Source organism: Lacticaseibacillus salsurivasis, from assembly GCF_036246225.1.
GTDB lineage: Bacteria > Bacillota > Bacilli > Lactobacillales > Lactobacillaceae > Lacticaseibacillus > Lacticaseibacillus salsurivasis.
In genome coordinates, this window is record NZ_BTTP01000007.1 from 1 (window position 1) to 105,640 (window position 105,640).

Below are 105,640 nucleotides of genomic sequence, written 5' to 3' on the forward strand. Positions count from 1 at the left end.
CGATACCATCACGTTCATAGCGTGCAAGCCATGAAGTGAACGGGGTTTTGCCAATTCGATGTTGTCGTGCAAAGGTGGCTCTGGCCAGATTGGACCGCCAGAATTCTTCTAACAACGCAAGTTTCTCCGTTGCCGAGTACTTGGCTCTAGGCATACAAAAATCCCTCCATGATTATCAGATGAATTATGATATTTCATCTGACAACCACAAAGGGATTATCGCAGCTTGCTGCCTCGTTTTTGCGTGAGGAGAAATGATGGCAAATTTGATTCAAATCGGGCATGTGATTGCCCGCATCAGTCGCTTCACCGTGACGGTGCAACTGGGCCAGCAAGTGGTGAACGCCCATCTCAGCAATACTGGGCGCAATAAGGAGCTGCTGCGAGTCGGGACGCCAATCAGCATTCGCCGCGCTGCCAACTCAGAACGGAAAACCCCTTATGATATCTTGGCGGTGCGCCGCGACGGCCGCTGGATCAATATTGATAGCTTGGCGCCTAACCGGGTGGTGCGGCGGGCCTTAATGGCCGGTCAGTTAAAGTTGCCTGGGTGTCCGCTACCTTACGCCGTGCATCCTGAAACCAAATACCGCGATTCCCGCTTGGATTTTGCCGGCCAGGCCCAAAATGGCCAACCTTGGTTTGTCGAAGTCAAAGGGGTCACTTTGGCCAATGGCACCCTGGCCGCTTTTCCTGATGCGCCGACTGCCCGCGGCTTGAAACATGTTCATACGCTGACCCACGCGGCCCAAGCCGGTTACCGTGCGTACTTGGTGTTCGTCGTGCAAATGCCCGAAATTAACCGCATGACGATTTATCAGGAGCGGTTTCCAGAGCTAGCCCCTGCCGTCACCGCAGCCAAAGCGGCCGGGGTCAAAGTGCTAGCTTATCGCTGTGTCACTGGGCCTGGTCAAATCAAACTCGGGGCGCGGATTCATTTTGATGAAAACCTGCCGTTTCACGAAGTGCTCAGCTGATGCCAAGCAAAAGGCCCGCAATGTGCGGGCCTTTCGCTTAGCGATGATCAGGCAGGGTCAGCCCGAGCAGCAGGCCAACTACGCCCACGCCGGCAAAGGTGAGGAAAGTGGTGGTAAACGCCGTGAGCACGCTCCCGGTCGCCAGCTGAACCTGGGTAAGAATTAAGGTCGCAATCGCCACGCCGCTGGAGCCGAGCAACTGGCGCACAGTCGTGACCGCAGCAGTGCCGTCCGAAATCAAAGCATTTGGCAAAGCGTTCGCCCCGGCCGTGGTGGCTGGCATCATGACGAAGGCGTTGCCCGCTTCGGTTAACATCGCTCCGAAGATTGCGACAGGCAGTGGCATATGCCCCACGAGTAGACCCAGTAGCAAAAAGCCAACGATAATGAGACTCATGCCGATCACAATCGTCCGCCGCGGGCCAATTTGATCCAGTAACTGTCCCGCCCGTGGATTAAGCACGCTGAGGAGTAGCGCCGCCGGCACCAAGGCGAGGCCAGAGATCAAAGGCGACACTTTCAGCACTTGTTGGAAGTAAAGGGGCATCACAATGGTCGTGACAATCAAGGCAATGTAAGAAATGCCGGTCATTAACACGGCTTTCGTGAACAACGGCGTGGCAAACACGCGCAGCTGCAATAGCGGCTTGGCGGCGTGCAGCTGCCGATGAATGAACCAAACCGCCGCGGCCACTGCTAGTACCAAAATCACCCAAAGTAGCGCGCTCATGCCGCTGTGCGTTGCCTCGGTAAGGACATAGAGCAAAGCCGGGAAACTAGCGGCTAGGCCGACTGAAAGCCAGTCCAGTGGCGTTAACCGTTGCGGCATGACATCATGAACGGTGAAACTGGCGGCGGCTAGTACCAACAGTGAGACAATCAAAAATAAGGTAAAGAGCGCCCGCCACGGAAACCAGGTCAACAGCACGCCGGAAATGATGGGTCCAACTGCCAGCGCCGAGCCCATCACCAGGCCGGCAATCCCCATTGTACGCCCGCGACTGGCGCGCGGCGTAATCGTCAGGAGGACGGTTTGATAACTGGGAAAAATGATGCCAACGGCGATGGCCTCCAAGAGCCGGCCCACCATGAGCAGGGTAAAACTAGGCGCCCAAATACACAACGCCGTACCCAGTGCGAAGATGACAATGACCGCCTGAAAGAGCCGTTTAAACGGCACATTGTTCAAGAGCCAAGGCGAAACGGGAATCATCAAGCTCATCATCAGCATGAACCCGGTCGTGAGCCAAGCCACGGTGCTAGCGCCTAAGTTAAAGCTGCGCATAAACGCTGGATAAGCGGTACTTAACGAAGATTGGGAAATCGACATGGCAAAAGTGCCTGTGAGTAAGGTCGCAATAAAGGTTGCTTGCGAATGTTGTGTAACAGATTGAACCGATTTAGCCATGAGTGACTTCCTTTCAGTCAGGGAGTTAGGTTCCCCTAACAACGGTTCAATTATAATCATACTAAACTGAGATGCAAGGGCACGAGGAGCGATGGTCGGCGGATTGGTTGGTCAATCTTTGCCATTCAGAATTAATCTCAAAAGGTTACCTGAAGCTAGAATTGAACGGAATGGAACAGGGAGGGCCTTGTTACTTCAGTGACCAAATACTGTAGGGCAGACCAACCGGAGCAGAAATGGGCTCAAGGTGTTATTGTTCTTAGCCAGCGGTCTTGGCTGGCTTAGAACAAGCCGCGACTTCAAGACTCGCGCAGCGAGGCTCGAAGCGCTGGCCACCACGTTCCAGCCCATTTCTGCGGAGGCTGGTCTACCCGGAAGTCACCGTAGCACACCGGTTGCGAGGCCGGTTTCGCAGCCTGGGCCATTCGGTTGTACTCAATTCATTGGCACGGTATAATTGAACTAACGAGTAGGTACGGAAAGGGTGTTGGATTTGGCAAAAAAACAACCATCACGCGCAAAGAAATGGGCTTGGCGAGTGCTCCTCACGCTAGGGCTTCTTTTGGGGTTGGCGATGGTCTTCAATGAACAAATCAAGTTGTTCATTGTCGATTACATGAGCCGCTCCACGCTCAACGGTGTCAACAAAAAGTCAGTGGCCAAAAACAACAATAAGAAGGCCAACTACGATTTTGGCGCCGTGAATGACCTTGATCTAGGTGCCGTGGGCAATGCCGCGATGAACACCAAAGATGCCATTGGGATGATTGCGATTCCCAAGGTGTCACTGTATTTGCCCATTATGAAGGGCCTCTCCAACAATAACTTGTCGGTGGGTGCAGCGACCATGACGGCAGATCAGAAAATGGGCGAAGGCAATTACGCCTTGGCTGGGCATGATACCTCGAGTAAAGGGGTGCTCTTTTCCCCACTGGGTTACGTCAAAAAAGGTGACAGTGTCTATCTGACCGATATGACAAAGGTTTATCGTTATAAGGTGACGGATAAACGCAACATTGACCAGTATGAGGTGCAGTGGGTCGATCCGGTCAAAGGCCAAAAGCTCATTACCCTGATCACCTGTGAAGTGATGACCAAAACCCGGGCAGACCGGATTATGGTGCGCGGCGAACTGGTCAGCGTGCACAAGGCCACCAAGGCCAAGCTTAAAGTGTTTAAAGCAAATTGAGTATTCAGCCGGCGGCGTCCGGCTTTTTTCTTTGGCCAAGGCTTGCGGTATAATAAGCGCGCACCGAGGAGGAGAACATGACTCGATATCAACAATTCTTAGCGAATGAAAAAGTGCGCCGTGGCACGGTGCTGCTGAGCCTGGTGCTGATTTTATGGCTTGCCCGTAGTGTGATGAGCACCGTACTTTTGACTTTCATCTTTGCCTTTCTGGTCACGCGGTTGATCAAGGCGTTACGCAAACATATTCACGTACCAGCAGTCTTGGTCGTCGCGCCGCTTTACATTCTCATTCTCGCGGCGATGGGTTATGCGGTGATCCACTATGTACCGGCCGTGGTGGAGCAAACCGTGACCTTGGTCAATTCGGTGACGGGTTTTTACAACAGTAAGGCCTTCGCTGATAACCAAGCCATGCAATGGTTGCTGAACGCGCTCAATCAGATGAACTTGAATGAACAACTCAAAAACTGGCTCGCTACGCTGTTAGCCTACGCTGGCAGCATCGGCGCGATGGGCGTCACCTTGGTGTTATCACTCATTTTGAGTTTCTTTTTCTCCATGGAAATCGATGAATTGCAGCGGTTTGGCACCAAATTCACCCACTCGACCTTTGGCTGGTATTTCAGTGATGTGATGTATTTTGCTGATAAGTTCATCAATTCCTTCGGGGTGGTGATCGAAGCCCAGTTGTTCATCGCTTTGGTCAACACACTGATCACGACAGTCACGCTGATTTTCTTGAAAATGCCGAATATTCCTAGTTTGGCCATTATGGTGTTCTTGCTGTCGCTGGTGCCCGTCGCCGGGGCGATGATTTCGGTGGTGCCGCTGTCGATCATTGCCTACACCGTCAACGGCCTGCAAGGCGTCTTATCCATTGTCGTGATGATTGTGGTGATTCACCTGCTGGAAACCTATGTGCTTAATCCTAAGTTTATGAGTAGCCGCACCAAACTGCCTGTGTTTTTCACCTTCGTGGTGCTGATGGTGGGTGATCGCTTATTTGGCACGTGGGGGCTGATTGTCGGCATTCCTATTTTCACCTTTATCTTGGACATTCTCGGGGTTAAGAAACTGCCGCAGGAAAAATTGCCACTGCCAAAACGGACACAATCCAAGCCTAAAGCCTAAAGCCTAGAGGCAAATCAGAACAAAAAAATGGACGTTTCTGCTTTAGGCAGAGCGTCCATTTTTACTGACGATGAAAAATTTTATGCAGCAACCCCGCAATCAAGGCAAAACCGCCGCCAATGAGCAGAATATCCATGACGCCATGAATAATCGAAAGCGCGCTGCTTTGATCGACGGCCAATCTCAGGGCCGGGTCGTTGACGTACACGATAAAATACACGATGCTAAGGAGCCAAAAGACGACTACTGCGAGCCAAAATTTACGCATGAGCATTCCTCCTGCTCAAACTATACCAGAAGTCAACGGCTGACGGCGAAGAAAAGCAAACTTGGCCGTTGCTGAGTGAGCCATGCACCGTAGCGTGTTTTTGCGCGAAAGTTTCTGAAAACTATGCTATAATTTACCGTTGTAAAGTCAGCTTGCTGGCAAAAATAAAAAGCGAGGTAATCTCTAGATGGCAAAATTAGTGCTTATCCGTCACGGTCAAAGTGAATGGAACCTGTCTAACCAGTTCACCGGGTGGGTCGATGTTGACCTTTCCGAAAAGGGGACTGAAGAAGCGAAGGAAGCGGGCCGCCGCATCAAGGCTGCTGGGCTTGAATTCGACCAGGCTTACACCTCTGTTTTGACCCGTGCGATCAAGACTTTGCACTACGCATTGGAAGAATCCGACCAACTCTGGATTCCAGAAACCAAGACTTGGCGCCTGAACGAACGTCACTATGGCGCTTTGCAGGGCCAAAACAAGGCTGAAGCAGCCAAAAAGTGGGGCGACGAACAGGTTCACATTTGGCGTCGTTCCTACGACGTGTTGCCACCACTGTTGAGTGCTGACGACGAAGGCTCAGCTGCTCAGGATCGTCGTTACGCTAACCTCGACCCTCGCATTGTTCCTGGTGGTGAAAACTTGAAGGTCACCTTGGAACGGGTTATTCCTTTCTGGGAAGATCACATTGCGCCAGATCTGTTGGCTGGCAAGAACGTTATCGTGGCTGCCCATGGTAACTCCTTGCGCGCTTTGACCAAGTACATCGAAAACATTTCTGATGAAGACATCATCAACTTGGAAATGGCTACTGGCGAACCAGTGGTTTACACCTTCAACGACAAGTTGGAAGTGCAAGACAAGACCAAGCTGAGCAAGTAAGCTCAGGCCCAACTGCGAAGGCAGTTGGGTTTTTGATTCTGCGTAGCCGAATGGCATGAAGCCTCAATTGAGCGACAAAGCAAAGAGGGTCCTCGCATTTGCGAGGACCCTCTTTCTAATCACTAGCCTTCTGTATAAGGCTTATCGTTATCGTCATGTTTGGATTCGAACATCGCATCAGGTTGAATGCGGTCGTCTAAACCATTGTCCGAATTATGGGGCAGTGGTTTGGAAGGTAGCAGGCATAGCAGCATCACCGAAATGTTGAAGCCCCATTCGATGTACCCACCGATTTTTGTTTGCGCTGGGTAAATGATCAGCAGCACCCAGAACACCAGCACCTGAATGAGGTACACCCACCAAGGCAAGCCGGCGTCTCGATAGCGGCGAATGACCAGCGCCAAGGCCGGCAACACTAGGATGAGTAAAATCACGATTAGCAGGAGCCCGCCAAGGATAAAGGCGGGACCGGCGTGACCGAGGGCGGCCAGCATGTCTTTTTGCGTGTAAGAGGCCGCTGTGGCCATCGTCCCAAGCAAGGCCGCGAAGATTGCGAAAAACGCAATGACCCCGGCTAGCACCCCGAATAGTTGAATCCACCAATACTCACTGCGCGATGAGCGCCCACGAAAATGTGCAAAATTGCCGAAAAACGCCTTGAGTGCGGTGAAGCCGGTGGCCCGGTAATAGCGGTTGTCGGCTGCTTCTTGTTCATCTGCCTGTGATTTTAATGCCATGTTGCCCAACTCCTTGCCCTATTATTGCCTTTATTAAACCATATCAGCTAAATAAATGCGAAAAACATTCCTGATTTTCGCAGGGAAAACCTATGCTATACTAGGAAGCGAGACGATCAATTCATCTGATCGATAAGGAGTTTCTATGATTAATTTATTTTTAGTGCGGCGGGCATTACCGCCCCCGTGGCAGCGCATTTGATGGCGTCGCATTCGCAAATAAAGGAGATTAATTCATGGTACAAGCAGTTGATTTACGTGCAGGGATGACTTTTGTTAAGGACGGCAAGCTGATCAAAGTGATCGAAAGCAATCACCATAAGCCAGGCAAGGGCAACACCTTGATGCAACTGAAGCTTTACGATATTCGCAGCGGGTCCACGGTTCAAACGACCTACCGGCCAAGTGAAAAAATTGAGCTGGCGGTGATGGAAGATAAGCCAGCCCAATACCTCTACACCCAAGATGACATGGCTTACTTCATGGACATGGCCACTTATGAGCAATATGAATTACCAGTAGCTAGCATCGAAAGCGAAATGAAATATTTGCTGGAGAACATGGAAGTCAGCATCGAATTTTACGGCAGTGAAGTGATTGGTGTGACCCTGCCGACCACGGTTGAGCTGACCGTGACTGAAACCCAGCCTTCAATCAAAGGCGGCTCGGTGACTAATGGCGGCAAGCCAGCCACCATGGAAACTGGCGTCGTCGTCAACGTGCCTGACTTCATTCAGGCCGGCGAAAAATTGGTGATCAACACCCAAATGGGCACTTACGTCAAGCGGGCGTAATACACGGACGTCAGGCGAGTCATCGCTTGGCGTTTTTTATTTCCACCAAGCACAGAAAAAGTGGGTTTGCTGGTTTATGAGATTTTTTCAAAAAATTCTAATAGAACTATTATGACCTAGCCGTGAAGACCCCGTATACTAAAGGCAGAATGCGAAAGTGAGGAGTTCGGGGATGAGACAGCAACGTTATCAGCATCGGCAGGCGCGAGGATGGCTCTGGGGCGCTTTGCTGGCCCTGCTGGTCATCGCCGCCATTATTGGCTGGCGGTATCACACCAAAGAAGCGCCGGTCAAGCAGGCACAGGCAGAAACTAAGGCACACCTCACGCAGGTGCTGGCCCATGCCCATGGCACCCAAACCAAGGAGAAAATTGCCGGCGGCCAGGCCATTTTTGTGTTGCCTAAAGGCCATCAGGTGCCAGCATCACTGCGCGCAACCGTCAAAAGCAAGCTGGAAGCGATGCCGAAGCACGCCAGCGATAAGGCAGTGGTGGCGACGGTGGCGTTGACCGCCGCGCCTTTAGGCCTCACCACGATGGACACTAGCCTGGAACAGTTGTACACCCAAGGCACCAAAATGCACCGCAAGGTCACTCAAGAGGCACCGCACACCCTCGATGCTGCCGGCAAGCGGGCAACAGTGGCGGCTTTGGTGACCACAGATGAAGCACGCCGGGCCATCAACTACGCCGCCAAGCAGGCTTTGGTCAGCGGCAAGAAGCTGTCAGCGCCGGCACTAGCCGCTGTGTTGAGCCGGCCGCTGTTAAGCAAGCTGACCGCCACGAATTTCGTGATCAGTGATCATGATCTGACAATTCAAGATGCCGCTGGCAAGACCGAAGTGACCTTACCGTTGGCCGCAGTCAAGCCATATCTCAAAGACAGTCAGAACCAGCCTGCCACTGGCAAGGTGATTGCGTTGACCTTTGATGATGGGCCAGATCCGCGCACCACGCCGCAAGTCTTGCAGATTTTGCGCCAGCACCAAGCGAAAGCGACCTTTTTCATGGTTGGCACTGGCATCGCCCATGATCCGCAGCTGGCCCGGCAAGTCGCTGACGAGGGCAACGAGGTCGGCACCCATACTTATAACCATCCTTATTTGCCAGGACTGTCGCCGGCAGCAGCGCTGGATGAAACTTATGGCAAAAACATTGCGACCTACTATGCCGCCTTTGACCGCCTGCCGCCGTTTTTGCGGCCGCCATACGGGGCAATTTCCAAGGCCAATGCGGCGCAAATCGAGCTGCCAGCCATTCAGTGGAACATTGACTCGCAAGACTGGAAGTCGCGCAATCGGGAGATGATTATTGCCCGCATCAAAGCGGCGGCCCGCTCTGGTAGCATCATTTTGATGCATGACATTCAGCCGGCCACGGTGGCGGCGTTGCCAACGGTGATTAGCGACCTGAAGCAGCAAGGTTATCAGTTCAAAACGGTCAGCGAGCTGCTTGGACAGCAGCTTTTGCCGAGCCATCAGTATTTCAGTTTAGGCGATCAACGCCTAATCTGAGCGTAGCAAAATGCGGCCTGTCGGAGGTTTCCGGCAGGCCGCGTTTGTGTCTTGATTCAGTTTAGAAGTAATCCCAGAGCATGGGCACTAAGTCGGGTTGGACGAGCTGGTTGAGTGCGGCAGCTTGTTCGGTGTTTAAGTTCAGTTGCATCAAGTCTTCTGCTCGCCGGTAACCCAGTAAGATCTGCGTCAACTCACGGATATCGATGGTGAGTTCTGCAGCGTCATCAGTGGGCTGGCAGGCGATAGTGCCATTTTGCCAAGTGAGTTGCCAGGTGTGGTTATTAACCGGCAGGAAGTCATCCGTGACCGTCAAAGTTAGCTTGAAGTCCCAATCGGCTGGTACATGGTAGTACTTGAAGAACATTGGCAAATCGACAATGCGCGCCATCATGTAAGCTTCGTTGGTGGCCGTCATGGACTTCTTCACATGCGGATCCGAGAAGGCATCAATGCGCGGCCGTGGGTCACCAGAGATGTAATCGAAAGCAGCATAGGTTCCTTTATGGCGCGCGATGAAATTAAGCAACTGCCAGTACGCGGTTTTGCTGGTCCAGAAGAATTCTTGGATGCTGAGTTGCTGGTTGCCATCGCGACTGTAGATGACATAGCCCTCCAGCTGGCCTGACACCAGACAGGTCGCCACTTCCCAAGTGGCGTGTTTCAAGGTCAGATAGTCTTGCCACCAGGCGCTGCGAATTGTGCCGCCGCCTTGGTTAAAGGGATGGGCCTCGTGGAATGCGGCGATGCTAGGGCCAGCCTGGGCAAAAGATTCTCGTTTGATGCTGACGTCGGGGGTTTTAGCGAAAGCAGGGATGGGCAGCTTGCCCACATCACGAGTTTGAACGTGGTAGTGGACGCGGTCAAAAACCTGCTCGAATCCAAACCGGCGATAAAAAGGAAAGGAGAACGGGGCGAGGTAAGCCAGCGGGACCTGATCAGTTTGACAATCTTCGAAGAACCGGTGCATCAGTTTCGTGATATTACCATGACCTGAATCTTCAGGATAACTGGAAACATAACTGATGCCGCGCATCGGGATACGGTCTTGATGGAATTGGGTCTCAAAGGGAATGGCGAGAAAACCTGAACTCAATTCGCCATCCTCAATGGCCCCGTAAGCGAGGCTGTGACGGTAAAGCTGGCCGAAAAAGGCCTGCCGCTGCGGTGTATCTTGGCGGTTAAACGCATATAGCGTCAGATGGTAAAAACGAGCTTCGTCTTTGATCGGGTCCAGTTTAACGTCAACACCCAAAAAATCAGGTCCTTTCTATTTGCCGGCTACGCTTCAGTGTCAGCCTTGGCTTCAATGGTGAGTTGTTCGCGTTCGAAAATCTTGAAGAATGGATAGTAAATCGCGATGGCAATCAAGATGTTGACCACGTTCAAGATGGTGGCCTCGAGCCGCAAAGTCCACCGCAAGTGTAGCAGTTTTTCTGACAGCTTCAAGGCCCGGAGTTTTTGGTGACCATCAGGTTTTCACCTCTAGTGAGTGATTAGCGGGAGACCAAAGTTTCTGCTTGCAAACGGTTGCGAAACAAAAGTGACGGATGTATCATAACATTATGATGTTTAACGCCGGCGTTGAACATTGATCCCGAGGAAAAAAGGGGGGATTAGTTGCCTCGCAGTTATCAGCAGTGGTGAGTGAACTGAGCCACCAGGCAGACTGTGCGTGAGGTATTCAAACGAGATACCAATTATGCTAAATTAAGTATCGAAATCTTTATGTAGGAGGGTACGTATGCGAAGCGGCATTTTATATCAGGATGTGGCAGCTGCCATGAAAAAGGATATCCTTTCTGATCGCTATCCGGTTGGCTCACTCGTGCCCACTGAGAATGAACTCGTTGAACAATATCAGGTGAGTAAAATAACCGTGCGCAAGGCTGAAGAACTACTCGTTGAAGAGGGGTACTTGGAAAAGCGTAGCGGGATTGGGACTCGCGTTATTAGCAATAATTTATTTAACAAGTTGTCCAAAGCGGATTCTTTCACCTCGATTTTAGGTAAAGAGGGAAAGGACGTCACCAAGCGGATTATCGATATCACCACTATGGATGCGACGGATTTGCCATTTGAACATGAGGAGATTCGCCACCGGGTGACTCGCGTTCGGCGGGTGTATTCGTTAGATGGACAGCCTTATATCTTATTTACACATTATCTTTTGTTTACTGATCAGGCTGAGGCCTTCAAGGCCCTAGACACCAAGTCCCTTTATCGGTTGCTTCGCGACTTGGGGGCTGAGGTGGATACGTTTAAAGATTCTTTTGAGGCAGTGGCGTTAACGCCGCTGCAGCAGTCGTTGCTTGACAGTGACCAGCAACTAGCGATTCAGCGCGTCAGAAAGTCGTTTGACCGTCAGAATCATTTGGTTGAATACTCTAAGGCGGTATACCTCACCGCCCTTGAACCGTATCAAATTAATTTTGAGGTTTAATTTTATTTCATCAGAAAGATTATAACGTTATGCTTAAGGAGAGATTGAGATGGACAGTTTTGTAAATATGCTTAATGCAAAAGTGCTGCCCTTTGCGAACAAAATTGGCTCTCAGCGTCATATGACAGCCATTCGTAAAGGGATTATCGCGACCTTGCCCCTAACCATTGTGGGCTCTTTCTTCACGATTTTGGAAAACATGCCAATCCCGGTGATTGCTAATTTTCTTGCACCGTACCAGTCAATTTTAGATATTCCATTCCGGTTTACGGTCGGAATTTTGTCACTGTATGCAACGTTTGGGATTGCGTCCGCGCTGGCGTCAAGCTACAAGCTCGATGCTTTGACGAACGGGATTTTAGCCACGATGGCTTTCCTGGTGGCAACCGTACAACCGGTCCGGGTGCTTGAACCGGTCAAAGGCGTGATTGATGCCGGCAGGTACATGAGTATTGCCAGCCTGAGTGCGTCCTCCCTGTTTGCTTCCATCGTCACAGCACTATTGAGTGTTGAAATTTTCCGCTTTTTAAAAAATCGGAACATCACGATCAAAATGCCTGAAGGGGTGCCACCGGAAGTTTCCAATTCCTTCATTGGGTTGATTCCTGCCGCTGTGATTCTGATTCTTTTCTGGGTGCTGCGTCACGTGATTGGGTTTAACATCGCAACCTTCCTGAGCACAATTCTGATGCCACTTAAAGGCGTTCTCGCCGGAAATTCTCTACTTGGTGGGCTTTTGACCATTTTCCTCATTACCGGTTTCTGGACCATGGGGATTCACGGGGCTGCCATCATGGACCCAGTCATTCGTCCTTTCTGGGAAATGTCTATTGCCCAGAACATGACAGAATTCCAGGCTGGCGCCAATGTACACCACCTCTCAACAATTTTCACTGAACAGTTCCTGCAGTGGTTTGTTTGGATTGGCGGTGCTGGTGGCACTTTGGCTCTGGTTTGCTTGTTCATGTTCTCCAAGTCGAAGTATCTCAAGGAACTTGGACGACTAGCCTTCCTACCTGGGTTGTTCAACATTAACGAACCAATTGTTTTCGGGGCACCAATCGTCATGAACCCATTGCTAGGGATTCCATTCATCGTTGCCCCACTGGTGACAGGGACGCTCTCATATTTTGCCACGATTAGTGGTATCGTACCGATGATGATGGCCCGACTACCGTTTACTATCCCTGGACCAATTGCGGCACTGATGAGTACCAACTGGGCATGGACAGCGGCAGTGCTCTCGATTCTTAACTTTATTATCGATTTACTGATCTACTATCCATTCTTCAAGGTTTTCGAAAAACAGCAACTTCAAAAGGAAGCTGATGACTTGGCAGCCCAACAGACGGTTTCTGAACCCGAAAAGGCATAGCGTCAAGCAATCAACTAACCGGGCTTTTCCCACGAGGAGGCAAATGATGTATAGCTATATGATTTTTCTCGGCGGATTCTTCATTTTGTGCCAGATTTTAGTTGCAAAAAAGAAGTATCCAGCTTGGCTACAAGAAGGGCGGGCAACGCGGACAACGCTTGCTGGAATCGCCGCGATTCTCCTAAGCATTGTGGTAGGGGTTTTAATCCACATGCCAATGATTCTGCCGGCATTGACCTCCATGTACATGGGGTCAATCATTGCGGATAAGTACCGCGAGATTTTCGACAGAATGGAACGGGGGCAACGCGTATGATGCCACGGCGATTAGGACTTTCAGTTTACCCCGATCACAGTCAGGCAGAGCAAGATGAAAAATATTTGCGTCGGGCCGCCAAACTGGGCTTTTCTCGGTTATTCGTTAGTATGTTGGAAATCAAACAGGATAAGGACAAGGTGGTTGCTCGCTATCGGTCAACCATCCAGCTCGCAAAGGAGCTAGGGTATGAAGTCATTTTGGATGTGGCGCCGAATATTTTTTCTGCGTTAAACGTGTCCTATGATGACCTGTCCTTCTTTGCCGATCTGGGTGCTGATGGCTTGCGTCTCGATCAGGGCTTCGATGGTCAAAAAGAAGCCTTGATGACCTATAACCCCCAGCATCTGATCATTGAGCTCAACATGAGCAATGACGTCGCCTACCTAGACAATATCTTGAGTTACCAGGCGAATAAGCCTTTCCTGTATGGCTGCCACAACTTTTACCCGCAAGAAGGTACCGGCTTGCCGGAGGATTTCTTCATGGCCTGCACCAACCGGTTTAAGCGCAACAATCTGCGCACCGCCGCCTTTATCAGCTCGCAAGTGGCCACCATTGGACCATGGTCAGTGAACGACGGCCTGCCGACCTTGGAGGCCCATCGCCATCTGCCGATTACGGTGCAGGCGAAGCACCTGTTTGCCACCGGGGTGATTGATGATGTGATTATCGGCAACGCTTATGCCAGCGATGAAGAACTCGCGGCATTAGGCGCGTTGGATCGCTACCAGCTCACCTTTAACCTGGAACTGCTGCCAACGAGCAATCCCGTTGAACGCACAATTGCTTTTGATTGTCAGCACGTTCGCCGGGGTGATATTACTGAGAGGGTGGTGCGCTCGACCGAAGTGCGCAAGCAGTTTGCCGCTGAGGCCAATGACCCGCATGACAATACGCAGCGGTTTGAGCGTGGTGATGTGGTGGTTGGTAACGATGATTTTGGTAAATATAAAAATGAATTACAAGTGGTGCTTGAACCACACACGGATTCCCGCAAAAATCTGATTGGCCATATCAGTCAAGCTGAGCTGCCTTTGTTAGATTTCGTGGGGCCGTGGACAAAATTCAAGTTTGAGGAGCGTAAGTAGCATGACAGACATCTACATCAAAAATGGTCGCACTGCGGCTGGGGAACCCATCGAAGTCGGGATTACCGCAGGGAAGATTTCCGCGGTTGGCCCGCAGTTAAACCTAGAGGCCGCTAAGACGATTGACTTGCATGGCGAGAGCTATGTATCAGCGGGCTGGATCGATGATCACACCCACTGCTATCAGAAGTTGACGCTGTATTATGATGATCCCGATTTGGATGGCGTGCCGACTGGGGTGACGACCGTGATCGACGCGGGTTCAACTGGCGCCGACAACATTGGCGACTTTTATGACATCACCCGCAACAAGAAAACCAACGTCTACGCGATGATCAACGTGTCCAAAACAGGGATCTTGGCTCAGGATGAACTGGGCGATATGAGCCGCATTCAAGACGACTTGGTGCTGGAGGCTTTGAAGAAGTACCCAGACTTCATCGTCGGGCTGAAGGTCCGGGAAAGCCACTCGGTGGTCATTGATAATGATGTTAAACCATTGATTGCTGGCAAACGCATTCAGCACGAAATGGGCGACATGCCGCTGATGGTGCATGTGGGCGCCAATCCGCCTGAACTCAAAGATGTGCTGGCCTTGCTGCAAAAAGGCGATATTTTGACCCATGCCTACAACGGCAAACCCAACGGCATCATCGACCAAGATGGCAAGATTGAAGACTTCGTGTGGGATGCCTACCACCGCGGCGTGATTTTTGATGTGGGTCATGGGACGGATAGTTTTAACTTCCACACCATGGAACTGGCGCATGCGGCGGGGCTGGATCCGTATTCCCTGAGCAGTGATATTTACCACACCAACCGCGAAAATGGTCCCGTCATTGATTTAGCCACCTGCATCGAGAAAATGCTGCTGCTTGGCTATGATCTGCCGAGCCTGATTGACATGGTGACCAAAGCGCCGGCTAAGAACTTCCACCTGGAACAAAAAGGTGCATTAGCGGTGGGTAAAGATGCCGACGTCACCATTTTCCAAGTCCGCAAAGGGCACAAGACTTTGACGGATTCGAATCACAACACCCGCGACACGGATACGTTGGTGGTACCAACCACCACGATTGTCGCCGGCCAGGTTTACGAATTGGAGGACTAATCATGAGTGAAGATGTTTATGCCCAATATGGGCTGAAACAAGTGATCAACGCCAGTGGGAAAATGACCATCCTTGGCGTCTCGAAAGTGTCTCAGCAGGTGCTGGATGCCCAGCAATTCGGCGGCACGCACTTCTTTGAAATGAAGGACCTCACTGAGAAAACTGGCGCTCACATTGCGAAGCTGCTGGGCGCAGAAGGGGCGATTATCGTTAATTCCGCCTCGGCGGGGTTAGCCTTGGCCGTGGCTGCTTTGATTGGTCGCGGCAGTCAGTATCACGCTTATCATTACAACGACCCACGCTTTACCAAGCGGGAAGTGATCATGCCTAAGGGCCACAATGTCGACTATGGTGCCCCAGAAGAAGTCATGATCGGCCTTGGCGGCGGACAATTAGTCGAAGCCGGCTATGCCAACATGTGCACGCCGGAACACATTGAAATGATGATCACTGACCAAACCGTGGCGGTGCTGTATGTGAAGTCCCATCACACCGTGCAAAAGAGCATGCTGACCGTGGAAGAAGCCCTTAAGGTGGCCCATGCCCACAATTTGCCCCTGATTTTAGATGCGGCGGCGGAAGAAGACTTGATCAAATACGTCAAAATGGGCGTTGATTTGGTGGTCTTCAGTGGCGCCAAGGCGCTGGAAGGCCCAGCTTCTGGCCTGGTCTTTGGTAAGAAGCAATACATCGACTGGATCGAGCTGCAAAGTAGCGGTATCGGCCGGGCAATGAAGATCGGCAAGGACAACATTTTAGGGTTAACCGCCGCCATCGAACAGTATCTGACGAATGGCCCCGAAGCCGGCGCTCACATGAAAGCGCGGCTGGCGCCATTTTTGACGGCGTTGAATGAAGTGCCAGGGCTGGCGGCGAAACAGCAACAAGACGGGGCCGGCCGCGAAATCTACCGCGCCAGCGTCACCGTCAAGCCTGACGCCCCACTGACCGCCAAGCAGGTCACAGCAGCGCTGAAGGCCGGCAATCCGGCGATTTACACCCGGGAATATCGGGCCAATGAAGGCATCATCGAATTCGATATTCGCGCAGTTGATTACGATGAAATGGACCAAATTGTGGCCCGGTTGAAGACCATCATGGAGGCAAAATAATGACTGACTTGAAACCTAACTACTACCAGGGCCGCGTAGCGTTAAACGTCCTGGCTAACTCGGTTGACAATGCCAAAGCGTGCTATGACGCCGCTGAAGGGCATGTAGTGCTGGGAGTACTGACAAAGAACTACCCGACGGATGAAGCCGCCATTGCCGACATGAAGTTGTATCAAGCGGCGATTAACAATGCCGTTTCGGTCGGGCTTGGCGCCGGCGATCCCAATCAAAGTCAAATGGTGAGCCGTGTTAGTGCCGCGATTGCGCCGCAGCATGTCAACCAAGTTTTCACTGGGGTAGGGACGAGCCGCGCCTTGTTGGGCCAGCACGACACCGTCATCAATGGCTTGGTTTCACCGACTGGCCATGTCGGCACGGTGAACATCGCCACTGGGCCGTTAAGCAGTCAGGCGCCAGCGGCAGAAGTGCCGATTGAAACCGCCATTGCCTTGCTGAAAGACATGGGCGGCACTTCAATCAAGTACTTCCCAATGAAGGGCTTGGCCCACGAAGCGGAATTTCGCGCCGTGGCGAAAGCTTGCGCCGAGCACGACTTCGACTTGGAGCCAACCGGCGGCATCGACTTGGCCAACTTTGAGGAGATTCTGCAGATTGCTTTGGATGCCGGCGTGAAACGCGTGATTCCGCATGTTTACTCCTCGATCATCGACAAGGCCACCGGCGACACCAAGCCGGAAGACGTGGCGGCGCTGTTGGCCATTGTCAAGCGGCTCGTCGACTAGGAGGCCTGATCATGACCATCGCAGCGTTTGGTGAAGTGATGCTGCGGCTGACGGTGCCTGACCACTTGCTTTTGGAACAAACCGATCAGCTGCAAATGAGTTTTACCGGCACCGGCGTCAATATTCTCGCCAGTTTGGCGCATTTTGGGCAGGACACGCGACTGATTTCGGCAGTGCCAGCGAACCGGTTAGGCGACACCGCGCAAGGCGCGCTGCGCCGCATCGGGGTGGGTGACCGCTTCGTCCAGCAGCGTGGCGATCATCTCGGCAGTTTCTTTGTTGAGCTCGGCTATGGTAACCGGCCGGAAAGCGTCACTTATCAAAACCGGTTGGCGAGTGCATTTGGCACCAGCACCGTGGCGGATTATCCTGTGACGGCGGCGCTGAAGGACGTGGATGTGCTGCATATTTGCGGCATCTCCTTGAGCCTGACGGAAGGCACTCGTGAAGCGGCGTTTGCTTTTGCTGAAGCTGCGGCCAAGCAAAAGACGACCGTATGCTTTGACTTCAATTACCGGGTGGCGCTGAACCAGCACAATACGCACGAACAAATGCGCCAGTATTATCAGCGGATGCTGAAGTCCAGCCAGGTGGTGTTTGGCAGTCGGCGCGATTTAACCGACCTCATGGGCTATCCGCGGGATACGACGGATGAGCCGTTATTCAAGCAGTTCTTGGCTGACTATGATTTGCGCATGTTCGCAGGCACCAAGCGGCTGCAAAAAGACGGCCGCGACTTCATCCAAGGCTTTGTCTGCGATGAAGCGGGTTTGCACTGGTCCGAGCCGCAGGAGCTGATGATTCTGGATCGTATCGGCGGCGGGGATGCTTATGCCGCCGGGATTATCTATGGCATGACACAGCAGTGGTCGGTGGATCGCAGTTTGACCTTTGCCGTGGCTAACACCGCCTTGGCGCATGCTCAAATTGGCGACAGTCCTTTAGCCACCTTGACGCAAGTGAATGCCTTTATTGCCAGCGGCGGCGTCACTGGGGGCTTGATTCGATAGCAGCTTTGTTCAAAGGCGATCACGTCAAGTGGCGTGATCGCCTTTTTTGCGTGTCATGCGCCGCAGTAGGTTTGGTATAATCGTCACGGAGGCAAGACAATGACTGAATTTTATCTGGTGCGGCACGGCGAAACTGAAATCAACCAGCGTGGCGAAATTAACGGCGGGCTAGTGGATTCACCGCTGACCGCGAAAGGCCGTGCTGGGGCGGAAAGGGTCGGACAGGCGCTCGCTCAGCATCGTTTTGTCCAAGTGTTAAGCTCGCCACTACCGCGGGCGCTGACCACGGCGCAAATGATCGTGGCAGCTAATGCTGACCCGCATACGCCGCTACAGGCGGCAAATGGCTTGTGGGAAATGCGCCTCGGGGCCTGGGATGGTAAACGCCCAGACCAAATTGAGGATGGTTTAGGCCGGGAGATCTACTTTCATCGCCCGCTGGAGTTTGACGCCGATTATGCCTCAGTGATTGGCGCCGAGCGCTATGCCGAAGTGGAACGGCGGGTCGTGCCCGTCATCACCACAGCGGCGGCCGCGCACCCCAGCGGCAAAATTCTGGTGGTGGCACATGGCCTGGTCTTTCAGGTGCTGGTCAATGCGCTGCTGGGCCGCCCGCTGGCTTTGCTGCGGTCGTTACCGATTTTACAAAACACGACAGTGACCAAGCTCAACACTAGCGACGGCAAGCATTTTGAGCTGATTTATCGCGACCGCGCACCGCAGGCAGAAAAATAATTTTACGATAAGCCTTGACACCATTTTCTAATTATCGTAAGGTCTACACATGCCAGTTGAACTGGCGCGAAGGAGTGTTGATCATGACAGAACTTAATCCAACACAACTTAATCGCTCGTATTATTACGGCTATTACGGATAGCGGCTTGCGCTTCTAGGGTGCAAACCGCGCAGCAGGTTTGCATCCATGATAGGCGTCGTATTTTGATGACATTAACCGCCACATGGATGAGAAGACTCTTCCATGTGGCTTTTTCTTTCCGGAAAGAAGATGGCCGGCCGTGTGGGAGATTCCTCGCGGCCGGCTGTTTTTGCCTTCGTCACACAAACAATTTCTGGGAGGAAATCAAAATGAAAATCAAGCATATGTTAATGGGTGTTGCCGCATTGAGTCTGACGTTGAGTTTAGCCGCTTGTGGCAGTAAAAGTAGTGACAAGCAAACCGTCAAGGTCGGGATCTTGCAACTGATCGACCAAAGCGCCTTGAATGCCGCCAACAAAGGCTTCAAGGAAGAACTGGCCAAAGAAGGCTACAAAGGCGCTAAGATCAAATTTGACAGTTTGAATGCCCAAGGCGATCAAGGCAATCTGAGCTCCATGTCGGCGCGGCTGAAAAGCGATAAAAACGACCTGAACCTGGCCATTGCGACGCCAGCCGCTCAGGCCTTGGCCAAAGCGGATAACCAGACGCCAATGGTGTTCACCGCCATCACCGATCCAAAATCTGCCGGCTTGACTTCCTCAACCAAGGCGCCTGATAAGAACGCCACCGGGGTCACCGACATGGTGGATGTCAAAGGCCAAATCGACTTTGCGCACCAACTCTTCCCGAAGGCGAAAACGATTGGCCTGTTGTACAACGCTGCGGAAGAAAATTCGGTGGTCCAGATCAAAATCGCCAAGCAAGAAATCGCGAAATTGGGGCTGAAAGCCGTGGTTAAAACCGCTGCTACCACCAACGATGTCCAACAAGCCGCCGAAACCTTGGCCAGCCAGGCGGATGTGATTTACATTCCAACCGACAACACCGCCGCGGCGGCGATGCCAACCATCGGCAAGGTCTCTGAAGCCAAAAAGGTGCCGGTGATCACCGCCGACGCCACGATGGTGAAACCCGCAGCTGTCGCCACCGTTGGCATCAACTACGAAGATCTGGGCAAGCAAACGGCCAAACTGGCGGTGAAGATTTTGAAAGGCAAAAAAGTGTCTGATTTGGCGATTGAAGCGCCAGCCAAGTCCACTTTGGTCACCGATGCCAAGCGCATGAAGCTGTTCGGCCTGACCCAAGCGCAAGTCGAAAAGGCGGCCAAGGCCGTCGAATAAGGCTTGGCACCAGGTTTTCCCGCCGGTGATCAGTGAAATAAGCGAATTGTCCTTGACGCCTAGTTGAATGAGCGGTATTCTCATCTACATACCAAAGGTTAATCTTTGGGGTAAAGGACGTGTTGAACATGAACCAAGTAATGACAACACAGCTTAATCACACATTTTTCGCCGGCTTTTTCGGATAGCGGTTTGCATCATGGATGCAAACCGCAGGGTTTGTATCCATGATGGCCGGCACATCTTAACGTGCAATTAACCGCCACATGGATCGTAGCAATCATCCATGTGGCTTTTTCTTTTTCCCGGGAAAAAAGGGCCAGTCACTTGGATGATTTCAAATGGCTGGCCCTTTTCTATTCTGGGCTGGCCGCGGTCCCAGCCGAAGGTCGACGTCCAGGGGGAAAACAACATGAAAATGAAACACACATTGATCGGCCTTGCCGCCGCTCTCGCACTGACCTTAGCAGGATGCTCCAGCAAAACCAATGCGCAGGCGACCAAAACCGTCAAGGTCGGAATCTTGCAATTGATCAACCAAACCGCGCTGGATGATGCGCGCAAAGGCTTCGAACAAGAACTCGCTAAAGAAGGCTATACCGGCGATAAAATCAAAATCGATTACGTCAATGCCCAAGGCGACCAATCCAATTTGCAAAGCATGAGCCAGCGCCTAAAGCAGGACAAAAACGATGTCAATTTGGCCATCGCTACGCCCGCCGCACAGGCCTTGGCTAAGGCTGATAAGGACACGCCGATGGTCTTCACCGCCGTCACTGATCCCAAAGCGGCAGGCCTGGTCACCAACGCCAGTCAGCCGGACCAAAATGCCACCGGCGTCACCGATATGGTGGACATCAAGGCGCAAATGAAATACTTACTCAAGCTCTTCCCTAAGACCAAAACCGTGGGTCTGCTCTATAACGCCGCCGAACAAAATTCGGTGGTGCAAATCAAGTCCGCCACCAAGGTTGCCAAGCAATTGGGCCTGAAAGTGGCTACCACCACCGTCGCCTCGACGAATGATGTGCAGGCTGCCACCGAAACGCTAGCCGGCAAGTGCGATGCGATGTACTTGGTCACGGATAACACGGTGGCCGCGGCGATGCCAACGGTCGCCAAGGTCTCGCTGAAGAAGCATGTCCCAGCCGTTTGTGCCGCTTCGACGATGGTGCAAGACGGTGGAGTCGCTACCCGCGGGATTAGCTACAAAGAATTAGGCCGCCAAACGGCCAAACTCGCCATCAAGATTTTGAAAGGCAAAAAAGTCAAAAATCTGCCAGTTGAAGCACCAGCCAAGACCATGGTCATCAAGAACGAAAAAATGATGAAGGCCTTCAACCTGACCGACGCAGACGTGAAATAGTTCTCATTCTTAGCACTTAGTTAATGGAGGTTAATATGGACATCCTGGTATCGAATATCTCAGTCGGCTTTTTATGGGCCATCATGGCAATCGGGGTTTATCTGACGTTCCGGATTCTCGACATCGCTGATATGACCGCTGAAGGCAGCTTTCCCTTAGGGGCTGCCATCACCGCACATCAGCTCGTCTCGGGCACCGGCCCGATTTTAGCCACCCTGCTCGGGTTTTGCGGCGGCGCGGCGGCTGGCTTTGTCTCCGGCGTGCTGCACACCAAGCTGAAAATTCCGGATCTTTTAACCGGGATTTTGACCATGACCGGCTTGTACTCGGTGAACTTGTTTATCATGAAAGCCGCGAATGTGTCACTGCTTTCCGATATCAAAACGGTGTTCACGATGGCCACCATCGGCGATAGCACCATCACCACGATTGTCATCGGGGTGGTGATTTTAGCCATTGTCATCGGCCTGCTGGTGTTCTTTTTCAACACGGAAATGGGCTTGGCGGCTCGCGCCGTGGGGGACAACCAAGCGATGGCCGCCGCCAACGGGGTCAACAATGACAACATGAAAATCATCGTTTACATGCTGTCCAACGGCTTGATTGCTTTGTCTGGGAGTTTGATGGCTCAAACCAACGGCTTCGCGGATGTCTCAATGGGGATTGGCACCTTGGTCATTGCCTTATCAGCGATTATCATTGCCGAAATCCTGATTCGCAATGTCAGCTTCGGCAAGCGCCTAGTGATGATCATTGTCGGCGCCATTATTTACCGCCTGATTATCGCCGGCGTCTTGCAGCTCGGCGTGGATCCGAATTACCTGCGCCTCTTCTACGCGCTGATGCTGGTGGTCTTCTTGGCCTTACCGCTGGCGCAAAAGGAAATCAAACAAAGCCGCGCGCGGCGCGCCAATAAACGGGAGATGAATAACTGATGACAGAGCCAGCTTTAGAAATCCATCGTTTGAATCAGTATTTTGAACAAGGCACGCCCAACGAGAATCACGCCTTGAAGAACATCGAGTTGACCTTGCAACCCGGCGAATTCGTCACCATTATTGGCGGCAACGGGGCCGGCAAGTCGACCTTGCTCAACAGCGTGGCTGGGTCGCTGCCGATCAGCCAGGGCCAAGTGAAAATTGCCGGCCAAGACGTCACGTATCAAAGCGTGGCTAAACGTGCCCAGCTGATTTCACGCGTGTTTCAGGACCCGCGCTCCGGCACGGCACCGCTGCTCACGGTGAAGGAAAACATGGCGCTGGCGCTCAAGCGCGGCACCTGGCGCAACTTCTGGCGGCGCGGCGTGAAGCACGACGATTTGGCCTTGATGAAGGAAAAACTGGCCAGCCTGAACTTAGGGCTGGAGGACCGCCTCGATGCCGAAATCGGCTTGCTCTCAGGCGGGCAGCGCCAAGCCATTACTTTGCTGATGGCGACGCTGAACCTGCCAGAGCTGCTGCTGCTCGATGAACACACAGCGGCGCTGGACCCGCAGACGTCGGCGACAGTCATGGCCCTGACGCAGCAAATCGTTTCCGCTCAGCACATCACCACCTTGATGATTACGCACAACATGCAGGATGCTTTGAAGTACGGCACCCGCCTGATCATGCTCGACCATGGCCGCATCGTCGTCGATTTGCCGGCTGAAAAGAAGCACGGTCTGACCATTCCCGACCTGCTTGACCTGTTCAAGGCTCAAAGCGGCAACGAACTCAGCGATGACGCCGTTCTGCTTGGCTAGTGCTACTTATCCCTACTCAATTGAGTGGGGATTTTTTTGTTGGCGGCCTCTGGTGCCGGTGGCGGTGGGCTCCGCCTGGGGCGCGCGGCTTGCTGTGCGGCCGGTCCGAGCCGAAAACCGGTCTCGGACCTAGTTTTGAAGCCGCAGTCGCTGACGCTCCAGTGCGTCTTCAAAACTGCCGCGATAACGACTGGTCAACCTGCAAAACCCGCAGTTTGACTAGTCGTTATCGTTTCACGGCTAGCCACGCGCCCCAAGCTCCGCCCACCGCCACCTGCACCCGCTAGATAACAGTAGGTCACGCCGAGTCAGCCCGTTGAAGTTTTATCCGACGTGAAAGGCAATTTGATAAAACCTTTTGATAGACTAGGATTTCTTCAAGATGATACGGTGATAGTGGTCATGGCGCTTCTTGATTGCGTTGACTGTTATCGAGCGGGTTTGGTGAGGGTGCGCGGAGCTTGGTGGGGGCTGGCAGTGAATCGATTAGCGACAGGAAGACCGGCGCGGGTTTGGCGCTGGGCTTCCCAGAGCTAATCGCGGCAAAGTTGAAGACACCAATGAGCCCAGCGAAGGTGGCTTCTACTTTAGGTTCGAGACCGGTTTGTGGCTCGGACCGGCCGCACAGCCAGCCACCGCCAAGCGGAGCCCACCATCGCCAAACCCACGGCCGGGAACCTTGAAAAAGAAATCAAGAATTTTAGCACTCTTCTTGCACGAGTGCTAAAACGGTGGTATTATATATTATGTAAACAAGAGCCGGACGAACGGTGCGGTCGAATAGAGAAGCAAACACCGCCGCATTGGCGGTGTTTTTGCGCCTTGTTTACTGAGATGAAGTAACGTGTCCGCATGGCTCAGGCGATGCGTCAGAGAGGAAGGATAATAATGGCTAATTTTTCAGATTCGTTTTTTGATCATGATATGGATGACTTTTTCAACCAAGTCATGCGCCAGATGGGCGATGGGCGGGCACGCTATGTCGTTAATGGCCATGAATTGACGCCGGAAGAAGTCGCACAGTATCAAGCGCAAGCAGGGCAGGGGCAAGATATTCCGGTCACTCAGCAAGCACAAAAACCACAAAAGCAAGATATTTTAGGCAAATTGGGCCGTGACTTAACGGCGGAAGCTAAGGCTGGCACCTTGGATCCAGTGATTGGTCGCGACAAAGAAATTCAGGAAACTGCTGAAATTCTGAGTCGGCGGACCAAGAATAACCCGATTTTGGTCGGGGATGCCGGTGTTGGTAAAACGGCTGTCGTTGAAGGCTTGGCGCAGGCCATTGTGAAAGGCAACGTGCCTGAAGCCATTCGTGACAAGCGGATTGTTTCTATCGACTTGTCGAGCCTGGAAGCTGGGACCCAGTATCGCGGTTCTTTCGAACAGAACATTCAGGATTTGATCAAGGCCGTCAAGAAGCAGGGCAATGTTATCTTGTTCTTTGACGAAATTCATCAGATTCTCGGTGCCGGCACTACTGGCGGCGAAGATGGCAGCAAGGGCTTGGCGGATATCATCAAGCCGGCGCTTTCCCGCGGTGAAATTACCGTGATCGGGGCCACCACGCAAGATGAATATCGTAATACCATCATGAAGGATGCGGCGTTGGCGCGCCGGTTCAATGATGTTACCATCAATGAACCGAGCCCGGAAACCACGCTCCAGATTTTGCAAGGCGTCAAGGGCCTGTACGAAAAGCACCACAATGTTGAACTGCCAGATAATGTGCTGAAGGCGGCGGTGGACTATTCCATGCAGTATATTCCGCAGCGGTCGTTGCCAGATAAGGCCATTGACCTGATTGATATGACCGCGGCACATCTGGCCGCCAAGCATCCAGTGGTGGATAAAGTCACTTTGGAGAAGCAGCTCAAGGACTTGAATGCCCAGAAAGACGCGGCGGCTAAGGCCGAGGACTTCGAACAAGCCGCTAAGTTGAAGCAGCAAATTGCTGATTTGGAAACCAAGAAGAATGACACCAGCGAAGAGAAGCCCGTCGTCGCTACGCCAGATGATGTGGCGCAGGCAGTCGAACGCTTGACCGGGATTCCTGTGGCGCAAATGGGCGCCAGCGACATTGAACGCTTGAAGAACATTGGCAAGCGCCTGAAGGGGAAAGTCATTGGCCAAGATGAAGCCGTGGATATGGTGGCCCGGGCCATTCGTCGCAACCGCGCTGGCTTTGACGAAGGCAACCGGCCAATTGGCAGCTTCCTGTTTGTCGGCCCGACCGGGGTCGGCAAGACGGAGCTGGCCAAGCAGTTGGCGCTGGATCTGTTTGGCAGCAAAGAGGCGATTATTCGCCTTGATATGTCCGAATATAGCGACCGGACGGCGGTCTCCAAGCTGATTGGGACTTCTGCCGGCTATGTTGGCTATGAAGATAACGGTAATACCTTGACCGAGCAAGTGCGGCGCAACCCTTATGCGATTGTGTTGCTGGATGAAATCGAAAAGGCGGATCCGCAAGTGCTGACCCTGCTGCTGCAGGTGATGGATGACGGCCGTCTGACCGATGGCCAAGGCAACGTGGTCGATTTCAAGAATACCGTGATTATCGCGACCTCGAACGCTGGTTTTGGCAATGAAGCTTTGACTGGCCAAAAGGATGCGGATCAGGATTTGATGAAGCGGCTGGCACCTTACTTCCGGCCAGAATTTCTCAACCGGTTCAACGGCATTGTCGAGTTCAGCCACCTGTCCAAGGATGACTTGGGTAAAATCGTGGATTTGATGCTCAGCGATGTTGACACCACGCTAGCGAAGAAAGGGCTCACTTTGACTGTGACCCCCGAAGCCAAGGACTGGTTGATTAACCAGGGTTATGATGAAGCGATGGGCGCGCGGCCATTGCGGCGGGTGATTGAACAAAATATCCGCGATCAGGTTACCGACCATTACCTGGATCATCCAGATGACAAGGCCCTCAAGGCCACGCTGGTCGACGACAAGATTGTCATTCAAGCAGCGTAAGGCAAAGCGGCACCCCTCAAAAAAGTTGAGGAGTGCCGCTTTTGTTATGGCCAAAGAAAGTGATTTGTCGCGCCTGCGACTTCCAGGTTATATCGTAGCAGGCTATGTTGGGCTTGGGGACCATAGATCGGCAACGTGCGATAGGTGCGTAAGCGCCGGCCGAGTAAGTACTTCAGCGAACGGGAGGAGACATTGAGCACTTTGCCATCCCAGTAGGTGCCGTCGCCGATGTTGCCGTAGATGTTCAGCACATCGACTTGGTTGACTGGAAAATGCCGCCGCATTCGTAAGGCCCGGCGAAAATCCGGAGCAAACCACGGCGGCCGACCGTCAGGGCCAAGGTGATGTTGCCGGCGTAAGTGGTGCACCCCTGGCACGCCATTGAAGTTAGCAGCGATGGCCACATAGCGCTGCAGCTTCGGTAGCCCAGGTACGTCACCATACCGAAGCTCATAAAACAGGACGGCGGCGTTGCCCAAGCTGTGAGCCACGATATTAAACTTGGTGATTTGGTAACGGCTTTGCAGCTTTTCAATCACGTTGCGGAGCCAGTCGGCAATGCGATGGTAATTCAACGTACGATTATTTTTGAAGACGATTTTGATCAGCGGCCGATGGGTGGCGACTGGCCAGTCGCCTTCGAGATGGACGTGGCCATCACCGTCAACCGTCGCGGTCACGACCGCGGTGGCATGATCCGTGCGCTGGGCGGCGGTCATCAGCGGCACCATTGAATTGGGGCCACCATGATGCCCATGCAAATACAGCGTCGGCACCTGCCGCTGAACGCTGGCGTGCACAGTTTGCGGCGCCAGCCCGAAGCTGATGAGCGCGAGTAAAATGACCCACCATCCTTTTGTCATTGACCTGCGCCTCTTTTCTGAAATTACTTCCAGTCTAGTGGAAGAATTAGGCAGCGGCAAATAACAATGTTGTAAGGCAGGCTGCGATTCAGGCTGCGGAGCGAGGCCGGTCTTAGCCGGATGGGTAGCCTAGCCTGAAGCCTTGCCGCCGCTTTTGGGCGGTGAGGCTCCAGGCGTAGCTGCTGCCGCATGTCAGTCTGTACGCGCTTTGCGCTACAGACTGATCAATCCACTCCGGCGTTGGCCTCGCGCAGCGCGACTATCCTGGCCATCTGGCTAACCCTGCCTTTGCTTGCAGCCTCAATAGTTGCGCTCGCCAAGGCACCGCCCGAGCATCCAGCTACGCCCAAGGCCTCGACGCCAAAAACAGGCGGCAAGGCCTTGAGCTAGGCTGGCTGTCGGGCTAAGCCCGCCTTTGTTCGCAGCCTAGATTCAAAAAACGCCGTCTGGCACTTGGCCAGGCGGCGCGAATTCTGCTTCGGCAAAAGTAGAAGGTAACTGTGATAAGGAATGCGACTAGAGGGTGACCTGCGCTTCATCGAGAAAGTGCTGCAGCGGTTTGAGTTCCTCACCGTCGTAGTAATCGAACAGGCCTTGGAGGTCATCGACATGGTGCTCAACGTCATTGGCGTTGAACGCCGGATCGACGGTTTCGACCACGCGGCCATCTTTGATTGCAACTTTCAGCGCTTCAACTGGGAATCCACGCTTCAAGGTGATTTTGGCATTGATGACAAAAGGCCGGCCGGCGGCGAGCACGGCCGCTGCTTGATCAAAAGCGGCCTTTAAATCGTCGCTCTTAGTCACAGTGACGCCTTCGACGCCCATGCCCTCCGCGATTTTGACAAAGTCTTGGTCTTCCAGGTCAATGCCGCTGTAATCATGCATGCCCGGAATATCAGCTTGCTCGTCGCGGATAAAGCCTAAGGTGGTGTTGGAAGTAACGATGTTCAAAATTGGCAGGTGGTATTTCTTTTCGGTGATCAGATCTTGCATGACCATGGAGAACGCCCCGTCCCCAGAAATGGACACCACTTGCCGGTCAGGGAAACTCAGCGCCCCGGCAATGGCGCCAGGGATGCCGGCGCCCATCGAGGCGAACAAGGCAGAAACAACCCACTTGTTGGTTGGCTTCACGTTCATGTATCGCAGCAAGTTGATGGTGTTGTCACCGACGTCCAAGGACACCACGGTGCGGTCGTTGGCGATGCGATTGAGTTCGTTGTAGACGGGTTCGAATTCAAGCGGATCGGTGTCGCGCGTGGCGAGCTTCTTGAGGTAAGCCTGCCAGTTCTTTTGGTCCGCCACAGCGGCTTGGAAAAAGGCGGAAGCTGGCTCTGGCTGGCTGCGCTCAAGCATCTTGTTCACAAACTGAGTAGCATTGGCCCAGACGCCAAGGTCGAGGTAGTGGTGGCGGCCAAATTGCGCTTCGTCATGATCGACCTGAATGAACTTGAAGTCATGGCGGGTATAGACATTATTGGCAAATGGGAAGTCCGTGCCCAAGGCGATTACTAAGTCGGCAATGTCCATGATTTCGTTAGCAGCTTTGGAGCCAGCGCGGTTAACCGGGCCGAGGTTGCCTTCGTAATCTTCGGACAGCAGGCCTTTGGTCAAACCGGTCATAATCAGCGGAATTTGCAGCTTCTTAGATAGTTCAATCAGCTGATCGCCGCCGTTTTTAATGCCACGGCCGACGTGAATAACCGGCCGCTTGGCAGTTTTGAGCATGGCCAGCACCTGATCGACTTCTTCATCGGTGGCTGCTGGTTCCGGCTGCGGCTTGTTATCCGTCGGTGAGGTGCTCTTGTAGGGCACATCAGGGATTTGCACGTAGCCGAAGTCGTTAGGGATGATGACGACCGCCACGCCGCGGTGTTTGTAGGCTTCACGAATGGCTTTGTCCACGACATAAGGCAGGCTTTCTGGCGTCATGACAGTGCGGCAGTAGCAGGAGACATCGGCAAAAATCGGGTTTTCGTCGAATTCCTGGAAGAAGTTGTAGTTCATTTTGTCATGTGGCACCTGGCCAATCAGCGCCAGCACCGGCGCGTGGTCTTCGCGGGCGTCGTACAGCCCAGTGAGCAGATTGGTGGCACCAGGGCCGGCGGAGCCGAAGGTGACCGCAATTTTGCCGGTCAGCTTGGCGTCAGCCGCGGCGGCTAACGCGCCCACTTGTTCATGGCGGACCTGGATGTATTGAAGGCGTTCTTTTTCCTGTTCCAACGCAGACATCGTGGAATTAAAAGAACCGCCGGGGTAACCGAAAATATGTTTAACGCCCCAAGCTTCAATCACTTTAAGCATGGCGACGCTGGCTGGCGTGGTGTTTGTCATGATGAGCACTTCCTTGTATGTGGTGTTATTTAGTTGTCTACAACTATCACGCTCACAATGTATCACGAATTGAAACCGATTACAACAGATAATTCAAAAAAGTAATACAACGATTAAGAAGTCTTCAAGCCGAATGACAACGTTTTAATTACGGCTGGTTCTGTGCTACAGTCAAACGCATAGTCGAAATGACAGAGGAGGCAGAGCATGAGCCAGGATCCCACGGCGCCGTTTCAGACGGTGCCAGCTATCACCACCGAGTTGATCAACTTAAGTGCTATTTTGAATTTGCCGAAGCCCACCGAAGCGTTCATGAGTGACATTCACGGGGAGTACGATGCGTTTTCCCATGTCTTGCGCAATGGCAGCGGCAATGTCAAAACGAAAATCAGTGAATGTTTTGGCGGCCAAATGACCGAGCAAACCCGCCAGCAGTTTGCCTTTTTGGTCTATTATCCCAGCGAAATGGTGGCGCGCGCCCAGGCTGCGCTGGCGCCAGCCGAGCTGGAACAATGGTACCGCGACCAGGCGCTGCGGCTGGCGCAACTGTTGGCGTACACTGCGACGAAGTACACCCGCTCGAAGGTGCGCAAAGCCTTGGCGCCAGAGTTCGTGTATATTACCGAAGAGCTTTTGTTCAACGACCCGCAAGCGGCAGATAAGCGGGCCTATTACTGGGCCATCATTCAAAATCTGATTGGCCTGGGGCAGGTGACGGCCTGGATTGAGGCCACTGCGCACACCATCCAGCAACTAACGGTGGATCAAATTCACATTATCGGTGATATTTACGATCGGGGGCCGGCGCCGCACCGGGTGGTTGAGGCGTTGATGCGCCGCGGGCATGTCGATTTCCAGTGGGGTAATCATGATATTTTATGGCTTGGTGGGGCCGCTGGTTCGGCGCTGAATATCGCGAACTTGGTGCGAATCTGCGCCCGCTATGCGAACTTGGATATTTTGGAAGACACTTATGGCATCAACCTGCGCCACCTCGCCCAGCTGGGGGAGCGCTATGATGGGGACAATCCTGCGTTTCAACCGAAAGTCCCCGCTGGCACCACGCTCAGCGAGGGCGAGCGGCGTGCCATTACCCAGATTCACCAGGCCATTTTGATCATTCAACTGAAACTGGAAGGCCCAGTGATCAAGCGGCGCCCAGAATTTGGCATGGCGGACCGTTTGCTCCTGGACAAGCTTAGCTCGGACCGCCAGAGCATCACGATTGACGGCCAGACCTATGCACTCACGAATGGCTGCTTTGACCTGGTCGACCCGGCGGATCCATACCGGCTGACCGCAATGGAACAGTCGGTGATTGATCAACTAGTACAGGCATTCATTCATTCGGAAAAGTTGCATCGCCACATGGACTTCTTGGTCGAAAATGGCAGCATGTACCGCAAAACTAATGGTAACCTGTTGATTCACGGCTGTGTGCCAGTCGATGAGGCCGGTGAGTTTGTCGGGTTAACCCTGGCCGGCAAGACCTATCGGGGGGCGGCGTTGTTTGATCTGCTCGGCACTAATCTGGTTAAAGCCTACCAAAATCCGGAGCCTGGTAGTTTAGCCAACGATTTGCTGTGGTATTTATGGACTGGCCCGTACTCACCGCTGTTTGGTAAACAGAAAATGACCACCTTTGAACGCTATTTCATCGACGATAAAGCGGCGCATAATGAACATCCCAATCCTTACTATCGATTGCGTCATGAGCAGGCATTTGTCCAAAAATTGCTAAGGACGTTTGGGCTGGACGGTGAGCGCGGGCATGTCATTAACGGCCACACCCCAGTGAAAAAAGGCAATTCGCCCATCATGGCCAATCGCCAGATGCTCGTGATCGATGGGGGCTTCTCAAGGCCCTACCAGAAAACCACTGGCATTGGCGGCTACACCTTGCTGGACAATTCCTATGGAATGCAACTGGTGGCGCATCAACCGTTTGTTTCGCGCCAAGATGCGATTGCGCATCTGACCGACATTGTGTCGACCAGGCGGGTGGTGGAAACCGAAGCGCGGCGGCGAACCGTGGCGGAAACGGATATTGGCCATCAGCTGCAAGTCCAAATCTGCTTGCTCAAAGCGCGCCTGCAACGGCTAACTAGCGGACAATGATAATCTTTGGTAGAGTAGTTATATAAGCTAACAGTTAACGACCTGACCAAAGGAGGAACGCCATGCCCAAACTTAAACCCACCCTTAAGCGCGGCCTGATCATGCTGGTGGCCCTGGAACTGATCGCCATCAGTATCAATTTGTTCTACGCCCCGCATGGCGTGGCGGCTGGGGGCGCGACTGGTCTGGCCATCATTGTGCAAGAGCTGGTGGGCATTCCTTTAAGCGCCACGACTTTGGCAGTGAATGCCGTAATGCTGGCGCTGGCCTGGTGGCTACTGGGCCGCGGGACGTTTCGCCGCATTCTGGCCGGCAGTATCTTGCTACCGGTGCTCTTGGCCCTGACGCCGCAGCGCATGATTGTTGAAGATCGGCTGCTCGCGGTGATGGTCGGGAGTGTGATTTTTGCCGTCGGGGTGGCGCTGAATTACCGCATCGACGCTTCCAGCGGCGGGACCACGGTGCCGCCACTGATTTTCAAAAAATATTTCAACGTCAAACCGGCAGTCGGGTTGTTCGCCATTGATTTTGTGATCTGCTTGCTCAACATTCCAGTGGCCGGGCTGGAAGCCTTTATCTTGGCCGTGTTCGCCGTGGGCCTGAGCAGTCTGGTGATGAATTACGTTGAAACCGGGCTGGACCGTAAAAAAGCCGTGTATGTCATGAGCAGTCAGCTACCCGCCCTGAAGCAGGCGCTGACCGCGACGGGCGATTATGGCCTGACCATTCATCAAGTGCTAGGCGGTTTTTCCGGTCAGCCGCAGGAAATGCTGATGGTGGTGGTGGAGCAAACCAACTTCCGCGCGTTGATCGACCAGATTCACCAACTCGATGCCGCAGCGTTTATCTTGGCAGTGGAAGCCACCGAGGTGCATGGTGGCTCGCTCAATTAAACCAGTTGCAGTCGTCCAATTTTGGGACGGCTTTTTTGTTGTGCGCCAAGGCTTATTGATAGGTTTTTACCTTATTCCGTGCTACGCTCTCCGTGAGAAAACGGGGTGGTGGCTTGACAAAGAAAATTGAGAACGCTTTATTGACGGGCAAGTTAGGAGGGAGCCGCTACTGCGGCCGAGGAGGAGCAAAATGAGCACGGAAATGTTGGGGATGATACTTGCCGGGGGGCAGGGAACGCGCTTAGGCAAGCTAACCAAAACGACAGCCAAGCCCTCGGTACCTTTCGGTGGGCGTTATCGCATTATTGATTTTACGTTGAGCAACTTGAGCAATTCCGGCATTAATACCGTGGGGGTCATCACCCAGTACGAGCCGCTGGAACTCAATCGCCACATTCAAAATGGCGGCGCCTGGGGTTTGAACGAAACCGGCGCCGGTGTCACCATTTTGCAGCCCTACGCTTCCAGCGAAGGGGCGAAGTTTTTTGAAGGGACCGCCCATGCGATATACCAAAACATTGCTTACATCGATGCTTATGATCCGCAGTACCTATTAGTGTTGTCTGGTGATCATATCTACAAAATGGATTACGCCAAAATGCTGCGCGCCCACAAGGCTAAACATGCCGCCTTGACCGTGGCGGTGATGCCAGTGCCCATGGCCGAGGCACCGCGGTTTGGCATCATGAACACCGACGACACTGACCGCATCATCGCCTTTGAGGAAAAACCCGAGGCGCCCAAGTCGAATCTGGCCTCGATGGGCATTTACATTTTTGATTGGCCCACCTTGCGTCGGTACCTATCGGAAAGCTACGCCACTGATGGCACCTTGGAAGACTTTGGCCATGATGTAATTCCGGCTTACCTGGCACATAACGAACCGACATACGCCTATGCCTTCCAAGGCTATTGGAAAGACGTCGGGACGATTGCGTCGCTGTGGCAAGCCAACATGGAATTTCTGTCGCCGAATAACAGCCTGCACATTGCCGACCGCAATTGGCGGATCTTCTCTCAGGCTGAGGCGCTGCCGCCGATGTTTTTGACCAAGGCGGCGCATGTCACGCAGTCGATGGTGACAGATGGCTCGTACATCGCCGGCACCGTGACCCACAGCGTGTTGAGCCAAAATGTCAAAGTCGGTGAAGGCGCTCAAATCGTGGACTCGATGATTATGCCGAATGCTGTCATTGGCAAAAATGTGCACATCGACCATGCCATCATCGGCGAAAATGCCGTGGTGGGCGATAACGGTGATGTGCTTGGTGACGCTGAAAACATTGCCGTAGTTGGCTACGGCGAAGTCGTCGGCAGAAAGGAGAAAGCATGACTCAAGGAGAAATGGCAGCCATCATCGACTTGAACGAGGAGGATGATGCCTTGCGCCCACTGACTGCTTACCGGCCAGTCGGCACCTTACCGTTTGCTGGGCGTTACCGGTTGTTGGATTTTCCGCTGAGTGCGGTGGCACATGCCGGGGTGCACAGTGTGGCGTTGTTTATGCCGCGTTCTGCTCGCTCGGTACAAGATCATGTCCGGGACGGTTCATCCTGGAATTTGGACCTGATTCAAGGCGGCGTGTTCATGTTTCCGTACATGGCCACGCGGGATTATTCCGACTCGCAGCTGCGGCATCGCTATTTTGACGACTACACGACCTTCTTGCGGCGCAGTGGGGCGCCTTACACCGTGATCATTGGCAGTCGCAATGTGGCGTCGGTCGATTTGGCCGCGGTGCTGGCTTATCACCAAGCCGGTGATGCCCCGGTGACCGTCGTGTATAAGAAGCTGGCCGAAGCGGAAATGGCGCCGAGCGATTGGACGCTGACTTTATCGGAGCAAGGCACGGCCAGCGCGGTGGTGCCGACTGAGGCCCGGCGCGAACCAGCTGACGCCGATGGCAAGGTGCCGAGTTTTATGGATACCTATTTGCTGGCGACGCCGGATTTGATTGATATTTTGGATGCCGCAGCTGAGAACGATACCTTCCGGCCGCTGCCGGCGTTGCTGCGAGATTACGTGGTCGCCAACAACGCCAATGCCTTTGAGTACACCGGCTATTTGGCCCGCATTACCTCGCTACAGCGGTATTTCGACTATTCACTGGGGATGCTGGATGAGGCGAATTACCAGGCGTTGTTGTTCTCGGCGGTGCCAGTGCTGACCAAGAGCAAAAACGAGGTGCCAACCTTCTTCGCGCGCACCGCCAAAGTCGAAAACAGTTTGCTCGGTACGGGGTCGTACATCGAAGGCCAGATCAACCACAGCGTCATTTTCCGCAGTGTGGTGGTGCACCAAGGCGCTGCCGTGGACAACAGTGTGATCATGCAAGGCGGCAAAATCGCTAATGGTTCCAAGTTGAGCAACGTGATTTTGGACAAAGGCGTCGTCATCGGACCGAACCTAACCCTAGCCGGCACGCCTGACCAGCCGCTGGTCATCGGCAAGAACCAAACCATCCTCTCTACCGCTGACATTCCGCAAACCGCGGCGACCCAAGCCTAATCGGATTAAAAATGCCTCGGCTCATAATGAACCGAGGCATTTTTGATACGGGCCGCGGGGTGCGGCGGCGGTGGGCTCCGCTTGAGGCGCGAGGCTTGCGGTGCGGCCGGTTGGAGCCAAAGAGCGGTCTCCAACCTAGTTTTGAAGCCGCAGTCGCTGGCGCTCCTGTGCGTCTTCAAAACTGCCGCGATAACGACTGGTCAACCTGCAAAAACCGCAGTTTGACTAGTCGTCATCGTTTCACTGCTGGCCTCACGCCCCAAGCTCCGTCCACCACCGCACCCCGCTAGATAGCGGGTGACTGGGGAGAATCGCGCCGAATAGCTCTGCCCTTGCGTTGAATGCTCGTCTGCATACGGATAGTAAAAGAGATAAGGCGGTGGGATGCCATCTTATCTCTATATAGTTCTATAGCTAAATTGTCCTAGTGATTTGTCATGATAATTGTTGCCCAGTTAGCGAATGGTGTATCTAATCAGTCGTACTATCGACTAAAACAGCGATGAGCTGTGCACCTGTGGAAGGCGTTTCGATGGTGGTGGGCGGAGCTTGGCGGCGGACTGGCGGTGAATCGATTAGCGACAGGAAGACCGGCGCGTTTTTGGCACCGGGCTTCCCAGAGCTAATCGCGGCAAAGTTGGAGACAGCATCGAGCAAAGCGAGGCTGGCTTCAACTTTAGGTTCGAGACCGGTCTTTGGCTCGGACCGGCCGCACAGCCAGCGCCCCCGCCAAGCGGAGCTCACCGCCGGCGAAACGCCTGGCCGTTACACCATTAGCCTTGGTTCAGGGGGTCGATTTCGACATCGGCGATGACGCTACTGGTTGCGTACGGGAAGTGGCTTTCGGAGTATTCGAACGGCTCGCCTTCGTCGGTGTAGCTCGTTTGCTTGATGACCAGCACCGGGTCGTTTAGCTTGGCGCCAAGGGCTTCAACGTCATCGGCGGTTGCTTTAATCGCGTAGACCCGGCGGTGAGAGCCGGCGACGCGGATGCCGGCTTCGTGGAGCTGGCGGTAAATCGAGCCTTCCAGCATCGCTTCCGTCAGCACGATGACTTTGGTGGGCATGATGGTGTGCTCATAGGAAAAAATCTTGCCATCGACATAGCGCACGCGCCGAATAACATAAACCGGGTCGCTGGCGCCAATGAGCAGGGCTTCTTGTTCATCCGGAGCTGGCATGCGGGCGGCAAATTCCAGCACCTTGCTTGTGACCTGGTGTCCGCGCTGCGTAGCGGTGGTACCGAGTGGATCATCAATGGTGGTGCGAGCCGCGCCGTCATCAGGCTTGAAGTCTTTCCGCAAAAAAGTGCCTGAGCCGCGCTTGGAATAAACGACGCCTTCCACAATCAGCAGCTGCAAGGCTTTGCGAATGGTGATGCGCGTGGTGTTATACGTTTTGGCCAGCGCCTCTTGGTCGGGGAGCATCGCACCCGGCGCATAAGCCCCGGTGGTGAAGGCCTGGCGCAGTTGATTAGCAATTTGTTGATATTTGTACATCGGAACCCCTCCTTGGGCCTGAGCCGACTTGTCGTTTCTATTGTACCGTACTTAACCGGCAAAACAATCCACGAGAAAAATATGTATATACTTTTTAAAAGAAAAGGCTTTTATTTTCCGGGAAGACATGGCACAATGGTAGCGAATACAAGATAGGAGGATGTAGCTCATGAGTCAAGCATTGCCAAAAGGATTTTTGTGGGGGAATTCGACCTCCAGTATGCAAACCGAAGGCGCCTGGGATGAAGGCGGCAAAGGCAAATCAGTATATGACGTACGGCCAGCCACTAAGGACGCTTCCGACTGGCACGTCGCCGTTGATGACTACCACCGCTATGACGAAGATATTGCGCTGATGGCCAATCAAGGCATGAACTGCTATCGGTTCCAAATTTCCTGGAGTCGCGTGTGCCCAACTGGGGATGGCGACTTCAACGAAGAAGGTATCAAGTTCTATTCCGACTTGATCGACAAGTTGATTAAGGCCGGCATCACCCCAATGATTTGTCTGTATCACTTCGATATGCCGCTGGCGCTGGCTGAAAAGTATAACGGCTTTGCCAGTCGCCATGTCGTTGAGGCTTTCATTCGCTTCGGCGCCAAAATGGTCGACGAATTTGCTGATCGGGTGCCGTATTGGATTACCTTCAATGAACAAAACCTGTACTTCATGTCCGACGCCTACCGCATTGCCGGTGATTTAAACGGTGAACGCAGCACCAATGCGCTTTACACCATCAGCCACCATGTGATGGCTGCCCATGCCGGCGTGGCCAACTACCTGCATGCGCATTCCGAGGCCAAAATCGGCGGCATGTTGGCCTACAGCGAAGTGTATCCTGCCAGCTCCAAGCCGCTGGACATCATGTATGCCCGTCAGCTGGATGAATTTTTGAACAAGAATTTGATTGACGTCTTCACGTCTGGTCACTACTCCACCGAAGTGATGAATTTCGTCAAAACCCATGACATCGACATGGACTTCACCGAGGAAGACAAGGCCAGCTTTGCGGCGCTGAAGAGTGACTTCTTCGCCTTCAGCTATTACCGCAGTGACCAAATCAACTCCGACAAGGTGCCAGTCAACACCATTCCTAACCAGTACCTGGACTATGGCGGCGAACCAGTGCCAGGCTTGCGCGTGAACGAATGGGGCTGGAACATCGATCCCCTTGGCTTCCGCGATATTTTGACCAAGGTCTATAACCAGTATCACCTGCCAATGTTCCCCATCGAAAATGGGATTGGCATTCGCGAAACCTATACCGGCAAAGAAATTCAGGATGATTACCGGATTGACTATCATCGCGTCCACATTCAGGCGCTCAAGGATGCCGTGTATCAAGATGGCGTGGATGTCATTGGCTACCTCGGCTGGGGCCTGATTGATATTCCTAGTTCTAGCGGCAACATGGACAAGCGCTACGGTATGGTCTATGTCAACCGCACCAACACTGACTTGCGTGACCTCAAGCGCATTCCAAAGAAGTCTTACGCTTGGTTCAAACAAGTCATTGCTTCCAACGGCGCCCAACTTGACTAATTGACTAGGGCCGCGGGGGCAGGCACAGCAGGCGCCGGGGCCAAAAGTGGCCCTGCAGTGGGGCCGGGCCGAGCCAAGGTCTCGGCCCTCAATCCGGAGCCTCGACTCGCTGTGCTCGCCTTCGAGTCTCCGGATTGTCCCCGAAAAATACGGTAAGCCTGCTAAAAGCGCAGTCTTACCGTATTTTTCGTTTCACAGCAGGACCACTTTTACCCCTCTGCCTGCCGTACCTGCCCCCGCTCGATAGCGAAATTACCGCTATGGTTTTGCTGCTGCGAGCAGAGTGGCCGTTACCATGGGTGTTCGGGCACAGAGGACGTTTTACATTGGCTAATCGAGAACGCGAAACCGGGTTAGCGAGTCAGAAACTTTTGATGATTGATCTGAAGCAGCTTTTAGTGGTGTCTGCGCGCAACGCATTAACACATGCTCGTTACTGTTATCAAGCGGGGCATAGTGGTGCGGCAGAGGGACGGGGTGGTCTAGCAGCGAAACATTCACCACACGAGGAGACTGCGCCCTTTGCAGGCTGCTCCTGTGGTGAATGGGGGCAACTTTGAGCCGACACGGAGCGCGCCAGCGCGATGGTCGGCTCAAAGTTGAGGCTGGAGACCGCTGTTTGGCTCCAGCCGGCCCCCGCAGCAGGACCACCCTGTCCCGGCGCCACGCCACCCTTTCCCGTGGCAGTTTAGGCCTATCACAGCCAAAGTGGTAGGCCTTTTTGCGTGGCACAGGAGCGAGGCTTATTGCGAGGGAAAAACGCAAACGCGTGCTATACTCCCAGTGGAAACGCTAACAGAAAGCGAGGGGATGGCAATGGTGGAGGAGCTTTTGTCGTGGCTGTATCTGTTCAATCGCGGGGAGGATACGCAGGCGTATCACCGGTTTGGGGCGCATCAAGTCGCGCCAGGGCAATGGCGGTTTGTGGTATGGGCGCCCAATGCGCAAGCGGTGGCCATTGTCGGGGATTTTTCAGCATGGACGCCGCTGCCGCTGACCGCGGTTGAGGAAACTGGGGTGTGGCAGGGCACGTTTGACGCGGCAGTGGGCCAGCTCTACAAGGTGCAAATCACCACTGGTAGCGGCGAAACGGTAGAGAAAATCGACCCGTTTGCCTTTGCGTTCGAGCGCAAACCCGGCACGGCCGCTCGGTTAGTGGCGGAGCTGGATTTCGAGTGGCGCGATCGCAAGTGGCTCGCGCACCGCCAGCAAAGCCGGGCCTATGACCAGCCGCTGAATATTTACGAGCTGCACTTAGGCTCGTTCAAACGCCATGACGACGGCAGTTACCTGACTTACTTAGAAGCAATCGATGAAGTCTTGCCCTATGTGAAGAAAATGGGGTACACCCACATCGAATTAATGCCGCTGATGGAACATTTGCTTGATGCCAGCTGGGGTTATCAATTAATGGGCTACTATGCGCCGACTAGCCGGTTTGGAGCGCCAGCGGAGTTTCAAGCGTTTGTTGATGCGGCGCACCGGTTGGGACTGGGGGTGATTATGGATTGGGTGCCAGGACACTTCATTCGTAACACCGATACCTTGGCCCAGTTTGACGGGACGCCGACTTTTGAGTATCAAGACCCGCATCGCGCGGATAACGTGCGGTGGGGCACCTGGAATTTTGACCTCGGCAAAACCCAGGTGCAGAGTTTCTTGATTTCCAGTGCGATGTTTTGGCTGCAAGTCTATCATCTCGACGGTCTGCGGGTGGACGCGGTGTCCAACATGCTGTACATGGATTACGACGCAGGCAAAGAGCACGATCGCAATCAAACTGGCGGCCGCGAGAACCTGGAAGGTATTGCGTTTTTGCGGCGGCTCAATACGGAAGTGTTTGCCGCCCATCCTGATGTGTTGATGATTGCCGAGGAAAGCTCTGACTTTCCGCAAGTGTCGGCGCCAGTTGATGCTGGCGGGCTGGGCTTTAACTACAAATGGAACATGGGCTGGATGAACGACACGCTGCGCTACTTCAGCCTCGATCCCAGCGTGCGGCTGGCGCATCCGGATCTGCTGACATTTTCCTGGGTGTATATGCACAACGAACAGTTCATCTTGCCGTTTTCCCATGATGAGGTGGTGCACGGCAAAAAGTCGCTGATGCACAAAATGCCTGGCGACCGGTATAACCAGTTTGCGAACTTGCGGACGATGATGGTGTGGCAGATGACTTTTCCCGGCAAAAAGTTGCTGTTCATGGGTAGCGAATGGGGGCAATTCTTGGAGTGGCGGGATTGGAGTCAGCTGGAATGGCGCGATTTGGCCGATCCGCTGAACGCGGCGATGCAACAATTCACCGCAACGCTCAACAAACTGTATCGGCGCACGCCAAGTCTTTGGGCCCGCGACCATTCGCCGGCGGGTATTCAGATTACCATTGGGGATAGCAATCAGTACCTGAGCTACATTCGGCGGGGCAAAGGGCAAGACTTCATCGTGGTGGCGCTGAATCTGATGCCAGAAGAACGGCAACATTTCATCGTGCCGGTGCCGCGCAGTGGGACCTATACCGTGGTGCTGAATACAGAGAGCTATCATTTTGGCGGTACCTGGCGGCGGCTGCAGCGAACACTGCGCACGCGCGGGGTGCCGGCGGGTGATCAACCTGATAGCGTGGAAGTGGTTCTGCCAGCAATGGGCGCGCTGCTGATTGAGCAGCGGTAAGGAGGCAGTAACAATGAAAGTCTTATTTGCAGCAGCGGAAGGCGTTCCGTTTTATAAAACCGGCGGGCTCGGTGATGTCGCCTATGCGCTGCCCAAGACCTTGCGCCAGGCGGGGGTCGATATTCGGGTGGTATTGCCATACTACGGGCAATTATTTCCCGCGCAATATCGCGCGCAAGTGTCAGACGTCGCCCAGTTTACCGTCATGGTTGGCGGCGAGCAGAAGTATGTGGGCATCAAGCAGCTCCAATTAGGCACGGTGCCGTATTATTTCATCGACAATGAGGAATTCTTTGGGCGCGAAGGGCTGTATGGGTACTGGGATGATGGCGGGCGGTTTGGCTTTTTCCAAATGGCGATTATCGAGATGCTACAGGTCATCGACTTTATTCCTGACGTCTTGCATCTCAATGACTGGCACACCGCGTTCATTCCGGTGCTGCTAAAGGACAAATACAGTTGGATTACGCCTTATCAAGGCATTAAAACTCAGCTGACCATTCATAACCTGCAATTTCAAGGCTGGTTCCCACCGGCAGTACTCACCGATGTGTTTGGCATTGGCCGTCAGTTCTTTCACGATGATGGGTATGCGCAAAATGGGGCCGTGAATTTCCTTAAAGGCGGCATTAACTTCGCTGATTTGGTATCGACGGTGAGCCCCAGCTATGCCCGGGAAATTCAAACCCCGCAGTTTGGCGAACATCTCGATGGTACTTTGCGCAAGCAGGCAGGTAAATTGGTTGGAATCTTGAACGGGATCGATACTCAGCTTTATGATCCAGCCACGGACAAACATCTGCCTGCGCATTACACGGCCAGTGATTTAAGCGGCAAAGCCAAGGATAAGCGCGCTTTGCAGCGCAGTGTGGGCTTGCCCCAACGTAAAGTGCCGTTATTTGGTATTGTGTCGCGGCTGACCCGGCAAAAAGGTATGGATCAGTTGTTGACGGCGCTGAATGTGCTGCTACCAGGCGAGGACATTCAAGTGGTGATGCTTGGCACCGGCGATTCCGAGCTAGAAGTGGGTTTTAATACCTTGCGCGATCGGTTTGCCGGCAAGGTGGCTAGTTTAGTCAAGTTTGATGAAGCTTTAGCCCAGCAAATTTATGCCGGGGCTGACTTTTTCGTGATGCCAAGCGCCTTTGAACCCAGCGGGCTGGCCCAGATGATGGCTATGCGTTACGGCACCTTGCCCGTTGTGCATGAAACCGGCGGTCTGCGTGATTCGGTGACCCCGTATGACGCTACGACCGGCGCCGGCACTGGGTTTTCGTATTACGATTTCACGCCGCAAGTTTTGATTGATACGCTGGTGCGGGCCGCCCAGGTGTACCGGGCTGAGCCGGCAGCGTATCAGCAGTTGCAGCAGCAAGCCATGGCGGCAGATTTTGCTTGGCCCAAAGCCGCTAAGCAATATTTGGCCGGTTATCAGCGGTTGCAAGGCTAAACGCCAAGGAATCAGTGGCAACACTGCGGCGGGTAGTCAGACTGGCGAGGTAAGGAGGGATTTTTTTGCTCACGACAAAGGCATTTATGCGGAGCCTTCACGACAATGCACTGGGTTTGTTTGCGGATGAACTCACGCATCTGTCCACGCAGCAACAATATCAAGCCGTGGCGGTCACGATCAAAGGCTATTACGGCAAACAGTGGGCCGCTACCAAGGCACAGGCAGACGCGAAGCAAACCAAGCAAGTGTATTATTTTTCCATTGAATTCATGCCGGGGCGCCTCATGGCCTCCAATCTGCTGAACCTTGGCATCAAGGACACGGTGGAGGCCGGGCTGCGCGAGCTCGGTTTAGACCCGGCCGCCATTTATGCGGCAGAAGTGGATCCCGGGCTCGGCAATGGCGGTTTGGGCCGGCTGGCGAGTGCGTTTTTGGACAGCATGGCTTCGGTGGGGATGGCAGGTAACGGCAATGGGATTCGTTACCAATATGGCCTGTTTCAGCAGCGTTTCGTTGATGGCTACCAAGTGGAGCTGCCAGATGACTGGTTGCGCGAGCCGAATATGTGGGAAACCCGCAAAGAAAATCGCGCTGTGATTATTAAATACGGCGGCCAAGTCGAGCTCAGACCGCGGGCTAATGGCAGCTTGCAGGCCATTTATCACAACACCGATGATGTGCTGGCGGTGCCTTATGACACGCCGATGGTTGGCTATCGCACCGGCGTAGTGAACACGATGCGGCTGTGGCAAGCGGAAAGCGTGCCTGGTCGGGCCCATAATTTGGCCGATAAAGCGCGGGTGGATGCCATTACCCAAATTCTTTATCCTGATGACTCTGACAGCGCCGGGCGCGAATTGCGGCTGCGGCAGGAGTATTTCTTCGTGTCGGCAGGCATTCAAAGCATTATGACGCATTTTAAGCGATTCCATCAGGAACTGAACCTGTTGCCGAAATTCGTGGCGATTCACATCAACGACACCCATCCCGCCATGGCGGTGCTGGAGTTGATGCGCATTTTGCTCGACGAAGAGGAGCTCGATTGGGACGAGGCATGGCGGCTGACCGTGGCCACGCTGAGCTACACCAACCACACCCTGATGGCTGAGGCCTTGGAAACTTGGCCAGAGTCGATGTTTGCCGGGCTTCTGCCGCGGCTGTATCAGATCGCCGGTGAAATCGACCGCCGCTTCCGCGCTCGTTACCACCAGCAGTACGGGGACTTGCTGGTCAATCGCGTGGCACCGTTGGGGGATGGCCAGCTGCGGATGGCTTATCTGGCAGTCATTGGTAGCCATGCCGTCAACGGCGTGGCCAAACTGCATAGTCAGCTACTGAAAACCCGGGTGCTCAAAGACTTATACACGATTTTTCCCGAGCGCTTCAGCAACCAGACCAATGGCATCACGCCCCGGCGGTGGGTGCAGTTAGCCGATGAGCCGCTGGCGCAATTGATCGATACCAAAATCGGCCAACCTTGGCGGCGCGATCCCATGTTGCTGCGCCGGCTCAGCCAGTATGAAAATAACGATGAGTTTTTGATGGCCCTGAATGCCGCCAAGTTGGCGAATAAACAGCGGTTGGCGCAGGTGATTGAGCATCAACTGGGGCTCAAAGTCAATCCAGAGGCGATGTTCGACGTCCAAATCAAACGCCTGCATGCGTACAAGCGGCAGCTGCTCCATGTGTTTGGGATTTTGGAAGCATACTTAGCCCTGAAAAAAGGGGAAAAGCGGCCGCCGCGGGTCCATGTGTTTGGGGCTAAAGCGGCTCCAAGTTATCAATACGCCAAAGCGGTGATCAAACTGATGAACGCCGTGGCGGACATGGTGAATCATGATTCCGCCGTCAACCAAAGCTTGCAAGTGGCCTTTTTACCAAATTACGGGGTCACCCTAGCCGAACAAATTGTGCCGGCAGCGGACATTTCGGAGCAAATCTCGCTGGCTGGCACCGAAGCTTCGGGTACCTCGAACATGAAGCTGATGGCCACCGGTGCGATTACGCTGGCGACGCTTGATGGGGCCAATATCGAAATCCGCCAAGCGGCCGGCGAACGGGCGATGGCCACTTTTGGCTTAACCAGTGAGCAGGTGGCCTTTGCGCAGCAAAACCAATCGTACCGGGCGGCCGCCCAGTATGAAGCGGATCCGACGCTGCATCGCATTGTGGATATGCTGACGGATGGTTCGATTCCGGGGGTTGAATCCGAGGGGCGGATGATTCGCACTGAATTGTTGGACTACAATGATAGCTATTTTGTGTTGGCGGATTTTGCCAGTTATGTGGCTGCCAGTCGCAAGCTGGATCAACTGTGGGCGCAGCCCAAGGCCTGGGCCAAGCTGGCACTGGCTAACATTGCTGCCAGTGGCCAATTCTCGGCCGATTTTACCGTTGAACGCTATGGCCGCGATATCTGGCAGGTGCTGCCCAGCCAGCCGATTGAAAGCTAGGTGAAGGTGATGGAATACGATTCCTTTCACGATCGGACACCCAGCACCGCTATCAGGGTGAATACTGCCGTGACGTTGACCTTGCATGGCGAGGATCAAGCGACGGCGAGTCTGCTGCTGGCCAAAGATGGCGCGGATTATGCCACCATCGCCATGACGCAGGTGGCGGGGGGCTTTACGATCACGGTGACGCCTTCGACGCCTGGCTTGTGGTTTTATGCTTTCGCCTTGGGTGATGGTCGTTTTCTGAGTGCCAACACGGCCGGGCTCGGTGGACCCGCCCAGGTGGTGGCAGAGCTTTCGCAGGTGCAGCCCTATCAACTAACCGTGGCTGCCAGTTTTGACGCTATGCCCACCTGGTATCAGGATGCGCAAATTTACCACATCTTCGTCGACCGCTTCAATAACGGCATCCCGGATGGTCGGGTGCTGGCGCCGAAAGCCAATAGTTTTTTGTATGGTCAGCTCACTGATGATCCGTATTACGTCAAAGATGCCGCTGGCGAAGTAGTGCGATGGGATTTTTACGGCGGCAATCTGGCCGGCATCACCGCTAAGCTCGATTGGTTGCAGCAGCAGGGTTACACGGCGCTATATTTAAGCCCGATTTTTGAAGCCGCCAGCAATCATCGCTATGACACGGCGGATTATTTCCACATCGACCCGATGTTAGGCGACCTGTCAGCGTTCAAGGCCTTAGTGGCAGGTCTGCATCAGCGCGGCATGCGCCTGATTTTGGATGGGGTGTTCAATCATGTGGGCCGAGATTCGCGCTACTTTAACGCGTTGGGTCACTATCCTACCGTCGGCGCCGCACAATCGCCAACGAGTCCTTACTATGATTGGTTCACTTTTAAGCATTATCCCGACGATTATGCCAGTTGGTGGGGCGTGGCGGATCTGCCGGCCATCAATAAAACCAGCCGGTCGTTCCACGACTTTATCGCTGGTGGACCGGATTCAGTCATCGGTTATTGGACCGGCCTGGGGGTGGACGGCTGGCGGCTGGATGTGGTGGACGAGCTCGATACCGCCTTTGTGGCGCAAATTCGTCAGTTGCTGGATCAGTATCCGGACCGAGTGCTGATTGGTGAGGTGTGGGAGGATGCCTCCAACAAGGTGGCTTATGGCCAGCGCAAACCCTACCTGCTGGGTGAGTCACTGCAGGCCGTGATGAATTATCCGCAACGTGAGCTGATGGTGCAATTTGCGGCCGGCCAAATGCCTGCCGCTGCGGTGGCTCAGCGCCTGCTGACGCTGCAGGCGAATTACCCACCGGCAGTGTTCGCCTATAATTTCACCAGCTTGGGAACGCATGATACGCAGCGACTCAAAACGTTGTTGCCAGAGGCCGCTCAGTTGCGCCAAGCAGTGTTGTTGTGGACGGTGCTGCCGGGCAACCGTGTCATCTACTACGGGGATGAGGCGGGACTGACCGGCGGCCGCGATCCGCAAAATCGTAAATACTATCCCTGGGGGCATGAAGACGCCGCCACCAAGGCCTTATATGACGAAGCGACGCGCTGGCGGCAATTGCCGGCGCTGCATGGTGCCGCTGCGTTTTGGACCTTTGCCATTGGGGCGGGATTGGTCATTGTGCGGAAAAATGTTGCGCAGGTGGTGGTGGCCTACTTTAATCCCACCAATGAGGCGCTTTTGTTTAGCCCACCAGCGCCGGCAACAGGGCTGCCGCCAGCCGTGCAAGGACTGCTGCCCACTGCCTTAATCCAAGCGCATAATCAGGTGCTACAAACCTTCACCCTTAAATCTTAGTTTGGCTGCTACGCAAAAGCGCGCCGCATCAACCAGCAAAGTTGACGCAGCGCGCTTAAGTTTAACTGAGGTTAGTGGCCCATGGTGGGCATCAAGGTTTCCCGTAGGCCACTGGTTTGGGTGATTTGGGTGGCCTTGGTGATGAAAATCGCTTCCGCGGCTTCATCCTCAATCACATCAAAGCCAGCCGGAATGCCGGCGTAAAAGCCCACGGAAGAAAGCACGTCGGCTTTTTCTGCGGAGTCAGCGACGACAGTGATGCTGGCCATGTCGGAATCAACTGGACTGCCGGTTTGTGGATCAAGCAGGTGGTGGTAAACATGGCCGCGGCGGTCAAAGTGGCGGAAATAAATCCCGGTGGTAACGACGGCTTTTGGACCGGTGGTTAAGGTGGCAATTGGCGGATTGCCAGGTTCGCGGGGGTCCGTGATTGGCACCTGCCACAGCGGCACGCCTTGTTCGCTGTTGCCGAACAGCAGTTGGTTGCCAGCCAAATCGATTAGGCCGCCGGTGACGCCGCGCTGCTGCCAGAGCTTACCCATTTCATCAATGATAAAGCCTTTGGCAATCCCGCCGAGATCCAGGGACATGCCAGGTTTACTGAGAAAAACAGTTTGGGCTTCCGAGTCCAAAATCACTTTATCTGGATCGGTCAAAGCAAGTCGCTCTTTGATGCGATCACTACTAGGCACGCTGGCATCATCAAAGCCGATATGCCATAACCCAACTAACGGCCCAATCAAAGCATTGTAACCCAGACCACGTTTGCTCCAAGCCACAGCCCGCGCAATAAGATTGAAAATTGGTCGCACGGGAATGTGCACTGGGGCAATCCCGGCCTGTTGGTTGATTTGGGTCAGCAGCGAGTGCTCATCGTAAAACGAAAGCAGTTTGGCATAAGCAGAAACTAAGGCAATGCTCTTATCAAAGGTGCCAGTTTCGCCGCCTTCATAGATGGTGAGGGTGTTTTTAGCGCCCAGCCCGTCGAACTCAATTGAAGTTGTCATTTGTCGTTCCTCCTCGGACGAATTTGCCCGTCAGTACGTGGTAAGTCATCAATTCAAGCGTAACCGTTTTCATAAACAAAGGCAAAGAAAATTATCCTTAATTTAATGTTCGCCCGGTTTTAAATTGAGTTATTATAAACGCTATAGTGATTATATTCATAACGAGGAGGGGATTAGCGTGAACGATTTGTCCCCGGTCCAAACGGCCGCTTTGAAAGAATTGAACCAAGATAGTGGGCATCTCGCTGCCCTTGCTAATGCCAGTCGGCAAAAATTGCTGATGATCCTCGGGCAAAATCCGACGGTTCATGGCATGAAGGTCAATGATCTGGCCCGAATGATTGACTTGTCGCAGCCGGCAACGTCGCATCACCTGAAGCAATTGCATGAGCTGGGCATGGTTAATAGTCGCCAGGTCGGCAATATTGTCTATTATTACCTGACGCTGGATGACACCATCGCGCGGCTGGAACGGCTGACGACGCTGCTGGAGAAACGTGCTGCCAATTAGGCCACACCGCCTTGCTGAACCGCGCAGCGATTGACTTTTACCCTTGCGCATGGGATACTGAGAGCAATATTTGACCAGTAGTTTCAGTAGCAGATCAGGGGATGCCTCAGCGAGTCGGCGGCCGGTGCGAGTCGATCTTCTCTGGTTAGCGAATTACACCTACCTTTGTGGTCTTGGCTGATGGCCGTTACCCATCAAGAGTGATGGCCTTGGCCATAATGTGGGTGGTACCGCGGAAACTTTTCGTCCCTGTTTGCAAATGCAAGCAGGGACTTTTTTTGGTCATAAAACAGGAGGATATCATGGCAGAAAATATCTTGGATGAATTAGCATGGCGCGGGGCGCTGAATCAATTAACCGATGAGGAAGGCTTGCGGAAGCTGACTTCGGAAAAACATGTCGGTATTTATGTTGGCACGGATCCAACCGGGGATTCGCTACATGTTGGGCACCTGATTCCTTTCATGATGCTCAAACGGTTCCAGCTCATGGGGCACAAACCGGTCATCTTGATTGGCGGCGGCACTGGCTCAATCGGTGATCCCTCTGGCCGCAACTCCGAACGGGTGCTGCAGACGATGGCCACCATCAATGAAAACAAAAAGAAACTCACAGCCCAAATGGAGCGGTTATTCGGCACCGATAACTTCCGCATTGTGGATAACTACACCTGGTTGTCCAAGCTGTCGATGCTGGACTTTCTGCGTGACTACGGCAAGCTGTTCCCGGTTAACCAAATGCTGAATAAGGAAGTCGTGGCGAGCCGCCTGGAAAACGGGATTTCCTACACCGAATTTACCTACCAGATTTTGCAATCCATCGACTTCTTGGAACTGTACAAGACAGAAGATGTGCAAGTCCAGCTCGGCGGCGCTGATCAATGGGGTAACATTACCGCCGGCATCGATTTGATTCACAAGACTGAAGGCGCCGATGCTAAGGTTTATGGCTTGACCAACCCGCTGATGCTGAAGTCTGACGGCACTAAGTTTGGCAAATCCGCTGGCGGCGCTGTGTGGTTGGATCCGGAAAAGACCAGTCCTTACGAGTTCTACCAGTTCTGGTTTAACCAAGATGATGCGGATGTGGAAAAGTTCTTGAAGTTCTTCACCTTCTTGGATAAGGGAGAAATTGCCGACCTGGTTGAAGCCACCAAGACCCATCCGGAAAAGCGGGAAGCCCAGCGCCGCCTCGCCCAAGAAGTGACCAAGTTCGTGCACGGGCAAAAGGCCGTTGACCAGGCTGAGGCCATTTCTGCGGCGTTGTTCTCTGGCGATGTGCAGGATTTGACGGCCGAAGAAATCACCCAAGGCTTCAAACAGTTCCCAACCAAAAATGCGCCCGCCGCCAGCGAGAACATCGTGACCTGGCTGGTGGACACCACTGGCATCGAAGCTTCTCGCCGGCAAGCGCGAGAAGACGTGCAAAACGGCGCCATTACTGTTAATGGGACGAAGGTGCGCGATTTGGATGCGGTCATCGATCCCAGCAGCCACTTTGACGGGCAATTTGTCATTGTCCGGCGGGGGAAGAAAAAGTACTTCTTGGTCAAGATTGCCGGCTAACTTTTTTCGGCGACACCAGGTGAATTCAGCGGCGCGGTGTGCAGGCAGGATGCTATACTTGATGTAATCGTTAAGGAGGGCATGCCTATGGCTTACACAGTGGTCGGAGCGACTTATCAAGCGCAGTCGTTGGCGGTTTTCTACGCTGGCTTAGATACACAGCCGTTATTAAGTTACGAAGAAGCAGGGAAAGAGGCGCTGAAGCTGCTGAACGCGGAGCTGGCAGCTAGCACGTTGCCTGACCTCCATGAACTGTCTGAGCAGGTTTTGGCTTTTGCCCTCAAACAACCCATCGACATGCACGGCTTGGATGATGCCACCGGCGAAACGTTAACCGTCAGCTGGTTCGCGGATGATCATTTTGCCATTGCGGTGATGGATGCGACTGAGAAATTTCAGATGCATTTGGAAGTTGTCCCGGTTAAAAAAGGCAAATCAGGCCGTTAATTGTAACAGTTCTACTTTAAACGAGTCGCGTTGGCGGCTCGTTTTCGTTATCTTGCATTTATTTGCTCATATTTTGGTAAAGTTCGGTTTTTACGGGTTGTTATTTTAGCCAATCTTTGTGAAATAGTAACGGACTGGGAATCCCACCGCTCCACACGTTTGTACTTGCAAAACTGTATTTGTACATAGCCGGAATAATGGGGCGATGTTTCATTTGTCATAATGCAACATTCCGTGTCCTTAGCGACTTAGTTTGTTAACGGTACTGTAACAGTGCTGTAATGTTCAGCTGATACACTCATCTACAGTTAATTCATTGAGGAGTGAGTGTTGAATGAAGTTTGCAAAGACATTAACCATCGTCGCCGCGGCGACATTGATCGGGTCGGGGGCATTTAGTACCGCAGCTAATGTATCAGCTGATGACGTCAGCGACGCTAAGAGCGCTGTTACCAAAAATCAAAGTAGCACGAATGCATTGTTGGCCAAGTTACAGACGGCGCAAGACAATGTCATGAAGATCAACAACCAGATTAGTGACAAGACTGTTGAAATCGACACAGCCAAAGCCAACATTACGACCACACAGGCTAAAATTGATAGCTACCAAGCTCAGATTGTTAAGGCTGAAGTCGAAGTTAAGAGCCGCAAGAGTGTACTGAAGAAGCAATTGGTCTCGTTGCAAAAAGAAGTTGGCGAGTCAGCCACAGGGAATGTTTACTTTGACTTTTTGCTGAACGCCAAGAGCTTTTCCGATCTAGTTTCTCGGAGCTTCACCATTAACAAGTTGAACGAAGCCAGCCAAAACGCCTTGGACGCGGTTAAGGAAGCAGAAGCAAAACAAGTTTCCTTGAAGTCAGCTCAAGAAACCAAGAAAACGGAATTGGTTGCCACCAAGACCAAGCTTGATAACGATATGACCCAGCTCACTAGCCTGAAGGACCAAGCTACCAAGGATGCTGATTCATTGACCAAGCAGATTAATGACAACAAGGCTCAGCTGACCACGTTACAGAGCAATGTGAACAAGGCAACGGCTGCGGCCGCTGCGGCTCTGGTAGCCCAGACCCAAACCACGACTGCTGCAGCGACGCCGGTCAAGACCAGTGCTAAAGCTTCAAGTAATTCTAGCACCGGGATGCAGTCAACTGTTAGCTATGGCAACGGGAGCAAGAGCGCCTTTGTTCAGAAAGCCTTGAGTTTCGTTGGTACGCCGTATGTTTGGGGCGGTGCTAGTGCTTCTGGGCTTGACTGCTCCGGCTTAGTGATGTTAGCTGCTCGGCTTTCCGGTCTTGGTAGCTTACCACACAATGCCGCTGCCCAATCCAGCCTTGGCCACTCGGTTTCACTTTCCAGCCTGCAGCCTGGCGATTTGCTCTTCTGGGGTTCACCAGCATACCACGTTGCAATCTATATCGGCGGTGGTCAGTACGTCCACGCACCAAAGCCTGGCGATGTTGTCCACACCGCGTCCTTATCCGGTTGGAGCCCAGCATACGCTCGTCGCCTCTAATAATTAGCAACTCACAAATAAACACTCACAATGAAGAAAACCCGCCGTGTGCGGGTTTTTTGTTGCCCAATTTTTCCGCTAGCTTTCTGTTACAATAGAAGGAACTAGGAGGGTACTCATGGCACATCAACTGATTGTTATCACCGGAGCCAGCGGGACCGGGAAAACTACCGTCAGCACATATTTACACACGCATTACCAGGTGGCGCGGGTCATTACGCATACCACGCGGCCGATGCGTGCTGGCGAGGCGGATGGCGTGGACTATTATTTTGAAACGCCGACCAGTTTTGCTCAAAATCATTACATCGAGCACGTCACCTATGCGGGCTATAGTTACGGAAGTTCGTATGAAGCGTTGGACCGGGCCTTTGCCCAGTCAGATTACGCCAGCATCGTGCTTGATACCGCCGGCGCTATCAGCTATGTGCAGCAACTTGATCCGAAGCCTGCAGTCCTGTTTCTTACCCTGGAGCAACCGCATGTGTTGAAGCAGCGCTTGCTGAACCGCGGGGACGAACCGGCGATGATTACGCAGCGCCTGCAAAGCGATGAGTATCGTCGCGATTTGACGCTGCCGCCAGCGCTGGCTGGCGTGGCCACCGTGGTCACCAATGATAAGTGGCCAGAGGCGAAGCGGGCGATTGATCGGTTCTTCCAGCAGTTGCAGGTGAAGCAGGAGGCTGAGCAGGGACGATAAGGGCGCGAGCTAGGCTACCTGTCGGGCAAAGCTCGGTCTCACTTCGCAGCCTTTGTAGTTGCGCTCCGCCGAGCAACGGGGGCGCACATAGCTACGCATAAGGCCTCACCGGCAAAAAGCGCCGGTAATGCCTTACGCTAGGCTATGTGTCCCCCTAAGTGCGCTCGGCTCCGCAGCCTCATTGAACTTCTTTCCTGCCTATGCTAGACTGTATTGACTAATCGTAATTGTTCTGATTAACGGCGGAGGGCTATGATGTCACAGACAACAATCGCTATTGATAAGATGAAGCAAAGCGGGATGCGGGTCACTAAGCAGCGGCGGGATTTGGTCGCTTATTTGGCGGCGTCTGAGCAGTTTGTGCCAGTCACCACGCTGGACAAATACATGCGCCAGCAGTATCCTGGGCTTTCGCATGACACCATCTATCGCAACGTGAAGGAGTTCGAGAAGCTCGGCATTTTGGAAAGCGATGTCCAAAACGAACAGGCCATCGTGAAGTTGCAGTGCGATTTCCAGCATCCACATCATCACCACTTCATCTGTACAAATTGTCATCGGGTGCAAGAATTGAAAATGTGTCCATTAGACTATTTCGAAAATCAACTGCCTGGCGCCAAAATCGCAAGCCACAACTTCGAGCTCTATGGCCTGTGTGCTGACTGCGCGCAAAAACAAGCAGCGAACAACTAAACGCGGTGATGGCCAGCAAGGAGCTGGCCATCATGGCGTTTTTGCCTTTTCTTAAGGCGTGTCTGGCCAGATTTAGGTTACAATCGAGATAATTAGTTTGAAAAGGAGGGCGCTTATGGCTTATCGGACGCCGCCGCTGTTATCGCCAGCGGCTATTGTTTCCATCATTGTGTTAGTCAGCGGGTATAACTGGGTCAACAATACCGTCAACCCGACGAGTACCCCCAAATCTGAGGCCTCGCAAAGTGCACTGATCTCCAGTATCAATCAAAGTAAAGCCGACAAATCCAGTAGCTCCAGCAGCAGTAGTGAACCGGCTTCTAGTGCCAGTGACGCCAGCACTTCTAGCACGCCTGAGGCTAGTTCCAGTAGCCAACCAGAGGCCTCCAGCTCCAGTCGAGATGAGAGTAGTGCTGACAGCTCCAAGGCCAGCAGTGGCTCCATTGGCAGTGACAATACGCAGTCTAGCGGCGCTTCTGGCTCGTCCTCGTCCAGTGCCAGCACCAGCAGTTCCTCCAGTACAGCGGACAACAACAATCAAGAGTAGGAAGGAGGCTAAGCCATGCTGACAGCATTGGATTTACTCAACCGGTTTTTAGGCTATTTCAACATTCAAGATAAAGCGAAAGGCAAGGCCTTCACCGTGGTGGCCGGCGTGGCCAATTTATATGTCCTGTACTTGGCCATTCGCTCGCTGCGTTATGCTGGTTATCGGATCCAAGGCGTCCTGTTTTTGCTCCTGTTCTTCGTGTTGCTGTATTTTATCGCCTTGAATGTGCTGTATTATTTCACCAACAAAACGACCAAGCTGGACATTTCACCGTTGATTGAAAAACGGCTGGGCGGCAATCCCGAACGCATGAAAGCGGCGGAAGCGGCTTTGACCAAGGGCCACCAGATTGGCGCGGCCAGTGGGGTCTTTGCCCAGCAAGAGCTACTGCCCACCGTCCTCACCACCACGCCGAAGCAGCAGGAAAATCTCGCAAATTTGATCCAACTGTTGACCACGGCTGGGACCATCACGACGAATTATCAAGGCCTGGATGCTCATGCCATTCAGCGGGTCGCCCAAAAGACGCACAAGCCGGTGTCGGCAATGGGCGGCCCCGTGGAATTGCCTTATTACCGCTTGGACATTCAAGGCGATCAGGTGCAGGTGCTGGGTGGTCTTAACGCCTTGAACGCAGTCTCGTTAGGGGATGTGACTCAGGTTGGATTGATGCCCGTCAAGGCGGCGCTGAAGGATTATCAGCTCGCCGCTGGGCACGTCTTCTTGCAAGGCGGCGAGCACCAGCGGCCAGGCCGGCACGGCTTGTTAAAGGAAATTCACCCCTATGAAATTGTGGTTCAAATTGCCTATTCACCGCGCCCGGATGTGACAGGGCAACAAAATTGATTTGCAAAACGCTCACGCTATCGGTAGTATTATTTATTAAAACTGATAGAGTTGGCGTTTTTTTATGCTGATTTGTCCGAACCACACAGACAGATGTGTTTAATCTAAATACGATAGTGGCAATTAAAGGCAATTAAACAGATGATTAACCAAGGTGAACCAAACCGGTCATGGGGTGAACCAAGCCCCACCGAAAAGGCTTATTTCTTGCCAATCGGCCTTGGACCGGCGTATGCTGGAAACAAGCATTGTCTGTGCAGTGCCTTAATTGCGCAAAAGGGGGAATCCAGATGTCAATGATCGAATTTCATGACGTCGAGAAGTACTACGGCAAGTTCCACGCGTTAAAGGATATTAATTTAACGATCGATCGCGGGGAAGTGGTCACCATCATCGGCCCGTCCGGCTCTGGGAAAAGTACCTTACTGCGGACCATTAACGGCCTTGAGTTGATTACTTCCGGGCAATTGATCGTCAACGACTATGACTTAGCCGACCGCAAAACCGACATGAACAAGATTCGCAAAAATGTCGGCATGGTGTTCCAGCATTTTAATTTGTATGCCAATAAAACGGTGTTAGAAAACATCACCCTTGGGCCGACCCTGGTGCTCAAAGCCGACAAGGCGCAGGCGGAAAAAGAAGCGATGGCCCTGCTAGACATGGTTGGCTTGGCCGATCAGGCGCCGAAGTTCCCAGCCGCGCTGTCTGGCGGGCAAAAGCAGCGGGTCGCAATTGCACGCTCCTTGGCCATGAAGCCGCGGGCGATTTTGTTTGATGAACCGACCTCCGCGCTGGATCCGGAAATGATTGGTGATGTGCTGGATGTCATGCAGAAAATCGCCAAGCAAGGCATGACCATGGTTGTGGTGACCCACGAAATGGGCTTTGCTAAGCGCGTGGGCGATCGCATTGTCTTCATGGCAGATGGCCAAATCTTGGAAGATGCCACCGATGTGAAGGGCTTCTTCGATCATCCTAAGGAACCACGGGCCCAGGAATTCATCAGTAAGATTTTGAATCACTAGGAGGGGCGCGCATGAAAAAACTTTTCAAACGCATGAGCGTCCTGCTCGCCGCAGGGCTCTTAATCTTGGTGGCAGCAGGTTGTGGGAAACCCTTGGCGGATCAAGACGCCTTGGCCCGCGCCAAAAAGGCCGACACCCTGGTTTGGGGCGTCAAAGCCGACACCCGGCTGTTTGGGTTGATGGATGTGAAAACTGGGTCGATCAAAGGCTTTGAAGTTGATATGGCCAAGGCGCTCACCAAGCAAATTTTAGGCAGCAAGGGGAAGGCGGAGTTGGTGCAAATTACTTCTGATACCCGAGTGCCGATGCTCAAAGGTGGCAACGTGGATGCCGTGATTGGCACGATGACCATCACGCCGGAGCGGCAAAAAGTGTTGAACTTCTCGGATTCCTACTTCAACGCTGGCCAGTCGCTCCTGGTGCCCAAGGATAGCAAAATCCAGTCGGTGAAGGATTTGACCGCGGGGACCAAGGTGATTGGGGTGCAAGGATCCAACTCTGTGGATAACATTCGCAAAGTCGCGCCAGCCACGAAGGTGCTGCAGCTTTCGGACTATGCCCAGGCCTTCACCGCCCTGAAGTCGCATCAAGGCGACGCTCTGACCACCGATAACGGCATTTTGTATGGGATGTCGCAACAAGATCCTCGCTATGTCGTCGTGGGCGGCTCCTTCACCAAAGAGCCATATGGGATTGCCATGAACAAGGGCCAAACCAATTTGACCAACGCCATGAACAAGGCCCTGAAGACCTTGCGGCAAAATGGCACTTACGAAAAACTGATCAACAAATGGTTTGGCGATGTGCCAGGTTTTGATATTAAGGAGGTGGGCTAATGTTCAAGATTATGTTCAGCAACTGGGACGCCCTCCTGTCTGGCCTTGGCTACACCTTAATGGCCAGTGTGATTGCCTTGATTGCCAGCTTGATTATCGGTACGGCTTTTGCCTTGATGGAAATCTCCCTGCACAAATGGGTGCGGGTGATTGGCAAAGCCTATGTGGAATTCATTCGCAACATTCCGCTGCTGGTCATTGCCATGGCCTTTTATGTGATTGTGCCGCAGTTCATTATGCAAATGGACGGCTTCACTGCCGGTACCATTGGCCTGACGATTTACACCAGCGCCTTTATCGCTGAGACCGTGCGCGCCGGCATTCAGTCGGTGCCGAATGGCCAAATGGAAGGCGCGCGTAGCAACGGCTTGTCTTACATGCAGGCGATGACGCATGTGGTGTTCCCCCAGGCGATTAAACTGGTGATTCCGCCGCTTGGCAACCAGTTTATCAACCTGGTTAAGAATTCCTCTGTGCTGGCGTTTGTCGCTGGCTTTGACCTGATGTATCAAGGGAAGCTGATTGCCAATGCCACCTTCAACACGTTTGATACTTATTTGGCTGTTGGGGTGCTGTACCTGGTGATCACGATGCCGATGTCGTATGCGATGCGGTATCTGGAAAAACGTTGGCACACAGCCTAGGAAGGGGGAGTCAGGATGCAGAATTTTATTAACGCTTATTCAGCCGTCAACCTGAGCTACCTATTGCGTGGGTTATGGGTCACGATAGAAGTGTCCGTGGTGTCGATTTTCTTCAGTTTCTTGATTGGCACCTTGCTAGGGATTGCGCGCTACGTGAAAATCAAATACTTTAGCGCGATTGTCGGTTTCGTCATCGACTTGATTCGCAATCTGCCGCTGCTGCTCTTGCTGTTCTTCACCTACTTTGCCTTGCCGAATATCGGGCTACGCTTGTCGGTGATTCCGGCCTCAATCGTGGCGATGACAGTGTTCGAATCCGCGATGCTGGCCGAGATTATTCGCTCCGGAATCGGCGCCGTGCCGGTGGGCCAAATGGAAGCAGCCCGCAGTAATGGCATGAGCTACTCGCAGGCGATGATTCAAATCATTTTGCCACAGGCCTTCAAAAAAATGATTCCGCCGCTGGTGTCACAGTTCATTTCGCTGGTGAAGGATACCAGCTTGGCAACGATTATCTTGCTGCCAGAACTCACCCAGCATGCGCAAATCATCTATGGCCAGAACGTCAATTACACCATTCCGATGTTCGTGGCGTTGGCCGTGCTGTACTTCATCGTGAACTACGCGTTATCAGTCGGGTCGCGGATTATTGACCATCGATTGAATTAAGAGGCTGAGACAAATGCGGTTTTAGCCCAGAGGATAAGCCAAGCGGCCTGTAAAACCTGAATTTAGGTTTTGCAGGCCGCTTGGCTTATCTGGCTAGGGCGTTGCATTTTGGCTCGTACTGTTCTGGAATAGTTGCGTGCCAACTTGTTTCTCATGTTTGCTCAGTGGCTTTTTGAATCCCGAAATTCTTGCTATGTCAATGTGTTGCTACCAAAAGTTCTGCGCTATACTGGGCGTAATTTAAGAATTCAAGGAGAAAACAATGACAGCAGAATTTGATCAACGTAAGATCAATCAGCAGTTGCGCTTGCTCAATCAGGCGTTGTACGCGGACTTTCAGAATCTCTCTGATTTGGCCTTGTGGCATGAAACCAGGGCGGATCACCGCACTTTGCCGCCAGCAGAGGCGCAGTGGCAGGCTGTTCAGCTGGGTGACCACTGGTCCGGCCGGGACGATTACAACTGGCTCCGGTTTACCGTGCCGGTACCCGCGGCTAGTGAAGCCACGGTGGCGAAACTGGATGTCGGGCGCACTGGGGATGGCAACAATTCGGGCTTTGAAGGGCTGCTGTATGTGAACGGTCAAGTGCGCCAGGCGGTGGATAGCTACCATGAGGAAATCTTCTTCGGCTCCGAATACGCCGGGCAACAGGTGGTCTGTCAGCTGCTGATGTGGAGTGGCTTGGAAGGCGGCGGGCCAAAAAAGACCCAGCACTTTGTCTTCAACCAATCAGCGTTCGGCCCGGAACATCGGTTGGCGCGGCAGGCCTACCGCTATCTGGCCAACATCGTGAATCTCATTCCGGAATTACATACCGATGATCCGCTGCGTTATGACTATCAGCGTCTAGTGAAGCAGGCCTTCAGTTACTTTTTCTGGGCGACCTTAACACCCACCGCGTTGGATGAGGCTTGCGGGCAGGTGATGGCTTTGATCGAAACCTTCATCTCCGCGCATCACGGCAGCAAGCTGGCCTTTAACATCGACGCAATTGGCCAAACCCACATTGATGTTGCGTGGCTGTGGCGGTATCGCCATACCCGGGAAAAGGCGCGCCGGTCGTTTGCCACGGCTCTACGCTTGATGGACCGTTACCCTAAATTCAAGTTCTTCTACTCCACGCCGCAGGTCCACAAGTTTATCGAACAAGATGATCCGGCGATGTTTAAAGCCATTCAGCGGCGCGCCAAAGAAGGCCGCTGGGAGCCAGATGGCGGGACCTGGGTGGAGCCTGATACCAACTTGCCTTCTGGCGAAGCGCTGACCCGCCAGTTCTTGTACGGCACGCGGTATTTCGAAGCGAAGTTCCATAACCGCCAGACGGTGCTATGGTTGCCAGATGTCTTCGGGTATTCCTATGCCTTACCGCAAATTATGCAGGGCTTTGGCATCGATCGGTTTGCCACCACCAAAATCTCCTGGAACGATACCAACCGGATGCCGCATGACGTGTTCATGTGGACCGGCCTCGATGGCAGCCGCGTTTTGACCGAATTTATTACCACCACCGAGCGGACTTACGATTACACCAAGCCGAAAGAGTGGAAGTACACCTACAATGGCGAAATTTCCCCACATGTGATTATGGACTCGTACCGCGCCTACCAGGATAAAGATCTGACCAATGTGCTGCTGATGCCCTATGGCTTCGGCGATGGCGGCGGCGGGCCCACCAAGGAAATGATTGAAAATATCCAGGTGATCGATCGGCTACCTGGCATGCCGCACATTCAAAATAAAACTGTGGCTGACTTCTTCAGCGATTTGCAGCAGACTTTTACCGCTAACCATTCCGCCTATCCGGAATGGAATGGCGAGCTCTACCTGGAATACCACCGCGGCACTTACACGTCGCAGGCGGCGATGAAGCGGCAAAACCGCAAACTTGAGCTGGCCGTGCGGCGGGCTGAAATCATTGCCACCACAGCTTGGGTGCAGCAGGGCATTGCTTATCCGAAGGCGGCTTTTGACCGCATCTGGGAAATTCTACTCCGTAATCAATTCCATGATGTCTTGCCCGGCTCGGCGATTGGTGAAGTCTATGAAGATGCCAATGCCTTGTACGCTGAAGCCAGGCAGCTGGTGGCCAACATTATTGCCGATCGAATGCCAGCTGGCAAGGCGGATCAGTACACCTTGTTTAATCCTACGCAATTGACCCATCCCACGGTGTATATTGACCAGCCTGAAGCCGGCATTTTCGAAGATAACAGTGGTAACCAAATCGCTGCCTTGCGGGAAGGCCAAGGTTGGCGGCTGCCGCAAGTGGCGATTGCGCCTTTTAGCAGTCGCAAGGTGCATTTTGTCCCAGTGAAGCACACGCTGCACCAGCAGACCCTGGCAGTGGATCGCCTGACCACGCCGCATTACGAGCTGGCCTGGAATGCTAAGGGTCAACTGACGCGGCTGTTCGATCGTGACCATCAGCGGGAGGTCCTAACGCCAGACGGCTTGGGCAACGTGCTGCGAGTGTATGAGGATCGGCCAACGGCGTTTGATAACTGGAATATTGACGCCGACTATCCGACCAAGTCACAGGAGCTGGCGGCGGACCAAATCACCGTCACCGCCGACGAAGCCGGCTATGAAGTTGTGATGCATTACAGCTTCCATCATTCGACGGTGAGCCAAACGCTGAAAGTTCCGTTGGATTCTCGGCGGCTCGATTTTGTCACCAGCGCTCAGTGGCACGAACATGAGCTCTTACTGCGGACCAATTTTGACCTCAATGTTATGACCGATGTCGCCCGCTACGACATCCAGTATGGCAATATGACGCGGCCAATTGCCCGTAACACCTCGTGGGAACAAGCCAAATTCGAAGTCGTTGGCCACCAGTGGGCCGATATGAGCCAGCGCGACTATGGGGTGGCGCTACTCAATGATTGCAAATACGGCTACGCGGCCACGGCGGCCGGGCTGAGCTTGTCCTTGATCAAAGCCGGAGTTTATCCGGATCCTGACGCCGATCAAGGCCAGCATAACTTCACCTACAGCTTGCTGCCGCACGCAGGCGACTACCTGGCGGGTGGTGTGGTTGAAGCCGCTGCGGCGCTGAATGACCCGGCGGTGGTGCTGCCAGGCGTCGCCGCGAGCCTACCCGCGTTGTTCACGGTGGCCAGCACGACCGCCGGCGTGGATGCCATCAAGCAAAGCGAAGCCGGGGATGCGGTAATCATCCGCCTGCATGATTTTTCTGGCGCGGCAACGACCGTCAGCGTGACGCCGAACTTTGCTTATACTCAGGCACAAGAGGTGCGGCTGGACGAAAGCCCAGTGGGTGACCTAACCGCCAATGCTGACGGAGCCGTGTCAGTTGACCTGCATCCTTATCAGATTGTGACTTTGGCGTTTAAGCGCTAGCTGACCGGATGTCAATTCAAAACAAGTGCCTCGGATAGGCAAGTGGGCATGCTTTTTCTAGAAGAACATGGTATACTCTCTGTACAAATAGCAATTCAATGCAACACAAGAGCCATCACTCATTCGGCGAGTAATGGCTTTTTTTTTCGCTTATATGTGAGCGTGTGGATTAGCGAAAACCGGGGCGATCATCGTCGTCGAGCTAACCAGTCGGCGAATAGTTCGGTTACTATCCCCACCACCGCTGGGGCAATGATTGCCACAAATAGCATCTTCAATACAACACACCTCCTTACGAGGCCGGTTGCCGACGATAGTATCCCATGAAAGTGATGAACTGGCGAGCAAACTGCCCAGTGCTGGTGAAGTCGTTTGTAGGGTAATTCAGATTATTGTTAAAATTTGAGGTTGACACTCACTGAAATTTCATTTATGCTAACTCTCAACAAAGACGAAGAGTAGCAGAGTAGTTGCTGTCATCAACTCAGGGAGCCGTGGTTAGTGGGAAACGGTGTTGATCAAGCAGCGAAAGTAGGCTATGAGTCGCCGCGGCGAAGAGTCGCGGCTGGGTGCGCCCATTACAGCCACGGCATATCGCCAGTTTTCTGGCCGTACGCTCTGAGGTTAGTTTGGTGACGAACTAACAAGATAAGGTGGTACCGCGCTCAGCGCCCTTAGTAGTTAAAGCTACTAGGGGCGCTTTTTTCGTCCCCGCAATTTTCGAATGGAGGCACTGATATGACCCAACCCAAATTAACGAAACGCCAGTATCTGGTGTTAGGTTCCATGTTGTTCGGCTTATTTTTCGGGGCCGGCAATCTAATTTTCCCGATTCACCTTGGTCAAATCGCTGGGGGCAACTGGCTGCCAGCCACGGTTGGTTTTCTGCTTTCCGCCGTGTGCTTGCCGCTGATGGCCATCTTGGCCATTTCGATGACTGAATCGGATTCCATGTTTCATCTGGCGCGGCCGGTGGGGAAAGGGTTCGCCTTATTCTTTCTGGTGGCCACCCATGCCAGTTTAGGACTGTTAATTGCCACCCCGCGCACCGCGACCGTCGCTTTTGAAATGGGGGTACAGCCCTTTATCGGCCAGGACCACTTACAACTAGCGCTGTTGCTGTTCTCAGCAGGCTACTTTGCCTTAACCTATTTCTTCTCGCGCCAGCCGTCCAAAATGACCGATTACGTGGGTAAGTTTCTCAATCCGGTGTTGCTTTTACTGCTCGGTGCGGTATTCGCGGCGGCCTTCATCATCAAAGGTGATGGCCCGCAGTTGCTGGCCGCGACGCATGCCACCGCAGCTGGCAGTCAGTTGACCAATGGCTTTTTGCAAGGTTATAACACTATGGATGCGTTGGCTGGTTTAGGCTTTGGGGTGACGATTGTGGCGGCGCTGGGCTTCTTCGGGGTTACCTCGCCGCGGCGCCGCAGCCAGGATGTCGCCAAGGTGGGGGCACTGGCGATGGGGCTGGAAGCAATGATCTACGCGCTGCTGATTGCGCTCGGCGTGCTGTCGCTGCGGTTCACCGCCACCACGGCCAATGGAGGTCCGGCGTTCACTGCTATCATGACGCACTATACTGGTTTGATTGGCACCGGCTTGCTGGCGGCGATGACGGTGCTGGCCTGTTTGACCTCGGCGATTGGGCTGGTCACCTCGCTGTCGCAGGACTTGGGCCATCGGTTTCCGCACATTGGGTTCAAGCGCTTTTTGCCGCTGACTTGCTTCGGGGCCTTCCTGATTTCCAATATTGGACTCAATCAAATCATTGCCTGGTCGACGCCGGTGTTGATGTTGCTGTATCCGCTGGCGATTGCGCTGATTATTTTGGGGCTTTTGCACCCGTTCATCGGTAAAAACGGCCTGATTTACAAAACTACTGTCGGCCTAACGGTGATTCCGGCAGTGCTGGATGCGCTCAATGCGCTGCCTCAGCCCGCGGCGAGCTGGACTTGGATCCAAGCGGTTACCGGATGGGCGACGCGCTTTATTCCTTGGTATCAGTACGCCATGGATTTTGTGCCGTTCATGCTGCTAGGGCTTCTATGCGGTCTGGTGCTAGCAAAAGCAACTGGCACCTTGCAGCGGCCCGCCGCACTGGTCAGAGAAATTCAAGAGTAACCCAAAACCAGGTCCTGCCAAACCGCTTTAACGGTGAGACAGGACCTGGTTTTTGTCATGTTAGTCTTCAATCAGATACTGGCGCAATTTGCCAGCTTGAATTGGGTTAACCGTGGTTTTGATGCGGGTGCCATTTTCTTCATAGGTAGTGTCGATGACGCCGGTTTCGCGGTTGATAAAATCGACCACGCTGCCTTGCGCAAAGGGGATGAGATACGTATTGACCTGCGAGTCGGCGAAAATGCGGCTGGTAATCATCTCAGTCAAACGCTGGAGCGAGGCCTGGTCGCGGGCTGAGTAAATCAGCTGATTGCCGTTTTCTTCTGGGAAACGTGTGTCTTCGCGCAAGTCGGCCTTGTTATAGGCTTCAATCATCGGAATGTTTTCAATGCCGATGCTGTGCAAGGTGTCCTCGGTGACTTTCATCATTTCCGGGTAATGCGGGTCGTGGTAATCCACCACTTGGATCAGCAAATCGGCATTCGCAGCTTCGGCCAAGGTCGCCTTAAACGAGTCGACTAGGTTATGCGGCAACTTCGAGACGAAACCAACTGTGTCAGACAGTAAGAATTTGCGATTATCCGGCAAGGTTAGCTGACGCACGCTGGTGTCTAGGGTGGCAAACAGCATGTCCTTTTCAAAGACCTGCTTGGTTTCCGGGTGATCGGCGAACAGATCCAGCAAGCCGTTCATGGTCGTCGACTTGCCGGCATTAGTGTACCCGACCAAAGCCACGACCGGCAATTTGTTTTCGGTGCGCTTGGCGCGTCGCACCTCGGCACCGATGTCGGCTTCTTTGAGTTCGCGGCGCAAACGGGCGATGCGTTTGTTGAGCACGCGCCGGTCCATTTCCAGCTTGGTTTCACCAGCCCCGCGGTTGGCCAGGCCGCCTGCCCCACCGCCGCCTTGCTGATCCAGTTTGTTGGCACTGGGATGCAGACGTGGCAAGGCGTATTGCAACTGAGCGATTTCGACTTGGGCCTTGGCCGACTTGCTGGCGGCGCGATTGGCGAAGATTTCCAAAATCAGCTGGGTGCGGTCGACCACATGCAGCTTCATTTGCTTTTCCAAGTTGCGTAGCTGCGATGGGCTGAGCTCGTCGTTTACCAAGACCGTGGTGGCGTCATTGGCGCGGGCCAGTTCGGCGATTTCGTCGACTTTCCCGATGCCAAAATAGGTGGCGCCACTGGCTCGGTCTAGGTTTTGTCGAGTTTCGCCAACCACGTCATAGTGGTTGGCTTTGGCGAGTTCCGCCAATTCCTGCATGGAATAGTCAAAATTGTCCTGCATTTTGGAGATGCCGGTGATGAGTACTTTTTCTGGTTGTAATTGATCCATAAATCCTCCTGTGGCGCGCCTTGAAAAAAGACAAAAGAAGGGAAGCTGCCATCAGCTTCCCCAAATAATCCTGGTTCCGTAGATCCAACTCGCAAGTCGCGCCAAAAAACGCTGATTATCCAATTAACTGCGTGGCAACAACTTTTAAACGCATCGCGAGTTAGCTCCTTTCCTATATCTAGGTTCAGTTTAGCATGTTTGCCGAGGAAATACCAAGGCAGCGAAGTGAGGCCGATTATAGCCCGACAGGTAGCGCGACTACAACTCGCGAATTAGCTCGGGCAGGGCAACCTCCGCAGAAAGGGGCTGGAACGTGGTGGCCAGCGCTTTGAGCCTCTGCGAGTCTCAAAGTCGCGGCTTGTTCTAAGCCAACAAAAACCGTTGGCTAAGAACAACAACACCTCGAGCCCCTTTCTGCTCCGGTTGCCCTGCCCTACAGTGTGGTGAGCGGTTAGGTGACTCGAGTTCACCGCGAGTGACGATCCCACAAAGAAGTGAGCGATGTTACACTTTCTAATCCTGGTGGCGGTTGTACTCAACGATGGGCAGGCTACTTTGCTGTTTAGGCTTTGTCGCCATTGACCCATTCGCGGAGGATGGAAGGCTTGATGAGCACTTGTAGTTTCCCGGCGGCGACGTGCATCTTCAGTGGCAGTTTGGTGCTGGGGTCACCGTCGATGCGGCTGCGTAATTTGGTCTTAGTGCTGGTGATGGTCAGTTCATTCGTGGCGAAATAGGTCATGCCGGGCAGCTTGCTGAAGTTGCCGGTTAAGAAGTAGGGCAACAGGAGCAAGGTCCGCCGCCAGGTCATGCGCGGGGCCACGAAGACGTGAAACAAGCCGTCGTCTGGTTTGGCTTGCGGCGCAAAGTTAAGAAAGCCGCCAACCGAATTAGTCATGGTCACCAGCAAAAAAGCGGTGTCCTTCTGCCAGGTTTCGCCAGCGCTTTTGATGATCAGCGGCCAGTGTTGATTCTTGCCGAGACTGTGCAGGCCGTGGGCAAGGTAGACGAAAGGACCGAATTTCTGCTTTTCTTTTTGCGAGACAGAAACGGCAGCGTTGGCCAAAACGCCTAAGGTGAGGGTAGAAATCATCACCTTGTCGTTCACGATGCCGATATCCAGCGGCTGCGGCTTGCCTTCGAGTAGATTAACTAAGGCTAGATCAACCAGTTGGGGGACATGCAGCACGCGCGCCAAATTGTTGACCGTGCCTTGCGGAATGATGCCGAGGAGCGGCGGCGTGCGGCGTTTGACCAGACCAGCTGCGACTTCGTTGATGGTGCCGTCGCCGCCAATGGCCACCACCACATCGACCTGAGCGGTGTAGGCGAGGTCGGTGGCTTCACCAGCGTGACTGGTGGGCTTGTTGATCACGGTGTGCCCAGCGGCTTTGATGCGATGAGCAATATGTTCGGCGACGGCCGTGGCGCCATTATGACCGGCGTGTGGATTGTAGATTAAGGCGTAAGATGTCATTTTTCTACCTCCTAAACGCAACAATAAGTTTTGCCTACAGTGTAACACGTTATTTAAGGCTGCGGAGGCTGGTGGTTTTAGCTCGACCGGTAGCCTAGCCCTGGGGCTTGAAGCTGGTCTTTGGCTTCGGGCCCCAGGGTGTAGCTGGCGGATCGAGCCTTACCAGCCGTAGCGCGACTGATAAGACTGCGGCGGTCGACGGTTTTAGCGCGCCGATTAGTGCCCACCATTTCGTGAAACCGCTATATTGGTGTAGGCCAATGTGCTACAATCGGGGCGAAAGGATGATTGTAGATGAAAAAATTAGGCGTTTCAGTTTATCCAGAACGTTCAACTTATGAAAAGGACGCGGCGTACCTCGAACTAGCCGCAAAATACGGTTACAAGCGCGTCTTTACGTCGCTGCTGCAAATTAACGGCGACCAAGAAGAAGTGGTCGGTAACTTCAAGCGTGTGATCGGCAAGGCGAATGAATTGGGCATGGAGGTCATGGTGGACATGAACCCGGCGTTGTTTGCCCAACTTGGCGTCAGTTACGATGACCTCAGCTTTTTCCATGAATTAGGCGCGTATGGCGTGCGGCTGGACGAAGGCTTTTCCGGCCTGGAAGAAGCGCGAATGACGCGTAACCCTTACAACTTGAAAATTGAAATCAATATGTCCCAAGGCACCCCGTATGTGGACAATATCATGACCTTCTCACCTAACCGCGAAAACTTGATGGGGTCACACAACTTTTACCCGCGGCGTTACACCGGCCTCAGTGTGGACTATTTCAACCAGGCCACGGCGATTTACACCAAGTACCGGTTGAACACGGCGGCGTTTATCAACGCTCCTAGTGGCACGTTTGGCGCTTGGCCGGTGCAAGATGGGATGTGCACAATTGAGGACCACCGCACGCTACCGATTGAAACCCAGGTCGCCCACTACAAGATGCTGGATACGATTGATGATTTGCTCATTGCCAATGCCTATGCCAGCGAGGCAGAGCTTAAGGCGGCAGCGGATGAATTTAATGCACCGGCGCCAGGCATTCATGTCGAACTTACGCCGGGGATTTCGCCAGCGGAAGAAGCGGTGGTGTTTGCTGAAGGGCAGACTTATCGCGGCGATCACAGTGCTTACCAAATTCGCAGCACCAACGAACGTGGCAAGCAGCCGGCCAGCGATTTTCCGGCGCATCACACCGAGCCCATCAAAGCAGGCGACCTTTTGATCGATAATGTGGGTTATGACCGGTATGCTGGCGGCTTGCAGATTGCGCTGAAGCCAATGGTCAATGACGGCCGCGTCAATGTCGTGGGCCGAATTGTCCCTGAGGAAATGTTCCTACTGCAGAGCCTTAGGCCATGGGCTGGGTTCCGGCTGGTCAAAGCCAATCACTAGTTGGCGTGAAGGTCCGCTTGGCGGGCCTTTTTTCGTGCGGCTCAGAAAAACGCCAGAATGGTCATTATTTTACTGGTTAGCCTTCACATTCTATTCGTATCTGCTTGGCATACTAACACCATACAAGAAAAGAGGTGTTGCTCATGTCAAACATCTATCCCATCGCGGCATCGGTAGCTGCGGGTATGCTCGCCATTGCGACGGTGGCCGTCTTGCGCCGACGGCAAGTGCGCGCAACGCGTTAACCTTCTTCATCTGCAACCAAAAACGGGAGTGCCTCGGCACTCCCGTTTGCGTGTGGTTTAGTCTTCAGTGATGCCGCGGCGGCCATTGCGCGTCGCTGACAAAGTGACAAAGAGCAAAGCAGCATCGACCACGATGATGGCGCCCCATTTGAGCAGGGGGGCGGCGTGGACCAGCAAGTTGGTAGCCATCCCGTAGCTCACCAGCCCCAAGAGTAGGACGGTGATCACCACCGTCAACCCCAGCCAAGTGGTGGGGCTGAAGGCATTGCCGTTTTGTTGGTTCTGTCGCTTGGCAATCCATGGCATCATGAATCCGAGCACGATCATGCCGATCGGAACCAAAATGTTCAGCGTCAATTCCAAGGCGAAGATATCCGCCGAGGCATCAGTCGGGAAGAAGCCCAGCACCGCCAGCACCGCGGTAATGCCCAGCATCCAGGCGCCGACGACGATGCCGACGGTGCGGTTTTTCAGGAAGGTATAAGCCGGCTTCGGGAAGCGGTCTTGATGCAGGCGCACCATGAGGTATGACCAGAATAAGAAGCAAGTGGAAGCCGGGGACACGATGCCGTTCAGATTGAGCAGCCAGTTAAAAATGTCGTTGATCTGCGGCAGCAAGCCACCCAGGGCCATGATGACCGCACATAAAATGGTGGTCATCCAGTAGCCGTTAATCGGTAGGCCGTCGGAGTTCTTCTTGGTGAGCTGGCGCGGCATGAACCGCTTAGCCACATCAGAGAGGAAGACGCGGGTGGAGGCGTCCAAAATCACGGCCAGTTGCGCCAGCATGTAGATGCCTTGCACCACGGCGAAGAGATACATCAGACCTTTACCCAAGCCGAATTGTTCCCCAATCGCCAAGAACGCGTAGTAAGAACCGTTCATCTTCAGGTCATTCGGCAGGTGGTGGGCATTGAAGTACACGCCCAAGGAGAAGGTGCCGAGCAAGGTGAGAAACATCGTCATGATGGCAATCATTTTCAGCGCCTTTGGGAAATCCTTGGCCGGATGCTTCATATCCGCCGTGTACGGCGCCGCTAATTCCGAGCCGTTCATCGCAAAGACGAACAAGCCGAACGTCGACAGGAAGCTGAGGCTGAGGAAGTCTTTCGGCATGAAGGCCTTCAGGTTGAAGGGATGGGTCGCAATCGGATCGCCTTTGGCCAAGCCGACAAAAGTCATCACCACGAACAGCACGGTCATGATGAACATCGCGGCGCCGCCAATGGTGGACATGACTTCCAGACTCTTGTTCTTGAAGAAATGCTGAAGCCAGATGAAAATCACGAAGATGACCGCGGTCAAAATGCCGAACCAAGCATTGCCCAAGTTCTCCTGAATGTTGCCATTGCCTTTCCAAATCCAGCCGAAGGAAATGACCACGGAGTTGGCCACATCGACCACGTAAGGCAAGCCCGTAATCCAGTAGAACCAAGCGGCAAAATAACCCACGGTATCGCCGTTGGTTTGGCGCATCCAGGACGTGATGCCGCCGCCATGTTCGGAGAAGGTGGAGCCCATGTGCGCCACAATCAAGTTGTACGGAATGACATACAGGAAGGTCATCAGCACCCATGAGGTGACAGCGACGAGGCCCTGATTTTGGAAATTATAAATAATATCATCGAAGCCAATAACGGTGACGAAATCCATCAGGCCAACCACGACCCAAGGGATATATTGTTTCTGCTCGTCAGGTGTTTTCATGCAGGTTTCCTCCAAGTTTCAATCGAATGCGGCGGCCAGACGCCACCGCCTTTAAAAAATCTTTACCATTTTACACCAGGGCTGTTTTCAGGAAAAGCCCCCAAGCTAAAAAATCCCGGCTCACCAGAGTCGGGATTAAAGCTTGAGCAGCAGTTAAGCCGTAATGCCTTTGCGCCCGTGCCGGGTCACCAGCAGCGTTAAGCCCAGCATGGCCGCGTCGGCCAACACAATCAGCAGCACCTTTTCCCCGCCTGCGATGTGTGGGAACAGGCGGAAGTTAATGCCATAAGTGGTGGCGGCCATCAAGCCAATGGCCAACAGCACCGTGATCACTTCCCAAGCCCGCGGCCCGAATGCGACGCCGTTGATTTGCTGGCGTTTGGCCAACCACGGCATCATGAAGCCGAGGATAATCATGCCAGCTGGCACGGCGAAGTTCAGCGACAACATGGTGATGAAGGTTTTGGGATCCGAGTCAGTCGGGAAGAAGCCCATCACCGCTAGGATAAAGGTGACACTGAACATCCACAGGCCCACCAGGAAACCAGCCCGGTCAGATTTGATATAAGTATAATCCGGCGTCGGAAAGTCCTTAGCATGGCGCCGCAGCATCATGAAGGACCAGAACAAGAAACAGGTGGCAAAGGGTGAGACAATGCCGTTCAAATCAAGCAGCCAGTTGAAGATGTCGTTGATCTTCGGCAACAGGCCGCCCAGCGCCATGATGATGCCGCAAATCGCGGTGGTCAGCCAGTAGCCGTTGATCGGCAGGCCATCGGCGTTGATTTTGGTGAGCTGTTTCGGTAAGAAGCGCTTGTTGACATCGGCCAGGAAAATCCGGGTCGAGCCATCCAGCAAAATCGCCAATTGCGCCAGGTCGTACAGCAGCTGAGTGACTGTGAAGGTATACAGCAGAATATTGCCGAGCCCAAATTGATGACCAATCAGCTGGAACGCGTAGTAGTTCCCATTCATTTTCAAATCATTGGGCAAGTTGTGAGCGTTGAAGTAAACCCCCAACGAGAAAGTGCCGAACAAGGTTAAAAACATCGTCATGATGGCAATCATCTTGAGCGCCTTTGGGAAGTCGCGGCTCGGGTGCTTCATGTTGCCCGTGTAAGGCGCCGCCATTTCGGAACCGTTCATCGCAAAGACGAACAGGCCGAACGTGGACAGAAAGCGGAAACTCCAGAAGTGCTTGGGCATGAAGGCTTGCAGGCTGAAGGGATGGGTCGCAATGGCGCGGCCTTGTTTCAAGCCCACGAAGGTCATGATGACGAACAGCACCGTCATGCCGAACATGGCAATGCCGCCGATGGTGGACATCACTTCCAGGCTCTTGTTTTTGAACAAGTGCTCCAGCCAGATGAAGACCACGAAGACGAACGCGGACAAAATACCGAACCAGGCGTTGCCCATGTGTGATTGAATGTTGCCATCGCCGTTGAGAATCCAGCCGGCGGAAATGATGACTGAGTTGGCCACATCCACCACGTAAGGCAGTTCGGTGATCCAATAGAACCAGCCGGCAAAATAGCCCACGGTATCGCCGTTGGTTTGGCGCATCCAGGAAGTGATGCCGCCGCCTTCTTCCGAGAAGGTCGAGCCCATGTCCGCCACAATCAAGTTGTAAGGAATCACGTAAAAGAAGGTCATCAGGACCCAAGTGAACAGCGCCACCAGGCCTTGATTACGGAAGTTGTAAATAATATCGTCGAAGCCAATGACGGTCACGAAGTCCATCAGGCCAATGATGAACCAGGGAATGTAGTGCGATTTTTCATTTTCAGTTTGCATTTTTTCTCCTTAAGTCAATTGAAACAGCCAATGACTTAAGGCCCGGGGCTTTGTTGCGTAGCATGACGGACTCCTAACCGCTGCGCAGACTGTCGCGAGTGTGCAGTGAAAAATAATGGCACTATTAGCCATTTTAACTGAATCTACGGTCAGGTCTAGCGATTTTCTGAAAAAAGTTTGCGATTTGGTTAAATGCCTTACAAAGCTGTTAGCTCAAACTGGCCATTCGTTAGGTCGCAAACGGCAGCGGTAGGGTAACATAGATGCATAGACAAACCGGCTGCGGCCGGAAGCAAATGGAGGAAATCATTATGACACAGCAACCAGTCGTCAGTGTCCATGACGTGACGAAAATCTATGGGAAAGCCGGCGAGAAACAATATCAGGCCCTAAAAGGCGTGACCTTCGACGTGCAACCCGGGGAATTCGTGGGCATTATGGGGGCTTCTGGTTCCGGGAAAACCACCTTACTTAACATCTTGAGTACGCTCGATCGGCCCACTGCTGGCAGCGTCGCCATCAACGGCAAGGATGTTACCGGGCTGAAAGGTAACCAACTGTCTGATTTTCGCGCCCAGCAAGTCGGCTTTATCTTCCAAGACTTCAACTTGCTGGAAAATCTGACTGCCCGCGAAAACATCGCCTTGCCGATGGCGCTGCAAAACGTGAGTCACAAACAGCAGCAGGCGGCGGTGGACAAAATTGCCACCACGCTGGGCATCGAAGGCGTGCTGGATCACTATCCGACCGAACTGTCTGGCGGCCAAAAGCAGCGGGTGGCGGCGGCGCGGGCGCTAGTGCAACAGCCGGCGATTTTGTTCGGGGATGAACCCACCGGCGCCTTGGACTCGCAATCCGCCCGCGAGCTGTTGAACACGATGAAGCACTTGAATGAGCAAGAGCACGTGTCGATTTTGCTGGTCACCCATGATCCGTTCTCTGCCAGCTACGCCCAGCGCATTTTGTTCATTAAAGATGGCCAAATCGGGCAGGAATTGGTGCACGGCGATAAGACGCAAGAGCAGTTCTATCAGGAAATCCTGACCACGCTCGGCACCTTTCAGCAGTAAGGAGGATCTCAATGTTACGTAAATTAGCTTTAGGCGGGATCAAATCTCGCTTTCGTGACTATGCGGTCCTGTTTTCCGGCTTAGTCATCGCCAGTGCGGTGTTTTACATGTTCATGGCCTTGGCCACCAACAAGGACTTCTTGAGTCAAAACTCAGCGGTGGGGATGACCTCGGTTATCTTCGGGCTTGGCGAAGTGCTGCTGATTATCATCACCACCGTTTATATTGTGTACGCGAACTCGTTTCTGATGAGTATGCGCCAGCGCGACTACGCGATGTTTATGATGCTGGGGGCCAAAAGCCGCAAAATCGCCCAACTGATTTTCATTGAAACCGTCACGGTCGGTATTTTGGCCGCGGCAGTGGGCGTCGTGGTGGGCGTTGGCTTGACTAGTTTGGTCGGGCAGCTCCTGATGGCCCAACTACATGCCCCGGCAACGCACTTTGCGGCGCTGTGGTTGCCGGCTTTGCTTGCCACCTTTGCTTTTTTCGTGTTGATGTTTGTGGTGGCGGCGTTCGTCAACGCGCACAACTTACTCAAGACTCCGGTGCTGTCGCTGCTGCACGCGGCGCAAACGCCTAACCGCCTTCAACTCAAGCCGCTGCGTCTGACCTTGCAAGCCATTTTGGCCCTGGTCCTCTTGGGGATTGGCTACTGGGCGATGCAACAGCTTAATACCTTGCAAATGGCCGGCTTAGCTCTAGCGTTAGTGACCATCGTCCTGGGCTCGTATTTCCTGTTCAACTCACTCTTGGTGTGGCTGATTGGCTTGCTCAAGAAAAATCAACGCTTCGCGGCCAAAAACCTGCGCACCTTCACCTTGAGTCAGTTGAGCTTCCGCATTCGTGATTACACCAAGATTTTGGCGGTCGTGTCCATTCTGTTCGCTTTGGCGCTAGGCGCGATTACCACGGGGATGGGTTTTGAACGCGACATTCCAACTTTGGCCAGTATGCAAAATACCTATGATGTGGTGACCGTGGACGCCACTGCCAGCACCCAGGCTGAAGCCAAAAAACTGACTGGGGTCACCAGCCAAACCGCCTACCATCTGAAGGCTGATCAAAAGCACGTGTACTTCGATGCCGCGGAGTTGGCCAAAAACCCACTGCTTTTGGTCACCACCTATCGCCTGGGCGGCGTGACGCCCACCAAAGTGACGGCGAAGAATTTTGCCAAGGCGGCTGATATGGCGCCGCAGCAGTTGACGCAATTTTTGACCAAAGCGGATTTTGGTAAGAACGTGACCGTTGCTTCGGCGGCCCAGTTCGCCGCGCTTGGTGGCAAGACCCATGTGGCGACAACATACCAAGTAGCGGACTTCCGCGCCAACTACGACGTCATTGAAAAGCTCGCCAACACCACTGCTAAGCAAAACGGCTTCAAGTCGGCGGATGAAGCGGGTCAGAAATTTGCCTATTATACCTTGATCAATGGGATGTTCTCTGGGATGGCCTTCATGGGCTTCTTCCTTGGCATTGCGTTCCTGGCGATGCTAGCGTCAACGTTGATGTTCAAGATTCTCAGTGGCGCCAACTATGATCAAGGGCGCTATCTGATGCTCCAGAAGATCGGCGTGCGGCCGCAGTTGCTGCGGCGCTCCATTCGCCAAGAAATCGGTGCCTTGTTCTTCTTCCCTGGCCTGCTCGGCGTGGTGCATGTATTGTTCGGCTTGCAGCTGTTCAAGGGCCTGATCCAGCAGCCTTACCACAACTTGTATATCCCATTTGGCATCTTCATCGTCCTGTACGGCCTGTATTACCTGATTACCGTTTGGCTGTACGAACGGATTGTGGTGAAAAAAGATATTGCCACTGATTGATGCTTTGCTGAGACGCGATTGGCCGCGGTGCCAGTCGCGTTTTTGTGTGCCTAAAAGGCTGTTGTAGCAACGATTGGCTGAATGTGTGTCAAGACCGCTTGACAAGCCATGCCCTGCGCGGTATTCTAGCTCTCGTTTTTAAAAGCGGGGGCGGTGCCGAAAGGCGGTCTTGAGCCGACAGGTAGCCTAGCTCTGCTGAATGATTCATAGTAAATCAATGGTGTCACGCCAGTCCGCGGCGCCAGGGGGAGTAGACATGATCGAGCAGGAAGCTTTGGGGACCGTGGCCCAAGAAGTGGCCACTATCGCGTACCCAAGTTTGGCGGGGTTGCATTGCCCGCATTGTGAAAGCACGCAATTTGTTCCGGTGAAATTAGCGCATAAAAAATTGCGGATGAAAATGGTGATGGCGGACAACTCCGTGCAGCCGGTGCTGTACCGGCCGGCAGAGCTACAGTGTCTCGAATGTGGGCGCCGCTTTGAAGCCATTCCGCATGAGGCAGCCGTAGCTGAACGCTTGGCGGCGCCACACACGCTGACCATTACCCGCGAGAAAAATCGCCTCGCCAGCACGGTGTATGTGATGATTAACGGTTATGCCGCTTGCTGCCCGATTGAAAATGGCGAAACCATTCAGCTGGAATTGAACGTGAAGGATACCTATATCTTCATCGCTTCCGGCCTGAAGAAATTCGATCGGCAGAACGTCTTCCACGTGCAGCTGACGGATACCGCGCCCGATCCTGAAATCAGCTTCAAGTTCCATCCTCAATTCCTATAAACCAAGCAACCGCCGCTGAAGCCCAGCGGCGGTTTTTGAATCAAAAGCCGCGCCTTGACGACGCGGCAGGTGAAAGCTTATTCAAACATCTTCTTGGTGGCCCGCAGCAAGGTTGGAATATCCTTATCGTAGCGCGGCGTGTCCACCAAATGACTCATTGGAATGCCGGCGAAGTGGTACGCGGCGATTTCGCCGGAACGGACAGCACTTTGCTCGGTAAAGACCATTTGGTAAGGCTGCTCAACGAATTCACCGGTGAAGGCCAAGTTGGTTGAGTGTGCCGGAATCACCAGCGGCCGGTCGGACTTGGCCCGGTTGTTGAACAAGGCGGAAGCATATGGCATGTAAACCGGGATGCAGTTGATCACAGAGTCCATGATCGCGTCGGTCTTAGTCTTGATGTTGACTGGGCCAGGATCGACCATGCTCAGCTGACCAAGCAGTTCCTTGAGCATTTCTTCCCCGGTCATTTCGATGTACGGCTTCGGCACAAATTCACCGGTGCGCCGTGGATACAGGAAGTAGCCCCAAATGACACTTTCGTTTGGCTTTTGGGTGGTGAAGTGCGGCTGGTGGTGCACCACGATGGACATGTTGACGTCAGGCTGGCCCAGCGGCGTGATCGGCGCCGTGCTCAAGAAGGAGTTCAAGGCGTTGCCTGGTACCTGCGTGGTGATACGAGTGATTTCATTCAGCAGCACATGGTCCTTGGTGGTCAAAGTGAAGCTGACCCATTCGGACGCATCGCGATCGGCGAAGAACTTGTCCGGATCGCCCAGGTTGTAGAAGTGAGCTGCAGCCTTCTTCCACAGGGACGCCGCGATGCCATAGTCCATGTGCTCTGGTGCTGGCGTGTTGAAGTCGCCCAGCGTGGCTGAGTCGGTGATGGAACCATTGGTGAAAATCACTGCCGTATCGTCGTCAACGGCCACGTTTTCCACTTCACCGGAGTTGGCATCGGTGACTTCCAAGCCAGTGACGGTGATTTCGTCTTGCATCTTGGAGTCCTTGAAGGTCCAATCGGAGACGATTTTATCCAAAATAATGTTGACGCCTTGGTCTTGCAGATACTTGATCAAAGGCAACATGATGCTTTCGTACTGGTTGTAACGGGTGCGGTTAACGCCCACCAGATGCTCAATCTGGGTGAATTCGTACAACATCATGTGCATGTAGCGCCGCAGTTCCTGCGCGGAGCTGGCAGTGCGGAAGGCGAAGGTGGTTTCCCACATGTACCAGAAGTTGGTGGTGAACATGTGCGGATCGTCCTTGAAGTAGTCGGCGATGGACACATTGTTCAGCTGTTCTTCATCCTTATCCGGCATCATCACCAGTTTCGTCAGCAGCATGCGATCCTGATTATTCAAGCCCAACTTGCCGGCGTTCAAAATGCCATCGCCGCGGCGCAGCAGGCGCGCCTTATCGAAGGTGCGGTGCTTAGCATCAAAATCGCGCGTATCTTCCGCTGCGGTCATGCCTGGTTCGGTGACGGATTGTACCCGGCTCAGCAGGTCCATCAGATCCACATAAGTCCGGTAGTTCAGCATCCGGCCGCCACGCGCAACGAAGCCTTGGCTGTTTTCCACGGGGTGTTCCTTGTTCCAGTAGTCGGCGGCTTGCTCAGTAGCTGCGCTGCCGTCGTTAGAGCCGTGATCGTCCAGGCTGTAGAAGGTGATGGCACTGCCATCCCATTTGCCTTCCTGAATCAGATAGATGGCCGCGGCCATGTTGGCCAAGCCCGCGCCAATCATAATTGCTTTGTGTTTAATCATCAAAAAGCCTTCTTTCCTTAAGCCGAATGCCTAGTCGCGCTGCGATTCGAAAATCGCGTAGTCTTTGGCGTCATCGTGCCACCAGTCCATTTTCTTCAAGGTGTAAACCGTTGCCCCAACTGCGGCGCCAACGATTAAACCTAGGGTGAGGAGCGTGTGTGTTTTTTTCATCATTCAGACCACCTTTCTTTACGTTTTAAGTGTAGAAAGAAAACGCATGCAAAAAAATGGGCAACCTGCGGGAGTTGCCCAAAAAATGCTTAAGGAATGGTATGATTTCTGGCTGGCGCAAAGAAAAACCGCCCCAGCCGGCGCGGTTTGGTTAACCTAGTGTTTGCGCATTGTGAATGGCGTTTTGGACGGCGCCGGTGAGCATGATGTCGGCGCGATGCACCAAGGTCTTTTTCGGCACGGTCATGCCCTCCATCAGCCACTGAATGACCTGGGCCACAATCGCCAGGCCGAAGAAGTTGCAGATGTCATCGGTCAACGGCTTGGGTAGCGATGGGTCGGCGTCCTTGACCACCGAACGCACTAGGGCGTCGGCAACGGTCGCTAGCAGCTGCTCCAGCAAGTCGCGCGCTACCGAGTGGAAGGAAGCAATACAAAAGCTGCGGTTATCATCAATGTAGTCCAGCAACACCCGGTAAGCTTTTTGCCATTCGGTGATCTGGGCATACTTGGCCATTTGGGTCACGATTTCTTGGTCGTAAATCCAGGCCAGCAGCGAGTAAATGTCCTCGAAGTGGTAGTAAAAGGTGTTCCGGGTCACGCCAGCTTTGGCGGTGAGCGCACTGATGGTGATGTGATCCAGCGCGGTGGTGGCCATCATATCGCGCAAGGTGCGGGCGAGCACTGCTTTGGTGTCAGTTGCCATGAGGGCCTCCCTAAACGAGGGTGAGTTCGTTGTAGCCGAGCACCTTGATGCCTTCATCGGTGAGGGCGATGCGCGAAATCGAGCCGTTGCGCGGGCTGTCAGTGACGGTCCAACCATCCGGTTTGCCGAACTTGTCGATGATGCTGCGAATGGTGGTGCCATGGGTGACGAGAAGCACGTTGTCGCCGTTTTGGTTTTCATCCCGCAGGAGCTTGAAGCCTTTCTGCAGACGATTCCAGTAGGTCAGCGCGTTTTCGGCGTCATGGAAGGGGTCGGCCTCGTGCATGAAATCTTTAGACGCATCGACGCCGAATTTTTCAATCAATTCCTTGAAGGTGTTGGCGCCGTGCGGAGCGCCGACTGCGTACCACGTCTTCGGTGAATCTTCGCCTTCAAAATAGCCGTAGAATTGCTCGCGGAATAACGGGGTGGCGGTGAGCTGCACCGGGCTGTTGAAGTTCTTTTCCAACACGAATTCCGCGGTGCGCGTGGCGCGCGTGGTGTCGCTGCAGTAAGCGTGGGTGAAGGTGATGTGGCGCAAGGCCTGGCCGGCGCGCTTGCCATCGGCGATGCCTTTGTCGGTGAGCGGCGAGTCGGACCAGCCTTGCATTTTGTTGAATTTGTTGAACCACGTTTGGCCGTGGCGAACCATGTAAACCGTGACCGTTTTCATTGTGCTTACCTCCGCGTTTTGTTACCTCTAGTTTAGCACATTCTTGTTCTGGATTCGGGACCGTGGGTTGCGGCGAGGGGGCTCCGTTTGGAGGGAGTGCTGGCTGTGCGGCCGCGGGCGACGGTGAGGGGGCTCCGCCTGGGGCGCGCGGCCTGCTGTGCGGCCGGTCCGAGCCGAAAACCGGTCTCGGGCCTAAAGTTGGAGCCAGCCTCGCTTTGCTCGATGCTGTCTTCAACTTTGCCGCGAAGAGGACTGGTCAGCCTGAAAACCACAGTCTGACTAGTCCTCTTCGTTTCACTGCTGGCCGCACGCCCCAAGCTCCACCCCCTCACCGCCACCCGCTCGATAACAGTAGCGCTTTCGACTACACTAACCGTGCGCTGGCTGGTTAAGCAAACAGACTGTCATCTTTAAGCCAGTCTTGCAGTTGTTTCTCGGCGCGGTTCAGCCAGTCAGGTCGAACCAACTGGCCAGCTTGGCCAAAAGCTTCGATCAGCTGGTCAGCGAAAGTGAGCAGTTGGGTCAGACTGGCTCGAGTCGCTTGCAGTGTGGCCTGGTTGTACGTGGCAGCGAGCATTTGCTTTTCGTTGGCGGTTAGCCGCGGCCAGAGGTTTTTGCCGTTCACGCCAGGGTCGAATTGGCCGTGGTCGTGAATAGTTTCGCGATAAGCCAGCAGAAGCAGGAGTTGCGGGCGCAGGTGTTGGTTGAATTGTTCATTGGCGTAGAGGAGATTACGCCGGCCGAGGCCTTTGACCACATTGCCGGCGATCCACACCAGCTCGTTGACGGTGGCGTCATAGGCCGCTTGACTGGGTACAGGGAGAAAATGACTGCCGGCGTCGGTGGTCGGTGGGTCGACCGGTTGGCCTTGACGCCAGACGATACCATTGAGGTGGTCGCCGGCGAGGTACGCGGGCATGTCTTCAGCTGGGGCGAGCTTGAAATCTACCCGCCGCGTGCCGGGGTAGCGGGTGAGCCAGCATTCCCAGCGGGCAGAGGCGTTAAAGAGTTGCTGATGGGTGAGGTGTTGCACCAACGTTGGTTCGCCAAGGGCCTTGATCCAAGTGGCACCATTTTCTCGGGCGGGATCCTGGCAAAATAAGGTGACATCAAGGTCCGTCCAGGCGTCTGGTTGAAGTGTCGGGTTATTGCTTGAGCCTTCTGTGCCGATGGCCACGATATTGGGATTCTTCGCGGCCAAGGCAATGAGGGTTTGTAAATCGGTCATGAGCATCCTCCAAGGTTTAAAAATAGCCAACTTAACAGCAGGGGCCGCTAAGTTGGCTAATCGGATTAATCGTTAAAGTTACCGGTTTCGACGTCCTGGATGAATTGCTTCAGGTGGGCGAAGTAAACTGGTGCGTTGTCGATCATGTGGTGATGACCGCCATCTGGCGTGGTGACGAGGCGGGCATGCGGAATTACTTCGGCCATGCGTTGCGCTGAGCGCATTGGAATGGTTTCATGTTCCCCAAAGGTCAGCAAGGTTGGCACGGTGATGTTGTGGATTTGGTCGCGAATGTCCCAATCCTTAAGCTTGCCGGTGACAACGAATTCATTGTCGCCTTGGAAGGCGTTGTAAACCGCGGTGCCGGTGGTATCAATCAGGTGAGAGATGGCCGGTGGCTGCTTGCGGTCGACGTAGCCTTTGTTCAAAATATCGACAAAGCCTTGGTACTTCGGATCTTTCCAGTTACCTTCAGCTTCGACCTTTTTCATGTAAGCCACAGCGGAAGGCGGCAGCGCCTCTTCGCGCACGAGATTGATGTGTTCAACATATTCGTCGATGTTGTCGATCATGGACGAGATGATGGCGCCTTTCAGGTGTTCGCCGTACTTGAGGGCGTAAAGCTGCGTTAACGCACCGCCCCAGCTTTGGCCGATCAGGTAAAAATGGTCTAAGCCAAGCTTTTGGCGCACTTCTTCAACTTCACCCAGGAAATAATCCGTGGTCAGGTACTTGGCCGCAATTTCTGGGTCGGAATAGTCGGGCTGGTCGGAGTAAAAACTGCCCAGCTGGTCGTACATGTGGACCTGGACGCCAAGGTCGGCGAGTTCTTCGCCGAAGTTTTCCCAGTATTCGTGGTTGCCGCCAGGGCCGCCATGCAAGCAAAGCAAATGAATGTCGCCTTCGCCTTGTGTGTTGGTCCAAAGGTGGTAGCCGTTATCAAGCGTTAAAATCGTGGTTCCTTGCTTCATGTTGGTCACCGCATTTCATTAGAATAATCTCATTGTAGCACGCCGCTCTTAGTTCTGCTTCTCAAACTGGGCGCGGATTTGCGCAATGCCTTTTTTATCCCCAGAGAAAATAATATGGTCGCCGAGGTGAATCTGGGTGTCGCCATGCGGGGCGATGAAATGGTTGTCCCGGAAAATCTGACTGATGGTGATATCGTTGACGAACGGCAGGTTTTTGACTTCGAGGCCAGTGAAGCGCCGGTTGTTGACGACAATTTCGAAAATACCGGCTTCGGTGTCTTCCAAAATCTTCAGCGTCGATGGCGTTTCGATTAGGCTACGGAGCATGGCAATGTTGGTTTCAAAGGTGTTGTAGATTTCCACGCCTTGCGCGGCCAGGTCATCGTATTCGGAATCGCTGGCGTTTTTGGCTTCGAAGCGCGCGATGATCCGCGGTACCTTCGCTGCCAGCGCCCATTTGGCCAGCGCCACGTTTTTGGTGTGGTCAAAATAAGCCAAGGTCACAATGTCGGTGTCAAAAGCGTGGGCCTCCCGCAACGTGGCCTCATCTAACTGCGGCAGCAGCGTGACATCAACTTCGGAGTTGTAGGTTTTGTACTTTTCCGGGTCGTCGGTGTACAGGTGCACGTCATACAAACCCTTGCTCAGCTGCTGGGCAATCGGCACGGTGGTGAGGTTGGCCCCGATGAAGTGCACGCGGGTCTTCTTGAAGTCTTCTTTTTCCGCAACGTAGAAGGTGTTGAACAAAATCGGCGACACGATACAGGTGATTACCGCGGCCAGCGTGAAGGCACCGCTTTGAGTGGTGCTGATAATGCCAAGATTGCGGCCCACGGACAGCGCAGGGATGACCAGCGTGATGGTGGTGGACGTCAAAAACGTTCCCGCCAGCGCGTTATGCTTGCGGAACCGCAGCATCAAAAGCGGCACCAGCGCGACCTTGGCGGCGAAGAAACCAATCAGCAAAATCGGAATCAGCGCCAGGCTCTTAGGCTCCTGCAGCAGCTGCCGCAGGTCCATGTTGGCCCCGGTCATAATGAAGAAAATCGGAATGAAGAAGCCGTAACCTAGTGACGTCAGCTTGTCTTGCGTTTCCTCGCGCGGTTGCAAGAGCTTCATCACCATCCCAGCCAAAAAGGCCCCGAGGATATTTTCCGCGCCGACTGACTCTGCCACTGTGACCAAAGTGACAATGAGGAAGAACGCCAACCGAATGTCCAGCTGGGTGGTGCTTTTATCGATTTGAGCGAACCACTGGTAAGGTTTGCGGAACCGGAGCAGTAACACAATCGCCGCCAGAAAAATCAACAGGAGTAGCCAGACACTGCGCGAGCTGGTGCCGTTGAGGTTTTGGTAAACGGTCAAGGCAATCAGCGGTAGCACCTCGCCCAGTGCCGCCAGCAGCAGAATGGTTTGGCCGAAGGGTTTGCTGAGCAGCTCTTTTTCCTTCAGCGCCGCAATGACCACACCCAGCGCCACCGTGGCGAAAATAATCGCCGCGAACACGACATGGGAATACAGCCCCATTAACTTGAGCAGATAACTGAAGGCAAGCGCGACGAGAATGATACTGCCGTAACCGAGAAAAGCGAGCTTAGCGATGCCGATTTTGCCGGTGGTATTTTTCTGCGGTTTAAATAAGGAAAAGTCGATTTCCATCCCGGACAGAAAAATCAGCACAATCACGCCCAAGCTGCGCAATTCCTCCAGCACGCTGTTGGTGGCCACCCAGCCCAGCAGACTTTTGCCCAGCACGATACCGACGATGATCTCCGCCACCGCGGTGGGCACGCTGTGAATGTTGAACCGCGCCATCAGTAGCGGAATGAGCAACGCCGCAAACAGCACGACGAGCAGGGATGTACTTTCCATAAAACATGCCTCCCAAGCAAAGTTGAGCTTATTTTACCGCAACTTGGCCCGACGTGCTTGCGCCTGCGCGGTCGCGGGAGGTGGCGGTGGACTCCGCTTGGGGCGCGCGGCCTGCTGTGCGGCCGGTCCGAGCCGAAAAGCGGTCTCGAACCTAATTCTGGAGCCTCATTCTGAGTCTCCAGAATTGCCGCGATGAGGACTGGTCAGCCTGAAAACCACAGCCTGACTAGTCCTCATCGATTCACTGCTGGCCCCGCCCCCAAGCTCCGCCCACCGCCGCCACCCGCTAGATAACAGAAGAGTATGCGGGTTCATACTCCACGGTTCTGAGCCGCAAAAACTTTCTATTCTACTCAACACCTCGACCAGTTTGGGCAGCATCTGTAATTTAATACTGATTGGTCTATTACCGTGATCAGCCAGAAACGACAACAACTACCGTAGGGCAGGACAGCCGGAGCAGAAAGGGGCTCAGTGGTGAAATTGTTCTTAGCCAGTGGTCTTTACTGGCTTAGAACAAGCCGCGACTTTGAGACTCGCAGAGGCTCAAAGCGCTGGCCACCACGTTCCAGCCCCTTTCTGCGGAGGCTGTCCTGCCCGACCATTTCCCTGCAGAGAATCGTTGCGCTCCGGCTAAGACCGGTTCCCCTTCGCAGCCGGCCGCTTTGATTGCGAACATATTTCACAAGTGGTATGATAGTACAACGATTATTTTCAATTAAGGGGGCGCGCCCGTGGATAAAGAAAAGCAGTTCGAACAAGCGCATCTTGATCGGACAATGAAAGAACTAGACGCAGCCGATGATCGCCTGAGCCAGGAAATTGAGCGGACCAAAGCGGAAGAAACCAGTCTGAACAAGAACTTTTTTGCTGACACCTCAATTAACCTGTCCAATGACGCCGAAACCATCGAAACCGCGGCCAGCATCCAGCAGCAACAACAGCTGCTGGACGAGCGCAGCAATGCCTGGCGTCAATCCACCATGCAACTGGACACGGTGCGCCGGCTGAAGGGCAATCCCTTTTTCGCACGGATTGATTTTCAAGAAGGCCAAGAAAAACCCGAAACCATCTACATCGGCCTCGGCAGTTTCACCAACAAAAACGGCAAGTTCTTGATCTACGACTGGCGTGCGCCGATTAGTTCCATCTATTATGACGGCGGCTTGGGTAAGGTGACTTACCAAACGCCAGACGGCCCGCAAACCGTTGACGTCTCCTTAAAGCGCCAATTCGTTATCGAAAATGGCCAAATTCAAACCATGTTCGATACCACCGAAACCATCGGTGACCAGATGCTGCTGGAAGTGCTGAACGAGAAATCCGATACTCAAATGAAGAGTATCGTCACCACCATTCAGCGCGAACAAAACCAAATCATTCGTGACACCTCAGCTGATTTGCTCTTTGTGCAAGGGGCCGCAGGTTCTGGGAAGACTTCGGCAGTGCTCCAGCGGGTGGCTTACTTGCTGTATCGTTACCGCGGCAACTTATCCGCCAGTCAGGTCATCATGTTCAGCCCGAACCAGCTGTTTTCCGATTATATCGGCAACGTGTTGCCGGAATTAGGTGAACAGAACATGGTGCAGTTCACCTTCTATCAATATGTGACGCGCCGCGTGCCGAACATTCAGGTGCAAGATCTGTTTTCGCAGTTTGAGGCGAAGCTGACCAAGCCACAAAAAGCCATCGCCAAAGCCAAGGGCAGTCTGGCCTTTTTCAAGGCGACGGAGCAGTACGCCCAAACCTTGGAAGCGGCCAACATGCGCTTCCGCGACATCAAGTTCCAAGGTAAAGTCTTCATTTCGCGTAAACGCATTGCCGATATTTTCTATAGTTATAACGAAAACTATCACCTCGGCAACCGGCTGAGCGCCACCAAGGAACGGCTGCTGTCGATGCTGAACCGCAAAGTGGACAGCGAAATGAAAGCCGACTGGGTTCAAGACACCGTCGAAAACCTCTCGGAAGAGCAGATTCGCAGTTTGCAGGAAAATGGCCAGAAGGAATTCAAGGATTCCGACGCCGAGTACAAGTTCTACGCCCGGAAAATCGTCATTGACGCGTTTCAAACCATTCAGCAGTCCATTGTCCGCAATCACTTCCTGAACGTCCGGGCGCAGTATGTGCATTTCCTGCGGGAAGCGCCGCATTATCTGAATCTGGCCGAATACGGCCTCACCGCGGCTGAATGGGATGAAGAAGTCGACCAGTTTGTCGAAGCCTTCAAGGCCCGCCAGCTCACCATGGCCGACGCGACGCCATATTTGTACCTGTATGATCTGATGACCGGCCGCCACGGCGAACGCAATATGCGCTATGTCTTCATTGATGAAATCCAAGACTACACGCCGTTTCAGCTGGCTTACCTGCAGCGCAGCTTCCCGAAAGCGAAGTTCACCTTGCTTGGCGATCTCAACCAGGCAATTTTCACCAAGGAAAACTCGCACACGCTGATTGCCGATGTGTCCAAACTGTTTGATCCGGAAAAGACGCGGGTGGTGCAGCTGACCCGGTCGTACCGCTCCACCAAGCAGGTGACCGATTTCACCAAGGCCATTTTGAAAGCCGGCCAGAAAATCGAAGCCTTCAACCGCCAAGGGCCGCTGCCGATTGTGTACCAGCGCGCCGATGAACAGGCACTGCTGGCCACTTTGGTCAAGCAAATCAACATCGATAACGCCGCCAAGCAAACCACGGCCATCATCGCCAAGACCCTAGAAGCAGCGGAACAGGTTCAAGCCGAGTTGCAACAAGCCGGGGTGAAGACCACGCTGATTCGCTCTGAAAATCAGCGATTGGCCGCCGGCGTCATCGTGGTGCCATCGTACCTGGCCAAAGGGCTGGAATTCGATGCTGTGGTGCTGTGGCAAGCCAATGCCGCCAATTTCCACCATGAAGACGAACGCGAATTGCTGTACACCATTGCTAGCCGGGCGATGCATCGCCTGACCATTTTTGCCAGTCCCGCACTGTCGCCACTGCTAGCAGACGTGCCAACTGACCTTTACGAAATGAAGTGAGCTTATGTTGATGTCGGAAACCCTGTCGGTAACCACGCACCGGATTTTTCAGGGGCAAATGAATGAACACGCTAGCTTGTTCGGTGGCCAGACTGCGGCTTGGCTGGATGAAACTGCTAGTATCTCGGCGCATCGCTTTGCTCGCAGCAAAATGGTCACCGGTTCTTTGGACCGCTTGGTGTATGTGAAGCCGGTGCTCATCGGCCACGCTTTGACCTACACCAGCTTTGTCACCGGCTGCGGCAAGCGCTCGCTGGAAGTGTTCACCAAGCTGGTCGGGGAAGACCTCGACACCGGCGAGCAGTACCTGGCCGCTTGGAGCTTGATGACCTTCGTGATAAATTCCGGCAGCACCTTGCCAAGTCTGGAAGCCGACTTGCCGCTGGGCGCGGAGCTTGCGGCTGGTTACGCTGATCGCGTTGCCGCCAATCGCGCGGCGCGGCAGGCGATGCCGGACATTATCATCGACTAACCAACGTCCTCTCCGGAGGGCGTTTTTTGGTGCGCGCAAACCCGTCTGACTGGACAAGCCATGACTGCATTCGCTTACAATTATATTTGTAAGGGATTATTAAATGCATAAGGTTTGGATAAGGGAGGACCCCATGACAAAAGAAAAACGAACCCGCCGCCTCTGCGCCTCGCTGGCGCTGACGGTGCTGGCGAGCACCACTATTTTGACTGGCATGGCGCCAGTGGTGGCCCATGCGGAAGGAGAAACACCGGGCGAAGCGACCAGTTCGGTGCTGGTGAAGCCATCGCTGGAGGGGGCGGCGGCTGAGAGCGCGCCAGCTGTTGACGTAACAGCAGTTGAAGATGAGGTCGAAGCACCAATTGAAGTAGAGATCGAAGATGCGACAGATGTGCCATCATTAGAAACGTCAGTAATTGATAAGGATCCTGGGGCTGAGGAGAAGCCAGCACCTGCGAACGATGAGGTGATGGTGGAGGAAACTACAGAAGACCAAAAGACAGAAAAAGCTGGTGCCCCGATTATCACACTTGGTACTTGGGGGACGGTTGATTGGACTTTGACCAATGAGGGTGAGCTTTTCCTCATGGGTGGTACGGGTGAGAATACGAATGGATATACTCCATGGATTGAAATTTCTGATCAAGTTAAAACAGTAACTTTTCAAGACACTGTGGTCGCCCCTGAAGATTGTTCGTCTCTGTTTGAAAACTTCACAAACGTGACGGCTTATAACAACATCGAGCGACTAGACACAAGTCTGGTAAGGCAGATGCACTACATGTTTTCCTCGAATAAGAATTTAAGCACCATAAACCTGAATGCCTTTGACGTTACAAATGTTCATTCAATGGATTACATGTTTGAAAGTGCAGGGTTAGTATCGCTGAATCTGTCATCATGGAAATTCAACTCTGAGGTCACCATCCACCATATGTTTGGGGCGATGAGCAATCTAAAAGAAGTTAATTTTGGTGATTCAAACCTCGAGGGTTTCTATGCTGATCCTTTTGGTGCCGAAACAAATAAGCTTGAACGGTTGGTGCTTGGCAAGGAAATGACCTTGGAAAATATTCCATCTAAGCCGGGAATGTATTGGGAAGGTCAGACAACAGGGCACATCTTCGAGGACAGTTACTATGGTGACCATGCTGATGTTTACTTGCTGACAGCAATTCCAATGACAGGTCAGTGGGGGACTGTTGCTTGGGCGCTAGACGAAATGGGCACATTAACGCTTGAGTCCGGTATTGGTGCAGATACAAATTACCAATCCCCTTGGTGGATGCATCGGGATACCATCAAATCTGTTGTAATCAATGGTGAGGTTGAAGCTCCGGTAAATTCAAGTTATTTGTTTAGTAACTTTACACGGCTTACAGAGATTAAAAATCTTAATCAGCTAGATGTTAGCAATGTTGAAGATATGTCGTGTCTGTTTTTAGGAGACACAAGTCTAACTCAGTTGAATCTCGCAGAATGGGACATGCGAAATGTTAAGATTATGTTTAGTGCATTTAATGGTGCCAGTTCATTGACCCGGCTCGACCTTTCAGACTGGAAGGTTTCTGATGGCATAAACATCAGTTATTTTCTTGAAGGTACAAACATCGAGGTAGTGGATTTGTCCGGCTGGAACGTAAAAAAAGTGGTGGCGCACGGTGCATTCGAACGGATGTCGTCATTACAACACCTTGATATCAGTGGTATTAGTATTCCTGATGGCAATTCCGACGGTTTAGTATGGGAAGCAAATCAGCTAGAATCCGTTGTTATTGGCAATGACACTTATCTCACTGATTTCTGGGTCCCTGAGGGGAAGGTTTGGCAAGGTGAAAGTACAGGTCACAAATTTGGCTACTTTTACAATAGTGGTTATCCTGATACGTACCGACTAGCAAATGGGGAACTAGGCTATCTCAGCCTCAGTTTTAAAGATTGGACTTCAGAGTCGGACAGATGGTGGCGTGGGCCTTCCTTTTACGGAGAAATAGGAGAGCAAGTTGACCTGACAGCTGTTGCCCTGCCAGAAGGCTATGAATTGAAAGATGCCCAAAAAGAGCTTTCGCTACTGCCACTTGACGAAGATGGCTGGTACGAATACGAAACCATTGAACTCAAGCAAATTCCGAAAACGACAACCCGGCGGATTACTTTTACTGGTTTGCCAGAGGGATTAGTAAAAGATGTGACTCAAGAAGTGAAGTGGCACTGGGAATGGCGGTATGAATGGGAAGGTGGGATGAGAGACTCTAAAGCTCTTTCACAGGTTGACGACGGTTGGACGCAAGTTTACTCACCGTTAAATCATTTTGAAGCATATACCGTGCCGACCGTTCCTGGTTATCAGGCGTCGGTGACCACGGTTGCTGCTGAACACGTTGATTCAGATGAAGATATCACGGAATTGAACAACGCGGAAACAGTGACCGTCCACTATACTAAGCTTTCAACCGGTGGGAGTGAAAACAGCGCTGGTGGTAGCAATACCGGTGTTAGTTCGAGTACCGATAGTAGCAACATTACTACTACTACTACGGGTACTAGTAATGCCGATGGCAGTCTGCCGCAAACCGGCAGTGCCGCCGCCAGCGGGTTAGCCGCATTAGGACTAGGTTTGCTTGGTTTGCTCGGGATTAACTGGCGCAAGCGCCGTCGCTCCTAAATCACACTTACACGTGAAGGCAAAAACAAGCACCTGCTAGCTAAATGTCACTAAGTAGCTGATGACCTGATTCCCGCATAAAACCGGGGGTTAGGTCATTTTGGTGTCGCTTGCAACATGTGCTTGCCTTTCCATTGCGCGCGGTTTACACTGCAGGTAAATCCAACAGAGAAGAGGGATCCATTCGTGTTGAACTAAGACGCCATTGCAAAGTTGCAGTCAGCACCGGCTTGCCGGTGGCTGTGGTTTTGTGTCGTCTTAGTGCACGAATGATCACTCTGAGCGGAGCAGTCTCGCCAGAGACTGCTTTTTGTGTATTTGGCGGCACCAGGAGTCGAAAGATGCTGAAATACTTAACGGTGAAAAAGGGTCAACTCGCTCTGACGATGACGGTAGCGGTCATGGCGGTGTGTGGCTATGTGGGGTGGAGCTTCTTGCTGCAGATTGTCGTCGATATCGCCACTGGCAAACGGACTGGCAGTCTGGTTGCTGTGGCGGGACTGATGATCCTGTATATGGTGGTGATGGATACAGTCGGTGCGTTTGACCGCTACTTGCGGCCCCGTTTGAAATGGACCGCGGCGGGCCGGGCGCGCAAAGCGCTGATGACCCAAGCCTTGGCTCTGTCACCCGCGGCGTTCGGCGAAGTTGGCGTGGGTAGCATGGTGGGCAAGTTGACGAAACAAGTCGATAACATCACCGAGAGTTACTTTGGACAGTGGTTGTGGCTGTTCTATCTTGGCGTGCAAATCATTGTGGCCACGTTGGCAACCATCAGTATCAGCCCCAGCGTCACGCTCTTGATCGTGGTGTTGACCTTGCCCTCGCTCGTGTTCCCATTTTTGCTCAAAAAGGCTTTGCAGCAGGCCTCCGAGGCGCAGGTGGCGGCCATCGACCGCTATACGGCCAAGGCAACGGACTTGCTCAGCGGGTTCACCACTTTAAAATTCGCGCTGGCTGGGCAGGCTGCGGCGCGACAGCATGATCAGGCCGATGATGCGCTGGTCGCTGCCCAAACGCGGAACACGCGCATTCAAGCCATCAGCAACGCGATTTCCTCAGTTTTGAACGACCTGACCTACATGGCGGCTTGGTTCGTTGGGGCGGTGATGGTCCGCGCCGGGCAGATGGACATGGGGCAAATGGTGGTGTTTAGCACGCTGACAGGCTACCTGAGTTTCCCCATGATGTCACTAACTGAGGACTTGCCGACGTTGATTGGCGGTATTCAAGCGGCTCGGCAACTGGAATTGTTCATTGCCGCGCCTAGCGCTAAGGCGCGAGGCAAGGCGTTGCCGCAGCCGCATGCCGAATTAGCGTGCATCGATGCGAGTTATGCCGTTGCTGGCCAGACCATTTTGGATCACGTCAAACTTCAGCTCAGCGTGGGGCAGAAAGTGCTGTTGGTTGGTGCTAGCGGGAGTGGAAAAACGACCTTGGTGCGACTGCTGTTGGGGGAGGTGACGCCATCGCAAGGCGAGGCTCTGTTGTTTGGTACACCGGCCGCAGAGCTGGCGCGGCAGGCCGTGTATCAGCGGATTGGCTTCATGGCGCAGGCGGGGCATGTTTTCACTGGCACCGTCCGCGAGAATATGAGCTTGTTCACTGAGAGCTTTACAGATGAAGCCATGACCACGGCGTTGAAGCGGGCGGGACTCAGCCGCTGGCTGACTGCGCACAGTTTAAACACCATGGTGAGTGCTGACAGTCCGTTGCTGTCAGGTGGGGAAAAGCAGCGCCTAGCGCTCGCCCGCATTTTTCTACGGGATTATTCCTATTATGTCTTTGATGAACTGACGACTGGCCTGGATCCGCACATCGCGGCGGGATTGCAACGCGACCTTTTTGGCATGGCCCAAGGCTTTTTGATGATCACGCATACGTATAACGAGGCGGCCTTTGACCAAGCCGACCAAATTATTGTGCTCGAAAACGGGCACGTCGTTGCGCAAGGTCAGGCGCAAACACCGGCTGTGCAAGCGGCGCTGCGACAACTAGAGCTAACGCAACAGCTGGGTTAAAAAGGTGCTGGGCACCTTTCTGACGAAGAAACGGAGAATGGCGGTCGAATTTGGCCGTTATTTTTATACGCCAAAGCGTGTGTTATCAAGCATTGTCAGGTACCAAGACTGAATAATGCAATTAAACTCCATAAAAATATATAAAAAGGATATTTACTTCTAAATTAAAACAGGGTACCATATGCGGTGAAAGGAGGAGGTCAAATGGACTTGAATCAGATTCATCATCAGTTGATCGTTTCATGCCAGGCGTTGCCGGATGAACCGCTGCATAGCAGTTTCATCATGGGGCGGCTGGCGATTGCGGCCAAAGAAGGTGGCGCTAAGGGCATTCGTGCCAATTCGGTACCGGATATTCAAGAAATTCAGCGGCAAGTTGATTTGCCCGTTATCGGTATTATCAAACGCGACTATCCCGATTCGGAGGTGTATATCACCGCCACGATGAAAGAGGTGCGCGAACTGATTGACGGGACCAAGGCAGAGGTGATTGCCACTGATGCCACGAATCGCAAGCGGCCGCACGATGAGCAACTGCCAGACCTCGTGGCCGCCATTCACGCCGCGGGTCGGCTGGCGATGGCAGATATCTCGAACTTCGACGAAGGGGTGGCTGCTAGCAAACTGGGCTTCGATCTGATTTCGACGACCATGTCAGGCTACACGCCATACACGCCGCAACGGGACTTGCCGGATTTTGACTTATTGAGCAAGCTGGCCCAAGCAGTGACCACACCGATTATCTTGGAAGGTCACACGTATGAACCCGAACATGTCACCCACGCCTTTGAACTGGGTGCATATTCCGCCGTTGTTGGCGGTGCCATCACGCGGCCGCAGCAGATTACCGCGCGCTACACTAAGACCATCGCTGCATATAACGCTAAATAGAAATAGGTTGATTATATTGAAGAAATTATTGGTTTGTGATTTAGACGGGACATTATTGGATGCCCATAATCAGATTGATGACGCCAGTCTGGCTCAGTTGAAAGGCTATGTGCAAGCCGGCAACGAATTCGTCGTTTGCACCGGCCGCCTCGATGAAGACATCAAGTATGTTGAACGTCAAATCGGCGTGGCTGGTGCTTATCGCATCAGTCAAAATGGCGCCGTGGTGCGTGATCAAGCTGGCGACCTAGTGAGTCAAGCGACCATTCCTCATGCGCTGGTCCCGACGATAAACGGTATTGTGTTTGGCCAAGGTCTGCGCGTCGAAGTCTCCGATATCAACCATCGCTATTTTCCATCACCTCGCGATCCTTCACAGGTCGCTGAATTCGTTGATACTTCCATTGTAAAAAACGACTTGGTTGGCTTTATCGAACAGCCGAGCTTCCAGCCCGTCATTTATTTGATTTTCGGCGATACCGCCACTTTTAAGCCGCTGATCAAAGCGCTGAAGGCGGCGTTAGGGGATCAAGTCAATGTTCAACAGACCAGCCCCAGTTCGCTGGAAATTTTTTCACCGCGAGCCTCCAAAGGCCAAGCCGTCCAAGCCCTAATCGAGCGGCGTCAGTTTGACCCTAAGCAGGTGTATGTGGCCGGGGATGCGGAGAACGACACAACGATGTTTGGCTTGACGCCGAATAGCTTCGCGGTGGGTAAGTTGGCAGACGCGCCAACGATTGCCGCTGCCAGCACGCATGTTGACAGCATCGCCGAACTGATTGAAAGGATGGCCTAATCTTTGAGCAAAATTGTTTATATTCCGCTGGATGAGCGGCCTTGCAATCTCGCTTATCCTTTGCGGCTGTTTACCCAGCTGGATGACGTGACGGTGGTAGCGCCGCCAACGTCCCTGCTGGGCCATAAAAAGTTACCGGCAAATGTGAGCGCTTTACGCAACTTCTTGAAGGCGGAAAGCGCCGACGCTGACGCGGTGGTGTATTCCACTGAAATGCTGGCTTATGGGGGCTTGCTGCCTTCCCGGATTTATCCTGAAGCGGACAAGCCTGACATCGCCGAGTATGAAGCCTTTCTGAAAGGGCTGAAGGCTACCAATCCAGCTCTGAAACTGTACGGCTCAAATTTGATCATGCGCACGCCTCGCTACAGCAGTGGGGATGAGGAGCCTGCATATTATGAAGATTATGGCGCGGAGATTTTTCGCTATGGCTGGCTGATTGATAAGGAAAACCGTGAAGGCCTGGATGATGCCGAGCGTGCCGAAGAGCGGCAATTAAGCCGCACCGTGCCAGCAGAGGATATCGCCGACTATGAGCAGCGCCGCGAGAATAATCTCAAGGTCAACTTGGCCAATATCGATTTGGTCCAGGCCGGCGTGATTGACTATCTGGCTATTCCACAAGATGACAGCGCCCCTTATGGCTATACCGCACATGACCAGGCCGCCGTTTATCCGATGATCAAAAAAACGCGCCTGCAAGCGCACATCGGCACTTATCCAGGTGCCGATGAAGCAGGATACACCCTGCTGGCGCGCGCGGTTCAAGGTTTGACCGATGGCAGTTTCAGCATCTACCCGCTGTATGCCAGTGAGATTGGTAAAACTCAAATCCCTCTGTATGAAGATCGGCCGCTATGTGAAAGTGTGAAGTCGCACATCTTGTCGGCTGGGGCGCAAGTCGCTTTAAGCCCGGACAGCGCTGATCTGATCTTGGCAGTGAACACGCCAGGCAAGCAGATGATTGAAGCACGAGATCAGCGTACCCATGCCGATGTCACCTATGATACTTACCGCAATCTTCGCGCTTTTGTTTCGCAGATTGGTGTGTTACTGGATGCCGGCAAAGCCGTGGCAGTGGCGGACAGCGCCTATGCCAATGGTGCCGACCTGGAGCTCATCGAGATGTTGGACACCCAAGGCTTGCTCCCCAAGCTGGCGGCTTACCGCGGCTGGAACACCAACTGCAACACGCTGGGCAGTACCATCAGTGCCGCGATGATTCAGCGCAACGCCACACCGGCAGTACGCTGGCACGAGATTTTGACCGCACTCTTGGATGATGCGTTTTATCAAAGCGTCGTCCGCGGCGAGGTTACTGACAACTGGCTGCCTCGGTTCGGACTCAATTACTTCGACCTGAAAGACCAAGCCGAGGCCGTGGGAGCCGAAGTGGCCAAGCAGATTGAAGCGCTGGCTACCACCACGCTGCAACATTCATTGGCTGGGGCCAAGCTCCAGCCGCAAATCAGTTTTCCTTGGAACCGTATGTTTGAAATTAATTGTGCCTATACCACCTTGGAGGTGTGATAAACATGGAAAATAAAGACAGCAATCATTTTGTTCAAGCGCTGCTAGTCGGCGCGAATAAGTTCTCGGAACAGAAACATATCATGGCAATTCGTGATGGTTTCATCACGTTGATGCCAGCCACCATCATTGCGTCATTCTGGGTCCTGATTAATAACTTGGTGCTCGGCGCTAATGGGCTCCTTGGTAAATTCGCCTGGGCGGCTAAGCTGACTTTGATTGGCGGCCAGGTTTACAATGCGACACTCGGCATCCTCGCGATTTTGATCGCGTACACGATTGGCGAACGCCTGACTCGCGAGTACAAAGGCGATGATCCTTCCTTCGGTGGGGTCTTCGGCGTGATCAGCTTCTTCGTGCTTTTGCCAGCGAGCTTGGCGGTGACCACGGCCACCGGTAAGAACGTGACCGTCGCGGCGATTTTCTCCCAGAACGAAACCAGTGCCACTGGCATGTTCTTGGCCATTATTTCCAGCCTGATTGGGGTGACCTTGCTGTGCAAGTTCAACAAAATCGACAAACTGCGCATCAAGATGCCAGACTCGGTGCCACCAGCATTGGCTAAGTCTTTCAACGTCTTGATTCCAGCCTTCCTAGTTTCCTTGATTTTCGGTGTGGTCGACTTCGCCGTTGAAGTTGGATTGAACACCAATTGGCCAGATTTGATTGTCAAATTCTTCCAGGCGCCATTGGTTGGCGGCTTCCAGAGTTTGGCCGGGATTTTGATGTATGTCTTCTTGAGCAACTTTCTGTGGGCCTTTGGTTTGCACGGGACCTTCATTCTGGGCTCCATTGGCGAACCAGTGCTGCTGACGTCTCTCCAGCAAAACATGGATGCTTTGAAGGCCAATGCAGCCTTGCCTAACATTGTGACCAAGCCATTCCTGGACGCCTTTGCTTGGTGCGGTGGCGGTGGTATGATCCTTTGCCTGATTTTGGCCGTACTGCTCGCTTCCAAGCGTGAAGATTACCGGACTATTGCTAAGGTTGGTTTGGTGCCATCACTGTTCAACGTTTCGGAACCGATTATGTTTGGGATGCCAGTGGTCTTCAACCCAATCCTGGGTATTCCGCTGGTCATCACGCCATTGGTGACCACCACCATTGCATACTTCGCCACAGCAGCTGGTCTGGTTGCCCGCACCTCCGTCATGACGCCATGGACCACGCCTGCAGTCATTTCCGGCTATCTGGCCACGAATGGTGACTGGCGCGCTTCTATTTTGCAAATCATCTTGATCGCCATTGGGACGTTAATCTACTTCCCATTCGTTCGCTTCGCTAATCGCACCAAGGACTAAGCTAGTCCCTCCGCTGTGCTATAATTCATAGCAGAGAGTGAAGGGGTGAACAGGATGGATGTTTTAACCACGATTAACGGCTTTTATCCATCACTAACGAAAGCCGAACGGAAAATTGCCCAGTATGTGCTGGTCAATTCAGAAGATGTGCAACATCTATCGATTGGTGACTTAGCGGCGAAAGCCCAAGTCGCGGAAACCACCGTCATCAGGTTCTGTCGCAAGTTGCATTTCAAAGGGTTCCAAGACTTCAAACTGCAGCTGGCTCGTGATTTAGCGGTGATTTCGGTCAATCAGGAAACCCCGGATGACAAAGACGAGCTGCCCACCAGCCAGTATGTGGAGTACCTGAAGCGGCTGCAAAAAGCGGTTTTGCCGGAACATTTGGCGGCAGTGGCTAAAGCCATCGATCAGGCGCATGCGGTGTGCATCTTCGGTGCCGGTATTTCCGCCATGGTGGGGAACTATTTCAAAACTCGCCTGACGCGGATGGGGGTCGCGGTGATTTTCGACCCAGACATTCACCTGCAAGCCATCGATATTGCCTTGCTGCAAGCCGATGATGTGGTGGTCGCGATTTCTAATACTGGTAATACCCGCGATTTGCTCCAAAACGTCGCCATTGCCAAGCGCTTCGGCGTTAACATCATCGCCATTACCAACTACCTGAACACCAAGCTGACCCAGGCGAGCGACTTCACGTTGGCCCCGCCTGCTGGTAGTGGCCGCGACAGTTCCGACTTTCTGCCGGTGCTTGGCCAGCTCACCATTATCGACCTGATTTGTCAGCAACTGCGCGAGCTCAATCCAAAACGCACGCAGCTGCTCAAGGACCGCATCAACGATGCCCTGATTAACCGGGTCGACTAACTGAAACGTTTATGAAGACATCCGTTGCGGCGGATGTCTTTTTGCGCCCGCCGAAGGATCTGGTATAATCCAAGCAACATTGAGGAAGCGAGGACACTCCGAATGCAAAATGAACTTGAACAGCTACTGGCGCGACCTGATCCGTTGTCTTTCACCGATGCTCAAATCCAATGGCTATTGGTCCACATCGGTGATCCGGACGGTGCCATCCGCGATGGCCTGACCTATACGCTGTTGGCTCGCGGTTTTATGGCCGGCGGCTTCACCGGCGCTCAAAAGCAGGCGATTGCCCGCCAAACCACTGCTGGTGAGGCACTTTTCGCTGGTCAGGGCCTCGAGTCTGATTTGATCTTCACCCGCAGTTTCACAGCGCTGCTCGGCGCCTTAATACTAAGTGCAGATGCTGAATCAACGTTTCTGACCGATGAGCAGCGCCAGGTCTGGTTTGCGCAGGCGCTGAAGTATCTGCCCAGCGAAATCGATCGCCGCGGTTATGTGCCAGGCCACGGCTGGGCGCATGCGATTGCGCATGGCAGTGATTTCCTGGACGCTGCGGTGCAGCATCCCACGTTTCCAGCAGTGGAACTGGGGACTGCGGCGCAGGCGGTCAGCTCAGTCCTGCTTGCCACCAGCGCACCTTTTGCCGATGATGAAGAGGAACGCCTAGCAGTGGTGTGGGGTAGTATCGTCAAGCGGGCTGGTGGCGAGGCGTTGGTTATTGGGCAGCTGCAGGCGTGCAGCCAACAGGTTTGGACCAGTTATGAGCAGGCTCCGGCGGATGTTCAGTATTATTACCGAGTGAGCACGTTTAAGCGGGTGTGCGAGGCACTGTTTTTCCTGAACCCTAGCCTGAAAGCGGCCGCACAGGCTGAAATTGACTTGTATTTCAAGCAGATGGGTTTCCAGAATTAACCCGCACAAATCATTAAAAACGGATTGCGCTTTGGCCAAATCGCTTGCAAGTGGGCGCATTCCTTTGTACGATGCGGGCAGACGAGTCTTTCAGAGGAGGAAGCAGCGTGGCAGTAGATATCGATTGGAACGCATTAGGCTTTAATTACATGGAGTTGCCGTATCGCTATGAGGCGCACTACAAGGACGGCGCGTGGGATGAAGGCGGGTTGGTGCAAGGCAATACCTTGCAGCTGAACGTCGGTAGCCCAGCGCTGCATTATGGCCAATCTGCCTTTGAAGGCTTGAAGGCCTATCGCACGAAAAAAGGCACCATTCAACTGTTCCGTCCGGCGCTTAACGCCCAGCGGCTGCAAGATTCCGCCAGCAAGCTCCTGATGCCGCCAGTCCCAACGGATCAGTTTCTCGCCGCCGCTAAGCAGGTCGTGGCTGCCAACGCTGACTATGTCCCGCCTTATGGCACCGGGGCGACGCTGTATCTGCGGCCGCTGCTGTTAGGCGTGGGACCAAATATCGGGGTGGCACCAGCTAAGGAATACCTGTTTACGATTTTTGCGATGCCAGTCGGCGCTTATTACAAAGGCGGGATGGTGCCGACCAAGTTCATCGTGGCGGATCATTTCGACCGCGCGGCGCATTATGGCACCGGCCAAAGCAAGGTCGGCGGTAACTATGCGGCCAGCCTGCAAGCTGGTAAGTATGCCCATGAGCATGGTTACGGGGATGCGATTTACCTCGACCCAATCGAGCACAAGTACATCGAAGAGGTCGGCAGCGCGAACTTTTTTGCCATCACCAAGGATGGCAAGCGGTTCTTGACGCCGCAGTCACCCTCGATTTTGCCGAGCATCACCCGGCGCTCCCTGCTCGCCTTGGCCCGCGACCGCTTTGGCTTGAAGGCAGAAGAAACGCAGATTCCCATCACGAGCCTCGCTGACTTCGCCGAAGCCGGGGCTTGCGGCACGGCGGCGGTGATTACGCCAATCGCCAGCATCACCTACCATGACCAAGTCCATCAATTCGGGGATGGCGGCATCGGGCCGGTGACCCAGCGGCTGTATGATGAACTGACCGGCATCCAATTCGGCGATGTCCCAGCGCCGGCTGGGTGGATTGTGACCGTTGACTAGCAAGAGCAGACAAGAAGACCCGCCACCGCAAAATAGGTGACGGGTCTTAAGTTTATTCCGCTTTGGCCATGCCTTCTGGGTAAACCTCGCAGTTGCTGGCCTGGTGGTCCTGGAGGTCATGGAGAGCCTGCAAGGCGCATTCGACCATGTTGCGCACCGCGGTGTCGGTGTAGTAGGCAATGTGCGGCGACAAAATGACATTCGGCATCGCCAGCAGCGTTTGCCACTGCGGATCATTGAACTGGCCGCCTTGGTCTAGGGCCAGCAAGTCATCGGCCTCGTGCTCAAAGGTGTCAATGCCGACGCCGCCCAGCTGACCACTTTGCAAGGCGCTAATGACGGCGGTGGTATCAATCAAATTCGGTCGACCGGTGTTGATCAGCAGACTGCCTGGCTTCATCAACGCCAATGCCGCTTCGTCGATTAAATGGGTATTCGCCGGCGTGCCAGGGACGTGCAGCGTCACAATGTCACTATGCTTCAGCAAGGTCTGAAACGACACCGATTCATACTGCAAACTGGCATCGGTTTTGGGATGCGGATCAAAGGCCAGCACCTTGGCGCCAATGCCATTCAGACTGGCAATCAGGCTACGGCCGATGCGGCCGGTACCAATGACGCCGACAGTGGACGTGCGCAGCTCGCGGCCGATATGTTGGGTCGCTGCTTGGTAGTTATTGGCCTGTAGGTCGCGTTGCACTAGGCCGGTTTGGCGCAAGAGGTAAAGCATATCTGCCAAAGCAAACTCGGCAATGGCGTTCGGCGAGTAAGCCGGGACATTGGTGATGCGAATGCCTTCGCGTTCGGCGGCAGCAAAATCGACATTGTCCACGCCGGTGTTGCGCAGCGCGAGCCAAGGAATGTGGCGCTGCCGCATGGCTTTGAAAATGCCGGCGGCGTAGGGAACGGTTTGAAAACTAGTGATACCTTGGCTGCCTTTGGCCAAGGCCAAGGTTTCCGGGGTTAACAGCTCGGCAGTTTGGCGAATTTCATCGCCAGTGTGTGTAGTCCATCGCTCGAAGTGCTGGCGCTCATCTGGCCGCACCCCGAAAGCAGTGATTTTCATCAGGAATGACTTCCTTCCGGGTTGGTATAGAAACCTAAGTGTATCAGAACGAAGCGGCCAAATGAAAGCGGCAACATCCAACTTAAATAAAAATTTTAACGGTTGATGGTCGGTCTCATCTCGGCTAATCATAAACAGCGCCCGCCAGCTGTGGCAAAAGCAACTGACTTGAGGCCGGCGTCGCAAGAAAAACCGCCGCCGCATCCGTTTCATCAAGTTGGGTGTACTGTATGATTGCGGCGCCTCAGATTTTTCCCGAAACCCGGCAACTGTTTTCTCCGAAATCCCCAAAACCGGCGGCGAAAGCGCTAAACTAGAGTAAATCTCAGCCTCAAGGAGCAACCATGGAATCCGAAATGAATTACTACAAGTTCAGCCGCGACGAGTGGGCGAATTTTCACGCCCACAATTTTGCTTCTGTTTCTGACGACGAACTGAGTCAGTTGCAATCGCTGAACGATATCATCAGCATGGACGATGTCAAAACCGTCTACTCACCACTGCGCCACCTGATTCATATCCGCTACAACGACTACCAAGACGACGCCCGGACCCTCAGTCAGTTCCTGAGCATTCCATATCACGCCCGGCCGTTCATCATTGGCATCTGCGGCTCGGTGGCGGTAGGCAAAAGCACCACCGCCCGCCTGCTGCAGCTGCTGCTTTCGCGGGCGTACCCGGACCGGCGCATTCAGCTGATCACCACCGATGGCTTCCTGTACCCGAACCAGGAGCTCGAGCGGCGTGGGATATTGAACCGCAAGGGCTTCCCGGAAAGCTACGACATGGACTTGCTGATTCATTTCCTCAACAACGTCAAAAACAACAACGGCGTGGTGCGGGCACCGAAGTACAGCCATCAGATCTACGACATCGTGCCGGGGGAAGAGGAGATTATCGACCATCCAGACATCTTGATTGTCGAAGGCATCAACGTCTTGCAGCTGCCAAGCAAGGCGCCGATTTACGTGAGCGACTATTTCGACTTTTCGATTTACGTCGACGCGGATCCTAAGAACATCGAGCAGTGGTACCTCGAGCGCTTCGGCATGTTGCTGGACACGGCTTTCACTGACCCGACCAACTACTACTATCAGTACGCCATCGGGGACCGCCAAAACGCGTTCAAAATGGCCAAACAGGTCTGGCGCGATGTCAACTTGAAAAACCTGACCGAGTACATTCTGCCGACCAAAAATCGGGCGGATGTCATTTTGCACAAAACCGCCCATCATCTGATCGATGAAGTGCGGCTGCGGAAATTCTAGGCGGTAATCTGAGCAGATTCTCATCCCAGATTGACCCGCCGGCGTTTTTTGCATAGAATAGTAACAATTCAATAAAGGGAGTGTGGCAAAACTTGGCAACCAAGGCCCAGGACTACGACAAAATTATCGTCCTTGATTATGGCAGTCAGTACAATCAATTGATCACGCGGCGCATTCGTGAATTCGGCATCTATTCCGAACTCAAGCCGCATACGATCACAGCAGAAGAAGTCCGCCAGCTCGCGCCAAAAGGGATTATCTTCTCTGGCGGCCCGAACTCGGTGTACGACGAAGGCGCACTTGGCGTCGACGACGAGATTTTCAAGCTGGGCATCCCGATTCTGGGGGTTTGCTACGGCATGCAGCTGATGGCGCAGCGCCTCGGCGGCGACGTGGAAGCCGCTGACAACCGTGAATACGGTAAGGTCGACATCACCGTCACCGACCCTACTGCTAAGGTCTTCGCCGGCTTGCCTGAAAAGCAAACCGTGTGGATGAGCCATGGCGACTTGGTGCAAGCGGTGCCGTCAGGGTTCCGTACCACCGCCACCAGCACGAACTGCCCGATTGCCGCGATGGACGACGATGACCGTAAGTTCTACGGTATCCAGTTCCACGCCGAAGTCCAAAACACGCAGTATGGCCATGAAATCCTGCACCATTTTGCCTTCGATATTTGCCACGCGGAAGCCAACTGGAACATGGGCGACTTCATCGATGATCAAATCGCTGAAATCCGCGCTGAAGTCGGCGACCAACAAGTCCTGCTTGGCCTCTCTGGCGGCGTGGACAGCTCTGTCGTCGCGGCGCTGCTCAACAAGGCGATTGGCGATCAGCTGACCTGCATCTTCGTTGATCACGGTCTGCTACGCAAGAACGAAGCGGCCCAAGTGATGGACAGCCTCGGCAAGGGCCTCGGCGTCAAAATCATCAAGGTGGACGCCGCTGACCGCTTCCTTGGCGACCTGGCCGGCGTCACCGACCCTGAGCAAAAACGTAAGATCATCGGCCGCGACTTCATCAAGGTCTTCAACGATGAAGCCCGCAAGCTGCACGGCATCGATTATCTGGCCCAAGGCACGCTGTACACTGACGTCGTGGAGTCCGGTACCGATACCGCTCAAACCATCAAGTCGCACCATAATGTCGGCGGCCTGCCAGAAGACCTGAAGTTCAAGCTCATCGAACCGCTGAACAAGTTGTTTAAAGATGAAGCCCGCGAACTCGGCGAACGCCTCGGCCTGCCGCATGACCTTGTGTGGCGCCAGCCGTTCCCAGGCCCTGGCCTCGGCATTCGCGTCCTCGGTGAAGTGACCAAGGATAAGCTGGAAATTGTCCGCGATTCGGACTGGGTCCTGCGCGATGAAATCGCTAAGGCCGGCCTGCAAGAGAGTATCTGGCAATACTTCACCGTCCTGCCAGGCTTCCGCAGCGTTGGCGTCATGGGGGATGGCCGCACGTATGACTACACCATCGCCATTCGTGCCATCACTTCGATCGATGGCATGACCGCCGACTTTGCCCGCATCGATTGGGATGTACTGCAGAAGATCTCGGCCCGGATTGTCAACGAAGTGGGGCATGTTAACCGCGTCGTGTATGATATTACCTCCAAGCCGCCGGCAACGATTGAATGGGAATAGACAGAATCGGCTTATAAATGCCGGTATATCAACGTTTTGATGACTGTCTAACCCGTTCGTGCAACTATCGTGCAACTTCTGGTGCAAGTCCAGCGGTAACACCGTTGTTTTGAACCTGCGCCACGTCTGATTTAGCGGTCGAAATTTCGACTAGACCATTCAGCCGTTTGGCGGCCTCAAAGTTCATATTCGGATATAAGTGCCCGTAAGTTCCGAGCGTCGTCTGAATATCTTCGTGGCCGAGGCGTTCTTTAATCACCAGTGGGTTCTCACCCAGACTGATCAATAACGAAGCATGTGAATGCCGTAAAGCATGAACGCGGATGCGATGAACTCCTGCCAGAGCTGCATGCCGTTTAATGATTCGCATGACCAGATCGCGGCGAGTAGGAACGCCGTTGAATGATAGAACAAAATCAGTTTTACACTCAAGCGCTTGTGTTTTCTTCCAATCGGAGAGAAGCTCAAGTGTTTTTGCGTCCAGTGGAATCGTGCGATTGCTGGCTTTGGTCTTCGGTGTGGAGAAGGAGTAGTTCGTGTAGCTGCGTAACCACAGCGTCTTGTTGATCCGAACTGTGCCTTCCTCAAAGTCGATGTCGTCCCACTGCAGGGCGGTTGCTTCACCGATGCGCATACCAGTCATAAACAGAAACCACAAGGTGAAGAAGCAGAAGTGCTGGTAGAAGTCTTCGATATAGAAGGTCTTGATGACCGCCTCGAATTCTTCCTTCGTCCAGAAGTCCACTTGGTTCTTCACTTTCTTAACATTGCCGACGGTCTTGGTGGGGTTCTCATTCATGAAGCCGAGTACAATGGCTCGTTGAAAGACGCGTGATAGCATGCATTGGACTAAGCGGGTGTAGCTTTTACTTACTTGATAGGTCATTTGGTTCTGCCATTTCTGTATGTCCACCGGCTTAATTTTGTCCATGTACATGTGCTCAAACATCTTGAAGTGCTTCAAACTGGAACGCCGACTGTCGTAGGTTTGCGGCTTGACTTGGTTCTTGTACCATGGAAGAAAGAATTCTTCCCAGAATTGTTTGAATTGAATGTGTTGTTGGTCACGTTCCGCGACAACTTTCTCTACACCGCTACCGACCATTTCTTTGTAGGCCTTGCGTGCATCACGACGGGTCGTAAAGCCGCCGACCTGCTTCTGGATCTTCTCGCCTGTTTTAGGGTCAACACCGAGGTAGGCGCGGAAGTAGAAAGTACCATTGCTGCGTGTTTTGATTGGGTCTTTAGTTGTAGCCATGTTTTATTTCTCCTTTGGTGCTTCGGAGTGCTTGGTTTTGGCGAGTTCCGCCAACGTGCGCGTGCTAATTTGGAGACCCAGTATTTCTTCAACGGCAGTTACCGGTACGCGTCCGAGCTTCGGGCTTTTGTAGTAGGGCACACCTTTGCGTACCATCAGCAGCTTTGCGCGTCTGATAATGTCCTGTGCGCGTGAGGCACCATACCCAAGAGCAATCAGTTCGTGTTTCGTCATCGTGATCACGTGAACCATATTCTTCTCCTTTCTGGGGAGCACGGATCGTACCGATGCTCCAGTCTACCATCCAAAAGGTACGTGCAACAACACCTAGTGTGAAAAATAATAAAGTGATTCGTCATCATTCAGCCCGGTTCCGACCGGCTATCGAGGCTCTTAAACAGAACCTCTCTCCCTTGTTTCGTCAGGGTGACGTGCAAGTATCTGGCCCACTGGTTTAGTCGCTCGCTCGTTAGAGGTCGTGGCGTTTTGGAGCCTTCGTTGCTGAATGATGCCATTCAGTTGTCAAAGAACGTTGGCGGGAAAATAAAAACCCGCTTCGTATATACAGACAACGAAAGTGGGTCGAAATGAAAGAGATGGCGAAAAAAATTATGTTTTTTTCTGACAGGTTTTTTTTGAAGATATTGCAAGGTGTTTCTCAACATCGAAACACTTTGCAATGTAGATCAGTTTGATTTGAAGCTCTTGCCTCAAATCCGGATCAATATGCCGTTGCCCGTATCTGGCCTCGTAGTCAATATCACGACCAAATAATTCAAGCAAGAGCGTAATAGCGTCGTTGTCATCCTCCTGAACTGCTAAAATAACCGGTACTAGGTTATCGATCTCTGAGTAATGCATCGAATACCTCCGCATCCATTACAGGTTTGTGTATGCTACCCGAATTCGTTCTAGTGCACGCTGACGCCGATAATTTACTCCTTGACTTGTTTTGCCACTACGGTTGCCAATTTCGACGTCGTTGAGTTCGCCATAATAATATTGATACAAGACCGTTTTATCCGTCGAAGAAAGTGTGGAAACTGCTCTTGATAACTTCTCACTTTCGATGAAATCTTCAAGATGCTCGATTTCCTCATTGGTCAACCTGAATTCATCGAGATGATAGGGATCTTCGATTTCTTCCAGTAGCCAGGCCTCCAGTGGTGTTTCCTTGATTCGCCGAAGAGAGGCCTTATACCGATTGATTCGTTCATTTTTGAGGGCTTGTTGTACATAGCGAATAAACATTCGTGTCACTTCTTGCTCACTACTCATTGGGTTATCCTCCTCGTTTGATTTTTTGGGCTACATAATTCCAGACAATTTTTTCGGTCGCTTATGAAAACGATTTCCAAATATTTCTTTGACGAATTACCTGATGGAGAGTAAGCACCTAATAACAGACCGGATATGAATGCCAGCTTCTGGGCGATATGATTGCCTCATCAAATATGGTGAGGTGATTTTTATTGGATGAGAAGCCAGAGATTGTTCGCATCAAATTGGAAGAGAATCAACGCCGGCAGACTCAGAGCGTGCCGACTAAGGCGTTCCAGGTCAGGATTGGTGACAATAAGACCGTGGTGGTCTATGGCCGGATTCAAGGTTACATTCTTGACGCCCTACTGAAAGCCGTGTTCAACGATGCTCATTGATGTGCGTAGACTAAGCGGCATTTATCTGATCTGTGGCAAGACCGACTTGCGTCGCGGCATCGATGGTTTGGCTGGCGTGATCAAGGAAGAATATCAACTTGACCCATACAGTCGAGCGCTATTTCTATTCTGTGGCACACGCAAGGATCGGTTCAAAGCCCTCTACTGGGCTGGTGATGGATTCATACTGCTCTATAAGCGGATCGAAGACGGCCGACTTCAGTGGCCAACGACCCAAAGTGAGGTGAAAAAGCTACACGCAAAACAACTAGAACGGCTGTTATCGGGCTGGGGACTGGAGTCCACATTTCGGCCTTACTGTCCACAAAGACAGACGCCGAATTCTGGTAAAGTGTCCACTAAATAAAGCTAGGAAGCCTGTCGTATCAGTGGTACACTCAGCCCATCTTGATGAATTGAGGTCCACGCCGATGGCGAAAACGACTGAAGAATTACTCGAGCAGGCGCTCGAGTAAAATAGCGAACTGACCAAACAGGTTGGGAGTCTGACTGACCAAATTCAGGCCCTGACGGAACAGGTCGCATATTTAATTCGGAAACTCTACGGGTCTCATTCAGAGAAGCTGGTTGATCCGAATCAGCTTTCTCTGTTGGAGGACAGTAGTGTTTTTACGGACCCAGAGCAGACTGGGGAACAAAGCGAAGAGGCAGTCGTAACGTCAACCCAGCGTAAAGCTAAACGGCGCCGCGTTGAAACCATTGATGTCAATCTACCGGTTGAAGAAACGGTTATTGAGCGCGAAAGCAGCGTTTGCGAACATGGACATCAGCTAATAAAGGTCGGCAAACACTTTGTTCGCCAGGTCGTGCAACACATTCCAGGTAGACTCTATGTTGAGAACATTTATGAAGCGACATACAAGTGCGCTGACTGTGAACAATCCGATGGCGTCTCTCACCTGTATCAAGGCCAGGCGCCGTAGGCGTTGTTTCCTCACAGCGAGGCAACCCCATCATTAGTCACCGAGGTGCTTCATCAGAAATATACTCTGGGGGCCCCACTCTACCGCCAGAAATTGGAGTGGGCGCGTGCTGGCCTGATCGTCAGCGAAACAACGATGGCCAACTGGGTCATTAACGCCGCAGAAATCGTCAGACCAGTTTATGATCTTATGTATGAACATCTCTTATCGCAGCGATTTCTTCAGGGTGATGAAACACCATTCCAAGTGTTAAGAGAACCTGGCAAGTCTGCCAGGAGCAAGTCTTACATCTGGGTCGAGCGCAGTATTCGTCTCGCCGA

Annotated in this window: 88 protein-coding genes, 1 pseudogene and 1 other annotated feature; of the genes and pseudogenes, 63 read left to right on the forward strand and 26 right to left on the reverse strand. The window is 53.3% G+C overall.

Going from position 1 to position 105,640, the window contains the following annotated elements:
- Positions 1-254 precede the first annotated feature (254 nt).
- Positions 255-977: a DNA/RNA nuclease SfsA gene (gene sfsA / locus AAA927_RS06615; protein WP_435891513.1), complete on the forward strand. Its 723-nt coding sequence runs from the start codon at positions 255-257 to the stop codon at positions 975-977.
- 37 nt (positions 978-1,014) lie between these two features.
- Here sfsA and AAA927_RS06620 read toward each other — a convergent pair whose 3' ends face one another.
- Positions 1,015-2,385 (reverse strand): MFS transporter, encoded by a 1,371-nt coding sequence (locus AAA927_RS06620; protein ID WP_338216857.1) that lies wholly within the window; start codon positions 2,383-2,385, stop codon positions 1,015-1,017.
- A gap of 493 nt (positions 2,386-2,878) precedes the next feature.
- Here AAA927_RS06620 and AAA927_RS06625 point away from each other — a divergent pair, with 493 nt between their 5' ends.
- Both AAA927_RS06625 and AAA927_RS06630 read left to right on the forward strand, forming a co-directional pair.
- Complete coding sequence (locus tag AAA927_RS06625) at positions 2,879-3,574, forward strand: class A sortase (RefSeq protein WP_338216859.1); 696 nt, start codon at positions 2,879-2,881, stop codon at positions 3,572-3,574.
- 77 nt (positions 3,575-3,651) lie between these two features.
- Complete coding sequence (locus AAA927_RS06630) at positions 3,652-4,707, forward strand: AI-2E family transporter (protein WP_338216862.1); 1,056 nt, start codon at positions 3,652-3,654, stop codon at positions 4,705-4,707.
- Positions 4,708-4,768: 61 nt separating this feature from the next.
- On the opposite strand, the gene AAA927_RS06635 is transcribed toward AAA927_RS06630, so the two are convergent.
- On the reverse strand, positions 4,769-4,975 hold the full coding sequence (locus tag AAA927_RS06635; protein ID WP_125580118.1) for a hypothetical protein: 207 nt from the start codon (positions 4,973-4,975) through the stop codon (positions 4,769-4,771).
- 187 nt (positions 4,976-5,162) lie between these two features.
- On the opposite strand from AAA927_RS06635, the gene AAA927_RS06640 reads away from it, so the two are divergent.
- Positions 5,163-5,855: a 2,3-diphosphoglycerate-dependent phosphoglycerate mutase gene (locus tag AAA927_RS06640; RefSeq protein ID WP_125580116.1), complete on the forward strand. Its 693-nt coding sequence runs from the start codon at positions 5,163-5,165 to the stop codon at positions 5,853-5,855.
- Between the two features lie 122 nt (positions 5,856-5,977).
- Here AAA927_RS06640 and AAA927_RS06645 read toward each other — a convergent pair whose 3' ends face one another.
- Positions 5,978-6,592 carry a DUF805 domain-containing protein gene (locus AAA927_RS06645; protein WP_338216866.1) on the reverse strand — a complete coding sequence of 205 codons (615 nt, stop codon included), beginning with the start codon at positions 6,590-6,592 and terminating at the stop codon, positions 5,978-5,980.
- Between the two features lie 236 nt (positions 6,593-6,828).
- On the opposite strand from AAA927_RS06645, the gene efp reads away from it, so the two are divergent.
- A complete protein-coding gene (gene efp, locus AAA927_RS06650) occupies positions 6,829-7,386 on the forward strand; it encodes an elongation factor P (RefSeq protein ID WP_125580112.1) in 558 nt (185 codons plus the stop codon).
- A gap of 172 nt (positions 7,387-7,558) precedes the next feature.
- A complete protein-coding gene (locus AAA927_RS06655) occupies positions 7,559-8,899 on the forward strand; it encodes a polysaccharide deacetylase family protein (RefSeq protein ID WP_338216868.1) in 1,341 nt (446 codons plus the stop codon).
- Positions 8,900-8,960: 61 nt separating this feature from the next.
- Here AAA927_RS06655 and AAA927_RS06660 read toward each other — a convergent pair whose 3' ends face one another.
- On the reverse strand, positions 8,961-10,154 hold the full coding sequence (locus AAA927_RS06660; RefSeq protein ID WP_338216869.1) for a GNAT family N-acetyltransferase: 1,194 nt from the start codon (positions 10,152-10,154) through the stop codon (positions 8,961-8,963).
- 26 nt (positions 10,155-10,180) lie between these two features.
- A complete protein-coding gene (locus AAA927_RS06665; protein ID WP_338216871.1) occupies positions 10,181-10,348 on the reverse strand; it encodes a hypothetical protein in 168 nt (55 codons plus the stop codon).
- Positions 10,349-10,643: 295 nt separating this feature from the next.
- Here AAA927_RS06665 and AAA927_RS06670 point away from each other — a divergent pair, with 295 nt between their 5' ends.
- The 14 genes from AAA927_RS06670 to AAA927_RS06735 all read left to right on the forward strand — a co-directional run bounded on the left by AAA927_RS06670 (position 10,644) and on the right by AAA927_RS06735 (position 26,245).
- Positions 10,644-11,342: a GntR family transcriptional regulator gene (locus tag AAA927_RS06670; protein ID WP_338216873.1), complete on the forward strand. Its 699-nt coding sequence runs from the start codon at positions 10,644-10,646 to the stop codon at positions 11,340-11,342.
- A gap of 49 nt (positions 11,343-11,391) precedes the next feature.
- Positions 11,392-12,717, forward strand: coding sequence for a PTS sugar transporter subunit IIC (locus AAA927_RS06675; RefSeq protein WP_338216875.1), 1,326 nt, complete (start codon positions 11,392-11,394; stop codon positions 12,715-12,717).
- A gap of 46 nt (positions 12,718-12,763) precedes the next feature.
- A complete protein-coding gene (locus tag AAA927_RS06680) occupies positions 12,764-13,033 on the forward strand; it encodes a hypothetical protein (RefSeq protein WP_338216877.1) in 270 nt (89 codons plus the stop codon).
- Positions 13,033-14,124 carry a DUF871 domain-containing protein gene (locus AAA927_RS06685; RefSeq protein WP_338216996.1) on the forward strand — a complete coding sequence of 364 codons (1,092 nt, stop codon included), beginning with the start codon at positions 13,033-13,035 and terminating at the stop codon, positions 14,122-14,124. The genes AAA927_RS06680 and AAA927_RS06685 overlap by 1 nt, the downstream gene beginning before the upstream one ends.
- Position 14,125: 1 nt before the next feature.
- Positions 14,126-15,235, forward strand: a complete 1,110-nt coding sequence (locus AAA927_RS06690; RefSeq protein WP_125580096.1) for an amidohydrolase/deacetylase family metallohydrolase — start codon at positions 14,126-14,128, stop codon at positions 15,233-15,235.
- 2 nt (positions 15,236-15,237) lie between these two features.
- Positions 15,238-16,347, forward strand: coding sequence for a DgaE family pyridoxal phosphate-dependent ammonia lyase (locus AAA927_RS06695; protein ID WP_338216880.1), 1,110 nt, complete (start codon positions 15,238-15,240; stop codon positions 16,345-16,347).
- Positions 16,347-17,090, forward strand: a complete 744-nt coding sequence (gene dagF, locus AAA927_RS06700; RefSeq protein ID WP_125580092.1) for a 2-dehydro-3-deoxy-phosphogluconate aldolase — start codon at positions 16,347-16,349, stop codon at positions 17,088-17,090. Before AAA927_RS06695 ends, dagF begins: the two co-directional genes overlap by 1 nt.
- 11 nt (positions 17,091-17,101) lie before the next feature.
- Entirely contained in the window at positions 17,102-18,100 is a 999-nt protein-coding gene (locus AAA927_RS06705; RefSeq protein WP_338216883.1) for a sugar kinase, read from the forward strand.
- Positions 18,101-18,199: 99 nt separating this feature from the next.
- On the forward strand, positions 18,200-18,835 hold the full coding sequence (locus AAA927_RS06710) for a histidine phosphatase family protein (RefSeq protein ID WP_338216884.1): 636 nt from the start codon (positions 18,200-18,202) through the stop codon (positions 18,833-18,835).
- A gap of 352 nt (positions 18,836-19,187) precedes the next feature.
- Positions 19,188-20,159, forward strand: a complete 972-nt coding sequence (locus AAA927_RS06715) for an ABC transporter substrate binding protein (RefSeq protein WP_338216886.1) — start codon at positions 19,188-19,190, stop codon at positions 20,157-20,159.
- A 412-nt stretch (positions 20,160-20,571) separates the two neighbouring features.
- Positions 20,572-21,525: an ABC transporter substrate binding protein gene (locus tag AAA927_RS06720; protein ID WP_338216888.1), complete on the forward strand. Its 954-nt coding sequence runs from the start codon at positions 20,572-20,574 to the stop codon at positions 21,523-21,525.
- Between the two features lie 35 nt (positions 21,526-21,560).
- Positions 21,561-22,460 carry an ABC transporter permease gene (locus AAA927_RS06725; protein WP_338216890.1) on the forward strand — a complete coding sequence of 300 codons (900 nt, stop codon included), beginning with the start codon at positions 21,561-21,563 and terminating at the stop codon, positions 22,458-22,460.
- On the forward strand, positions 22,460-23,269 hold the full coding sequence (locus AAA927_RS06730) for an ABC transporter ATP-binding protein (RefSeq protein WP_125580080.1): 810 nt from the start codon (positions 22,460-22,462) through the stop codon (positions 23,267-23,269). The genes AAA927_RS06725 and AAA927_RS06730 overlap by 1 nt, the downstream gene beginning before the upstream one ends.
- A gap of 888 nt (positions 23,270-24,157) precedes the next feature.
- The gene (locus AAA927_RS06735) at positions 24,158-26,245 is read left to right on the forward strand and encodes an ATP-dependent Clp protease ATP-binding subunit (RefSeq protein ID WP_338216894.1); all 2,088 of its coding nucleotides are present in this window, start codon (positions 24,158-24,160) and stop codon (positions 26,243-26,245) included.
- Positions 26,246-26,289: 44 nt separating this feature from the next.
- On the opposite strand, the gene AAA927_RS06740 is transcribed toward AAA927_RS06735, so the two are convergent.
- Positions 26,290-27,108, reverse strand: a complete 819-nt coding sequence (locus AAA927_RS06740; protein ID WP_338216896.1) for an alpha/beta hydrolase — start codon at positions 27,106-27,108, stop codon at positions 26,290-26,292.
- A gap of 516 nt (positions 27,109-27,624) precedes the next feature.
- Positions 27,625-29,445, reverse strand: coding sequence for a pyruvate oxidase (gene spxB, locus AAA927_RS06745; RefSeq protein WP_338216898.1), 1,821 nt, complete (start codon positions 29,443-29,445; stop codon positions 27,625-27,627).
- Positions 29,446-29,652: 207 nt separating this feature from the next.
- On the opposite strand from spxB, the gene AAA927_RS06750 reads away from it, so the two are divergent.
- The 4 genes from AAA927_RS06750 (at position 29,653) to glgD (ending at position 34,964) form a co-directional block, all read left to right on the forward strand.
- Positions 29,653-31,563, forward strand: coding sequence for a fructose-1,6-bisphosphatase (locus tag AAA927_RS06750; RefSeq protein ID WP_338216900.1), 1,911 nt, complete (start codon positions 29,653-29,655; stop codon positions 31,561-31,563).
- Positions 31,564-31,625: 62 nt separating this feature from the next.
- Positions 31,626-32,456: a YitT family protein gene (locus AAA927_RS06755; protein ID WP_338216902.1), complete on the forward strand. Its 831-nt coding sequence runs from the start codon at positions 31,626-31,628 to the stop codon at positions 32,454-32,456.
- A gap of 190 nt (positions 32,457-32,646) precedes the next feature.
- Positions 32,647-33,789, forward strand: coding sequence for a glucose-1-phosphate adenylyltransferase (locus AAA927_RS06760; RefSeq protein WP_338216904.1), 1,143 nt, complete (start codon positions 32,647-32,649; stop codon positions 33,787-33,789).
- A complete protein-coding gene (gene glgD, locus AAA927_RS06765) occupies positions 33,786-34,964 on the forward strand; it encodes a glucose-1-phosphate adenylyltransferase subunit GlgD (RefSeq protein WP_338216906.1) in 1,179 nt (392 codons plus the stop codon). Before AAA927_RS06760 ends, glgD begins: the two co-directional genes overlap by 4 nt.
- 773 nt (positions 34,965-35,737) lie before the next feature.
- Here the strand turns inward: glgD and AAA927_RS06770 are convergent.
- The gene (locus tag AAA927_RS06770; RefSeq protein WP_338216908.1) at positions 35,738-36,463 is read right to left on the reverse strand and encodes a GntR family transcriptional regulator; all 726 of its coding nucleotides are present in this window, start codon (positions 36,461-36,463) and stop codon (positions 35,738-35,740) included.
- A gap of 169 nt (positions 36,464-36,632) precedes the next feature.
- On the opposite strand from AAA927_RS06770, the gene AAA927_RS06775 reads away from it, so the two are divergent.
- From AAA927_RS06775 to AAA927_RS06795, 5 genes are all read left to right on the forward strand, one after another.
- Positions 36,633-38,006, forward strand: a complete 1,374-nt coding sequence (locus tag AAA927_RS06775; protein ID WP_338216910.1) for a glycoside hydrolase family 1 protein — start codon at positions 36,633-36,635, stop codon at positions 38,004-38,006.
- Positions 38,007-38,822: 816 nt separating this feature from the next.
- Positions 38,823-40,676 (forward strand): 1,4-alpha-glucan branching protein GlgB, encoded by a 1,854-nt coding sequence (glgB, locus tag AAA927_RS06780; RefSeq protein ID WP_338216998.1) that lies wholly within the window; start codon positions 38,823-38,825, stop codon positions 40,674-40,676.
- 13 nt (positions 40,677-40,689) lie between these two features.
- Complete coding sequence (gene glgA / locus AAA927_RS06785) at positions 40,690-42,126, forward strand: glycogen synthase GlgA (protein WP_338216912.1); 1,437 nt, start codon at positions 40,690-40,692, stop codon at positions 42,124-42,126.
- Positions 42,127-42,212: 86 nt separating this feature from the next.
- Positions 42,213-44,582: a glycogen/starch/alpha-glucan phosphorylase gene (locus AAA927_RS06790; protein ID WP_338217000.1), complete on the forward strand. Its 2,370-nt coding sequence runs from the start codon at positions 42,213-42,215 to the stop codon at positions 44,580-44,582.
- A 6-nt stretch (positions 44,583-44,588) separates the two neighbouring features.
- Positions 44,589-46,355, forward strand: coding sequence for a glycoside hydrolase family 13 protein (locus tag AAA927_RS06795; RefSeq protein WP_435891514.1), 1,767 nt, complete (start codon positions 44,589-44,591; stop codon positions 46,353-46,355).
- A gap of 71 nt (positions 46,356-46,426) precedes the next feature.
- Here AAA927_RS06795 and AAA927_RS06800 read toward each other — a convergent pair whose 3' ends face one another.
- Positions 46,427-47,362: an FAD:protein FMN transferase gene (locus AAA927_RS06800; RefSeq protein ID WP_338216916.1), complete on the reverse strand. Its 936-nt coding sequence runs from the start codon at positions 47,360-47,362 to the stop codon at positions 46,427-46,429.
- Positions 47,363-47,540: 178 nt separating this feature from the next.
- Between AAA927_RS06800 and AAA927_RS06805 the strand changes: the two genes are divergently transcribed.
- The 13 genes from AAA927_RS06805 to AAA927_RS06865 all read left to right on the forward strand — a co-directional run bounded on the left by AAA927_RS06805 (position 47,541) and on the right by AAA927_RS06865 (position 60,728).
- The gene (locus AAA927_RS06805) at positions 47,541-47,873 is read left to right on the forward strand and encodes an ArsR/SmtB family transcription factor (RefSeq protein WP_225422720.1); all 333 of its coding nucleotides are present in this window, start codon (positions 47,541-47,543) and stop codon (positions 47,871-47,873) included.
- A gap of 302 nt (positions 47,874-48,175) precedes the next feature.
- Complete coding sequence (gene tyrS, locus AAA927_RS06810; RefSeq protein WP_338216918.1) at positions 48,176-49,438, forward strand: tyrosine--tRNA ligase; 1,263 nt, start codon at positions 48,176-48,178, stop codon at positions 49,436-49,438.
- 87 nt (positions 49,439-49,525) lie between these two features.
- Positions 49,526-49,885, forward strand: coding sequence for a hypothetical protein (locus AAA927_RS06815; protein ID WP_204119476.1), 360 nt, complete (start codon positions 49,526-49,528; stop codon positions 49,883-49,885).
- Positions 49,886-50,219: 334 nt separating this feature from the next.
- Entirely contained in the window at positions 50,220-51,398 is a 1,179-nt protein-coding gene (locus AAA927_RS06820) for a C40 family peptidase (RefSeq protein ID WP_338216920.1), read from the forward strand.
- Positions 51,399-51,516: 118 nt separating this feature from the next.
- On the forward strand, positions 51,517-52,098 hold the full coding sequence (locus tag AAA927_RS06825) for a guanylate kinase (RefSeq protein WP_338216921.1): 582 nt from the start codon (positions 51,517-51,519) through the stop codon (positions 52,096-52,098).
- A gap of 255 nt (positions 52,099-52,353) precedes the next feature.
- Positions 52,354-52,791, forward strand: a complete 438-nt coding sequence (locus AAA927_RS06830; protein WP_338216922.1) for a Fur family transcriptional regulator — start codon at positions 52,354-52,356, stop codon at positions 52,789-52,791.
- Between the two features lie 115 nt (positions 52,792-52,906).
- The gene (locus AAA927_RS06835) at positions 52,907-53,338 is read left to right on the forward strand and encodes a hypothetical protein (RefSeq protein WP_338216923.1); all 432 of its coding nucleotides are present in this window, start codon (positions 52,907-52,909) and stop codon (positions 53,336-53,338) included.
- A gap of 15 nt (positions 53,339-53,353) precedes the next feature.
- The gene (locus tag AAA927_RS06840; RefSeq protein ID WP_338216924.1) at positions 53,354-54,187 is read left to right on the forward strand and encodes a DUF6681 family protein; all 834 of its coding nucleotides are present in this window, start codon (positions 53,354-53,356) and stop codon (positions 54,185-54,187) included.
- 290 nt (positions 54,188-54,477) lie between these two features.
- Positions 54,478-55,215 (forward strand): amino acid ABC transporter ATP-binding protein, encoded by a 738-nt coding sequence (locus AAA927_RS06845; RefSeq protein ID WP_125580040.1) that lies wholly within the window; start codon positions 54,478-54,480, stop codon positions 55,213-55,215.
- An 11-nt stretch (positions 55,216-55,226) separates the two neighbouring features.
- Positions 55,227-56,051 carry a transporter substrate-binding domain-containing protein gene (locus AAA927_RS06850; RefSeq protein ID WP_338216927.1) on the forward strand — a complete coding sequence of 275 codons (825 nt, stop codon included), beginning with the start codon at positions 55,227-55,229 and terminating at the stop codon, positions 56,049-56,051.
- The gene (locus AAA927_RS06855; protein WP_125580037.1) at positions 56,051-56,695 is read left to right on the forward strand and encodes an amino acid ABC transporter permease; all 645 of its coding nucleotides are present in this window, start codon (positions 56,051-56,053) and stop codon (positions 56,693-56,695) included. The genes AAA927_RS06850 and AAA927_RS06855 overlap by 1 nt, the downstream gene beginning before the upstream one ends.
- A 15-nt stretch (positions 56,696-56,710) precedes the next feature.
- Entirely contained in the window at positions 56,711-57,364 is a 654-nt protein-coding gene (locus AAA927_RS06860; protein ID WP_338216929.1) for an amino acid ABC transporter permease, read from the forward strand.
- A gap of 262 nt (positions 57,365-57,626) precedes the next feature.
- Positions 57,627-60,728: an alpha-mannosidase gene (locus AAA927_RS06865; protein WP_338216931.1), complete on the forward strand. Its 3,102-nt coding sequence runs from the start codon at positions 57,627-57,629 to the stop codon at positions 60,726-60,728.
- A gap of 188 nt (positions 60,729-60,916) precedes the next feature.
- On the opposite strand, the gene AAA927_RS06870 is transcribed toward AAA927_RS06865, so the two are convergent.
- Complete coding sequence (locus tag AAA927_RS06870) at positions 60,917-61,000, reverse strand: type I toxin-antitoxin system Fst family toxin (RefSeq protein ID WP_225422724.1); 84 nt, start codon at positions 60,998-61,000, stop codon at positions 60,917-60,919.
- A 173-nt stretch (positions 61,001-61,173) separates the two neighbouring features.
- Positions 61,174-61,407, forward strand: a binding site (T-box leader).
- Positions 61,408-61,466: 59 nt separating this feature from the next.
- Here AAA927_RS06870 and brnQ point away from each other — a divergent pair.
- Positions 61,467-62,852: a branched-chain amino acid transport system II carrier protein gene (brnQ, locus tag AAA927_RS06875; protein ID WP_338216933.1), complete on the forward strand. Its 1,386-nt coding sequence runs from the start codon at positions 61,467-61,469 to the stop codon at positions 62,850-62,852.
- A 60-nt stretch (positions 62,853-62,912) separates the two neighbouring features.
- Here brnQ and hflX read toward each other — a convergent pair whose 3' ends face one another.
- Positions 62,913-64,190: a GTPase HflX gene (gene hflX / locus AAA927_RS06880; RefSeq protein ID WP_338216935.1), complete on the reverse strand. Its 1,278-nt coding sequence runs from the start codon at positions 64,188-64,190 to the stop codon at positions 62,913-62,915.
- A 562-nt stretch (positions 64,191-64,752) separates the two neighbouring features.
- The gene (locus AAA927_RS06885; protein WP_338216937.1) at positions 64,753-65,667 is read right to left on the reverse strand and encodes a diacylglycerol/lipid kinase family protein; all 915 of its coding nucleotides are present in this window, start codon (positions 65,665-65,667) and stop codon (positions 64,753-64,755) included.
- 294 nt (positions 65,668-65,961) lie between these two features.
- On the opposite strand from AAA927_RS06885, the gene AAA927_RS06890 reads away from it, so the two are divergent.
- Entirely contained in the window at positions 65,962-67,056 is a 1,095-nt protein-coding gene (locus AAA927_RS06890; protein WP_338216939.1) for a DUF871 domain-containing protein, read from the forward strand.
- A 302-nt stretch (positions 67,057-67,358) separates the two neighbouring features.
- On the opposite strand, the gene AAA927_RS06895 is transcribed toward AAA927_RS06890, so the two are convergent.
- Together AAA927_RS06895 and AAA927_RS06900 are read right to left on the reverse strand one after the other, a co-directional pair.
- Positions 67,359-69,008, reverse strand: a complete 1,650-nt coding sequence (locus AAA927_RS06895) for an APC family permease (protein ID WP_338216940.1) — start codon at positions 69,006-69,008, stop codon at positions 67,359-67,361.
- Between the two features lie 153 nt (positions 69,009-69,161).
- The gene (locus AAA927_RS06900; protein WP_338216942.1) at positions 69,162-70,805 is read right to left on the reverse strand and encodes an APC family permease; all 1,644 of its coding nucleotides are present in this window, start codon (positions 70,803-70,805) and stop codon (positions 69,162-69,164) included.
- 311 nt (positions 70,806-71,116) lie between these two features.
- On the opposite strand from AAA927_RS06900, the gene AAA927_RS06905 reads away from it, so the two are divergent.
- From AAA927_RS06905 to AAA927_RS06915, 3 genes are all read left to right on the forward strand, one after another.
- On the forward strand, positions 71,117-71,875 hold the full coding sequence (locus tag AAA927_RS06905) for an ABC transporter ATP-binding protein (RefSeq protein WP_338216944.1): 759 nt from the start codon (positions 71,117-71,119) through the stop codon (positions 71,873-71,875).
- A gap of 11 nt (positions 71,876-71,886) precedes the next feature.
- Entirely contained in the window at positions 71,887-73,698 is a 1,812-nt protein-coding gene (locus AAA927_RS06910) for an FtsX-like permease family protein (protein ID WP_338216946.1), read from the forward strand.
- A gap of 256 nt (positions 73,699-73,954) precedes the next feature.
- Positions 73,955-74,479: a hypothetical protein gene (locus AAA927_RS06915; protein WP_338216948.1), complete on the forward strand. Its 525-nt coding sequence runs from the start codon at positions 73,955-73,957 to the stop codon at positions 74,477-74,479.
- Positions 74,480-74,556: 77 nt separating this feature from the next.
- Here AAA927_RS06915 and AAA927_RS06920 read toward each other — a convergent pair whose 3' ends face one another.
- The 7 genes from AAA927_RS06920 to AAA927_RS06950 all read right to left on the reverse strand — a co-directional run bounded on the left by AAA927_RS06920 (position 74,557) and on the right by AAA927_RS06950 (position 81,872).
- Positions 74,557-76,251 carry an oleate hydratase gene (locus AAA927_RS06920; RefSeq protein WP_338216954.1) on the reverse strand — a complete coding sequence of 565 codons (1,695 nt, stop codon included), beginning with the start codon at positions 76,249-76,251 and terminating at the stop codon, positions 74,557-74,559.
- 30 nt (positions 76,252-76,281) lie between these two features.
- Entirely contained in the window at positions 76,282-76,425 is a 144-nt protein-coding gene (locus AAA927_RS06925; RefSeq protein ID WP_164507849.1) for a hypothetical protein, read from the reverse strand.
- A 148-nt stretch (positions 76,426-76,573) separates the two neighbouring features.
- Positions 76,574-77,128, reverse strand: a complete 555-nt coding sequence (locus AAA927_RS06930; protein ID WP_338216955.1) for a TetR/AcrR family transcriptional regulator C-terminal domain-containing protein — start codon at positions 77,126-77,128, stop codon at positions 76,574-76,576.
- 10 nt (positions 77,129-77,138) lie between these two features.
- Positions 77,139-77,801, reverse strand: coding sequence for a histidine phosphatase family protein (locus tag AAA927_RS06935; RefSeq protein WP_125580006.1), 663 nt, complete (start codon positions 77,799-77,801; stop codon positions 77,139-77,141).
- Positions 77,802-78,189: 388 nt separating this feature from the next.
- Positions 78,190-79,029: an aminoglycoside 6-adenylyltransferase gene (locus tag AAA927_RS06940; protein WP_338216959.1), complete on the reverse strand. Its 840-nt coding sequence runs from the start codon at positions 79,027-79,029 to the stop codon at positions 78,190-78,192.
- A 65-nt stretch (positions 79,030-79,094) separates the two neighbouring features.
- Positions 79,095-80,000, reverse strand: coding sequence for a proline-specific peptidase family protein (locus AAA927_RS06945; RefSeq protein WP_338216961.1), 906 nt, complete (start codon positions 79,998-80,000; stop codon positions 79,095-79,097).
- A 48-nt stretch (positions 80,001-80,048) separates the two neighbouring features.
- The gene (locus AAA927_RS06950) at positions 80,049-81,872 is read right to left on the reverse strand and encodes a monovalent cation:proton antiporter family protein (protein WP_338216962.1); all 1,824 of its coding nucleotides are present in this window, start codon (positions 81,870-81,872) and stop codon (positions 80,049-80,051) included.
- Positions 81,873-82,606: 734 nt separating this feature from the next.
- Here AAA927_RS06950 and helD point away from each other — a divergent pair.
- From helD to AAA927_RS07005, 11 genes are all read left to right on the forward strand, one after another.
- Positions 82,607-84,895, forward strand: a complete 2,289-nt coding sequence (helD, locus tag AAA927_RS06955) for an RNA polymerase recycling motor HelD (RefSeq protein ID WP_275403564.1) — start codon at positions 82,607-82,609, stop codon at positions 84,893-84,895.
- 4 nt (positions 84,896-84,899) lie between these two features.
- Entirely contained in the window at positions 84,900-85,367 is a 468-nt protein-coding gene (locus AAA927_RS06960; protein WP_338216965.1) for an acyl-CoA thioesterase, read from the forward strand.
- Between the two features lie 133 nt (positions 85,368-85,500).
- A complete protein-coding gene (locus tag AAA927_RS06965) occupies positions 85,501-88,032 on the forward strand; it encodes a BspA family leucine-rich repeat surface protein (protein WP_338216967.1) in 2,532 nt (843 codons plus the stop codon).
- A gap of 341 nt (positions 88,033-88,373) precedes the next feature.
- Complete coding sequence (locus AAA927_RS06970) at positions 88,374-90,053, forward strand: ABC transporter ATP-binding protein (RefSeq protein WP_338216969.1); 1,680 nt, start codon at positions 88,374-88,376, stop codon at positions 90,051-90,053.
- Between the two features lie 204 nt (positions 90,054-90,257).
- Positions 90,258-90,944, forward strand: coding sequence for an N-acetylmannosamine-6-phosphate 2-epimerase (locus tag AAA927_RS06975; protein WP_338216971.1), 687 nt, complete (start codon positions 90,258-90,260; stop codon positions 90,942-90,944).
- A gap of 16 nt (positions 90,945-90,960) precedes the next feature.
- Positions 90,961-91,740, forward strand: a complete 780-nt coding sequence (locus AAA927_RS06980; RefSeq protein WP_338216972.1) for a Cof-type HAD-IIB family hydrolase — start codon at positions 90,961-90,963, stop codon at positions 91,738-91,740.
- Positions 91,741-91,743: 3 nt separating this feature from the next.
- On the forward strand, positions 91,744-93,270 hold the full coding sequence (locus tag AAA927_RS06985; protein WP_338216974.1) for a DUF4127 family protein: 1,527 nt from the start codon (positions 91,744-91,746) through the stop codon (positions 93,268-93,270).
- 5 nt (positions 93,271-93,275) lie between these two features.
- On the forward strand, positions 93,276-94,571 hold the full coding sequence (locus AAA927_RS06990) for a PTS sugar transporter subunit IIC (protein WP_338216976.1): 1,296 nt from the start codon (positions 93,276-93,278) through the stop codon (positions 94,569-94,571).
- A 54-nt stretch (positions 94,572-94,625) separates the two neighbouring features.
- On the forward strand, positions 94,626-95,441 hold the full coding sequence (locus AAA927_RS06995; protein WP_338216978.1) for a MurR/RpiR family transcriptional regulator: 816 nt from the start codon (positions 94,626-94,628) through the stop codon (positions 95,439-95,441).
- A gap of 102 nt (positions 95,442-95,543) precedes the next feature.
- On the forward strand, positions 95,544-96,353 hold the full coding sequence (locus AAA927_RS07000; RefSeq protein WP_338216980.1) for a DUF2785 domain-containing protein: 810 nt from the start codon (positions 95,544-95,546) through the stop codon (positions 96,351-96,353).
- Positions 96,354-96,460: 107 nt separating this feature from the next.
- Positions 96,461-97,483 (forward strand): branched-chain amino acid aminotransferase, encoded by a 1,023-nt coding sequence (locus AAA927_RS07005; protein WP_338216981.1) that lies wholly within the window; start codon positions 96,461-96,463, stop codon positions 97,481-97,483.
- A 52-nt stretch (positions 97,484-97,535) separates the two neighbouring features.
- On the opposite strand, the gene AAA927_RS07010 is transcribed toward AAA927_RS07005, so the two are convergent.
- Entirely contained in the window at positions 97,536-98,549 is a 1,014-nt protein-coding gene (locus tag AAA927_RS07010) for an NAD(P)-dependent oxidoreductase (protein WP_338216983.1), read from the reverse strand.
- A 344-nt stretch (positions 98,550-98,893) separates the two neighbouring features.
- Between AAA927_RS07010 and coaA the strand changes: the two genes are divergently transcribed.
- Both coaA and guaA read left to right on the forward strand, forming a co-directional pair.
- Positions 98,894-99,817 carry a type I pantothenate kinase gene (coaA, locus tag AAA927_RS07015; protein ID WP_338216985.1) on the forward strand — a complete coding sequence of 308 codons (924 nt, stop codon included), beginning with the start codon at positions 98,894-98,896 and terminating at the stop codon, positions 99,815-99,817.
- Positions 99,818-99,909: 92 nt separating this feature from the next.
- Positions 99,910-101,460 carry a glutamine-hydrolyzing GMP synthase gene (gene guaA / locus AAA927_RS07020; RefSeq protein WP_338216987.1) on the forward strand — a complete coding sequence of 517 codons (1,551 nt, stop codon included), beginning with the start codon at positions 99,910-99,912 and terminating at the stop codon, positions 101,458-101,460.
- 64 nt (positions 101,461-101,524) lie between these two features.
- Here guaA and AAA927_RS07025 read toward each other — a convergent pair whose 3' ends face one another.
- From AAA927_RS07025 to AAA927_RS07040, 4 genes are all read right to left on the reverse strand, one after another.
- Entirely contained in the window at positions 101,525-102,718 is a 1,194-nt protein-coding gene (locus tag AAA927_RS07025) for a site-specific integrase (protein ID WP_338216989.1), read from the reverse strand.
- A gap of 3 nt (positions 102,719-102,721) precedes the next feature.
- Positions 102,722-102,970, reverse strand: coding sequence for a DUF3173 family protein (locus AAA927_RS07030; protein WP_338216991.1), 249 nt, complete (start codon positions 102,968-102,970; stop codon positions 102,722-102,724).
- Positions 102,971-103,327: 357 nt separating this feature from the next.
- Positions 103,328-103,579: a helix-turn-helix domain-containing protein gene (locus AAA927_RS07035; RefSeq protein ID WP_338216992.1), complete on the reverse strand. Its 252-nt coding sequence runs from the start codon at positions 103,577-103,579 to the stop codon at positions 103,328-103,330.
- 18 nt (positions 103,580-103,597) lie between these two features.
- A complete protein-coding gene (locus AAA927_RS07040) occupies positions 103,598-103,996 on the reverse strand; it encodes an RNA polymerase sigma factor (RefSeq protein ID WP_054661532.1) in 399 nt (132 codons plus the stop codon).
- Positions 103,997-104,190: 194 nt separating this feature from the next.
- Between AAA927_RS07040 and AAA927_RS07045 the strand changes: the two genes are divergently transcribed.
- From AAA927_RS07045 to AAA927_RS12925, 3 genes and pseudogenes are all read left to right on the forward strand, one after another.
- The gene (locus tag AAA927_RS07045) at positions 104,191-104,376 is read left to right on the forward strand and encodes a hypothetical protein (RefSeq protein ID WP_125583057.1); all 186 of its coding nucleotides are present in this window, start codon (positions 104,191-104,193) and stop codon (positions 104,374-104,376) included.
- Entirely contained in the window at positions 104,366-104,743 is a 378-nt protein-coding gene (tnpB, locus tag AAA927_RS07050; RefSeq protein ID WP_338216993.1) for an IS66 family insertion sequence element accessory protein TnpB, read from the forward strand. Before AAA927_RS07045 ends, tnpB begins: the two co-directional genes overlap by 11 nt.
- A gap of 118 nt (positions 104,744-104,861) precedes the next feature.
- Positions 104,862-105,640, forward strand: a pseudogene (locus AAA927_RS12925) (transposase); the annotation flags it as partial.

Coding starts and splice junctions, on each gene's coding strand:
- sfsA (WP_435891513.1), top strand. CDS start 255: ATGATGGCAAATTTGATTCAAATCGGGCATGTGATTGCCCGCATCAGT.
- AAA927_RS06620 (WP_338216857.1), bottom strand. CDS start 2,385: ATGGCTAAATCGGTTCAATCTGTTACACAACATTCGCAAGCAACCTTT.
- AAA927_RS06630 (WP_338216862.1), top strand. CDS start 3,652: ATGACTCGATATCAACAATTCTTAGCGAATGAAAAAGTGCGCCGTGGC.
- AAA927_RS06635 (WP_125580118.1), bottom strand. CDS start 4,975: ATGCGTAAATTTTGGCTCGCAGTAGTCGTCTTTTGGCTCCTTAGCATC.
- AAA927_RS06640 (WP_125580116.1), top strand. CDS start 5,163: ATGGCAAAATTAGTGCTTATCCGTCACGGTCAAAGTGAATGGAACCTG.
- AAA927_RS06645 (WP_338216866.1), bottom strand. CDS start 6,592: ATGGCATTAAAATCACAGGCAGATGAACAAGAAGCAGCCGACAACCGC.
- efp (WP_125580112.1), top strand. CDS start 6,829: ATGGTACAAGCAGTTGATTTACGTGCAGGGATGACTTTTGTTAAGGAC.
- AAA927_RS06655 (WP_338216868.1), top strand. CDS start 7,559: ATGAGACAGCAACGTTATCAGCATCGGCAGGCGCGAGGATGGCTCTGG.
- AAA927_RS06670 (WP_338216873.1), top strand. CDS start 10,644: ATGCGAAGCGGCATTTTATATCAGGATGTGGCAGCTGCCATGAAAAAG.
- AAA927_RS06675 (WP_338216875.1), top strand. CDS start 11,392: ATGGACAGTTTTGTAAATATGCTTAATGCAAAAGTGCTGCCCTTTGCG.
- AAA927_RS06680 (WP_338216877.1), top strand. CDS start 12,764: ATGTATAGCTATATGATTTTTCTCGGCGGATTCTTCATTTTGTGCCAG.
- AAA927_RS06685 (WP_338216996.1), top strand. CDS start 13,033: ATGCCACGGCGATTAGGACTTTCAGTTTACCCCGATCACAGTCAGGCA.
- AAA927_RS06690 (WP_125580096.1), top strand. CDS start 14,126: ATGACAGACATCTACATCAAAAATGGTCGCACTGCGGCTGGGGAACCC.
- AAA927_RS06695 (WP_338216880.1), top strand. CDS start 15,238: ATGAGTGAAGATGTTTATGCCCAATATGGGCTGAAACAAGTGATCAAC.
- dagF (WP_125580092.1), top strand. CDS start 16,347: ATGACTGACTTGAAACCTAACTACTACCAGGGCCGCGTAGCGTTAAAC.
- AAA927_RS06705 (WP_338216883.1), top strand. CDS start 17,102: ATGACCATCGCAGCGTTTGGTGAAGTGATGCTGCGGCTGACGGTGCCT.
- AAA927_RS06710 (WP_338216884.1), top strand. CDS start 18,200: ATGACTGAATTTTATCTGGTGCGGCACGGCGAAACTGAAATCAACCAG.
- AAA927_RS06715 (WP_338216886.1), top strand. CDS start 19,188: ATGAAAATCAAGCATATGTTAATGGGTGTTGCCGCATTGAGTCTGACG.
- AAA927_RS06720 (WP_338216888.1), top strand. CDS start 20,572: ATGAAAATGAAACACACATTGATCGGCCTTGCCGCCGCTCTCGCACTG.
- AAA927_RS06725 (WP_338216890.1), top strand. CDS start 21,561: ATGGACATCCTGGTATCGAATATCTCAGTCGGCTTTTTATGGGCCATC.
- AAA927_RS06730 (WP_125580080.1), top strand. CDS start 22,460: ATGACAGAGCCAGCTTTAGAAATCCATCGTTTGAATCAGTATTTTGAA.
- AAA927_RS06735 (WP_338216894.1), top strand. CDS start 24,158: ATGGCTAATTTTTCAGATTCGTTTTTTGATCATGATATGGATGACTTT.
- AAA927_RS06740 (WP_338216896.1), bottom strand. CDS start 27,108: ATGACAAAAGGATGGTGGGTCATTTTACTCGCGCTCATCAGCTTCGGG.
- spxB (WP_338216898.1), bottom strand. CDS start 29,445: ATGACAAACACCACGCCAGCCAGCGTCGCCATGCTTAAAGTGATTGAA.
- AAA927_RS06750 (WP_338216900.1), top strand. CDS start 29,653: ATGAGCCAGGATCCCACGGCGCCGTTTCAGACGGTGCCAGCTATCACC.
- AAA927_RS06755 (WP_338216902.1), top strand. CDS start 31,626: ATGCCCAAACTTAAACCCACCCTTAAGCGCGGCCTGATCATGCTGGTG.
- AAA927_RS06760 (WP_338216904.1), top strand. CDS start 32,647: ATGAGCACGGAAATGTTGGGGATGATACTTGCCGGGGGGCAGGGAACG.
- glgD (WP_338216906.1), top strand. CDS start 33,786: ATGACTCAAGGAGAAATGGCAGCCATCATCGACTTGAACGAGGAGGAT.
- AAA927_RS06770 (WP_338216908.1), bottom strand. CDS start 36,463: ATGTACAAATATCAACAAATTGCTAATCAACTGCGCCAGGCCTTCACC.
- AAA927_RS06775 (WP_338216910.1), top strand. CDS start 36,633: ATGAGTCAAGCATTGCCAAAAGGATTTTTGTGGGGGAATTCGACCTCC.
- glgB (WP_338216998.1), top strand. CDS start 38,823: ATGGTGGAGGAGCTTTTGTCGTGGCTGTATCTGTTCAATCGCGGGGAG.
- glgA (WP_338216912.1), top strand. CDS start 40,690: ATGAAAGTCTTATTTGCAGCAGCGGAAGGCGTTCCGTTTTATAAAACC.
- AAA927_RS06790 (WP_338217000.1), top strand. CDS start 42,213: ATGCGGAGCCTTCACGACAATGCACTGGGTTTGTTTGCGGATGAACTC.
- AAA927_RS06800 (WP_338216916.1), bottom strand. CDS start 47,362: ATGACAACTTCAATTGAGTTCGACGGGCTGGGCGCTAAAAACACCCTC.
- tyrS (WP_338216918.1), top strand. CDS start 48,176: ATGGCAGAAAATATCTTGGATGAATTAGCATGGCGCGGGGCGCTGAAT.
- AAA927_RS06815 (WP_204119476.1), top strand. CDS start 49,526: ATGGCTTACACAGTGGTCGGAGCGACTTATCAAGCGCAGTCGTTGGCG.
- AAA927_RS06820 (WP_338216920.1), top strand. CDS start 50,220: ATGAAGTTTGCAAAGACATTAACCATCGTCGCCGCGGCGACATTGATC.
- AAA927_RS06825 (WP_338216921.1), top strand. CDS start 51,517: ATGGCACATCAACTGATTGTTATCACCGGAGCCAGCGGGACCGGGAAA.
- AAA927_RS06830 (WP_338216922.1), top strand. CDS start 52,354: ATGTCACAGACAACAATCGCTATTGATAAGATGAAGCAAAGCGGGATG.
- AAA927_RS06835 (WP_338216923.1), top strand. CDS start 52,907: ATGGCTTATCGGACGCCGCCGCTGTTATCGCCAGCGGCTATTGTTTCC.
- AAA927_RS06840 (WP_338216924.1), top strand. CDS start 53,354: ATGCTGACAGCATTGGATTTACTCAACCGGTTTTTAGGCTATTTCAAC.
- AAA927_RS06845 (WP_125580040.1), top strand. CDS start 54,478: ATGTCAATGATCGAATTTCATGACGTCGAGAAGTACTACGGCAAGTTC.
- AAA927_RS06850 (WP_338216927.1), top strand. CDS start 55,227: ATGAAAAAACTTTTCAAACGCATGAGCGTCCTGCTCGCCGCAGGGCTC.
- AAA927_RS06855 (WP_125580037.1), top strand. CDS start 56,051: ATGTTCAAGATTATGTTCAGCAACTGGGACGCCCTCCTGTCTGGCCTT.
- AAA927_RS06860 (WP_338216929.1), top strand. CDS start 56,711: ATGCAGAATTTTATTAACGCTTATTCAGCCGTCAACCTGAGCTACCTA.
- AAA927_RS06865 (WP_338216931.1), top strand. CDS start 57,627: ATGACAGCAGAATTTGATCAACGTAAGATCAATCAGCAGTTGCGCTTG.
- AAA927_RS06870 (WP_225422724.1), bottom strand. CDS start 61,000: ATGCTATTTGTGGCAATCATTGCCCCAGCGGTGGTGGGGATAGTAACC.
- brnQ (WP_338216933.1), top strand. CDS start 61,467: ATGACCCAACCCAAATTAACGAAACGCCAGTATCTGGTGTTAGGTTCC.
- hflX (WP_338216935.1), bottom strand. CDS start 64,190: ATGGATCAATTACAACCAGAAAAAGTACTCATCACCGGCATCTCCAAA.
- AAA927_RS06885 (WP_338216937.1), bottom strand. CDS start 65,667: ATGACATCTTACGCCTTAATCTACAATCCACACGCCGGTCATAATGGC.
- AAA927_RS06890 (WP_338216939.1), top strand. CDS start 65,962: ATGAAAAAATTAGGCGTTTCAGTTTATCCAGAACGTTCAACTTATGAA.
- AAA927_RS06895 (WP_338216940.1), bottom strand. CDS start 69,008: ATGAAAACACCTGACGAGCAGAAACAATATATCCCTTGGGTCGTGGTT.
- AAA927_RS06900 (WP_338216942.1), bottom strand. CDS start 70,805: ATGCAAACTGAAAATGAAAAATCGCACTACATTCCCTGGTTCATCATT.
- AAA927_RS06905 (WP_338216944.1), top strand. CDS start 71,117: ATGACACAGCAACCAGTCGTCAGTGTCCATGACGTGACGAAAATCTAT.
- AAA927_RS06910 (WP_338216946.1), top strand. CDS start 71,887: ATGTTACGTAAATTAGCTTTAGGCGGGATCAAATCTCGCTTTCGTGAC.
- AAA927_RS06915 (WP_338216948.1), top strand. CDS start 73,955: ATGATCGAGCAGGAAGCTTTGGGGACCGTGGCCCAAGAAGTGGCCACT.
- AAA927_RS06920 (WP_338216954.1), bottom strand. CDS start 76,251: ATGATTAAACACAAAGCAATTATGATTGGCGCGGGCTTGGCCAACATG.
- AAA927_RS06925 (WP_164507849.1), bottom strand. CDS start 76,425: ATGATGAAAAAAACACACACGCTCCTCACCCTAGGTTTAATCGTTGGC.
- AAA927_RS06930 (WP_338216955.1), bottom strand. CDS start 77,128: ATGGCAACTGACACCAAAGCAGTGCTCGCCCGCACCTTGCGCGATATG.
- AAA927_RS06935 (WP_125580006.1), bottom strand. CDS start 77,801: ATGAAAACGGTCACGGTTTACATGGTTCGCCACGGCCAAACGTGGTTC.
- AAA927_RS06940 (WP_338216959.1), bottom strand. CDS start 79,029: ATGACCGATTTACAAACCCTCATTGCCTTGGCCGCGAAGAATCCCAAT.
- AAA927_RS06945 (WP_338216961.1), bottom strand. CDS start 80,000: ATGAAGCAAGGAACCACGATTTTAACGCTTGATAACGGCTACCACCTT.
- AAA927_RS06950 (WP_338216962.1), bottom strand. CDS start 81,872: ATGGAAAGTACATCCCTGCTCGTCGTGCTGTTTGCGGCGTTGCTCATT.
- AAA927_RS06960 (WP_338216965.1), top strand. CDS start 84,900: ATGTTGATGTCGGAAACCCTGTCGGTAACCACGCACCGGATTTTTCAG.
- AAA927_RS06965 (WP_338216967.1), top strand. CDS start 85,501: ATGACAAAAGAAAAACGAACCCGCCGCCTCTGCGCCTCGCTGGCGCTG.
- AAA927_RS06970 (WP_338216969.1), top strand. CDS start 88,374: ATGCTGAAATACTTAACGGTGAAAAAGGGTCAACTCGCTCTGACGATG.
- AAA927_RS06975 (WP_338216971.1), top strand. CDS start 90,258: ATGGACTTGAATCAGATTCATCATCAGTTGATCGTTTCATGCCAGGCG.
- AAA927_RS06990 (WP_338216976.1), top strand. CDS start 93,276: ATGGAAAATAAAGACAGCAATCATTTTGTTCAAGCGCTGCTAGTCGGC.
- AAA927_RS06995 (WP_338216978.1), top strand. CDS start 94,626: ATGGATGTTTTAACCACGATTAACGGCTTTTATCCATCACTAACGAAA.
- AAA927_RS07000 (WP_338216980.1), top strand. CDS start 95,544: ATGCAAAATGAACTTGAACAGCTACTGGCGCGACCTGATCCGTTGTCT.
- AAA927_RS07010 (WP_338216983.1), bottom strand. CDS start 98,549: ATGAAAATCACTGCTTTCGGGGTGCGGCCAGATGAGCGCCAGCACTTC.
- coaA (WP_338216985.1), top strand. CDS start 98,894: ATGGAATCCGAAATGAATTACTACAAGTTCAGCCGCGACGAGTGGGCG.
- AAA927_RS07025 (WP_338216989.1), bottom strand. CDS start 102,718: ATGGCTACAACTAAAGACCCAATCAAAACACGCAGCAATGGTACTTTC.
- AAA927_RS07030 (WP_338216991.1), bottom strand. CDS start 102,970: ATGGTTCACGTGATCACGATGACGAAACACGAACTGATTGCTCTTGGG.
- AAA927_RS07035 (WP_338216992.1), bottom strand. CDS start 103,579: ATGCATTACTCAGAGATCGATAACCTAGTACCGGTTATTTTAGCAGTT.
- AAA927_RS07040 (WP_054661532.1), bottom strand. CDS start 103,996: ATGAGTAGTGAGCAAGAAGTGACACGAATGTTTATTCGCTATGTACAA.
- tnpB (WP_338216993.1), top strand. CDS start 104,366: ATGCTCATTGATGTGCGTAGACTAAGCGGCATTTATCTGATCTGTGGC.